General features: G+C 70.2%; 79 protein-coding genes and 1 pseudogene. 37 read left to right on the top strand and 43 right to left on the bottom strand.

Annotated features, from left to right (window positions below; translation table 11 throughout):
* Window position 1 precedes the first annotated feature (1 nt).
* Window positions 2–2,050, top strand: a complete 2,049-nt coding sequence (locus NR810_RS28985) for a DUF4139 domain-containing protein (RefSeq protein ID WP_257457468.1) — start codon at window positions 2–4, stop codon at window positions 2,048–2,050.
* A gap of 94 nt (window positions 2,051–2,144) precedes the next feature.
* Here NR810_RS28985 and NR810_RS28980 read toward each other — a convergent pair whose 3' ends face one another.
* From NR810_RS28980 to NR810_RS28970, 3 genes are all read right to left on the bottom strand, one after another.
* Complete coding sequence (locus tag NR810_RS28980; RefSeq protein WP_257457467.1) at window positions 2,145–3,833, bottom strand: amidohydrolase; 1,689 nt, start codon at window positions 3,831–3,833, stop codon at window positions 2,145–2,147.
* Window positions 3,834–3,917: 84 nt separating this feature from the next.
* Window positions 3,918–5,711: a M56 family metallopeptidase gene (locus NR810_RS28975; RefSeq protein ID WP_257457465.1), complete on the bottom strand. Its 1,794-nt coding sequence runs from the start codon at window positions 5,709–5,711 to the stop codon at window positions 3,918–3,920.
* The gene (locus NR810_RS28970; protein ID WP_257457464.1) at window positions 5,708–6,094 is read right to left on the bottom strand and encodes a BlaI/MecI/CopY family transcriptional regulator; all 387 of its coding nucleotides are present in this window, start codon (window positions 6,092–6,094) and stop codon (window positions 5,708–5,710) included. Before NR810_RS28970 ends, NR810_RS28975 begins: the two co-directional genes overlap by 4 nt.
* Before the next feature lie 203 nt (window positions 6,095–6,297).
* Between NR810_RS28970 and NR810_RS28965 the strand changes: the two genes are divergently transcribed.
* Window positions 6,298–7,869 carry a DUF2079 domain-containing protein gene (locus NR810_RS28965; protein WP_257457462.1) on the top strand — a complete coding sequence of 524 codons (1,572 nt, stop codon included), beginning with the start codon at window positions 6,298–6,300 and terminating at the stop codon, window positions 7,867–7,869.
* Window positions 7,870–7,890: 21 nt separating this feature from the next.
* On the opposite strand, the gene NR810_RS28960 is transcribed toward NR810_RS28965, so the two are convergent.
* The gene (locus NR810_RS28960) at window positions 7,891–9,597 is read right to left on the bottom strand and encodes a hypothetical protein (protein WP_257457461.1); all 1,707 of its coding nucleotides are present in this window, start codon (window positions 9,595–9,597) and stop codon (window positions 7,891–7,893) included.
* Between the two features lie 194 nt (window positions 9,598–9,791).
* The gene (locus tag NR810_RS28955) at window positions 9,792–10,565 is read right to left on the bottom strand and encodes a rhomboid family intramembrane serine protease (protein ID WP_257457459.1); all 774 of its coding nucleotides are present in this window, start codon (window positions 10,563–10,565) and stop codon (window positions 9,792–9,794) included.
* Between the two features lie 136 nt (window positions 10,566–10,701).
* On the opposite strand from NR810_RS28955, the gene NR810_RS28950 reads away from it, so the two are divergent.
* Window positions 10,702–11,646 (top strand): alpha/beta fold hydrolase, encoded by a 945-nt coding sequence (locus NR810_RS28950; RefSeq protein ID WP_257457457.1) that lies wholly within the window; start codon window positions 10,702–10,704, stop codon window positions 11,644–11,646.
* Between the two features lie 423 nt (window positions 11,647–12,069).
* Here NR810_RS28950 and NR810_RS28945 read toward each other — a convergent pair whose 3' ends face one another.
* On the bottom strand, window positions 12,070–12,351 hold the full coding sequence (locus NR810_RS28945; RefSeq protein WP_257457456.1) for a hypothetical protein: 282 nt from the start codon (window positions 12,349–12,351) through the stop codon (window positions 12,070–12,072).
* Here NR810_RS28945 and NR810_RS28940 point away from each other — a divergent pair, their 5' ends adjacent.
* Together NR810_RS28940 and NR810_RS28935 are read left to right on the top strand one after the other, a co-directional pair.
* Entirely contained in the window at window positions 12,352–13,431 is a 1,080-nt protein-coding gene (locus tag NR810_RS28940) for an HNH endonuclease (protein ID WP_257457454.1), read from the top strand.
* Window positions 13,428–13,907 carry an SMI1/KNR4 family protein gene (locus NR810_RS28935; RefSeq protein ID WP_306818593.1) on the top strand — a complete coding sequence of 160 codons (480 nt, stop codon included), beginning with the start codon at window positions 13,428–13,430 and terminating at the stop codon, window positions 13,905–13,907. The genes NR810_RS28940 and NR810_RS28935 overlap by 4 nt, the downstream gene beginning before the upstream one ends.
* Before the next feature lie 9 nt (window positions 13,908–13,916).
* On the opposite strand, the gene NR810_RS28930 is transcribed toward NR810_RS28935, so the two are convergent.
* Genes NR810_RS28930 through NR810_RS28920 form a run of 3 tightly spaced genes read right to left on the bottom strand, consistent with a single transcriptional unit; the run spans window position 13,917 to window position 31,027 of the window.
* A complete protein-coding gene (locus tag NR810_RS28930; RefSeq protein WP_257457452.1) occupies window positions 13,917–14,540 on the bottom strand; it encodes a TFIIB-type zinc ribbon-containing protein in 624 nt (207 codons plus the stop codon).
* A gap of 30 nt (window positions 14,541–14,570) precedes the next feature.
* Window positions 14,571–15,938: an ABC transporter substrate-binding protein gene (locus NR810_RS28925; RefSeq protein WP_257457451.1), complete on the bottom strand. Its 1,368-nt coding sequence runs from the start codon at window positions 15,936–15,938 to the stop codon at window positions 14,571–14,573.
* An 11-nt stretch (window positions 15,939–15,949) separates the two neighbouring features.
* On the bottom strand, window positions 15,950–31,027 hold the full coding sequence (locus NR810_RS28920) for an IPT/TIG domain-containing protein (RefSeq protein ID WP_257457450.1): 15,078 nt from the start codon (window positions 31,025–31,027) through the stop codon (window positions 15,950–15,952).
* A gap of 269 nt (window positions 31,028–31,296) precedes the next feature.
* Between NR810_RS28920 and NR810_RS28915 the strand changes: the two genes are divergently transcribed.
* Window positions 31,297–31,812, top strand: a complete 516-nt coding sequence (locus NR810_RS28915) for a hypothetical protein (RefSeq protein ID WP_257457446.1) — start codon at window positions 31,297–31,299, stop codon at window positions 31,810–31,812.
* A gap of 18 nt (window positions 31,813–31,830) precedes the next feature.
* Here NR810_RS28915 and rnz read toward each other — a convergent pair whose 3' ends face one another.
* Window positions 31,831–32,754, bottom strand: a complete 924-nt coding sequence (gene rnz / locus NR810_RS28910) for a ribonuclease Z (RefSeq protein ID WP_257457445.1) — start codon at window positions 32,752–32,754, stop codon at window positions 31,831–31,833.
* Window positions 32,755–32,846: 92 nt separating this feature from the next.
* Between rnz and NR810_RS28905 the strand changes: the two genes are divergently transcribed.
* The 6 genes from NR810_RS28905 to NR810_RS28880 all read left to right on the top strand — a co-directional run bounded on the left by NR810_RS28905 (window position 32,847) and on the right by NR810_RS28880 (window position 40,670).
* On the top strand, window positions 32,847–33,539 hold the full coding sequence (locus NR810_RS28905; protein WP_257457444.1) for a DUF2293 domain-containing protein: 693 nt from the start codon (window positions 32,847–32,849) through the stop codon (window positions 33,537–33,539).
* 128 nt (window positions 33,540–33,667) lie between these two features.
* Entirely contained in the window at window positions 33,668–34,429 is a 762-nt protein-coding gene (locus NR810_RS28900) for a TetR/AcrR family transcriptional regulator (RefSeq protein ID WP_257457443.1), read from the top strand.
* Window positions 34,426–35,532 carry an efflux RND transporter periplasmic adaptor subunit gene (locus NR810_RS28895; RefSeq protein ID WP_257457442.1) on the top strand — a complete coding sequence of 369 codons (1,107 nt, stop codon included), beginning with the start codon at window positions 34,426–34,428 and terminating at the stop codon, window positions 35,530–35,532. The genes NR810_RS28900 and NR810_RS28895 overlap by 4 nt, the downstream gene beginning before the upstream one ends.
* Before the next feature lie 27 nt (window positions 35,533–35,559).
* Window positions 35,560–38,676 (top strand): efflux RND transporter permease subunit, encoded by a 3,117-nt coding sequence (locus NR810_RS28890; RefSeq protein ID WP_257457440.1) that lies wholly within the window; start codon window positions 35,560–35,562, stop codon window positions 38,674–38,676.
* A 39-nt stretch (window positions 38,677–38,715) separates the two neighbouring features.
* Window positions 38,716–40,185: a TolC family protein gene (locus NR810_RS28885; RefSeq protein WP_257457438.1), complete on the top strand. Its 1,470-nt coding sequence runs from the start codon at window positions 38,716–38,718 to the stop codon at window positions 40,183–40,185.
* Window positions 40,186–40,211: 26 nt separating this feature from the next.
* Entirely contained in the window at window positions 40,212–40,670 is a 459-nt protein-coding gene (locus tag NR810_RS28880) for a hypothetical protein (protein ID WP_257457437.1), read from the top strand.
* A gap of 8 nt (window positions 40,671–40,678) precedes the next feature.
* On the opposite strand, the gene NR810_RS28875 is transcribed toward NR810_RS28880, so the two are convergent.
* The 3 genes from NR810_RS28875 to NR810_RS28865 form a co-directional block, all read right to left on the bottom strand.
* Window positions 40,679–41,245, bottom strand: a complete 567-nt coding sequence (locus tag NR810_RS28875; RefSeq protein ID WP_257457435.1) for an endonuclease dU — start codon at window positions 41,243–41,245, stop codon at window positions 40,679–40,681.
* A gap of 128 nt (window positions 41,246–41,373) precedes the next feature.
* Entirely contained in the window at window positions 41,374–41,580 is a 207-nt protein-coding gene (locus tag NR810_RS28870) for a cold-shock protein (protein ID WP_108072049.1), read from the bottom strand.
* A gap of 119 nt (window positions 41,581–41,699) precedes the next feature.
* The gene (locus NR810_RS28865) at window positions 41,700–42,665 is read right to left on the bottom strand and encodes a fatty acid desaturase (protein WP_257457434.1); all 966 of its coding nucleotides are present in this window, start codon (window positions 42,663–42,665) and stop codon (window positions 41,700–41,702) included.
* 144 nt (window positions 42,666–42,809) lie between these two features.
* Between NR810_RS28865 and NR810_RS28860 the strand changes: the two genes are divergently transcribed.
* Window positions 42,810–43,130 (top strand): transcriptional regulator, encoded by a 321-nt coding sequence (locus tag NR810_RS28860; protein WP_257457433.1) that lies wholly within the window; start codon window positions 42,810–42,812, stop codon window positions 43,128–43,130.
* A 94-nt stretch (window positions 43,131–43,224) separates the two neighbouring features.
* On the opposite strand, the gene NR810_RS28855 is transcribed toward NR810_RS28860, so the two are convergent.
* From NR810_RS28855 to NR810_RS28845, 3 genes are all read right to left on the bottom strand, one after another.
* Window positions 43,225–45,732, bottom strand: coding sequence for a sodium-translocating pyrophosphatase (locus tag NR810_RS28855; RefSeq protein ID WP_257457432.1), 2,508 nt, complete (start codon window positions 45,730–45,732; stop codon window positions 43,225–43,227).
* Between the two features lie 343 nt (window positions 45,733–46,075).
* The gene (locus NR810_RS28850; protein WP_257457431.1) at window positions 46,076–46,585 is read right to left on the bottom strand and encodes an inclusion body family protein; all 510 of its coding nucleotides are present in this window, start codon (window positions 46,583–46,585) and stop codon (window positions 46,076–46,078) included.
* A gap of 99 nt (window positions 46,586–46,684) precedes the next feature.
* Window positions 46,685–48,028, bottom strand: a complete 1,344-nt coding sequence (locus NR810_RS28845) for a short-chain fatty acid transporter (RefSeq protein WP_257457430.1) — start codon at window positions 48,026–48,028, stop codon at window positions 46,685–46,687.
* 297 nt (window positions 48,029–48,325) lie between these two features.
* Here NR810_RS28845 and NR810_RS28840 point away from each other — a divergent pair, with 297 nt between their 5' ends.
* The 3 genes from NR810_RS28840 (at window position 48,326) to NR810_RS28830 (ending at window position 52,257) form a co-directional block, all read left to right on the top strand.
* Entirely contained in the window at window positions 48,326–48,595 is a 270-nt protein-coding gene (locus tag NR810_RS28840) for a type II toxin-antitoxin system RelE family toxin (RefSeq protein ID WP_257457429.1), read from the top strand.
* Between the two features lie 443 nt (window positions 48,596–49,038).
* Window positions 49,039–50,928, top strand: coding sequence for a protein kinase domain-containing protein (locus NR810_RS28835; RefSeq protein ID WP_257457427.1), 1,890 nt, complete (start codon window positions 49,039–49,041; stop codon window positions 50,926–50,928).
* A gap of 18 nt (window positions 50,929–50,946) precedes the next feature.
* A complete protein-coding gene (locus tag NR810_RS28830) occupies window positions 50,947–52,257 on the top strand; it encodes an ABC1 kinase family protein (RefSeq protein WP_257457421.1) in 1,311 nt (436 codons plus the stop codon).
* A gap of 6 nt (window positions 52,258–52,263) precedes the next feature.
* On the opposite strand, the gene NR810_RS28825 is transcribed toward NR810_RS28830, so the two are convergent.
* The 6 genes from NR810_RS28825 to NR810_RS28800 all read right to left on the bottom strand — a co-directional run bounded on the left by NR810_RS28825 (window position 52,264) and on the right by NR810_RS28800 (window position 60,064).
* A complete protein-coding gene (locus NR810_RS28825) occupies window positions 52,264–52,671 on the bottom strand; it encodes a response regulator (protein ID WP_204222410.1) in 408 nt (135 codons plus the stop codon).
* Between the two features lie 270 nt (window positions 52,672–52,941).
* Window positions 52,942–54,903 carry a PAS domain-containing protein gene (locus tag NR810_RS28820; RefSeq protein WP_257457419.1) on the bottom strand — a complete coding sequence of 654 codons (1,962 nt, stop codon included), beginning with the start codon at window positions 54,901–54,903 and terminating at the stop codon, window positions 52,942–52,944.
* Between the two features lie 92 nt (window positions 54,904–54,995).
* On the bottom strand, window positions 54,996–55,724 hold the full coding sequence (locus NR810_RS28815; RefSeq protein ID WP_257457416.1) for an immunity 52 family protein: 729 nt from the start codon (window positions 55,722–55,724) through the stop codon (window positions 54,996–54,998).
* A gap of 15 nt (window positions 55,725–55,739) precedes the next feature.
* Window positions 55,740–57,506 carry a restriction endonuclease fold toxin 5 domain-containing protein gene (locus tag NR810_RS28810; RefSeq protein WP_257457415.1) on the bottom strand — a complete coding sequence of 589 codons (1,767 nt, stop codon included), beginning with the start codon at window positions 57,504–57,506 and terminating at the stop codon, window positions 55,740–55,742.
* A 53-nt stretch (window positions 57,507–57,559) separates the two neighbouring features.
* A complete protein-coding gene (locus NR810_RS28805) occupies window positions 57,560–58,288 on the bottom strand; it encodes an immunity 52 family protein (protein ID WP_257457414.1) in 729 nt (242 codons plus the stop codon).
* A 3-nt stretch (window positions 58,289–58,291) separates the two neighbouring features.
* The gene (locus NR810_RS28800) at window positions 58,292–60,064 is read right to left on the bottom strand and encodes a restriction endonuclease fold toxin 5 domain-containing protein (protein WP_257457413.1); all 1,773 of its coding nucleotides are present in this window, start codon (window positions 60,062–60,064) and stop codon (window positions 58,292–58,294) included.
* Between the two features lie 137 nt (window positions 60,065–60,201).
* On the opposite strand from NR810_RS28800, the gene NR810_RS28795 reads away from it, so the two are divergent.
* The 4 genes from NR810_RS28795 to NR810_RS28780 all read left to right on the top strand — a co-directional run bounded on the left by NR810_RS28795 (window position 60,202) and on the right by NR810_RS28780 (window position 64,745).
* On the top strand, window positions 60,202–60,762 hold the full coding sequence (locus NR810_RS28795) for a sugar O-acetyltransferase (protein ID WP_257457412.1): 561 nt from the start codon (window positions 60,202–60,204) through the stop codon (window positions 60,760–60,762).
* Window positions 60,763–60,771: 9 nt separating this feature from the next.
* A complete protein-coding gene (locus NR810_RS28790; RefSeq protein ID WP_257457411.1) occupies window positions 60,772–61,611 on the top strand; it encodes a nucleotidyltransferase domain-containing protein in 840 nt (279 codons plus the stop codon).
* A 77-nt stretch (window positions 61,612–61,688) separates the two neighbouring features.
* On the top strand, window positions 61,689–63,752 hold the full coding sequence (locus tag NR810_RS28785) for a serine/threonine-protein kinase (protein ID WP_257457410.1): 2,064 nt from the start codon (window positions 61,689–61,691) through the stop codon (window positions 63,750–63,752).
* Window positions 63,753–63,815: 63 nt separating this feature from the next.
* The gene (locus tag NR810_RS28780; RefSeq protein WP_257457406.1) at window positions 63,816–64,745 is read left to right on the top strand and encodes a DUF2381 family protein; all 930 of its coding nucleotides are present in this window, start codon (window positions 63,816–63,818) and stop codon (window positions 64,743–64,745) included.
* Between the two features lie 18 nt (window positions 64,746–64,763).
* Here the strand turns inward: NR810_RS28780 and NR810_RS28775 are convergent, their stop codons facing one another.
* On the bottom strand, window positions 64,764–66,110 hold the full coding sequence (locus NR810_RS28775) for a rhomboid family intramembrane serine protease (RefSeq protein WP_257457405.1): 1,347 nt from the start codon (window positions 66,108–66,110) through the stop codon (window positions 64,764–64,766).
* Between the two features lie 211 nt (window positions 66,111–66,321).
* On the opposite strand from NR810_RS28775, the gene NR810_RS28770 reads away from it, so the two are divergent.
* The gene (locus NR810_RS28770) at window positions 66,322–66,618 is read left to right on the top strand and encodes a hypothetical protein (protein ID WP_257457404.1); all 297 of its coding nucleotides are present in this window, start codon (window positions 66,322–66,324) and stop codon (window positions 66,616–66,618) included.
* 183 nt (window positions 66,619–66,801) lie between these two features.
* Window positions 66,802–67,488: a response regulator transcription factor gene (locus NR810_RS28765; protein WP_257457403.1), complete on the top strand. Its 687-nt coding sequence runs from the start codon at window positions 66,802–66,804 to the stop codon at window positions 67,486–67,488.
* Window positions 67,489–67,706: 218 nt separating this feature from the next.
* On the opposite strand, the gene NR810_RS28760 is transcribed toward NR810_RS28765, so the two are convergent.
* The 5 genes from NR810_RS28760 to NR810_RS28740 all read right to left on the bottom strand — a co-directional run bounded on the left by NR810_RS28760 (window position 67,707) and on the right by NR810_RS28740 (window position 75,330).
* On the bottom strand, window positions 67,707–68,114 hold the full coding sequence (locus NR810_RS28760; RefSeq protein WP_257457402.1) for a response regulator: 408 nt from the start codon (window positions 68,112–68,114) through the stop codon (window positions 67,707–67,709).
* Entirely contained in the window at window positions 68,107–71,040 is a 2,934-nt protein-coding gene (locus NR810_RS28755; protein WP_257457400.1) for a response regulator, read from the bottom strand. The genes NR810_RS28760 and NR810_RS28755 overlap by 8 nt, the downstream gene beginning before the upstream one ends.
* A 3-nt stretch (window positions 71,041–71,043) precedes the next feature.
* A complete protein-coding gene (locus tag NR810_RS28750) occupies window positions 71,044–72,204 on the bottom strand; it encodes an FIST signal transduction protein (protein WP_257457399.1) in 1,161 nt (386 codons plus the stop codon).
* A 30-nt stretch (window positions 72,205–72,234) separates the two neighbouring features.
* Window positions 72,235–74,085: a cytochrome c3 family protein gene (locus tag NR810_RS28745; RefSeq protein ID WP_257457398.1), complete on the bottom strand. Its 1,851-nt coding sequence runs from the start codon at window positions 74,083–74,085 to the stop codon at window positions 72,235–72,237.
* A 345-nt stretch (window positions 74,086–74,430) separates the two neighbouring features.
* Window positions 74,431–75,330 carry a sensor histidine kinase gene (locus tag NR810_RS28740; RefSeq protein WP_257457397.1) on the bottom strand — a complete coding sequence of 300 codons (900 nt, stop codon included), beginning with the start codon at window positions 75,328–75,330 and terminating at the stop codon, window positions 74,431–74,433.
* Between the two features lie 239 nt (window positions 75,331–75,569).
* Here NR810_RS28740 and NR810_RS28735 point away from each other — a divergent pair, with 239 nt between their 5' ends.
* Both NR810_RS28735 and NR810_RS28730 read left to right on the top strand, forming a co-directional pair.
* A complete protein-coding gene (locus NR810_RS28735) occupies window positions 75,570–78,608 on the top strand; it encodes a helicase-related protein (protein ID WP_257457396.1) in 3,039 nt (1,012 codons plus the stop codon).
* 87 nt (window positions 78,609–78,695) lie between these two features.
* The gene (locus NR810_RS28730; RefSeq protein ID WP_257457394.1) at window positions 78,696–79,946 is read left to right on the top strand and encodes an FAD-dependent oxidoreductase; all 1,251 of its coding nucleotides are present in this window, start codon (window positions 78,696–78,698) and stop codon (window positions 79,944–79,946) included.
* A gap of 68 nt (window positions 79,947–80,014) precedes the next feature.
* On the opposite strand, the gene NR810_RS28725 is transcribed toward NR810_RS28730, so the two are convergent.
* The 3 genes from NR810_RS28725 to NR810_RS28715 form a co-directional block, all read right to left on the bottom strand.
* Window positions 80,015–80,587 carry a hypothetical protein gene (locus NR810_RS28725; protein ID WP_204222391.1) on the bottom strand — a complete coding sequence of 191 codons (573 nt, stop codon included), beginning with the start codon at window positions 80,585–80,587 and terminating at the stop codon, window positions 80,015–80,017.
* 3 nt (window positions 80,588–80,590) lie between these two features.
* Window positions 80,591–81,355 carry a hypothetical protein gene (locus tag NR810_RS28720; protein ID WP_257457393.1) on the bottom strand — a complete coding sequence of 255 codons (765 nt, stop codon included), beginning with the start codon at window positions 81,353–81,355 and terminating at the stop codon, window positions 80,591–80,593.
* Between the two features lie 61 nt (window positions 81,356–81,416).
* Window positions 81,417–81,641 (bottom strand): hypothetical protein, encoded by a 225-nt coding sequence (locus tag NR810_RS28715; protein WP_257457392.1) that lies wholly within the window; start codon window positions 81,639–81,641, stop codon window positions 81,417–81,419.
* 137 nt (window positions 81,642–81,778) lie between these two features.
* Between NR810_RS28715 and NR810_RS28710 the strand changes: the two genes are divergently transcribed.
* Window positions 81,779–82,423, top strand: a complete 645-nt coding sequence (locus tag NR810_RS28710; RefSeq protein WP_257457391.1) for a hypothetical protein — start codon at window positions 81,779–81,781, stop codon at window positions 82,421–82,423.
* 30 nt (window positions 82,424–82,453) lie between these two features.
* Here the strand turns inward: NR810_RS28710 and NR810_RS28705 are convergent, their stop codons facing one another.
* Both NR810_RS28705 and NR810_RS28700 read right to left on the bottom strand, forming a co-directional pair.
* A complete protein-coding gene (locus NR810_RS28705) occupies window positions 82,454–83,416 on the bottom strand; it encodes a hypothetical protein (RefSeq protein WP_257457390.1) in 963 nt (320 codons plus the stop codon).
* A 134-nt stretch (window positions 83,417–83,550) separates the two neighbouring features.
* Entirely contained in the window at window positions 83,551–85,314 is a 1,764-nt protein-coding gene (locus tag NR810_RS28700) for an ABC transporter ATP-binding protein (RefSeq protein ID WP_257457389.1), read from the bottom strand.
* Between the two features lie 158 nt (window positions 85,315–85,472).
* On the opposite strand from NR810_RS28700, the gene NR810_RS28695 reads away from it, so the two are divergent.
* The 5 genes from NR810_RS28695 to NR810_RS28675 all read left to right on the top strand — a co-directional run bounded on the left by NR810_RS28695 (window position 85,473) and on the right by NR810_RS28675 (window position 91,370).
* A complete protein-coding gene (locus NR810_RS28695) occupies window positions 85,473–85,916 on the top strand; it encodes a hypothetical protein (RefSeq protein WP_204222386.1) in 444 nt (147 codons plus the stop codon).
* A gap of 141 nt (window positions 85,917–86,057) precedes the next feature.
* Window positions 86,058–87,188, top strand: a complete 1,131-nt coding sequence (dnaJ, locus tag NR810_RS28690) for a molecular chaperone DnaJ (RefSeq protein ID WP_257457388.1) — start codon at window positions 86,058–86,060, stop codon at window positions 87,186–87,188.
* Between the two features lie 72 nt (window positions 87,189–87,260).
* The gene (locus tag NR810_RS28685) at window positions 87,261–88,787 is read left to right on the top strand and encodes a GspE/PulE family protein (RefSeq protein ID WP_257457387.1); all 1,527 of its coding nucleotides are present in this window, start codon (window positions 87,261–87,263) and stop codon (window positions 88,785–88,787) included.
* A gap of 24 nt (window positions 88,788–88,811) precedes the next feature.
* Entirely contained in the window at window positions 88,812–89,438 is a 627-nt protein-coding gene (locus NR810_RS28680) for a PEGA domain-containing protein (protein WP_257457386.1), read from the top strand.
* Window positions 89,439–89,543: 105 nt separating this feature from the next.
* Entirely contained in the window at window positions 89,544–91,370 is a 1,827-nt protein-coding gene (locus tag NR810_RS28675; RefSeq protein ID WP_257457385.1) for a glycoside hydrolase family 3 protein, read from the top strand.
* 101 nt (window positions 91,371–91,471) lie between these two features.
* On the opposite strand, the gene NR810_RS28670 is transcribed toward NR810_RS28675, so the two are convergent.
* The 5 genes from NR810_RS28670 to NR810_RS28650 all read right to left on the bottom strand — a co-directional run bounded on the left by NR810_RS28670 (window position 91,472) and on the right by NR810_RS28650 (window position 98,872).
* Complete coding sequence (locus NR810_RS28670) at window positions 91,472–92,542, bottom strand: ketopantoate reductase family protein (protein ID WP_257457383.1); 1,071 nt, start codon at window positions 92,540–92,542, stop codon at window positions 91,472–91,474.
* Window positions 92,543–92,626: 84 nt separating this feature from the next.
* Window positions 92,627–94,099 (bottom strand): chitinase, encoded by a 1,473-nt coding sequence (locus tag NR810_RS28665; protein ID WP_257457381.1) that lies wholly within the window; start codon window positions 94,097–94,099, stop codon window positions 92,627–92,629.
* A 76-nt stretch (window positions 94,100–94,175) separates the two neighbouring features.
* Window positions 94,176–96,008: a M4 family metallopeptidase gene (locus NR810_RS28660; protein ID WP_257457380.1), complete on the bottom strand. Its 1,833-nt coding sequence runs from the start codon at window positions 96,006–96,008 to the stop codon at window positions 94,176–94,178.
* A gap of 203 nt (window positions 96,009–96,211) precedes the next feature.
* Window positions 96,212–97,393, bottom strand: a complete 1,182-nt coding sequence (locus NR810_RS28655; protein ID WP_257457379.1) for a hypothetical protein — start codon at window positions 97,391–97,393, stop codon at window positions 96,212–96,214.
* An 84-nt stretch (window positions 97,394–97,477) separates the two neighbouring features.
* Window positions 97,478–98,872, bottom strand: coding sequence for a sigma 54-interacting transcriptional regulator (locus NR810_RS28650; protein WP_257457378.1), 1,395 nt, complete (start codon window positions 98,870–98,872; stop codon window positions 97,478–97,480).
* Window positions 98,873–99,153: 281 nt separating this feature from the next.
* On the opposite strand from NR810_RS28650, the gene NR810_RS28645 reads away from it, so the two are divergent.
* From NR810_RS28645 to NR810_RS28630, 4 genes are all read left to right on the top strand, one after another.
* The gene (locus tag NR810_RS28645) at window positions 99,154–102,315 is read left to right on the top strand and encodes a protein kinase domain-containing protein (RefSeq protein ID WP_257457377.1); all 3,162 of its coding nucleotides are present in this window, start codon (window positions 99,154–99,156) and stop codon (window positions 102,313–102,315) included.
* A gap of 350 nt (window positions 102,316–102,665) precedes the next feature.
* Complete coding sequence (locus NR810_RS28640) at window positions 102,666–104,447, top strand: tryptophan dimethylallyltransferase family protein (protein ID WP_257457375.1); 1,782 nt, start codon at window positions 102,666–102,668, stop codon at window positions 104,445–104,447.
* On the top strand, window positions 104,444–105,589 hold the full coding sequence (locus NR810_RS28635; RefSeq protein WP_257457374.1) for an aminotransferase class V-fold PLP-dependent enzyme: 1,146 nt from the start codon (window positions 104,444–104,446) through the stop codon (window positions 105,587–105,589). Before NR810_RS28640 ends, NR810_RS28635 begins: the two co-directional genes overlap by 4 nt.
* On the top strand, window positions 105,586–106,686 hold the full coding sequence (locus NR810_RS28630; protein WP_257457373.1) for an acetylserotonin O-methyltransferase: 1,101 nt from the start codon (window positions 105,586–105,588) through the stop codon (window positions 106,684–106,686). The genes NR810_RS28635 and NR810_RS28630 overlap by 4 nt, the downstream gene beginning before the upstream one ends.
* Window positions 106,687–106,692: 6 nt before the next feature.
* Here NR810_RS28630 and NR810_RS28625 read toward each other — a convergent pair whose 3' ends face one another.
* Both NR810_RS28625 and NR810_RS28620 read right to left on the bottom strand, forming a co-directional pair.
* Window positions 106,693–107,337, bottom strand: coding sequence for a hypothetical protein (locus NR810_RS28625; protein ID WP_257457372.1), 645 nt, complete (start codon window positions 107,335–107,337; stop codon window positions 106,693–106,695).
* Window positions 107,338–107,358: 21 nt separating this feature from the next.
* A complete protein-coding gene (locus tag NR810_RS28620) occupies window positions 107,359–107,568 on the bottom strand; it encodes a hypothetical protein (RefSeq protein WP_257457371.1) in 210 nt (69 codons plus the stop codon).
* Between the two features lie 275 nt (window positions 107,569–107,843).
* On the opposite strand from NR810_RS28620, the gene NR810_RS28615 reads away from it, so the two are divergent.
* Both NR810_RS28615 and NR810_RS28610 read left to right on the top strand, forming a co-directional pair.
* On the top strand, window positions 107,844–110,021 hold the full coding sequence (locus tag NR810_RS28615) for a penicillin-binding protein activator (protein WP_257457369.1): 2,178 nt from the start codon (window positions 107,844–107,846) through the stop codon (window positions 110,019–110,021).
* On the top strand, window positions 110,018–111,619 hold the full coding sequence (locus NR810_RS28610; RefSeq protein WP_257457367.1) for a WD40 repeat domain-containing protein: 1,602 nt from the start codon (window positions 110,018–110,020) through the stop codon (window positions 111,617–111,619). The genes NR810_RS28615 and NR810_RS28610 overlap by 4 nt, the downstream gene beginning before the upstream one ends.
* Here the strand turns inward: NR810_RS28610 and NR810_RS28605 are convergent.
* Window positions 111,616–112,308: a ferredoxin reductase domain-containing protein gene (locus NR810_RS28605; RefSeq protein ID WP_257457366.1), complete on the bottom strand. Its 693-nt coding sequence runs from the start codon at window positions 112,306–112,308 to the stop codon at window positions 111,616–111,618. The genes NR810_RS28610 and NR810_RS28605 overlap by 4 nt on opposite strands.
* 59 nt (window positions 112,309–112,367) lie before the next feature.
* On the opposite strand from NR810_RS28605, the gene NR810_RS28600 reads away from it, so the two are divergent.
* Window positions 112,368–113,135 carry a transglycosylase domain-containing protein gene (locus NR810_RS28600; protein ID WP_257457365.1) on the top strand — a complete coding sequence of 256 codons (768 nt, stop codon included), beginning with the start codon at window positions 112,368–112,370 and terminating at the stop codon, window positions 113,133–113,135.
* A 33-nt stretch (window positions 113,136–113,168) separates the two neighbouring features.
* On the opposite strand, the gene NR810_RS28595 is transcribed toward NR810_RS28600, so the two are convergent.
* A complete protein-coding gene (locus NR810_RS28595) occupies window positions 113,169–114,929 on the bottom strand; it encodes a serine/threonine-protein kinase (protein WP_257457359.1) in 1,761 nt (586 codons plus the stop codon).
* 161 nt (window positions 114,930–115,090) lie between these two features.
* Window positions 115,091–115,343 (bottom strand): annotated as a pseudogene (locus tag NR810_RS28590) (hypothetical protein); the annotation flags it as partial.

The raw sequence follows: 115,343 nt of genomic DNA, 5'->3' as shown, positions 1-115,343 counted from the left end.
CATGCCTCCTTCCCTGTCCATCCGCCGCGTTGTCCTCTACAAGCATGGAGTTGGCTACTTCGAGCGCCGGGGAACGGTGAGCGGTAGCGACACGCTCCACTTCGACTTCAAGGCGCGGGACATGAACGACGTCCTCAAGTCGATGACGGTGTTGGATTTGTCGGGCGGCTCGGTGTCGGCGGTGAGCTACGACTCCACCAAGCCGCTGGAGCAGCTGCTGGAGGAGGCCACCATCCGGATACCGGAGTCGGGCAGCCTCACCGCGCTGCTGGGGCAGATCAAGGGCGCGCGGGTGCGCGTGCGGGTGGGCAAGGAGCAGCTGGTGGAGGGCGTCATCGTGGGGCTCGAGTCCCTGCCGGTGGTCGAGGGCAAGGCGGCGGTGCACCGGCCCTTCCTGTCGCTGCTGGTGGGCGCGTCGCTGCGCAGCTTCGACCTGCTGGACGTGGCGGAGCTGACCTTCCTGGACGACACCGTGCGCAAGGACCTCGAGTTCTACCTGGCCACGGTGCTGTCCTCGTACAAGAAGGACACCAAGCGGCTGTCGGTGCTCACCGCGGGCGAGGGCGAGCGCGAGCTGTTCGTCTCGTACGTGCTGGAAGCGCCGGTGTGGAAGACGAGCTACCGCATCCTGCTGGAGGCCGAGCGCCCGCCGCTGCTGCAGGGCTGGGCGGTGGTGGACAACACAGGGGACGAGGACTGGGTGGACGTGGACCTGGCGCTCATCGCGGGGCTGCCGGTGTCCTTCGTGCACGACCTGTACAACCCGCGCTACATGCGGCGGCCGGTGGTGGAGGTGCGCACCGAGGCGGCCGCGGCACCCGTCATCCCCGAGGAAGGGTACGGAGGGATGGAGGAGGAGGTGTTGGCCGAGGTGTCGGCGGACATGGCGATGGAGCCGCCCATGCCCTCGGCGCCCGCGCCCGCCGCCGCGCCCATGATGAAGACCTTCGGCGCGGTGGGGGGCAGGGGAGGGCCGAGCCGGCGCGAGGCCCTGGAGCGCAGCGCGGCGGTGAAGACGCTGACGAAGGAGGTGGGGGACCTCTTCGAGTACCGGGTGGACCATCCGGTGACGGTGCACCGCAACCAGAGTGCGTTGGTGCCCATCCTGCACCGGCCCTTCGAGGGCCGGCGGGTGCTGCTCTACAACCGCGCCACGCGCGAGAAGAACCCCATGGCGTGCATCGAGCTGAAGAACACCACGGGGCTGACGCTGGAGGGTGGGCCGGTGACGGTGACGGAGGGGGACACCTACGTGGGCGAGGCGATGCTCGACACGATGAAGCCGGACGACAAGCGCTTCGTGCCGTACGCGGTGGAGCTGGGGTGCGTGGTGTCGCAGGAGGACCGGACGGAGGAGGGGCCGGTGTTCCGGGCGGTGGTGAACCGCGGGGTGCTGCTGGTGGAGTTCTACCACCTGCGGAGCACGCTCTACACGGTGCGCAACAAGGCGAAGCGGGCGCAGACGCTATACCTGGAGCACCCGCGCACGGGCTGGGAGCTGAAGGACTCGCCGGAGCCCGCCGAGACGACGGACAACTTCTGGCGCTTCCAGGTGGAGCTGGCCGCGTCGGCCAGCGAGGAGCTCACCATCACCGAGCGCACGACGGGACAGCGCACCTGGTACTTCTCGAACACGGGGCTGGATGAGGTGCGCTTCTTCCTCGAGTCGGGCTACATCGACGAGCGGGTGGCCCAGGGTGTGCGCGAGGTCGTCGCCATCCGCGACCGCATGGCGGCACTGAGCCATCAGGAGCGGAAGTTGAACGACGAGCGGACGAAGCTCTTCAAGGACCAGGAGCGCATCCGGGCGAACATCGACTCGCTGAAGAGCGGGGCCTCGCAGCGCGAGCTCTCCGAGCGCTTCGTGACGAAGCTGAGCGAGCAGGAGGACCGGCTGGAGGCCATTGCCCGCGAGTTGGAGGGTGTGGAGCGCGAGAGGCGCGAGGCGCAGGAGGAGATGGACCGGAAGATCCAGGCGCTGGCCTTCACCGCGGACCTGGGCACGCCCACCACCGAGAAGAAGCCCAGGGGGCGCGGCAAGGACAAGTAGCTCGTCCAGGTCGATGTCTGGCGGCAGCCGGAGCGTGTGGGGAGCCCCGGCGTGAGGCTCCCTCCCACCGGGTCCCCGGCCACCGCCCCGTGAGCTACGGCGCCTTGTGGACCTCGGCGCCCGCAACCACCGTGAGCTTCACCTGCGCCTTCAGCAGCTCCGCCGGGGGCGCGTCCACCGGGTCCACCGAGAACGCCACGAAGTCCGCGTCCTGGCCCGGCTTCAGCCGGCCCCGCTCGTTCTCCGCGAACGCCGCGTACGCCGCTCCCACCGTGAAGCCCTCCAGGGCCTCCTCGCCGCTCAGCCGCTGCGTGGGATACCACCCGTTGGCGGGCTGGCCCTCCGCGTCCTGCCGCGTGCGCGCCGCGTACAGGCCCAGCAGCGGGTCCGGACGCTCCACCGGGAAGTCACTGCCGAACGCCAGCGGCGCCCCCGTCTCCTTCAGCTTCCTCCACGCGTACGCGCCTTTGATGCGCTCGGGCCCCACGCGCGTCTCCGCCCACGGCATGTCGCTCGTCGCGTGCGTGGGCTGCATGCTCGCGATGAAGCCGCTGTGGCCCAGCCGCGAGATATCCTCCAGCCGCAGCACCTGCGCGTGCTCCACCCGGTGGCGCCCTTCCATCGTCCCCGTGGCCTCCGCCGAGCGCAGCAGCGTGTCCAGCACCAGCGTGTTCGCCCTGTCTCCAATCGCGTGCGTGGCCACCTGGAAGCCGCGCGCCATGAAGGCCCGCACCCGTGCCTCGTACTCCTCGGGCGTCAGCAGCAGCAGGCCCCGGTGACTCGGCTCGTCGCTGTACGGCGCGTGCAGCGCCGCGCCCCGGCTCCCCAGCGCTCCGTCCAGGCTCAACTTCACCGCCCGCAGCGTCAGCATCCGGCCCCGGAAGAGGCCCTCGCGCAGGTACGTCTCGCGATCCGACCCCTGGCCGTCCGCCATCACGTAGAGGCGCAGCGGCAGCTTCCCCTCCTTGTCCCAGCGCTGCATCAGCCGGAAGGTGCGCAGGTCCATGCCCGCGTCGTGCACCCCCGTCAGTCCCACCTCCGCGCAGCGCGCGAGCGCCGCGGCCAGCTGCGCCTCCAACTGCTCGTCCGTGGGCGGCGGCAGCACCGCCGCCACCAGGTTCATCGCGTTGTCCACCAGGATGCCCGTGGGCTCACCGTCCGGGCCCCGGAGGATGCGCCCACCCGCCGGGTCCGGCGTGTCCTTGTCTATCTTCGCCCGCCGGAGCGCCTCGCCGTTCACCCACAACGCGTGACCGTCGATGCGCTCCAACGCCACGGGCGTCTTCGGCAGCTTCGCGTCCAGCTCGGCGCGGCCGGGGAAGCTCTTCTCCGGCCAGTCGTTCTGGTCCCACCCGCTGCCGATCAGCCAGTCTCCCTGCCACGCCGTGGCGGGCGCGGCGGCCACGCGCGAGATGATCTCCTCGCGCGAGGCCGTGCCGTCCAGCCGCACCCCGGCCAGGGAGCGGCCGAGGCCCGCCAGGTGCCCGTGCGCGTCGGTGAGGCCGGGCACCACCGTCGCGTCCCCGAGGTCCACCACCCGCGCGTCCCCTCCGGCCGAGGCGAGCACCTCGGCCTTCGTGCCCACGGCGAGCACCATGCCCGCGCGCACGGAGAGCGCTTCGGCGATCGGCCGCTCCGCATCGAGCGTCCGCACACGCCGCGCCACATAGACGGTGGTGGTGGAAGAGGAGGGGGCCTGCTGCATCTCCGGAGCACGCCGGGCACAACCGGCCGCGCACACCAGGAGGAGCATCGAGCCAAGGAGCGACTTCAAGCCGTGCATCGCACACCCTTCGAAGAGCCCCGGGGACGGGGTCGGTGGGCGTTGCACTCTGGCGCACTCGGGCGCGAGTGGGAATGCGTGGGGTCAGCGCTTCACGGGTTCGGCCAACCCCTTTCGCACCGCGTCATCCAGCAGGGCCTGGACCTTCTTGTCCGCCTCCCGGCTGTGCGCCTCCATCTGCCGGCCGAGCTCCTCCATCTGCCGGCCGAGCTCCTCCATCGGCCTGGTGAACTGCTTCATCGGCTCGCTGAGCTTCTCCATCTCATCGCCCAGGGCCTCCATCTGCCGGCTGTACTCCTCCATCTGCCGGTCGAGGGCCTCCTGCTCGCGCTCCAGCTGTTCCTCCTGGCGCTCGTGCTCCGGGGACTCCTTTCCGTCCGTCCGCGCCTGACGGGCCCGAGCCAGGGCGAGCTCGGCAATCTTGAGCCCGATCTCTCCCATCTTGCCGCCAAGCTCGCCCTGCTTCGCGCCGAGCGCGGCCTGCTTCGCGCCGAGCGCGGCTTGCTTCTCGCCGACCTCGGCCTGCTTCTCGCCGAGCGCTTCCATCTGCTCGCCGAGCTTCGCCTGCTTCTCACCGAGTTCCCTCTGGGGCTCGAAGGCGGCCCCGATGGCCGCGAGCGTCTGGGGATCCCGGATGACGTACTCCCGCCCGCCGCGGCGCACGTAGGCGAGGGGCTTTCCGTCGGCGCCCGCCAGGGCCTTCGCGGTCCGCAGGTCCTCCATCGAGCCCGACATCGTCGCCGAGTCGTTGGAGTGCAGGAGGACATAGGTGTCCTTCAGGGTCGTGGACGGCGCCTGGGCCAGCGCGAGCACGGGGGTGGAGGCCTCCGGCTCCCGGGCCACCACCTGGATGGGGACGAGTGCCACCAGCGCGAGCCCTCCCAGGGCCCAGCGGATCCAGCGAGGGCGCTGCATCGAATCGGTCGCGGCGTGTTCAAGCATGGCGATTCTCCGTTTCAGGGCTGCGAGATGGGATGAGGCACCGGGCATCGCCGCGGCAGCCGGAGCGCGGGCGACACCAAAGACGAGCAGGAGCCGCCCGTACTCGTGGGGCTCGGCCCCGGTGGCCTGGAGCGCGGCGGCATCGCAGGCCTCCTCGCGGGCGAGCGCGTACTCGCGGCACGCCCGGCGGACGAGGGGGTGGAAGAAGAACAACGCCTGTGCGAGCGCCGGCACCCAGCCGAGCCACAGGTCCCCGCGCCGCACATGGGCCAGCTCGTGCGCCAGGGCCATGCGCTGCTCCTGGGGCGACAGCTTCTCCAGCGCCGCTCTCGGCAGGATGATCTCGGGGCGCAGCAGGCCGAGCGCCAGGGGACTCGGGGCGTGCTCGGAGACGCGCAGCCGGGGAATGCGCGCGAGGCCCAGCTCCCGCCCGAGCGCCGCCGCGGCCTGATGGAGCGTGGCGTCCTCGAGCGGCCGTGCCTCGCGCCGGATGCGGCGCAGCTGCGCGAGGCTCCGGAGCAGCGCCCAGCCCTGCCAGGCCAGGCCGCCGAGCCACGCGAGCAACACTCCCAGCACCACCCCGTGCGTGCCGGTGCGCTCCGGCGAGGGCTCCACGAGCGGGGCCTCGCCGTCCATCCTCATGGCCTCCAGCGCGGTGTCCGGGTGGGCCGGAGCCGTGTCCACCTTCACCCCGGCCGCCGGGGGCGATTCGGGGGCTGGCAGCAATGGCAGACGCACCAGGCCCGGCGCGCACAGGCCCACCAGGCACTTGAGTCCCACGAGCCACCACAACGCGGCCCGCGCGGACGAGGGCAGCCTCGGCAGCGCCCGCGTGAGCGCCCACACCGTGAGCGCCCACAGCGCTCCCTGCCACGTCACCCGCCACAGCACCGCGAGTCCCTGCTCCGCCACCGCGTGCATGTCCATGGCGCTCATTCCTCCCCCTCCTTCTTGGACTTGAGCCGGGCGACGGCCTCCTCCAGCTGGCGCAGCTCGTCGTCGCTCACCTCTTCGGCCTGGGACAGCCACGTGGCGAAGGGCGACAGCGAGCCCGCCAGCGACTTCTTCACGAAGTCCCCCACCACGCCCCGCAGCAGCTCCGCCAGCGGCACGCTCGAGCTGTACTGGTAGACGCCCTCCACCTTGCGCCGCGTCAGGTGCCCCTTGCTCCTCAGCCGCTCCATCACCGTGAGGATGGTGGAGCGCGCCAGGCCCTGTGGCTCGCCGAACCGCTCCGCCACCTCTCCCACGGTGACGGGGCCGTGCTCCGCCACCCAGCGCAGCACCACCAACTCCTGGTCTCCCACCGGCTTCTTCATTCCGTCCACCCGCGTGACTACAAGTGTCGTCACGAAGCAAGGTAAGCCCTGACTACGGTTGTAGTCAACAGGGGAGGGGAGGAGAGCGGACGTTCGTCTCCCCGCGAGCCATCGGGGTGTGATTTGGATAGAGTCCCGGCCCCGCCGTGTCCTCTCCCTCCTCAGATCCCCTCGTCTCCGCCGCCAGCCCGGGCGAAGTATCCGTGACGTCCGAGGCCGCCGCGCGCGCCAGCCGGATCCTCACCGGCTTCGCCGCCGCGATGTGTGCGGTGTTCCTGGCCTCCGGTCCGCTGTCGACCGTGAATCCCCAGCTGGGCGCCCCGCGCAACTGGCAGTACCTGCTCTACCCGCTGTTCCTGGGGCTGCTCGCCGGCTACAGGGCCCTGGGTGGACTCGCCGAGGCCCGGCTCTCCCGCGCGTGGCGCAACGCCCTGCTCGCGAGCGCCCTCGTGTGGTGCCTCGTCTGCCAGGTGTGGAAGTACCGCTCCTTCGCCATCAACGGCGTGGACTTCAGCATCTTCGATTGGATGCTCTTCAGCACGAACCATGGGCGGTTCATGTACTCGCCCATCTACGATGTGAATCACTTCGGCGTTCACCCCTCGTACGTGCTGCTGCCCTTCGTCCCGCTGCACCGCCTCTGGGAGAGCGCGCTGCTGCTGTGCATCACCACCGCCTTCGTGGTGTGGGCCTCGCTCATCCCCCTGTGGCGGCTCGCGATGCGGCTGGTGGGCAGCGAGGCCATCGCCCTGCTCGCCGGCCTGGCCTTCCTCACCAGCCCGTGGGTGGGCGTGCTGCTCGACGGTGGCTTCCGCCCCGAGGTCTTCTATCCGGTGTTCGGCCTCACCCTGGCGCTGGGCTGGGTGGAGCAGCGGCCCGCGGTATGGATTCCGGCCCTGGTGGGCTTCCTCGGTATCAAGGAGGACGCCTCCTTCCATGCCTCCGCGCTCGCGTTGGGGACGCTGGTGTTCGACCGGAAGCGGTGGCGCCCGGCGCTCGCGGTGCTGGCCGTGAGCGTGGTGCTGTTCATCGTCAACACGCGCATCGTCCAGCCGTGGGCGCTCGGGCAGACGGGCAAGTTGCGGCCGGGCTACCTCGGCTTCTGGGGGCAGTACGGCAACTCGCTGCCGGAGATCGTCCTCAACATGCTCCGCTCGCCGTGGCAGGTGATGCGCGACGTCTTCACCTCCGGCTGGTACCGCATGTTCATCCCGGCGCTGCTGCTGCCGCTGTTCTCGCGCCAGCCGCTGGTGGCGATGCTGCCCACGCTCTTCATCCTGGGGAGCGCGTCGTACCACCAGATGCACGAGTTCCGGACGTACTACCCCGTGACGCTCCTGCCCTTCTTCTTCTGGGGGCTGCTGGAGGCGTACCGCAACCTGGAGCGGTGGCTGCCGGCCCCGCGCAGGCTGGTGCTGTGCGCGGTGGCCCTGCTGTCCTTTCCCTTGTGGGGCGGCGCGTACGTGCGCTTCGGTCCGCCCCGGACACGGGAGCTGAGCGCGCTGGAGAGCGCGGCCGCGAAGCTGGGGGCGGAGGCGCCCGAGGTGTTCTACGCGCAGACCGTGCTCTTTCCGCACCTGCCCTATCGGCTCTACCCGCTGCCGCTCGTCGTGCACGAGAGCTTCACGCGGCCGGGCGCGGTGGTGCTGATCAACCCGGAGCTGGACACCTACCCGTTCCCCCGCGAGGAGATGCGGGAGATGGTGGCGAACGCGGAGCGGCGCGGCGAGGTGGAGCACCTGGACGAGGGCTTCCTCCTGCTGCGCCCGCGGTAGCCCGGGCCCGCGCGAGCACCCTCAGCTGCGATCGTGCTCGCGCGCGCGCTCGAGCACCAGCGGCGTCCAGCTGGCGCCGAGCCGGAGGCGGGGCACGGTGACGCTGCCGTCCGGGCCCGCGGTGACGGTGCCGCTGGCCCCGCCGAAGCTCCAGTGGATGCGCTCGCCCGGCAGGCACCGGAAGCGCTGCGCGCGCCGGGGCGTCACGTCCACCACGGGCTTGTCGGAGACGCCGGGGCCCACCGCCGCGCGCAGCGGCAGCTCGAAGCGCGCGTGCGTGTCCACCAGCCGCTTGCTGTCCCAGCGCAGCGCGCGGTTGAGCATTCCCGCCACGTCTCCATCCCAGCCCGTGTCGCCGGGCACCTTCGGGTCTCCCGCGTAGCCGGAGTCGTTGCGCCAGGGCTGGCTCCAGTTGCCACCGCTGCCCGGGTTCCCGTCCCACGAGGAGTGGCTGAAGGCGGGGAAGGCCAGGTTCCTCCGGAGGAAGGTGTCGGCGTCCGTGAGGGGGCTCCAGCCGTTGTCCCACCAGCGCGGGCCCAGCCACGGATCGGGCTCCACGTGCCCGCCCTCGTCCCAGACGGCGACGTGGCCGACGTGCCGTGCCTGAAGCATCTCGTAGAAGGAGGCGCCCGTGAGCGAGCTGGGCCTCACCACGGAGCCGAAGTGGATGATGGGATCGTCCTTGCCGTGCTGCAGGAGGAGGAACTGCGAGCGCGCCTCGGGCTCGTCGCGCAGGGCGCGCGTCAGGTCCAGGCGGCTCCACACGCCCAGGCCGTCCGCGTCCGGCACCTCCTCCTCGGGCATGCCCCAGAGGGAGGAGAGCTGCGCCAGCCGCCAGGGACGGTGCGCCCGCGCCACGGGCTGTGCGTGCCGGGCACTCACCCCCGCGAAGTGCCGCGCGTTGAGCAGCCCGAGCGCCAGCGCACCCGCTCCGCCCATGGAGTCTCCCTCCAGGAAGACGCGCTCTGCATCCGCTCCGGCGTAGCGGCGCAGCACCCACTCCATCAGCGCCAGCACCCGGCGCGCGGTGTACGGCGGTACGGCTCCCTCCAGGGCGGGTCCCCGGGGCAGGCGCTCGGAGTAGCCCCACCAGTACGTGAGGTCGGGGTCACTCGGCTCGATGATGAAGCGGTTCGGGGAGAGCTGGGGCGAGGGCGGCCAGTTGCCCACGCCGTGCAGGCGCACCGTCACCGGCATGGGGTAGGCGGCCGAGGCGGCGAGCGGCACCGTCACCACCGCGGGGAAGGTGCGCCCCGCGTAGCCAGGGCTGTCCAGCCACGTGTCCGTGGGCTGCTCCAGCGTGAGGCGCAGGACTCCGGCCTGCTCCTCCTGGTGGACGATGCGCGGCTCGGGCGGGCGCACCGTGTCGGTCACCGTGAGCGTCATCTTCGCCTGGGTGGTGCTCCGCCCGTCCGTGGCGGTGAAGGTGACGTCCTGGTGCCAGCCGCCCTGGATGAAGTCCGGCCGGAAGGTGAGCATGCGAGCGGGCTCGTCCCAGTGCGCTCCGGGCGGCAGCCCGTCCACGAAGACGCGCGCCGGCCCCTGTCCACCCTCCACCCGCACGGTGACCCGCAGCTCCTCCTCCTCGTTCACGGACTGGACGGGAGGAACATGCAGCGTGAGGGCCGTGGGGCCGGTGGGCAGCATGGGTTCCACCTCGGATTGCGCCGAGGCGGACCGGGGCGAGCCCCCCAGCAGCAGGGTGAGCAACACCAGGACCATCGCCAAGCGCCGCGGATTGCAAGACCAGACCATCCCCACCCAACGCATCGTGCAACACCCTCTGGGGCGGCTCCCGAGGAGAGCGTGTCTCCCGAGCCGCGTGACGAAGCCCTGCCGTGCCTTTCAGCAAACCGCATGCCTCTGACGTGCTCGCGAACCGACGGGCCGAGGCGGCTGTTCCCGACGGCTCCCTCCGTCCTTCAGGGGTGGTCCGGGTGCAGCCGGTGCCTCCACCCGGTGCGCCGGGAAGTGAGATCCCGGTTCTCGAAGAGCTTCACCAGCACGAGCCCCGCGACGAAGCCTCCCACGTGAGCCCACACCGCCACCCCGCTGCCGCCCGCGGCGTCGATTTGATTGAGCTGGGGCAGGCCGGTGATGACTTGGAGGCCAAACCAGTACAGGAGCACCACCCAGGCGGGCAGGGGGATGATGCGGATGATGATGATGAAGATGAAGAGCATGTTCACCCGCACGCGCGGGTAGAGGATGAGGTAGGCGCCCATCACCCCGGAGATGGCGCCCGAGGCGCCCACCATGGGGACGGGAGAGGCGGGGTCCACCACCACCTGCGCCGCCGCCGCCGCCAGGCCGCACACCACGTAGAAGACGAGGAAGCGCAGCCGGCCCATGCTGTCCTCGACGTTGTTGCCGAACACCCAGAAGAAGAGGCAGTTGCCCAGGATGTGACCCCAGCTCCCGTGGAGGAACATGGAGGTGACGGGAGTGAAGCGGTTGATGGGCTCCTGGTCGATGACACAGGCCAGTCCATCCCCGAGGGGCACGGCGAAGCCCACCCGGGCCAGCCCGGTGAGCTCACCCGGGACGAGCCCGAGGTTGCACACGCTGGAGGCCAGGGCGAGGGCATTCAGCCCGGCGCCCTGCACGAAGACCCAGGTGGCGCCGATGGCACCGAGCAACAGCCAGGTGACGATCGGAGCGCGGAGTGTGGGGTTGTCGTCGCTGATGGGAATCATCGAGGGGCACCATCATGTCCACGATGTCGGGGGGGAGCACGGATTTTGGCGGGCGTGTATGGCGGCCGACGTCCTGTCCCGGGGTCCGCTTCCTCCCAGGGAGGAGCGGACCTAGCTGTTGCGCATGGAATCCATCATGCCCCGCCTCGTTTCGCTGCCCGGCCTGCGTGTGCAGGTCCTGGAAGCCGGTCCCGCCGACGGGCCGCTCGTGCTGCTCCTCCATGGCTTCCCCGAATCGTCGGAGAGCTGGCGCGAGGTGCTCCCCCGGCTGGCCGATGCCGGCTTCCATGCCGTCGCGCCGGACCTGCGCGGCTATGGCGGTACGGACCGGCCCGAGGGGGGTTACGACCTCGACACGTTGGCGAACGATGTCGTGCAGCTGGCACGGCACCTCCAGCCGGGGCGGCCCGTGCACCTGGTGGGGCACGACTGGGGCGGGCTGATCGCCTACCACGTGGCCGCCATGCACCCGGAGGTGGTGGAGCGGCTGGCCGTCATCAACGCTCCGCACCCGAGCAAGATGGCGCGGCACCTGTTGAATCCCGCGCAGCTCGCGCGCTCCTGGTACGTGTTCGCCTTCCAGATTCCCTATCTGCCCGAGCGCCTGCTCTCCGCGCGAGGGGGCGCTCTGGTACCGCGCCTCATCCGCAGGGCGATGGTGGATCCGTCGCGCGTGCCCCTGGGACGGCTGGCGGAGTACGAGGCCAACTTCTCACAGACCGGGGCGGCGCGCGCGGCCATCGCCTACTACCGCGAGCTGTTCCGCCGCAATTTTACCCCGCGAGGCCTGCGCCAGATGAGGAACTACCCGCGCATCCGCGCGCCCTTCCTGCTCATCTGGGGTGACCGGGACGTCGCGTTGAGCAAGGCATTCACAAGGGGGCTGGAGCCGTACTTCGAACAGCCGCCCGCCGTGCAGCACCTGCCCGAGGAGGGACACTTCGTGCCGCTGGAGGCACCGGAGAAGGTGGCGGCGCTCCTCATCGAGCACTTCACCGTGAGCCGTCCCGAGGAGGCCTGGGGCGTGTCCGCCGACTCAGGGGCGGAAGCGTACGAGGAGAGCCCGCCGCCTCCGGCGTGAAGAATCCTGGCTCGAGCGCGCCGGCCTTGCTCGTGAATCGCGGACTCCGCGATGGAGACTCACGGCCTGGTCCGAGCGTCCCCTGCCAGTATGCTTCCATCCGTGAGATCGACCCTTCTCCCTCGAAGGCCCTTCCTGCATGGGGGCGAACATCCATCCGGCCCGGTCCGTCTGCTCCTGGTAGCACTGGTACTGGTGGCCGGGTGTGCCACGGACCATCCGCGTGGGAGTTCGTTGAGTGGCTTTGGTGTGCACTCACTGCCTGCCTCGTTCGGGCCGAACCCATTGGCCCTCTCCTCCACGCGGGGGGAGGTGTCAGGAGGAGCGGGTGGTTTCCCCGGGGAGAAGGCCGAAGCCCTTCAACTCGTGCGGGGTGCGAGTTGCCTGAAGGAGGAGGCGCGGCCCCCAGGCTGGCCTTTGCTGTCATCCGGCCAGGAGGTGCTCGCCCCCTTTCTGGCGTGCACCTCGCCAGCTGAATTCATCGCGTTGCAGCACGGGTTGGATATGGCCCGGGTGGTGGAAGGATTGGATGGCTGGTCCGCCGTCCGGCTCGGCTCCCTGGGTCCTCTGCGCGAGGGCGCCGATGTCCTCAACCGCAAACGCGCCGCATTCCTCGTCACCGCCACCCGGGAGTACGGTGCCGCCAGGGCCGAGTTGTTCGCCCTTTTCATCATCCACTCGGCGTTCACCGATGATTTGCACCATGTGCTCCTCCTGCTCGCCCGCGACAAACACCTCGCTGAAACCCTCGGGCGGATGGCTGCCGTTGACGAGGCGCTGAGGCAGAGGGGCCTGAACCTCGTGGACTACAAGGACCGCCCCGAGAGCCTGGGCGACGTTGCCCGGGGTTTGGCCAGCGCCGCCAACGAGGCCCTTTCCACCAGCGAGCTGCGCCGGGGTGCCCTGGCCATGAAGTACGACACGCAGCGCGGGCAACTGCCCCCGCTCTACCAGCAGGCTCTCGACGAGGTGGAGCGGGCGGAGTTCGCGAGAACCCTCTCACCGGAAAGCGTGGCCCTGGGGAGCCTCGATGCGCTGACCTTTGGTGTACCGGTGGGCTTCTTCAACCTGGTGGCTGGCACGTGTCATGGGGTGTACTCGCTATCCCAGGGCCATTACGAGCAGGCCACTCGCGAGCTGTCGGCCGCGACGGTGCTGGTGGCCTTGTACGCTGGCGGTAGGGGCGTGCGTTATCTCTCCGAGGGCAAGGGGTTCGGATGGGGACGGGTAGGGCAATTCCAGGTGCCGGAACTGGGATTCGAGGGCCTGACCGAGGTAGCGGCGCGACTGTGGATGCGGCTGGGGGGGAACGGCATTCGTCAGTTGGCCAGGTACATCCAGGCCAGCCGGGAGGCGGCCCTGTTGGTTCACGAAGGGGGCGAGGCTGGGGCCGTGGCCCTCTACGAAACTCGGGGCAATGTGTCGAGGGCCCATGTGTGGTTGTCGGAGGCGAAGTCCGAGCGGGCGGGCCACGTTCCGATAACCGAAACTCCCATCCGGAACGCTCATCTGGCGGGAAGGAAGCATCCAGTTACCGACGTTCCGTTCGATGCCGACGGCTATCCCGACTTCAGAGCTGCCGGGGTCGTTGAGGTCGAGGTGAAGATTTCATTCACCGGCTCTCGGGTCAGGGATTTCGCCGCCGCGAACAAGGCCGCGGGGCTCAGGGAAACGCCCAAGGGGATGACCTGGCATCACCACCAGGACGGAACGACTCTGCAACTCGTCCCTACGGGAATCCACGCAAGGACGGGACACACCGGTGGTTTCTCGGGAGGTCAATGATGGGTGCCTTGCCAAGAACACGCGAGGGGGGGCCTCCTCTCGTCGAGGAAGACGTCAGATCCTTCGAGGAGCAGCATGGCCTTGCCCTTCCTGCCTCCTACAGGGAGTTCTTGTTGGCCACCAATGGCGGGCGCCCTGAGCGGGATCTGCTGACGATCAGTGGTTTCGAGGGCGGTTCACGTGGTCGAATCCACGTGTTCTTTGGATTGAATGACCCTGTTGAATCCTGCAATCTGGATTGGAACCTGGATGTCTTCGGGGACCGCATCCCCGCGGGTCTGGTTCCCATTGCAACAACAGAGGGCGTCGACAAGATCTGCTTGTCAGCCGTGGGGGAGCGCGCAGGAGCGATCTTCTACTGGGATGGACATGCTCGTGCAGGTGAGCGCAGCCTCTACTTCCTGGCCGATGACTTTGCCTCGTTCCTGTCATCGCTTGACGCGGATGAGCTTTCGCCACGGATGCCGGAGTCCTGAGCCCACCATTCAGTCGAAATTGAAGTCGGAGCCCGAGTCGGAGTCGGAGCCGAAATCGAAGTCGAAGTAGCCGTCGGAGCCGCCCGCATGACCCGAATCGGAGTCCCGGTTGGCGGAGCGCCTCTCGGCCTCCGTCGTGTGGGGCTTGGGCGTGCAGTCCCGGCAGGCGAGCCCGCCGCGCAGCGCATTGCCTTCGCTGTACGGAAAGCGCAGGCCACACCTCACACACTCGAAGCCTTGCGGCCGTGCCGCGGTGGAGGTCTCCTTCCGCTGCTCGGGCCCCGCTTTCTTCCACGGATGCCCGTCCCGAGGTGTCATCGAGACGTGACCCCTGGCGAACTCCTCGAGCTCCTCCTCGTCGAGGTAGATGCCACGGCACGCGGTGCACACCTCCACGGGAATCGCTCCGGGTAGCAGCGCGGGCTCCATCGAGATGCGGCAGAACGCGCAACGGCGGGAGGTGTGCCCCCCCATCAGCTCCAGCTCCGCCTTGCGTCCCGCCACGCGGGTGAGCTCGCCGAAGTCGAACCACATCCCTCCGCACTTCGGGCAGCAGTCGATCTCCACGCCCTTCGCCAGGAAGGGCTCCATCGCCGTCTCACATCCAGGGCAGAACTTCGATGAGGGCGCCATCGCCCGCCGACGGTAGCACGCGCGAGGGTCTCACTCCTTCAAACCGTCCACGATGTGCCACTCCTCCACGTGCACGTCCTCCTCCCCGGTGAGGGGGTCGAACGCGAGCCCTCCCGAGACGCCCTCCACCTTCACGGACAGGCCTCGCTGGAGGTCGCCTCGCGTGGTGGAGAAATCCAACGGTCCGAGCGTCGCCGGAACCCCGGAGAGTAGCCGGGACATGCCCTGGGCGAGCTGGGGACCCGTGAGGGGCGGCTCTCCCGAGGGGCCCGCACTGGCGACGGCGGCGAGCGCCGTGCAGTAGAGCGCGTCATGGGCTCGCGCGGAGGCCGCCGCCGCGTCCGGCTCCCCCTGGAAGCGCAGCCGGTAGCGCCAGCGGAAGCCCTCGACGGCCTCGGGCGCTGGCGGGCGCACGAAGGCACCGGAGACTCCCTTCAGCCGGGGCTCGCCCCGCACGGCCTCCAGGAGTCGCGCTTCGCGGCCGACTCCCAGGAAGAACAGCCGGGAACGGGCCAACGCCTCGTGTGTACCGAGCGACCGCACCACCTGGACCGCCTCGTCGGCGGAGGCCACCACCACCACCACCGCATCCGGTGCGAAGGCATCGGCCTGGTCCAGCACCTCGTCGAGTCCGGGTCCTCGCGAGAACCCGAACGACTTCAGCTCCCGTCCGGAGGCATTCGCGGTGAAGCCCGCGCGGAACCCCTCCGCCAGCCTCTCCGCTTCGGGACCCCCGGCTCCCAGCAGCGCCACCTTCTGGAGCCCCGCTTCGTCCGCCACGAGGCGGGCGACCCTCTCTCCCACCCGTGCCTCGCTCGGCGCGGTGCTCCACACGAGCCCGCTGTCCGGCAGCGCCGCGACCTCGGACGACGAGGCGTCCAGACCGAACACCATCATGGAGGCGGGAATCGCCTTCTCCGCGACGGCCAGCGTCTCCTCGACGCCCACCGTGAAGAGGGCCACCACGCCACGGGAGGCCAGGTACCCGGCCTCGGCGGCGGCCCGGGCCGCGTCTCCGTGCGTGTCACAGACCCGCAGGTTGAACCCCGCGGGCCCGAGCCCTCCCTGGCCGTTCACCTCCTCGAGCGCGAGCTGCAATGTCTGCCGCAGCGTCTCGCCCGACGCGAGGGGATGGCCCTCCGCGTCGCTCAGGGGCAGCAGTGCTCCCAGGCGCGGGGCGCGCGGATCCTTCGCATCCCCCAGCAGCAGCCGGCAGTCGGGCTGGAAGGGATCCGGATCCGTCACGCAGAACATCTCCGGCTGGAAGCACACCATGTTGTCGCCGAGCGACTTGCAGTCACGGTCCTCCTCGCACTCCTGGAAGCCGCCGGACATGACACTGCATCCGGCCTGCAGGGAGGCGAGGAGGGCGGCGAGCACCCTCCGTCGTTGGAACACGAGCGTCCTCATCAGCGGGTGTACACGTTGCCGGTGAGGGTGCCCGTTCCGCTCTTGTGAGCGAGGTCCAGGTCGATGGCGTTGACCCTCAAGCCGGTGCCATTCACCAGCGTGAAGGTGGTGGTGTCACCGCTCGTCAGGTCGCCCTCGTTGACTACGATGTCGCCCGTGGTGGAGAGCGTGGCCCCACCGCGGATCTCCAGGTTGTCGAAGACGTAGGCGGGCAGGTACGAGCCGTTCTTCACCGCGACGTCGGTGAGCGGACGGCCCGCCAGCTTCGCCACGTCGAGCACGAACTCCGTCTTCGTGTTCGACAGGATGGGCAGCATCACGTCATCGCGCAGGTTGCCGTCCAGCGCATCCGTCGTGTCTGGCTTCAGGAGCAGCCCCACGTAGGCGTCGGGCGTCATGTCCAGCACGAGGTTGATGATGCTGTCGTCCGTCACCGCGTCGATCATCCCCCGGGTGGGGAAGTCCACCATCTCCGTGGTGGCGGTGCGGCCCTGGTTGTCCACGATGAGGTCTCCCTCTCCCTCCGTCTGCGCCGTGGTCTCGAGGTACACCGTGCCGGCTGCGCCGTGCTGCGGCGTGGTACCGCTGCCCGCACCGCCACTGGCGAGGACGTGAGCGAACAGGTTGCTCCCGGCGAAGTGGCTCTCCCGTCCGCTCGGGCCGAGCCCGGTGATGGCGATACGGCCGCCACCGCCACCGCCGCTGTTGGCGTTGCCGCTGTCTCCACCCGTGGCGGAGATGTCACCGACACCCGTCAGCCGCGTCGTCCGGATGGCGATGGCGCCACCGCTGCCGCCGCCATTGGCACCGCTGGCGGCATCCGCGCCATCGGCGAGGAGCTTGCCATCCAGCGTGAGCACGCTGCCAGCGGGCAGGTGGATGCGCACCCGGCCACCACCGCGTGCTCCGCCCGTACCGGCGCCGAAGCCCGGCGAGGTCGGATGGGCGTAGTGGCCGCTCACCCCGTAGGTGCTGCCGCCACCCCGGCCTCCGTACGAGCCGCCCATGGCCGAGGCCTGCGTCCCGGCGGTGGGCGTCTGCCATTCGTAGCCCTGGCCCGACACGTCGATCTTCGCACCCGTGTCCAGGTAGAGCTGCGCCATCCCCTCGAAGCCGAGGCCCTCGGGGTCCCTGTCCGCGAACTGCTTCACCGTCACGCCCTGGCCGATGCGCAGCGTGGTGGGCGCACTGATCTTCCGGGCGCTCACCGTCCCCGTGCCACTCATGGCGATGGTGCCGCCACTGCTGATGATCGGAGCGGACAGCGTGGTGCCCGCCAGCGAGATGAGGTCGGAGGCGGCGAGGCTCGACGCCGACACGTTGCTGTTGGCGATGCGGATTTCCTGGCCCGCCACGTCACCCAGCGCGCCGGTGGCGCCCACCACGTGCAGCATCTGCGGCACCGTCATGTGGCCGCCCGGCTTCACGTTGCCAATGGTGCCCTCGTAGACGACGCGGTCCACGTTGGCCAGCTCCAGGTAGCGCGCGTTGACGGCGCCACCCAGTCGCAGCGTGAGCGAGTCTCCGCTGGCGCGGTCGCCGCCGTGCACGAGGATGTCGCCCGCCGTCTCGAGCTGGGCCCCGCCCCGCACCTCCAGGTTGTCGAACACGAACACCGCCCGGAGGGTACGGCCCGGCGCCGTGAGCGGACGCGGATCGCCGTCCACCAGGAATTGCGTCTCGGAGTTCGTCTTCAGCGGGAGGAACGTGTCGTCCGTGAGGGTCGCCGTGCCGTTCTGCGCGGTGTCGGGGTTCACCAGGTAGCCGGAGTAGAGGCCCGGCACCATCGTGAGCCGCGAGTTCTCCAGCCGGTCGGCGCCCACCACCTCGATGCTCGTCTCCGGCAGCGTGGGCAGCGGCGTGGAGGCGACGGTGCCACGGTTGTTGACGATGAGGTCACCCCAGGTCTGCGTGTTGGACTTGAGGAAGACGGTGCCCGCGCCGCCCGGTTTCGTGGCGTGGGTGCCTCCGTGGGCCGTCACCTTCGAGTAGAGGCCGGTCTCGGCGAAGCTGCCCGTCAGACCGTTGGGCGCGAAGCCCACGAGCGCGATACGGCCGCCACCACCACTGCCGTAGTTGGCGTGGGTCGCCCGGCCACCGTTGGCGGAGATGGTGCCCGTGCCGCCCAGGGCCGCCGTCTCCACGTAGATGCCGCCGCCGGAGCCACCGCCGTACTCGTGGGTGACACCGTCGGACCGCAGCTCGCCATCCAGGGTGACGACGCCACCCATGGCCATGCGGATGCGGACCAGACCGCCGCCGCGCACCTTGGTGGTGGTGGTGAGGTAACCGCCGCTGCCCAGCTCGTTGGGCGTGGCGTAGTGGCCATAGGTGTTGAGCCTGGTCGCATCCGCTCCACCCGCGAGGCCGCCATACGAGCCACCCCCGCCGTTGACCCAGCCGTCCATCAGGCCCGGACGCGTCTGCTCATAGCCCTTGCCGCTCACGTCGATCCTGCTGTTGGCCTGCACGAAGAGCCGGCTGGCACCGTCGATGGAGAGGCCCGCCTCGTCCCCGTCCTTGTGGTTGACGGTCGCGTTGCCCTGGATGGCGATGTCCGCGCTGAAGAGGCGCCGGGCGGTCACGGTGCCACCGTCGATGACGAGGCTGTTACCGCCGCGCGCCGTGTTCACCGTCACCGTGCTGCCCAGCAGCTTGAGCGTCTTGCCCGCGGTGAGGTTCGCGTCCGCGCCGAAGGTCAGGGTGCTGCCCTCGACGTGGACGGACTCGCTGGCGTCGAGCGACTGGGTGAGGGTGCCGGTCGCGCTCATGAAGCGCACGTCGGCCACGCCCTTCACCGCGTTCATCCTGCCGAACCCGTTGCGCACCACCATGCGCTGGACGCCCAGCAGCTCCAGCGTGTGGCCGTTGACCGCGCCCGTGGTGACGTACGTGGAGGTGTCGCCGCTGGAGCGGTCGCCCTCCTTCACCAGGATGTCGCCCGTGGTGTTGAGCTGGGCCCCGCCGCGCACCTCCAGGTTGTCGAACACGTACACCGCGCGCGCCCGGTCTCCCACGTGGGCGACCGATCGCAGATCCCCCTCGACGATGACGTCCGTCGCCGTGTTGGAGGCGATGCGGAAGAAGGTGTCGTCGCTCAGCGTGGGCGTGGCGTTCTGCGCCACGTCCGGGTTCACCAGGTAGCCCTTGTACAGGTCGGTCACCAGGTGCAGCCGCGAGTCGATGAACCGGTCCGCCTGGACGAACTCGACGCTCATGTCCGGCACGCCCGGCAGCGGCGTGGGAGCAACGGTGCCGTTGTTGTCCACGAGGAGGTCACCGTTCGTCTGCGTGCTGGACTTGAGGAAGACGGTGCCCGCGCCGCCCGGCTTCGTGGCGTGCGTGCCACCGTAGGCCAGGACGTTCGCGTACAGGCCCGTCTCGGCGAAGCTGCCCGTGAGGCCGTTGGACGCGAAGCCCACGAGGGCGATGCGGCCACCGCCACCGCTGCCGTAGTTGGCGTGGGTCGCCAGACCTCCTCGGGCGGAGATGGAGCCGGTGCCACCCAGGGTCTCCGTCTCCACGTAGATGCCGCCGCCGGAGCCGCCGCCGTAGTCGTAGGTGGTACCGTCGGACTTGATCGCGCCGTTGAGGGTGATGGCACCGCCGGGGGCCATGCGGATGCGCACCAGACCGCCACCCCGGCTCCGGGTGTTACCGGCCAGGTAGCCGCCGCTGCCCAGCTCGTTGGGCGAGGCATAGTGGCCGTAGGTCGGGTTGGCCGGGGACGTGAAGCCGCCCCCGAGGCCGCCGTACGAGCCGCCCGCGCCGCTGGTCCAGTCGGACTCCAGCGCCGGGAGCGTCTTCGTGTAGCCCTTGCCGCTCACGTCGATGCTGCTCCTCGCGTCGATGGTGAGCGTGCGGGCGCCCTCGATGGAGAGGCCCACCGCGTTCTCCTCCTCGTGCGTGAGGATGCCGCCCCGGAAGGTGCCGTCCGCCAGCTCGATGTGGCGCACGATGATGTCGGGGGCCGACAGCTTCCGGGCGCTGACCGTGCTGCCCTCGATGGTGAGCGGGCCGTTGGTCGCCGCGGAGGTGAGCGTCACCGTGCTGTGGGTGATGCGGATGGACTGGGGCGCGGTGAGCGCGGCCTCCGACGAGCCGTCGGTGCCGAGCTTCAGCGTGCTGCCGGTGATGCGGATGGACTCACGCGCCTTGAGCTGCGCGATGGTGCCGCTGGCGCCCACCAGGTCGAGCACGCCCACCTCGCTGATGGAGCCGAGCGACTCCGCCGACGCGATGCCACCGGCGACGCTCATCCGGTCGACGCCGGCCAGGTCGAGGTAGTGGGCGACCACCTCGCCGCCCATGACGAACGTCGCGGTGTCGTTGCTCGAGCGATCGCCGTTGTAGACGAGCACGTCGCCCTCGGTGGACAGCCGGCCGTTGCCGCGGACCTCCAGGTTGTCGAAGACGAAGACCGCGCGCATGGGAGCGCCGACCTTCGCGTACGGACGCGGATCCTCCGACAGGCTGAGCCGCGTCGCGGTGTTGCCCGTGATGCGGAGGAAGTGGTCGTCCGTCAGCGTCTTCGTGCCGTTCTGCGTGGTGTTCGGGTTGAGGAGGTAGCCCGTGTGGAAGTTGGGGAGCATCGCCAGCTGGGTGTTCTCCAGGCTGTTGGGGCCCATCACCTCCACGTCCGACTCCGTCACCGTCGGCAGCGGCGTGCTGGAGAGCGTCTTCGTGCCGTTGTTGTCGACGACGAGGTCACCCCAGGTCTGCGTGCTGGACTTGAGGAAGAGCGTGCCCGCGCCACCGGACATGTTGCTGGTGGCGCTGCCGTTGGCGCCGCCCCAGGCCGTCACGTTCGCGTAGAGCGGACCCTCGGCGAAGTCGCCCGTCAGTCCGCCCGGCGTGAAGCCCACGAGGGCGATGCGGCCACCGCCACCGCAGCCATACGCGTTGTCGGACCTGCCTCCGTTGGCGGAGATGGCACCGGTGCCGCCCAGGGCCGCCGTCTCCACGTAGATGCCGCCGCCGGAGCCGGAGCCGTAGTCGTAGCTGGTTCCGTTGGACTTGATGGTGCCGTCCAGGGTGATGGTGCCGCCCTGGGCCATGCGGATACGCACCAGGCCGCCACCGGGCGACCGGTTGTTGCCGGCCAGGTAGCCGCCGCTGCCCAGCTCGTTGGGCGAGGCGTAGTGGCCATAGGTGGGGTTCGGCTTCGCGGGCGTGCTCGCGTCGAGGTTGCCGCCCAGGCCGCCATACGAGCCACCCTGGAAGTTGCTCCACTGCGACTCCAGCGCCGGGAGCGTCTTGTCGTAGCCCTTGCCGCTCACGTCGATGCCGCTGCCCGCCTCGATGGTCAGCCTGCTCGCGCCGTCGAGGGTGAGACCCGCCGCGTCGCCTCGCGTGTGCGTCACGACGGCATTCGACGTCAGGGAGAGCTCGCTGGCCGCCAGCTTGCGGGCCGTCACGGTGCCACCCTCGAAGAACATCTTTCCGGGAGTGGTGGCCGTGCCCACGGTGACGGTGCTCTTCACGGTGCGCAGGGTGTTGCCCACGCGCAGCGCGTCGGCCGTGTTGCCGAAGGTGACGTCACTGTTGACGATGACCAGCGAGTCGCCGACGTCCAGGGTCTCCAGGTAGCCCTTGGCGCCAAGGATGTGGACGTTGGCCACGGGGCTCATCGCCTTGGGGCTGCCTACCTTGCCGAAGTGGCCCTTCACGTACATGAGGTTGACACCCTGGAGCTCCAGGTAGTGGGCGTCCACCGAACCGCTCGTGTCGTAGGTGGTGTCGTCGCCCGTGGCGCGGTCACCCTTCTTCACGAGGATGTCGCCCGGGGTGGTGATTCGAGCGCCACCGCGCACCTCCAGGTTGTCGAACACGTACACCGAGCGCATCGTGTCCCCCACCTTCGCCAGGGTGCGCGGATCCCCATTGAGGACGAGCTCCGTGCCGGTGTTGGCGGTGATGCGGAAGAAGGTGTCGTCGCTCAGCGTGGCCGTGGCGTTCTGCGTGGTGCTCGGGCTGAGCAGGTAGCCCACGTACAGATTGGGGACGAGCGTCAGGCGTGTGTCCACCACCCGGTCGCTCCGGACCACCTCGTTCTGGGCCTGGATGCCCGGCAGGTGGGTGGCGGGCACGGGCTTTCCAGCGGCGAGCGTGGCCAGGTTGTTGTTGTTGTCGACGATGAGGTCGCCGTGCTGCTGCGCGGTGGACTTGAGGAAGACCGTTCCCGCGCCGCCCGGCTGGCCCTTGCCGCCGCCATGGGCCGTCACCTTCGTGTAGAGGGGGCCCTCGGCGAAGCTGCCCGTCAGCTTGCCCTCGTCGAAGCCCACGATGGCGATACGGCCACCACCGCCGCTGCCGTAGTCGTTGTCGTTGGAGGTACCGCCGTTGGCGGAGATGGAGCCCGTACCACCGAGGGCCGCCGTCTCCACGTAGACGCCGCCGCCGGAGCCGGAGCCGTAATCGTAGCTGGCGCCGTTGGACTTGAGGTCGCCGTCCAGGGTGATGGTGCCGCCCTGGGCCATGCGGATGCGCACCAGGCCACCACCGCGGGACATGACGCTGCTCCCGTTGGTGTAGCCGCCGCTGCCCAGCTCGTTGGGCGAGCCGTAGTAGCCGTAGGTGGGCGTCGGCTCATAGAGGGCGTTGGAGTTGTCTCCACCCATGCCGCCGTACGAGCCGCCCGCGTAGTTGGTCCAGATGCTGGCGAAGGCCGGGATGGACTTCTCGTGGCCCTTGCCGCTCACGTCGATGCTGCTGCCCGATTCGATGAGCAGCGTGCGGGCGCTCTCGATGGCCAGACCCGGCATCTTGCCCGGCTCGTGAGTCAGCTTCGTGTTGCGCGTGAGGGACACGTCATTGGCCGTCAGCCTGCGCGCCGACACCGTGCTGTTCTCGAGCGAGAGCCGGTCCGTCGCCACGTCCTGCAGCGTCACGGTGCTGTTGGCGATCTGGATGAGCTTGGAGGCCTGCAGCGAGGTGGCCGGGCCGGAGAAGGTGAGCTCGCTGCCGGAGATGCGGATGACGTCGCGCGCCTTCAGGGTGTCCAGGTTGCCCCTGGCGTCGATGAGGTCGAGCGTGCCCACGTTGCTGACGGACGCCAGCGCGTTCACCGAGCCGAGGCTGCCGGACACGCTGACGTGGTCCACGTTGAGCAGCTCCAGGGTGTGCGCCACGACCTCGCCGGAGGTGACGTAGCTGGTGGCGTCACCGCTGGAGCGGTCGCCCTCGTACACGAGGATGTCGCCCTCGGGGGTGAGCAGCCGGCCGCCGTCGCGCACCTCCAGGTTGTCGAACACGAACACCGCCCGCATGGTGTTGCCCGTGGCCGCGAGCGTCTGCGGATCCGAGGCCACGAAGAGCTGCGTCGCGGTGTTGCGCGTGACGGGGAGGAACGTGTCGTCGCTCAGCGTGGGCGTGGTGTTCTGCTCCACGTTGGGGTTGAGCAGGTAGCCCACGTAGAGGTCGCTCACCATGTTCTGCCGCGAGTTCTCCAGGCGGTTGGAGGTGAGGACCTCGATGGTGCCCGTGGGGATGGTGGGCAGCGGGGTGGTGGCCCCGGTGACGCCGCCGTTGTTGACGATGAGGTCACCATGCGCCTGGGCCGCCGACTTGAGGAAGACGGTGCCCGCGCCGCCGTTGCCGGCGCTCCCGGCCCTGCTCCGGCCGCCGAAGGCGGTGACCTTCGTGTAGAGGTTGGCGTCCGAGAAGCTACCGGCCGCCTGGGCCGCATCGTAGCCCACGAGGGCGATGCGGCCACCGCCACCCGAGCTGTAGTCGAGGTCGAGCGCGTTGCCGCCGTTGGCGGTGATGGAGCCGGTGCCCTTCAGCACCCTGGCCTCCACGTAGATACCGCCGCCCGAGCCCGCGCCGTAGTTGTGGTTCTCACCGTTGGCCCGGATGGCGCCGTCGAGGCTGAGCACGCCCGTGGCGCCCATGCGGAGGCGGACCAGACCGCCGCCCCGCGAGTTGCCCGACTGGCCACCGCTGCCGAGCTCGTTGGGCGAGGCATGGTTGCCATAGGTGTCATTGGGCGTGGCGTTCGCGGTCGTGGCCGTGTTCACGTCTCCGCCCAGGCCGCCGTACGAGCCGCCCACGGAGTTGCCGGACGCGGTGAGGCCCGTGCGCGTGCCGGAGTAGCCCTTCCTCGACACGTCGATGGCGCTGCCCGACTCGATGGAGACCAGGTCGCGCACCTCCAGGGCGAGCTGGGGCAGGGGCCGGGCCGGCTCCATCGCCGGGTGGGTGAGGGTGGCGTTGCGCGTGAGGGACACCTGCCGGGCCACCACGTGCTGCGAGGACACCACGCTGCCCTCCACGGACAGCGTGCCCTCGGTCTTCAGCCCATTGACGGTGACGGTGCTCCCGTCCGCGACGCGGAGGATGTCGTTGGCCGACAGCGTGTCCCCGGTGCCCGTGAGGGTGAGGGTGCTGTTGACGATCTGGACCTTGCTGGCCGCGCGCAGCTCGGGCATCGCGCCGTTGGCGCCCGCCACCTCCACCACGACGGGCTGGCTCATGGCGCTGCCGGGCTGCACGGTTCCGAAGGTGCCCGTCACCACCATCTTCTGCAGGCCCACGAGCTCCAGGTAGTGCGCGTTCACCGCGCCGCTGGTGAGCCACGTCGTCGTGTCGCCGCTGGAGCGGTCACCCTCCTTCACGAGGATGTCGCCCGTGGTGGCGAGCTGGGCGCCACCGCGCACCTCGAGGTTGTCGAAGACGTAGGCGGCGCGCATCTTGTTGCCGGCGCGCGCCACGGTGCGGGGGTCCGGCGTGACGAAGAGCTGCGTCGCCGTGTTGCCGGTGATGCGCAGGAACGTGTCGTCCGTGAGCGTCTGGGTGGCGTTCTGCGCCACGTTGGGGTTGAGCAGGTAGCCCACGTAGAAGTCCTGCGGCAGCCGGAGGCTGGCGTCCTCGAGGCGATCCGCCCGGACGATCTCCGCGGTGCTGTCCGGGATGCCCGGCAGGGTGGTGGTGGCCACCACGCCGCGGTTGTCCACCACGAGGTCACCCCACGTCTGCGTGGCCGACTTGAGGAAGACGGTACCGGCGCTGCCGTTGAGGTTGGCCGTGCTGCTGATACCGCCCGAGGCGGTCACCTTCGTATAGAGCGCCGGGTCGGCGAAGCTGCCGGACACCCGGGAGGCGTCGAAGCCCACCAGGGCGATGCGGCCACCGCCGCCACCCGCGCACGCGTCACCCGCGCCACCGTTGGCGGAGATGGAGCCCGTACCGGAGAGCGAGCCAGCCTCGACGTACACCGCGCCACCCGAGCCGCCGCCGCTGCATCCACCCTGGCCGTTGGCGATGAGGGCGCCGTCGAGCACCACCGCGCCAGCCGAGCCGGAGAGGATGCGCACGAGGCCGCCACCGCGTCTGGCGCCGGAGCCACCGCCGCTGCCCGGCTCCTTCGGGTCGCCGTAGTAGCCGTACACGTCGTTGGTGGTGCCGGTGCCACTCTTCGCGCCCGTGCCACCATAGGAGGCGGCGTGCGTGGCGCGGCCCGTGGTCGAGGAGCCGCGGAAGCCGTCATGGCCCTTGCCCGACACGTCCACCTTGCTGGTGGCGTCGATGGTGAGCTTCGCGCGCGCCTGGAAGGTGAGGCCCGCCGCGCTGCCCGTCCGGTGCGTCACGGAGCTGTTGTCCGTGAGAGACACCTCCTGGCCCGCCAGCGACTGCACCTGGTCGAGCGTGGAGTGGGTGATGACCAGGTTGCCGCCCGCGCTCAGCCTGCTCGTGGTGAGCGTGCTGTTGATGACGGAGAGCGTCTCGGTGGCGCGCAGCGACTCGAAGCGGCCGGTGGCGTTGGCGATGTTGACGTTGCGCACCGGCGCGAAGGTGGTGCCCACGTCCACCACGCCGAAATTATCCTTCACGATGAGCCGGTCGAGCCCCTCGAGCTCCACGTAGGTGGCGTTCAGCGAGCCGTGGAGCACGAAGGTGGTGTCATCCCCGCTGGCGCGGTCGCCGGAGAGCACGAGGACGTCACCGCTGGTGGACACCTGCGCGCCACCGCGAACGTCCAGGTTGTCGAAGACGAAGATGCCCCGGTACGGGTCGCCGTTGGACGCCACGTTCCTCGGGTCGCCCGAGAGCGTGAACGTCATGCCGTCGTTGCCCTTCACCTCGAAGTAGACGTCGTCCGCGAGCGTCTCGGTGAGGTTGGCGTTGACGTTGGGCCGCAGGAAGGTGCCCACGTAGCGGTCCGTGGGCATCACCAGGCTGAAGTTCTGAAGGCCGGTGGCGCTCACCGCGCCCACCAGGCCCTTGGGCGCCGTGAGCAGCGGGGTGCGCGCCACGGTGCCGCCGTTGTCGATGACGAGGTCACCGTGCTGCTGCGAGCGGGTGCGCAGGAACACCGTACCGGCGCCGCCGGGGAAGGTGCCCGTGCCGCCGCGCGTGGTGACGGTGTCGTACAGGCCGCTGTCGGCGAAGCCGCCGCGCAGGCCGTCGTCGTCCAGGCCCACGAGGGCGATACGGCCGCCGGAGCCACCACCCGTGCCCGTGCCCGTGGCCCCACCACCGTGGGCGCGGATGTGGCCCGTGCCCTCCAGCCGGCGGGTGATGAGGTAGAGGGAGCCACCCGCGCCAGCGCCGCCACTGCCCGTGCCGGGGCCATTCGAGCCGTCCGCCACGATGGCTCCGTTCACCACCATCTGACCGGTGGTGCCCAGGTCGAGCGTCACCGAGCCACCGCCACGCACCACGCTGGTTCCCGAGCCGAAGTCGGTGGGCCTCGCGTACTGGCCATGCACGTCATTGGCCGTGCTGGCCGGCTCGTCCTGGACCACGCCGTTCGGGTTGTCACCGCCCGCGCCGCCGTGGCTCGCGCCCGCGCCACCCACCTGCGGGCCGCTGCCCGCGATGGGACCCAGCGCGCCCCTGCCCGTCACGTCGATGCGGCTGTCCGCGTCGATGTCCACGATGGAGGTGACCTTCAGGTCCATCCGCGTCGCGGCGTCATGGGTCACCACGGCGCCACGCTTCAGGATGAGGCACTGGAACTCGTGGCGGCCGTTGATGGTGACCGTCACCGGGCCATCCACCGTGAGGCAGGCCTTCTCGTAGTCGGTGTTGGTCGCGCCGATGGTCCGCGACTCGCGAATCTCCGAATAGAGCGTGTAGGTGAAGGCGTCCGTGGCGGTCGCCGTCCCGCTCTCGTTGTCGATGATCGTCACGTCCACCGCGCCCACGGCCGTGGACGACGGCGTGCGGGCGGTGAGCTTCTTGTTGGAGATGACGGAGATGGCCGAGGCGGCATTGCCCCCGAACTTCACCGCCATGCCGGTGGTGAAGCCGGTGCCGGTGAGCTCCACCAGCGTGCCGCCCGACTGCGTGCCGAAGCTGGGGAAGACGCCCGTCAGCGTGAGCGTGCGCACCAGCGGGTCCGTCCCGTTCTTCTGCTCGGTGCCGTCGTCGATGCCGTCGTTGTCGCTGTCGGCGTTGGTCGGGTTGGTCTCGCCCGCGTCGACGATGCCGTTGCCGTTCTTGTCCTCCTCGCCGTCCGTCAGCCCGTCGTTGTCCGCATCCGCCTCCAGCGGCTGCAGGTCCGTGCGGTCGCCGATGCCGTCACCGTCCGTGTCCCACTTGCGCGGGTCGGTGACGAAGCCGTCGGTGCCGGGCTCCAGCTCCTCGGTGTCGCTCAGGCCGTCGTTGTCGTCGTCGGTGTCGAGGTCGTCGGTGACGCCATCGTCGTCCGTGTCCGCCGAGGCGGTCGGGTCCAGCGGTGCCGCGTCCTCTCCGTCGCTGATGCCGTCGCCGTCCGTGTCCCAGACGCGCGGGTTCGTCTCGTCCGGATCCACGACGCCGTTGAAGTTCTTGTCCTCGCGGCCATCGAGCAGCCCGTCATCGTCGGTGTCCGGGTCGCTCGGGTCGGTCTCGCCCGTGTCGAGCACGCCGTTCTTGTTGCGGTCCTCCAGGCCGTCGAGCAGGCCGTCGGTGTCCGTGTCCGGCTTCACCGGGTTGGGGTCGACCGCGTTGGGCAGGCCGTCGCCGTCGCTGTCGCCCGGCGGGGGAGGGTTCTGCTCCAGCGGGAAGGGGTCCACGCCGTCGAGCAGGCCATCGCCGTCCGTGTCGGCCACGAGCGGGTTGGTCTCGTTGGCGTCCACCACGCCGTCGCGGTCGAAGTCCTCGTATCCGTCCACCAGGCCGTCGTTGTCGGTGTCGGGGTCCCGCGGGTCGGTCTCTCCCGGGTCCACCGTGCCGTTCTTGTTGCGGTCCTCCTGGCCATCCAGCAGGCCGTCGCTGTCGGTGTCCGCCTTGGTGGGGTTCGGGTCCTTGGCGTCGGGCAGGCCGTCATGGTCGGTGTCCGGCGCGGAGCCCACGTCCGGCCGCGTCGGGTCGAGCGGGTAGGGGTCCACGCCGTCGAGCAGCTTGTCGCCGTCGGTGTCCGCCTTCAGCGGATCCGTCTCGATGGGGTCCACCACGCCGTTGGCGTTGGCGTCCTCCAGGCCGTCGAAGAGGCCGTCATGATCGGTGTCGGCCACGGCGGGATCGGTCTCGCCGGGGTCCACCTGGCCGTTCTTGTTGCGGTCCTCCAGGCCGTCCATGAGGCCGTCGCGGTCGAAGTCCGCGACGGTGGGGTGCGCGTCCACGTCGTCGGGCAGGCCGTCCGAGTCCTGGTCGGGCGGCACGTACGGTGGCACGGTCGGGTCGAGCGGCGCCGGGTCCAGTCCGTCCCGCACGTTGTCCCCATCCGTGTCCGGGTTGCGCGGGTCGGTCTCGGTCGCGTCCACCTGGCCGTTGCGATTCTTGTCCTCCTGGCCGTCGCTCAGGCCGTCGCCATCGGTGTCACGCAGACGCGGGCTCGTCTCGCCCGGGTCGAGCAGGCCGTTCTTGTTGCGATCCTCCTGGCCATCCAGCAGGCCGTCACCGTCCGTATCCGGCAGGCGCGGGTCGGGGTCCTTGTCATCGGGCAGGCCATCGCCGTCCGTGTCACCCGTGGAGGGGCCCGGGCGGAACTTGTCGAGCGGGAAGGGGTCCACGCCGTCGAGCAGGCCATCACCGTCCGTGTCCGGCATGTCGGCGCGCGTGCCGATCTCCGCCTCCTGCTTGTTGGTGAGGCCGTCGTGGTCCGGGTCCGCGTCCGCGTCGTTCACCTTCGGATCCGTCCCGCTGCCCACCTCCACGCCGTCGGGGATGCCGTCACCGTCGGTGTCCGGGTTCTTCGGGTCGGTGCCGAGCTCCACCTCGCGGCCGTCCTCCAGGCCGTCGCCGTCCGTGTCCTTCTTCAGCGGGTCCGTGCCACGGGCGATCTCATCACCGTCCTTCAGGCCATCGCCGTCCGTGTCCGCCTTCTTCGGGTCGGTCTCGCCCGGGTCCACGCGGCCGTTCTTGTTCTTGTCCTCCTGTCCGTCGGAGAGGAGGTCGCCGTCCGTGTCGGCGTTGACGGGGTGGGTGCCCGCGACGAGCACCTCGAGGCCATCGTTCAGGCCGTCGCCGTCCGTGTCCGCCTTCTTCGGGTCGGTCTCGCCCGCGTCGACGCGGCCGTTCTTGTTGGTGTCCTCCTGACCATCCAGCAGGCCGTCACCGTCCATGTCCGGGTTGTCGGGCGAGGGGTCCTCCGTGTTGGGGATGCCGTCGCCGTCCCGGTCTCCGGGCGTGCCGCCGGTCGCGGGGACGAGCGGGTTCGGGTCCACGCTGTCGAGCAGGCCGTCGCCGTCCGTGTCCTTCTTGCGCGGGTCGGTGACGAAGCCGTCGCGGCCGGGGATGCGCTCCTCGAAGTCGGAGAGGCCGTCGCCGTCGGTGTCCGGCTTCCTCGGGTCCGTCTCGCCCGCGTCGAGCACGCCATCACGGTCCGTGTCCTCCTGGCCATCCAGCAGGCCGTCGCCGTCGGTGTCCGGGTTGGCCGGATCCGGATCCTTCGTATCGGGCAGGCCGTCGCCGTCGCCGTCACCCGTGTTGCCGCCCGGGGGAATGGTGCGGTCCACGGGGTTCGGGTCCACGCCGTCGAGCAGGCCGTCGCCGTCCGTGTCCCGGCTGAGCGGGTCGGTGATGAAGCCATCGCGGCCCGTCGCCACCTCCTCGCCGTCGGAGAGGCCATCGTTGTCGAAGTCCGGGTCGCGCGGGTCTGTCTCGCCGCGGTCGACGATGCCGTTCTTGTTCTTGTCCTCCTGGCCATCCAGCAGCCCGTCCCCATCGGTGTCGGCGCGCTTGGGGTTCGGGTCGATGACGTCGGGCAGGCCGTCGCCGTCCTGGTCCGTGTCCGTGCGGTCGCTCACGAGCGGGTGCGGGTCCACGCCGTCCAGCAGCCCGTCACCGTCCGTGTCCGGGTTGCGCACGAGCGTGCCCGCGGCCAGCTCGCCCGCGTTCGTCAGGCCATCGTTGTCCGGGTCCTCGTCCGCGTCCGCCCGCTTCGGGTCCGTGCCGATGCGCTTCTCGTCCGGGTCGGACATGCCGTCACCGTCGGTGTCGGCGCGCAGCGGGTCGGTGCCGTCGCGCACCTCGTCCGCGTCCGCGAGCGTGTCGCCGTCGGTGTCCTTCTCCTTCGGGTTGGTGCCCAGCCGGCGCTCGGTGCCGTCATCCAGGCCGTCACCGTCCGTGTCCTTCTTCAGCGGATCCGTCCCCGCGGCGCGCTCCTCGCCATCGCTCACCCCGTCGTCGTCCGTGTCGGGGCGCAGCGGATCCGTCCCCAGCGTCTTCTCCTGGTTGTCCGGCAGGCCATCGCCGTCCGTGTCCGCCTTCGCGGGGTGGGTGCCCGCGGCCAGCTCGGCACCGTCCACGAGCGTGTCCCCGTCCGAGTCGGCCGCCAGCGGGTTCGTCCCCAGCTCCAGCTCGCGCCCGTCCGGCAGTCCGTCCGAGTCCGTGTCCGGGCTCTTCGGGTTGAGGCCGGCGTGCAGCTCGTCGCCGTCCTTCACGCCGTCATGGTCGGTGTCGGGGGACAGCGGGTCCAGGCCGCGCTCCACCTCGGCGCCGTCGGTGACGCCGTCCTCGTCCGTGTCCGCCTTGCGCGGGTCGGTGCCGTAGCGCGCCTCGAGCTTCGTCGACAAGCCATCGGCGTCCGTGTCGCCGTTGACCGGGAGCTCCGGGTCTCCGCAACCGAACGCGAGCCCCACGGTGCACAGCAGGGCCACCCAGAGGCGGGAGGGGACCAGGAAACGGCTTTCGCTGGATTCAGGGCGCATAAAAGACAAAAGGAGCCCCTTCCCGCGGATGCGCGTGGTGAGGGCCCCTGTGTTCAAGTTTTGAGATTCTGAGAGCGCGGCAAACTACCAGCGTCTTTGTATGTTTCAAGTTGGTTGATGGTTTTTGCTGTCATTGCGTGCGCGTTGACTCGGCGTCGGAGCGCCGGTGGCGCGGGCACGACGCGGCGCGTCCTCGCGGTGGCTTGGCGCGAGTGGAGGCCCGTGCTTCAAATCCCTGGCCCACCCTCCGTCTCAGGAGAGATCCGCACATGTCGCTCTCGAAGCGCTCGCCATGGAGCCTGTCGCTGCTGCTGCTCGCCGTCACCTCACTCGCCGCCGGGTGCGCGTCCACGCGCCGCGAGGCCTACCTCCAGGAGAAGGCCTCGCAGCACGTGTACCGCCAGCCCATCGCCGAGGTATGGCCGCAGGTCCGCTCCTTCTTGAAGGAGAAGGACCTGCCCCTGCGCGAGGCCCCGGGCTCCTATGAGATCAGCACCGACTGGCACATGGTGGGCGCGCCCTCGTCGCTGGGCACCAACTACGTGCGCTACCTGGTGCGCGGCAAGCAGCCCACCCCGGCCATGTCCTCGGTGGAGATCTTCAAGCAGAACCGCACCGAGGCCGGCCAGGGCCCGGTGGACCCGAACACCGGCGAGCGCCGGCAGCTGGGCACCGACAGCACCAACCTGGTGCGCGACATGGAGATGGAGTGGGAGCTGCTTCAGCGCCTGGCGCCCGAGGATGCCAAGGCGCTGCGCGAGGACGCCGAGAAGTCCATCAAGTAGCCCGGCCGCCCCGCGCGCTCAGTCGCGCAGGGGCAGCTCCACGGTGAGCCCGTCGAAGGCCACCTCGACGGGTCCCTTGAACTCCTCGCGCGCCTGGGCGAGCAGCCGCGCGGGGTCCGTGTCGTGACGGCTGGAGAGGTGCGTGAGGATGAGGCGCCGGGCCCCGGCCTCTCGCGCCACCTGCGCCGCCTCGCGCGCCGTGGAGTGCCGCGTCTCGTGCGCGCGCTCCTGCTCGTCGTCGGAGAAGGTGGACTCGTGGATGAGCAGATCCGCGTCCTTCGCCGCGCGCACCATGGACTGGCAGGGGCGGGTGTCGCCGGAGATGACCAGCCGCCGCCCGGGTCTCGGGTCTCCCACCACCTCGGCGGGACCGATGGTCCGGCCATCCGGCAGCGTCACCGTCTCACCGCGCTGGAGCTGGCCGTAGACGGGCCCCGAGGGAATCCCCATGGCCTTCGCCTTCTCCAGGTTGAACTTGCCCGGGCGCTCGTCCTCCTGCAGCACGTAGCCCAGCGCGTTGATGCGGTGGTCCACCCCCACCGCGTGCACCGTGTAGCCGCGCCGCTCCACCTTGTCCCCGTCGCGCAGCTCGTGCACCTCCACCGGGAAGGACAGCGACTCCACGCCCAGGTGCACCGCCTGGTTCAGCAGCCGCCGCGCCGGCGGAGGCCCGTAGAGCTGCACGGGCGAGTCCCGCCCCATCATCCCCAGCGTGCGCAAGAACCCGATGATTCCCAGGTAGTGGTCCGCGTGGAAGTGGGTGAAGAAGACGGCATCCACGGTGAAGCCGGTGCCGTAGCGCACCATCTGCCGCTGGCTGCCCTCGCCGCAGTCGAAGAGGAGCAGGTCCGCGTCCGCCTTCACCGCGAGCCCCGAGAGGTTGCGGTGCAGCGTCGGCTGTGCGGCCGAGGTGCCGAGGAAGGTGAGCCTGAGAATGGACATGCCGGCGCTGCCCACGATTGAAGACCCTCCCGCGCAGCGCCCCAGCGCTGGCGACATGCCCCTTTAGCACGATATAGGCGCCACCCCCCGTCATGAGCGACTCCCTCACCGTGTCCCCCACGAGCGACCCGCGCCGCGTGCGCGCGGCCGATGGTTCCATCCTCTCCGTGCCCGCCGGCTGGGCCCTGTTGCCTCCGGGTGACGCGGGCCTCACGCGCCGGGTGAAGGCCGCCGGCCCCAGCTGGACGGTGGTGGAGAAGAAGGGCCGCAAAATCTTCTCGCAGGGGGTCTGGGCGCCCGAGGCCCACATCACCGCCGCCCAGGCCGCCCTGGAGGCCGAGCGTGCCACCCCCGCCTACGCCCGCAAGCGCGAGGCGGACGTCCGCCGCCGCGAGCGCGAGCAGGCCGAGTACGAGGTGGACTTCGCCAACGCGGTGCTGCGCTTCCTCGCCTTCGCGCCCACCTTCACCCCCCAGGCGAAGCGGCTGGCCGTGGCGGTGTCGGCCCATGCCACCCCCGTGGGCAGTGGCACCGTGGCCCGCACCGAGCGCATCCCCCTCGAGCGCCGCGCCGAGGCCGCCGTCATCGCCTGGATGCGACACCAGACGACGGCCTACGACAACCTCTCCATCGCCCGGGTGAAGGGCGCCCGCCGCGAGGTGCGCCGCGAGCTGGCCGAGGTGTCCCGCGCGGTGTTGGACCTGCACCGCCGCGACGTGCCCCATGCACCTCCCGCGTGCCCCCTGTGCACCGCCCTGGCGCGGCTCGGCGCTCCCTCTCCGTAGTCAGTAGCCCGGCTTTCATTCAGGTAGTTGAACTGATGGGTTCGGTAAGCAACACTCGGGCGGTTACTGACCCGTGATTCAGAAACCCCCTGGCGGTTTCTGACCAGCGGGTTAGTAATGCGCCCGTCATGGCTCGTCCCGCGGACCCACATGCCCGTGCGGCACTCATCGCCGCCGCGCGAACCGAATTCGTGAAGAAGGGCATCCGAGGCGCCCGCATCGAGGACATCACCGCCGCGTGCGGCCTCTCCAAGGGCGCGTTCTACCTGCACTACTCCTCCAAGGAGGCGCTCTTCGGCGAGGTGGTGGGCGAGTTCACGGAGGCGATGAACCGGCTCATCACCCAGCGCAAGGCGGACGGGGAGCGCTTCTTCGCCGAGCACGGCCCGCTGGAACCGGGTGACGTGGCCGAGCGCTCCGAGCGTTACGAGGGCCTGGTGCGCATGAGCACCGAGGCGGACCTGCGGACGCTGGAGCTGATGTGGTCCTACCGTGACGTGGTGCACGTGCTCATGCGCGGCAGCCAGGGCACCGAGTTCGAGACGGTGCTGTGGCGGGTGGTGGAGCATGAGGTGGCGCGGGTGGCGCAGGACTTCCAACGGCTGCAGCGCAACCGCGCCTTCCGCTCGGACGTGCCTCCCGAGGTCACCGGCTCTCTGCTCGTCGGCACCTACGTGTTGCTGGCCCAGCGGATGAGCCAGATGGAGCACAAGCCGGACCTGGCCGCCTGGGCCAACTCGCTCCACCTCCTCATCCTCGAGGGCAGCCTGGCCCCGGGCATCACCGCCCCGCGCCTCTCCTCTTCGAGGACTCCGAAGACTTCCCCGCGCCGGTCCCCCCGGGCCCGCGCGCTCTCTCGCACTCGCAGCACCCCGAGGTCAGGATCGTGAAACTCTCCAGGACGCCTCTCGTCGCCGGGCTCGCCGCCGTGGGCATGGCCGCCACCGCGCTGTCCCTCTCCGGCTGCAAGGCGGACGCCGCTCCGCCCTCCACCGCCACCAAGGCCGCCACCGCGGAGCAGCTCCCCGCGGTGACGCTCGCCGCGACCCGCTCGGAGCAGGCCGCGCTGCGCGAGGAGGTGACGGGCACGCTCTTCCCCGCCCAGGCCCTGCAGGTGGGCTTCGAGGTGGGTGGCCGCCTGGAGAAGGTGCGCGTGAAGAAGGGCCAGACGGTGCAGGAGGGCCAGGTGCTCGCGCAGCTCAACGTGGAGATCGCCGACGCGCAGCTCGCGCAGGCGCAGGCCGCCGTGGCCGCCGCCGAGGTGAGCGCCGCCATGGCCGCCGACGTGGCCGGACGCAACGCGAAGCTGCAGGAGCAGGGCAACGTGAGCGACCTGCAGAACCTCACCTCCACCACCCAGGCCCGGCAGGCCGAGGCGCAGCTGCTCGCCGCGAAGGCGCAGCGCGCGCAGGCGCAGGCCGGCCGCCGCAAGCACGACCTGAGGGCGCCCTTCGCCGGCACCATCACCGACGCGCCCGAGCAGGTGGGTGCCATCGTGGGCCCGGGCGCTCCCCAGTTCGGCCTGGAGAACCTGGACACCCTGCTGCTGAAGACGACGGTGGCCGAGTCCACGCGCGCCCACCTCAAGCCGGGCACCAAGGTGCGCGTCGAGGTCGTCGGCGGTGGCGCCTCCACGGACGAGGCCGTCATCCGCACCATCATCCGCTCCGCGGACCCGGCCACCCGCCGCATCCCGGTGGACATCGTGGTGCCCAACAAGGACGGGCGCTTCGTGGCCAACACCCTGGCGCGCGTCATCCTCCCGCTGGGCGAGGCGCAGGAGGCCCAGGTGATTCCCGTCTCCGCGCTGTCCTCCTCGGGCGGGGACCACGTCTACGTGGTGGCCTCCAATGGCGAGGTGCGCCGCGTGGACGTGCAGGTGCTCGAGCGCCGCGTGCGTGAGGTGGTCGTGAAGGCCGCCTCCCCGCTGGACAAGGTCGTCGAATACCCCACGCCGTCCCTCGCCGAGGGTACGCGCGTCTCCGTGAAGTAGGCCTCGAAGGATACCAGGGCGTTTCCCATGCTCCTCAGCGACGTCTCCATCCGCCGGCCCGTCTTCACGGCCATGCTGTCCCTCTGCCTCATCGTCCTCGGAGTGATGGGGTACACCCGGCTCGGTACCGACCTCTACCCGGACGTGTCCATCCCCGTGGTGGTGGTCAACACCATCTACAAGGGCGCGGGCCCGGGTGAGATCGAGACCCAGGTCATCAAGCCCATCGAGGATGCCGTCGCCGGCATCAGCGGTGTGGACAAGATCCACTCCTTCAGCCGCGAGAACGTCGGCACGGTGATCGTGCAGTTCAAGCTGTCGGCCGACCTGGACCGGTCGGTGCAGGAGGTGCGCGACAAGGTGTCGGGCGTGGCCAACCGGCTGCCGCAGGACGCGGACACGCCGGTGGTGGGCCGCGTGGACATCTCCGCGGTGGCCGTCCTCACCTACGCGGCGAGCGCGCAGGCGGACTCGCGCACGGTGCGCAAGCTCATCGAGGACAAGCTCAAGCCGGCCCTGGCGCAGCTCGAGGGCGTGGCCGACGTGCGCATCAACGGCGGTGACGTGCGGGAGATCCAGGTGGACATCGACCTGGACAAGGCGCGCGCGGTGGGCGTGTCCCCGATGGACATCTCCCAGCGCATCGGCATGGAGAACCTGGACCTGCCCGCGGGCCGCCTGCAGCTGGGGCCCAACGAGCTGACGGTGCGCTCGCTGGGTCAGTTCCGCGACGTGGACGAGCTGCGGCAGCTCCCGGTGGCCCAGAGCCGCACGGGCGCCCAGGTGCGGCTGGAGGAGATCGCCACCATCACCGACGGCGTGGCCGAGCGGCGCACCACCGCCCGCCTCAATGGCAAGGACGCGGTCATCTTCGAGATCGTCAAGCAGCCCGGCTCCAACACCGTGGCCGTGAGCGACGCGGTGAAGAATGCGCTGGACACCGTGGTGCCCTCCCTGGGGCATGACTTCAAGACCACGCTGCTCATCGACCAGTCGATTCCCATCCGCGAGAACGCCCACGAGGTGTGGGTCGCCCTCATCTTCGGCGGCGCGATGGCGGTGCTCATCATCTTGATGTTCCTGTTGGACCCGCGCGGCACCTTCATCTCCTCGCTGGCGCTGCCCACCTCGGTCGTCGGCACGTTCTTCGTGATGTACCTGCTGGAGTACTCGCTCAACCAGATGACGCTGCTGGCGCTGTCGCTGGCCATCGGTCTGCTCATCGACGACGCGGTGGTGGTGCGCGAGGCCATCACCCACCGTCTGGAGCAGGGTGAGGACCCCGTGTCCGCGGCCTCCAAGGGCACCTCGGACGTGGGCCTGGCGGTGCTCGCCACCACGCTCGCCCTGGTGGCGGTGTTCGTCCCGGTGGCCTTCATGCCCGGCATGGTGGGCCAGTTCCTCCAGCAGTTCGGCCTCACCATCTCGGTGGCGGTGCTCATCTCGCTCTTCATCTCCTTCACGTTGGATCCCATGCTGTCCGCGCGTCTGGCCAAGCAGCGCAAACCCGGCGAGCACCACCAGGAGAACGCGCTGGCCCGGTCCATCCGCCGCTTCCTGGACGGGAGCGAGCGCTTCTACTCGCGCATCCTGCGCTGGGTGCTGGACCACAAGTGGACGACCGCGGGCATCACCGTGCTGGTGATGGGGCTGTCCTTCGGCGCCGCCAGCCGCCTGGGCGTGGAGTTCCTCTCCCCCGAGGACCGCTCGCAGTTCCTCGTGCAGCTCATCCTGCCGGATGCCTCGAACCTGGAGCAGACGGGGGCTCGCGTGGCGGAGGCCGAGCGGCTCCTCAAGCAGATTCCCGAGGTGACGGACGTCTACTCCATCGTCGGTGACAACGGCGATGTGAACAAGGCGCGCATCCGGGTGCTCACGGTGGAGAAGCACCAGCGCACCCGGGGCATCGATCCCATCAAGGAGCAGGCGCGCGAGATTCTCACGCCCGCGCTGGTCTCCACCCGCGTCATCATGCAGGACCCGCCCATCATCGACGGCCTGGGTGGTGACTTCTATCCCATCATCGTGCGCGTCACCGGTCCGGACCTGGAGAAGATCCGCGAGGAGTCCGAGCGCGTCGCCCAGATTCTGCGCGACATCCCCGGCACCGCGGACGTGCGCGTGGACTTCAACCCGCCCAAGCCGGAGCTGGCCATCGAGATCGACCGGGCCCGCGCCAAGGACCTGGGCGTGAGCGCCGCGGCCCTGGCCATGCAGATGCGTCTGGCCATCGGCGGTGACGTGGCCGCCAAGCTGCGCGAGGGTGTCGACGAGACGGACATCCGCGTCCGTCTCTCCGAGCGCGACCGTGGCACCCCCGAGCGCGTGCGGCAGATCCTCCTGGCCACGCCCAAGGGGCTCGTCCCCGTGTCGGACCTGGCCAAGGTGGAGCTGCGCGATGGCCCCAGCGTCATCGAGCACGAGAACCGCCAGCGGCAGCTCGCCGTCTACGCCCAGCTCCAGGGCGCTCCCCTGGGCGACGTGGCGAACAAGCTCCGCGAGAAGGTGGCCGAGAAGCCGCTCGCCCCGGGCTACTCGCTCGTCTACGACGGTCAGATGAAGATGATGGCCGAGCAGAACGACGCCTTCGGCACCGCCTTCCTGCTGGCCTTCGTCTTCATCTACATGGTGCTCGCCAGCCAGTTCGAGTCCCTCAAGCACCCCTTCACCATCATGGTCTCGCTGCCGCTCGCCCTCGTGGGCGCGCTGCTGGGTCTGTTCTTCGGCGGCTTCCACGTCTCCATGGGCGCGATGATCGGCATCATCCTGCTGATGGGCCTGGTGACGAAGAACGCCATCCTCCTGGTGGACGGCGCGCTTCAGTACCTGCGCGAGGGTGACTCGGTCGACGAGGCGCTGATGAAGGCCGGCCCCCGCCGCCTGCGCCCCATCCTCATGACGAGCGCCGCCATGGCCATCGGCATGGTGCCCACCGCCATCGGCAAGGGCGTGGGCTCCGAGTTCCGCGCCCCCATGGCCATCGCCGTCATCGGCGGTGTCATCACCTCCACCTTCCTCACCCTGCTGGTGGTGCCCGTGGTCTTCGCCGCCATGGAGCGTCTGGGCTTCTCCAAGACCGTCCAGAAGAAGGACGAGGCCTCCCCCGTTCCCGTCTCCGAGCAGCAGCCCGGCCGCGCCGCCTGAGCGGTCCCCCGGGCTCACCCCCTCCGTCCCTTCATCCTTATGTCCATCCGAATCGCTGCTGGTTCCGTCCGGCGTCCCCTCTCCCTCGTCCTGCTCGCCGCGCTCTCGCCGCTCGGCGCGCTCGCCCAGGCGCCCTCGGCCCCCGCGCAGTCCGCTCCGCAGGCTCCCACCGCCCAGCCCTCCGCGGTGGCCTCTCCCGCACCCGGCACGCTCCGCACCGTGACGCTGCAGGAGGCGCTCTCCCTCGCCGCGAAGCAGGGCCCGGACGTGGCCGCCGCTCGCGCCCAGTCCGCCGTCGCCGCCGCTGGCGTCCGCCGCGCCTGGACCGCCTGGCAGCCCGAGCTGACGCTCAGCGGCCAGTTCGTCCACTCCAGCGCCGCGGCCGAGCTGGACCTCGGCAGCTTCGTCCAGCTGGTGGGCGGCGTGTTCGCCCTCCAGCCCGTCAACCCGGGCATCATCCCTCCCCCCGTCGTCATCTCCGCGGAGAACTCGCGCTACGCGACGGCGCAGATCTCCCAGCCCCTCTTCACCCCCGCCGGTGTCTTCCTCATCGGCCCCGCCAAGGCGGGCGCCGAGGCCGCCGAGCTGGGGGCCCTCGAGGCCCGCGAGCAGGTGCTGCTGGCCGTGGCGCGCACCTACCTGGGTCTGCAGGGCATCATGCAGATGATGGACGCCGCCCGTGAGGCCGAGCAGGTGGCCCTCCAGCGCGAGGCGGATGCCCGCGCCCAGCTCGGCGTGGGCATGACCGTCGAGGCCTCGCTGCTGCGCGCCCAGGCGGAGACCGCCCAGGCCCGTGTTCAGCTGGCTCAGCTCTCCGGACAGTACGCCCAGCTGCTGGCCATGTTGGGGGCGCTCGTGGGCGAGCCCGTGCAGCCCGCACCGCTGGAGACCCCTGGCCCTCAGTGGGTGATTCCCTCCGACGACCAGAGCCCCTGGGAGGACACCTTCGCCGTGCGCTCGGCTTCCAAGGCCGTTCAGGCCAACGAGGGCAAGGTGACCTACGACCGTTTCTCCTGGCTGCCCAGCCTCGCCGCCATCGCCCGCGGCAACTACAACTCCAACGCCGGCTTCACCGGCAAGAACACCACCTACGAGCTCGTCGTCGCCGCCTCGGTGCCGCTGTACGACCGCGGCCAGCGCTACGCCAACCTGCACGAGGACGAGGCCCGCCTGGCTCAGGCCAGGGCGCAGTATGAGTCGGCTCGCGCCAGGGGCCGCGCCAACTGGGTCGCCGCCAAGGCCAACCTGGAGGCCGCACAGGCCGCGCTCGCCCAGGCCGAGGCCCAGTCGCAGCTCGCCGCTCGCGTGCAGCAGCAGATCGCCGCCGCCTTCAAGGCCGGTGTCGCCACCAGCCTGGAGATGTCCGACGCCGACACGCGCCGCTTCCTCGCCGCCAGCGCCGCCGCCCAGGCCCGCGCCACCCTGGAAATCCGCCGCGTCGAGCTCGTCGCCGCCGCCGGCCGCATCGCCTCCTCCCTCGAGCAGGCCGAGCAGTCGCAGCCGCGGTGAGCCCGGATTCGCCCACGGAGCCGGGCTTGCTCGCGGTCGATCTCGGGCTCCGCTCGGGCCTGGCTCTGTTCGGCTCCGATGGGCGGTTGCGTTGGTACCGCTCGCAGAACTTCGGCTCCCAGTCGCGGCTCAAGCGGGCGGTGCCCGCCGTGCTGCACTCCGCCGCTCCTCTCGCGTGGTTGGTCTTGGAGGGCGGCGGGCCCATCGCCGAGGTCTGGGAGCGTGAGGCCGCTCGGCGCGCGCTCCCCGTGCTCCGTGTGTCCGCCCAGGACTGGCGCGCCCGCCTGTTGTACGCCCGTGAGCAGCGCAGTGGTGGGTTGGCCAAGGACGCGGCCGATGTGCTCGCTCGCCGCGTCATCGAATGGTCCGGTGCCCCTCGGCCTACCTCGCTCCGGCATGATGCCGCCGAGGCCGTGTTGCTCGGCCTGTGGGCCTCGCTCGAGGTGGGGTGGTTGGAACAGGTGCCGCCCGAGGTCCGCAGGTAGGGGCACCGTCAGGCCCTCTTGGAGCTTTCTCCCGTCACCACCGCCGAGCCGATCAGGTGCGCCAGTCGCAAGGCCTCTGGTACGTGCCCCCGGTCCGTCAGGCGCTTCAGGGCTTCCGCCACCCACTCCGGCTCCGCTCCCTGCACCTGGAACGTGAAGCCTCCCAGTTGGTGGATGGGGCCTGCCTTCCTCAGCAACTCCAGCCGCCGCTCCGCTCGGGGCAGGTGCCGCAAGGCTCCCTCCACCGCCTCCAGGTCCGGCATCCTCCTCATGACCGCCACGCATGGCTTCTTCAGCTCGTTCGCCAGCCTCGGCAGGTCCACCACGTTGAACCCCCCGAACGCGATTCCATCCAGCAACACCAGGTGGAGTTGCGGCAGGAACTTGCCCCCTACCAGCAGCCGGCTCACCTCGCTCGTCGCCGTCCACCCGTCCTTGCGCACCTGGCCCCAGACCAGCCCCTCGAACCTCGTGCCCCCGCACACCACTCCCACCAGCGGCACCTTCGCGCCCGGGCGCTTCGTGAACGGGGCGTCATCGAAACCTATGACTCGGGGCAGGGGCGGTAGACGCATCGGCGAAGACCCTCACCCTGACCCTCTCCCAGGGGGAGAGGGGATTGGCACGGGCAACGGCACCACCAAAAGCAAGAGCCCGACCCTCTCGCAGAGGATCGGGCTCCAGGAATCATCCGGGGTACGGACTACCCGGCGGCGCGCACGTTCTGCGCCTGCAGGCCCTTGGGGCCCTTGGTGACCTCAAACTCCACGCGCTGGCCCTCGGCCAGGGTGCGGAAGCCATCCATGTTGATGGCCGTGTGGTGGCAGAACACGTCCTCACCACCGCCGTCCTGCGTGATGAACCCGAAGCCCTTCGCGTCGTTGAACCACTTGACAGTACCAGTTGCCATGAATCGTTCTTCTTTCGTTACCAGGCGGCAGCTACCGCCTTCTCGGCCCGGACTTGAGCCGGAAGGCAAGGCGTAGTCCGTCCCATCCAAAATGTCGAGAGGGCGCCCGCCTCGAGTGTTCAGGTTCGTGCAGCGTTGATTCCCGACTCCAGCGCGTCCACATCCGCCGACGCCAGCTCCAGCGACTCTCCCGTCGGCACATCGTACGGCGCGCGACCCACCTGCTTCGTTCCGAGCTTCGGGAAGAAGGGCGCCAGCACGTAGTTGCTGAAGCAGAACCAGAAGAAGCTGCGGTGGATGAGCTGCGGGTTGATCTGCGGGGCGATCTTCTCGTGCGCCTCGCGCAGCATGCTCCAGTGCGCGCCCGGCATCTCGTGGTGCGCCGCGTGCAACCCGTTGTTGAAGAGCAAGAAGTTGATGAGCTTCCCGTCGAAGTTGCGCGAGTGGTCGTGCTCGCTCCACGGATCCGCGTGCACGTGCTGGATGTAGTTGAAGAACATGATCGTCCACAGCGCGAAGAGCGCCGGGATGAGGAACGCGAAGCTCCACACCTTCAAGCCCTGCAGCGGCCCGTGCCACGCGATCGCCAGCCCCAGCAGCGCCAGGTGCAGGCCCGCCCACGTCATGTACTGGGTGACGATCTGCCGGAAGAGCGTGGGGTTCGACTGACGCGCCTTGCGGATGTACTGCTTGATGGGATCGCTCTGCCAGTAGGACGAGACGAAGAAGTACGTGAAGGCCATCAACCAGTTGTGCTTCGTCGTGTAGCGCCAGGTGATGGTCGCGTCACCCGCCTTGTTCACGTACTTGTGATGGTTGAGGTTGTGCGTCGGCACCCAGGCGAACGTCGGGTAGCCGTAGAAGTGCGCCAGCCACAGGCTCATCAAGAAGTTGAGCCGCCGGTTCTTGAACGTGGGGCAGTGGTTGTGGTTGTGCGCGATGACGCCAGCGCTCAGCGCCAGGTAGCAGCCGAGCGGGCTGAGGTAGGGGATGAGCGTGGGATTGACGTACTGCGCCATGGCCACGATGGGCATGACGATGCACCACAGGAGCGTTCTGTAATCAGCGGTGTAGCGGAGGCTCATGGCCGGGGAGGCTACTCGGACCCCCCTTGATGCATCCAGGACTCTTTCCGGCACGGGAATGGCTCTTGCCCTCCGAGCGGGCATGTGCTCCTGGACGCCAGAGCAGGTGGGCGTGACTACCCTCCACCTGGGAGGTCGTGGTCCATGAGCCCCAGCCCCGTTCCCCAACCCCGAGGCGCCACCGTGCGCGGCGCGCTGGAGGCCGAGCTGTCCTCCGCCCCGGAGACGGGCCTCACCGCCAAGGAGCTCTCCGGCCTGGTGGGTATCTCCGAGAAGGACGTAGCCGGCCACCTGGAGCACCTGGAGAAGTCCCTGCGCGCCGGCGGCGCCGCGCTGGAGGTCATCCCCGCCGAGTGTCTGGCCTGCGGTTTCGTCTTCCGCGACCGCAAGCGCCTCACCCGGCCCGGCTCCTGCCCCGAGTGCCGCTCCACCCGCATCGACCCTCCCGCGTTCCGCATCCGCTGAGGCCTCCGGAGCAAGCCCCCCAAAAGCGAAGCGGCGGGAAGCCCGGAGGCTCCCCGCCGCTCGCGTGTCTCAGGGGCCTCGAGGCCCGTGGGGACTAGGCCGGCTTCATGCCCGGCTTGCCCTCACCGGCGATGGCGGCCATCGGGGTCTCGATGCGCATGCCGTAGAAGGAGCGGTACACGAACACCATCGAGGCGATGAAGAAGATGCCCGCGAACACCCGGGTGATGGTGCCCTGGCCGGCCGCGCTCAGCTCCACCGACAGCTCCACCGCCAGCAGGCCGAAGAGCGTGGTGAACTTGATGACCGGGTTGAGCGCCACCGACGAGGTGTCCTTGAACGGGTCGCCCACCGTGTCGCCCACGACCGTGGCGGCGTGCAGGTCCGTGCCCTTGGCCTTCAGCTCCGTCTCCACCAGCTTCTTCGCGTTGTCCCACGCGCCACCGGCGTTCGCCATGAAGACGGCCTGGTACAGACCGAAGATGGCGATGGAGATGAGGTAACCCACGAAGAAGTACGGCTCGAGGAACGCGAAGGCCAGGGTGCTGAAGAACACACCCAGGAAGATGTTGAGCATGCCTTTCTGCGCGTACTGGGTGCAGATCTCCACCACGCGCTTGGAGTCGCTCACGCTCGCCTTCTCCACGCCCTCCAGCTTGATGTTGGCCTTGATGAACTCCACCGCGCGGTAGGCGCCCGTGGACACCGCCTGCATCGAGGCGCCGGAGAACCAGTAGATGATGGCGCCGCCCGTCACCAGGCCCAGCAGGAACGGGGCGTGCAGCAGCGACAGGTTGGCCGCGTTGGCCGCGTTCAGCGTGCGGAAGCCGTCCGGGCCCACGGTGATGCCCACCAGGATGACGATGATGGAGAAGATCATCGTCGTGGCGCCCACCACCGCGGTGCCGATGAGCACCGGCTTGGCCGTGGCCTTGAAGGTGTTGCCCGCGCCGTCGTTCTCCTCCAGGTACTCCTTGCCCTTCTCGAAGTCCGGGGAGAAGCCGAAGTCCTTCTGGACCTCCGCCTTGATGTTGGGGACGTTCTCGATGAGCGACAGCTCGTACACGCTCTGCGCGTTGTCCGTCACCGGGCCGTACGAGTCCACCGCGATGGTGACCGGGCCCATGCCCAGGAAGCCGAAGGCCACCAGACCGAAGGCGAACACCGCCGGGGCGATCATCAGCGTGTTGGGGATGTCGAGGCTGAAGAAGTAGGCCCCACCCATCAGCGCCGCGATGATGATGCCCATCCAGTAGGCGGAGAAGTTACCGGCGACCAGACCGGAGATGACGTTGAGCGACGCACCACCCTCGCGGGAGGCCGTGACGACCTCGCGCACGTGGCGGCTCTCGGTGGAGGTGAAGACCTTGATGGCCTCGGGGATGATGGCGCCCGCCAGCGTGCCGCAGGTGATGATGGCCGACATCTTCCACCACAGCGTGGGATCTCCCGCCAGGTTGGGGATGAGCAGGTAGGACACCAGGAACGTCAGCGCCACGGACACGATGGACGTCAGCCACACCAGGAACGTGAGCGGGTGCTCGAAGTTCATGTGGTCCACGTTCTTGTACTTGCCGCCCTGGATGATGCCGTTGAGGCCGTAGGAGCCCAGGCTCGCCAGCACCATCACGATGCGCATCATGAAAATCCAGACGAGCAGCTGGACCTGGTACTCCGCGCCCGGCACCGCCAGGAGGATGAAGGTGATGAGCGCCACGCCCGTCACGCCGTAGGTCTCGAAGCCGTCGGCCGAGGGGCCCACCGAGTCACCCGCGTTGTCACCCGTGCAGTCGGCGATGACGCCCGGGTTGCGCGCGTCGTCTTCCTTGATCTTGAAGACGATCTTCATCAGGTCGGAGCCGATGTCGGCGATCTTCGTGAAGATACCGCCCGCGATGCGCAGCACCGAGGCGCCCAGCGACTCACCGATGGCGAAGCCGATGAAGCACGGACCCGCGAAGTCGGCCGGCACGAACAGGAGGATGATGAGCATCAGCAGGAGCTCGGTGGAGATGAGCACCATGCCGATGGACATACCGGCCTGCAGCGGGATGGCATACGTGGGGTAGGGCTTGCCACGCAGCGACGCGAACGCCGTACGGCTGTTGGCGAAGGTGTTCACCCGGATGCCGAACCAGGCCACGCCGTAGCTGCCGGCGATGCCGACGAGGCTGAACACCAGGATGGTGGCGACCTTGATGAACTCCATGTGCCGCAGGAAGCCGAAGTACACCACCATCACGGCGCCGATGAGCACCTCGAGGATGAGGATGAACTTGCCCTGGGTGATGAGATACGTCTTGCAGGTCTCGTAGATGAGCTCGGAGATCTCGAGCATCGACTTGTGCACGGGCAGCTTGCGCAGCGCCGTGTACTGCATGAAGCCGAAGACCAGGCCGAAGATGGCCACCGCGATGCCCGCCATCAGCAGCGAGTAGCCGTTGAGGCCACCCACGAAGGTGACCTGGCGGAAGTCGGGGAGGACGAGATCCGCCTCGCTCGCGCGGGCGGTGCTGCCGGCCAGCATCGTCAGGAGTCCCAGGACTCCCGCCAGCTTGCCGGTGACGCTCGAGAGAGCGCCGTACCGTGAAATGGATTTCATGGGGTGCAACTCCTCAGAAGCTCATCGTCTGTGGCGCACGGCGCTCTGCCTCCGCGTGCCGGGGAGAAGAGGGTGAGAGTGTCGAGGGGTTGGCCGCCTGCGGGCGGGGGTCCGCACGCCGACGCTTCAGCACAGCCTCGCCCTTCAAGGCCGGAGAGCACGCCTGAAGGCGGCCCGCGTGTACCACGGGCACGGTGGAGAAGTCGAATTCCCGGAAGAGCGAGTGTTGGACAATCCCTCTCTTCCAGGATGCGGGACGGGGTGGGGGATGACCCAAGGATGGGTCTCCGGGGCACGGATACCCTCACCCCAAACCCTCTCCCGGAGGGAGAGGGAGGTGCTGCTACAGCACCTTCACGTTGAACGTCTTCAGGACCTGCTCGCCGCGCATGATGACCACGCTCCAGTCACCCGGCTTGCTCAGGCGCACCCCCGTCCACTGCCGCGCCCGCCAGCCGTCTCCCTTCACCTTCACGTCCTTCGTCTCGCGCACCACGTTGCCCTGCTTCACCTGCACCATCAGGTCCTCGATGCTGTCCCCCTGCGGCACCAGGTATGACTGCCACACCATCACGCTCGTGTTGGCCTTCACTCCCTCCGGCGCCACCTCGGTGATGCACTCGAACTTGTTGGGGCCGTCCTTGGCCACCTCGGTGCACAGCTTCGCTTCCACCAGCACCGGACCCTGGCCCTGGCCCTTGTAGAAGTAGTCCCACGTGGTCTTCACCGCGTCGCCCGACGGCGCCTTCACCGGCTCGCGCGCCGGAGCCTCCGCCGCCTGGTCCTGCGCCATCGCCACGCCGCCAAACGCCACCACAGCGCACACCGCCAGCTTCTTCAGATTTCCAGTCATGGGTGCTTCCCCCTCGGATTGGGCCATCCAGGGCCGTGAAGTCGGTCCGGGCCCGCGCGGCAATGTCTACCACAGGACACCCCGGGCCTGGCCATACCCTCAACCCCAGAGCAGGAAGGCCAGTGTCACCAGCGGCAGGTAGACGAAGAAGGCCACCAGCAGGAACCCGAGGATGTCCTTGAAGTCCAACCGCGCCACCGCCAGCAACGGCAGCGCCCAGAAGGGCTGGATGAGGTCCGTGGCCATGTCCCCCCAGGCGTATGCCATCACCACCTTCTCCGGCCCCACCCCCAGCGTCTTCGCCGCCTCCAGCAGGTAGGGCGCTTCGATGGCCCACTTGGAGCCCCCCGAGGGCACGAAGTAATTCACGACTCCGCTGTAGAGATAAATGATGGCTGGAAATGTCGTGGGCGTGGACACGGACACGAAGAGCTGTCCGATGCGCTCGGTCAGCCCCGTGGCCTTGAAGATGCCGTAGATGCCCGCGTACAGCGGGAACTGCAGCACGATGCCGTGCAGCACGCTCGCCGCCTCCTCGCTCGCCTTGAGCAGCCGCGCGGGCGTTCCATGCAGCAGCACCGCCAGCATCAGGAAGAGGAAGTTCACCACGTTCAGGTTGATGGCCTTCCAGCCCCCGTTGAGCCACAGGTGCCGTCCGAACCACAGCACCCCCAGCACGCCGAAGAGCACGTTGAGCAGCGGCGAGAAGTCCATCCACGCCGCGGGGCTCCTGTCCGCCGGGCGCGCGGGCGGCTCGAAGTCCTTCAGTTGTTCCAGGATGGCCGGGTCCACCCGCACCGCGCGCTCGGGCCGTGGATGCAGCGCCCACGCCAGCAGCGTCAGCATGGCCACCACGCCCACCGTCAGCCCGAGGTTGAACGGCGAGAAGAGCGTCCGGTCGATGGGGATGAGGCCGAGCTGCTTCTCCAGGAAGTGGCCGGGCGTCGCCACCAGCAACGGCGCGGACGCCGACAGCCCCGCATGCCACGTGGCCCCCAGCCCGAAGTAGGCGCACGCCACCAGCAGCCGGTAGTCCACGTCCGGTTGCCGCCTCACCACGAAGCGCACCAGCATGGCGCTCGCCACCAGCGACAGGCCCCAGTTGATGTAGGCCAGCCCCATCGACACCGCCGCCATCAGCACCACCGCGCTGCGCGGGCCTGTCGCCAGCCTCGCCAGGTGCTCCAGCAGCGCCCGCACCGGGCCCGTGAGCGCCAGCAGGTACCCGGTGAACATCACCAGCGCCATCTGCATCGAGAAGGTCAGCAGCTCCCAGAAGCCTCCTCCCCAGGCGTCCAGCACCCGCGGCGCCGGTGCGTCCGTCCATCCCAGCGCCAGGGCCAGCGTGAGCAGCGACAGCAGCACGGCGATCGCGAACGAGCTGGGCACGAAGCGCGCGGAGAAGCGGCCCAGCGCCTCCGCGATTCGAACGAGTGTCTCCACGTGGCGTCTGGCTCCGATGAGCGGGCAAGGGCGCGTACGGCCCCTGTCACATCTGAACACGGCTCAGCCCGCCTTCCGAGAAATCCGGCACCGCCCCTCCCGCCTCCCGCGCCGCTCTCCTGATGGATGGTCCACACTCCAAACCCCGTGGACCCCCTCCTTTCGTCGACGCGTGAACCGTGCCGGGCACTCCCTGTCCGGCAATGCGCAACCCCCCACTTGTCGGGCCAGAGGACAATGGCCACCTCGCCCCCAATGGCCTACCGAGTCCATATCCCAGTGGAGCTGTGGAGTACCTTGAAGTCACTTCCGCCCGCGCTCGTCGAGCGATTGCACCGCCGCATCGACGACATCTCGCGCCTGGCGGAGATGGCTCCTCCCCTCAACCCCCTCTGGTTGAAGCTCGGCGCCACCGACCTGCCCCTGCTGCGCTGCGTCGTCGATGGGTACGTCGTCCTCTATGAGGTCGATACCTCCTGCCGCACCATCTCCGTCCTCGACATCGAGGAGGAGGACGCCGCTCCCACCCTGGCCTCGGAGCTGCTGGCCGCCAACGGCCGTCACTGAATGACGGGGGCGACGTGGGGTTGAACCCACGGCGCGCGATGACCCTCACCCCGTCCCTCTCCCGGAGGGAGAGGGGAGATTGTTTCACCCGGTGCGCTGGATGCCTTTCGCCGTCATCAGCCTCCTTCCGGCGATGATGATGCCCCGCACCTCCTCTGGCTTCAGCTCGTGTGTCAGCTTCTCGTACCCGCCTCCGCACTCCCGTCTCCCTCGGTGTGCGTGATGGCTCGGGTGCGGCGGAATCGAGGCAGGAATCGGTAGGATTTTCAGCCCGCCTTCGGCACCTTTTACAGTCCCGACGCGCCGCCCTGTATCAGCGGATGAGAGGATTTCCGCCGAGAGGGGCCTGCGGGCTTGCTACTTCAGCCACTTCGCGAGGGTCCCAGGTCCATCCCTTGCTCTCCGGCTTGTCGGCACGAAGATGGCATGGATTCAAAAGTGCCGTGGAACCCGACACCCGCTCGCGCTGCTCCTGCCAGAACCCGCATCCGGAACTGGCGGAGTGCCCCACCGTTCTGCGGGCCCCTCAAGCGGGCCCGCTCAACTCCGTCACCCTGCCGCCCTCGGGCGAGCGGGGTGAGCGGCTCGTGGGACAGCGCTTCGGCAGCTTCATCGCACTGCGCGAGCTGGGCCGCGGCGGCATGGGCACGGTGCTGCTGGCCGAGCATGTCCTCATCCCCAAGCGCGTCGCGGTGAAGGTGCTCCACCGCCACCTCGCCGAGGAGCCGGAGCTCGTCAGCCGCTTCCTCGCCGAGGCGCGCGCCATGAGCCTCGTGCAGCACGAGAACGTCGTCACCGTCTACGACCTCGACACCCGCGACGGCCGCCCCTACTTCGTCATGGAGCACCTGGAGGGGCAGAGCCTCGCCGACTTCGCGCGCGGGCCCCTCGAGCCCCGGGTGGCGGTGGAGCTGCTCGTCCAGGTGTGCGATGCGCTCGGTGCCGCCCACGCGCACGGCATCATCCACCGCGACCTCAAGCCCGCCAATGTCTTCCTCGTGCCCGGGCCCCACGGGAGCCACCGGGTGAAGCTGCTCGACTTCGGCATCGCCAAGCGGCTCGTCCGGCTCGAGGGGGAGACGCCCACGCGCACCGGCGTGCTCATGGGCACCCCCGAGTTCATGGCCCCCGAGCAGTGTGGTGGCAATGACGTGGACGCGCGCACCGACCTGTACGCGGTGGGGGTGCTCGGCTACCTGTTGCTCACCGGCAGCACGCCCTTCTCCGGGCGCAACGCCGCGGAAGTCCTCGTGGCCCACCTCCAGCAGGCCCCGCGCCCGCCCCACGAGGTGCGCCCGGGGCTTCCGCCCGCGCTCTCCGCGGTGCTGCTGCGCGTGCTCGCCAAGCGTCCCGAGGCGCGCTTCTCCACCGCCGCCGAGCTGCGCGCCGCGCTGGAGGCCTCCCTCTCCATCTCCCCGGCGCGCGCGCCCGCGCCCGCGCCCGTCTCCGGCTTCACCGCGCGCGTGCCGGTGCATGGCTCGCTGGGCGTGCGCGAGTACCCGTGTGAGCGCGTGGGCCGCACCGGTCTCTTCGTCCGCACCAACGAGGAGCCACCGGCGCTGCTCTCCGACGTGTCCCTGCTGCTGCGGCTGCCCGGCGGCGAGCTGCCCTGCACCGGCCAGGTGGTGCGTCACGTGTCGGCCGAGCAGGCCCGCGCGTGGAACATGGCCCCGGGCTTCGGCGTGGAGCTGCGTGACACGTCCTCCACCTTCCAGCAGCGCTTCGCCCGGCTGCTCGCGGGCGAGAATCCCGAGGCTCCCACGCCTCCCGCCGCGCCCCAGGACGACGCCCGCGCCGAGCCCGTGCTGCGCGAGTTCCGCCGGCGTCTCGGAGGGGACCACTACACGGTGCTCGGTGTCCCCAGGGACGCCGACGCCGACATGGTGCGCGCGCAGACCCGCGAGGCCCGCAACCGGCTCGAGCAGCTGCTCGCGCTGCCCCTGTCCCCCGGCCAGCGCGCCCTCGTGCAGCGCGCCCTCTCCAAGGTGGCCGAGGCGCTCCTCGTGCTCGGCCACCCCGAGCGGCGCGTGGAGTACGACGCGGAGCTGCGCAACCTGGACGGCGTGCTCCGCTGTCTCGCCGCCGGCCTCACCGTCACCGCCCTGGAGGAGTGCCGCCGGCGCTACCTCGCCCGCCATCCGGCCACCGAGGGCCACTCGGTCCTCCACCTGGCTTCCGGCGACGCCTTCCGGGCCGCGGGCCGCTTCCCCGAGGCCCTCGCCTCCTACGAGGCCGCCCTCAAGGTGGATCCGCTCCACCTGGAAGCCCTCAAGCGCTGGCATGCCCTCCGGGTGAGGTTGCGTGCTGGTGCGAACCCCGCCGCGGCTCGTTAGTAGTATCGGCCCGCGCGCATGCCCTCCGATCCTTCCGACCTCGACGACAAGCTCCCCACGCAGGGGCGCTTCACCCGCTTCCGCAAACTCGCCGGCCTCTCCGCCCAGCTCGGCGCGGACGTCCTCAAGAGCGGCGCCAGACGGCTCGTCGGCCAGGAGCCGGAGCTGCTCAGCAGGGCCGCCGCCGAGAAGCTCGTCACCACCCTGGGTGAGCTCAAGGGCGCGGCCATGAAGCTCGGCCAGGCCGTGTCCATGGACACGGAGTTCCTTTCCCCCGAGGTGCGCCAGGTCATCGCCCGGCTGCAGAACGAGGCCCCGCCCATGCCGTACGAGGTGGTGGCGCGCGTGCTGCGCGAGGAGCTGGGCGACTCCCCCGAGGCCCTCTTCCGCGACTTCGACAAGACGCCGCTCGCCGCCGCCTCGCTGGGCCAGGTGCACCGCGCCGTGCTGCATGACGGCCGCCCGGTGGCGGTGAAGATCCAATACCCCGGCATCGCCGCGACGCTGAGCGGGGACATGGACAACCTGGGCCTGGTGGTGAACACCCTCTCCAAGGCCTCGCGCCTCGCGGACGGCACCGCCTACTTCCAGGAGCTGCGCGAGGAGATGCTCCTGGAAACGGACTATCTGCGCGAGGCCGGGCTGTGCACCGCCTTCGGCCGCGGCGTGGCGCGCCTGCCGGAGCTCAAGGTGCCCGCCGTCATCTCCGAGCGCACCTCCCGGCGCGTGCTCACCCTGGAGCTGCTCCAGGGCCGTACCCTCAAGGACTGGGTCGTCTCCGAGCCCTCCGCCGAGGAGCGCTTCCGCGTGGCGCGCCAGCTCATCCTCGCCATCTACGGGCCCTTCTTCACCGTGGGGGAGATGCACGCCGACCCGCACCCGGGCAACTTCATGGTGCTGGAGGACGGGCGGCTGGGGCTGCTCGACTTCGGCTCCATCAAGCGCTTCAGCCCCCACTTCGTGGACGCCAACCGGCGCATGTTCCTCCACGCCGTGCGGCTGGAGTCCATGGACGTGATGGGCCTGAGCCGCGAGGTGGGCTTCACCTCGGAGCTGCCGGACGCGGAGGCCAGCGAGCTCATCCAGGAGGTGCTGCACATCGCCGGGCGGCCCATGCGCTCCACCTCGTACGACTACGCCACGTGCTCCATCACGCGCGACATGAAGCTGCACTTCGCGCGCAATGCCTCTCGTTTTCTCAAAATCCGTCCACCCGCCGAGGCAGTGATGTTCTTCCGCTCCACCGGCGGGCTGGCGCAGAACCTGCGGCTCATCGGGGCGCGGGGCGACTTCCGGGCCGTCTTCCAGGAGGTCGCCGCCCTGCTGTGAGCGCCGCTAGCGGGCGCTCGCCGCCGGCAGCCGGCTCTTCTTGTAGATGCTGATGAGCTTGCGGGCCAGCGCCTCGCCCTGGACGCTCTTGGAGATGTAGCCGTCCGCTCCCGAGGCCAGCGCCAGCGCGCGCAGCTTGGACTCGTCCGAGGCCGAGTAGAGGATGAAGCGCGTGGTGGCCGGCGCCTGGTTGCGCGCCAGCGCCAGCACCTTGTCCCCGCTGAGCGCCGGGATGTTCACGTCCAACAGGACGAGGTCCGGCAGTGCGTTGCGGACCAGATTGGATACGCCCAGCGACGAACGGTGGGTACGGACCTCGAAGCCGTACGCGTTGAGGGTCCGTTCCAACAGCATGAGCTGATCCACATCGTCGTCCACCACGAGGACACGAATCTTGTTCTCGCTCTCGGACATGGGGGCTCCTCTTGGAGGATGGGCAGAGATGGTTTTCGACAGAGGCAGCCAATGGCTGCGGGCCTCAAGAATACCGTCTCGGCCCCACAGTGGGAGTCCCTCCCCCACCAGAACCGTATCCGGAGGCCACAAATCCGACGTCCGCAGCCCGGGGTTCTGTGCAAAGCGAGGAAGAGCCTGCGGGCATGAGTCCGGCGAGCCGGGCAAAGCCAGGAAGCCAACAAGGCGGGCGAGCGAGCAGGGGCTCCCGTGGGGAGTCCGCCCGGACGCTCACTCGCGTTGGGGCACGAGCCGGGGCAGTCGTACGGTGAACACCGTGCCCTCCTCGCGCGTCGAGCGCGCCTCGATGGTGCCTGCGTGCGCCAGGGCGATCTGCTGGACGATGTAGAGCCCCAACCCCAGCCCGGAGGAGCGCCTGTGACCGCGCAGCTCCCCCCGGCGGAAGGGCTCGAAGAGGGCGGGCAGCAGCTCGACGGGGATGGGCTCGCCCCGGTTGCCCACCTCGATGCGGATGCTCGGGCCCTCGTCCTGGAGGGTCAGCGTGACGGGCGTGTCCTCGGGGCTGTAGTCCAGGGCGTTGCGCAGCAGGTTGCCGAGCAGCTGGGCCAGCCGGTCCTGGTCCCACTCGCCCTGGAGGTCGCCCCGCGCCTCCAGCCGCAGCTCGCGCGCCGGGTGCGTCACCTCCAGCTCGCCCAGGACGCGCCGGCCCAGCAGGCCCAGGTCCACGGGGGCGGGGGCGATGGGGATGCCGCCCCCCAGCCGCCCGCGCGTGAGATCCAACAGGTCGCCGATCATCCGCCCCATCAGCTCGGCGTTGAGGGTGATGCGCTGGGAGAGCCGCAGGGCGCGCTCGGGCAGCGTCTCCTGGCGCAGCAGCATGTTGGCCGACAGGGTGATGACGCCCAGGGGGTTGCGCAGGTCGTGGCTGACGATGCCGAGGAAGCGCTCGCGGAACTCCGCCGTCTGGCGCAACCGCTCCTCGAAGCGCTTGCGCTCGGTGATGTCCACCACCACCGTGCCCACCATGGAGACGCGGCCCTCGCGGTCCTTCACCGGGTAGTAGCTCACCAGGTAGTGGCCGGGCTGGCCTCCCCGGCCCGCCGTGGAGCCGGAGATCTCCACGTTGAGCACCGGCTCGCCGGTCGCCAGGACATGCCGGTAGTGGGGCTCGTTGAGGCGGGCGAGCTCCGGGATGATCTCCCACGGAGTGCGTCCGAGCGACTGCTCGGCGGGCACGCCGTTGATGGTGGCGAGCGCGTGGTTGATGCGCACGTAGCGCAGGTCCCTGTCGAGGAAGGACAGGCCCACCGGCGCGGTGGCCAGGAGGATGTCGAGCAGCGCCAGCGCCTCCTCGCGCTCCTGGGCCAGGGCGCGCCGCATCGCCACGTCGCGGGTGGAGGCCACCGCGCCACCCGGGGAGCCGTCGGGCCGCCGCAGGGGCCGGGCCGTGATGGTGATGGGCAGCCGCGTGCCATCCGGCCGGCGGATCCAGGTGGACTCGTCCCGGACGTATTCGCCCTGAAGCGCTCGGTAGAGGGGGATCCGCTCCAGGGGAAGGGGACGGCCCTCCTCGTCGATCAACCCGTACTGCTGCCACTGCGAGACGGGCAGCGGGTGGAGGGGCATGCCGTGTTGCCGCTCGGCCTCCGGGTTGAAGAGGCGCAGCACGCCCTGGGCGTCCGCCACCATGATGCCGTCACCGCTCTGCGCGATGATGCCCTCCAGCAGGGTCCGTTGCTCCTCGGACTCGGCCCGGGCGGCGCGCTCGCGGTTCAGCAGTGCCGACCGCTCCTCCTCCGCCGCGCGGCGCTCCTCGTCGCGCCTGCGGCTGGCCTCGGTGACGGTCTCGGTCATCGCGGAGTCCAGGCAGCGGTGGAAGGCCCGCTGCTCCGCCATGCCGGGCGCGCCGCCGGTCTCCTCCACCAGCTCGAGGATGCAGTCGCGCAGCAGGCCGTACTCGTGGACGATCTGCGTGACGCTGTAGCCGAGATCGTGCCGCTGGGCCCGGTGCTCCTCCGCCCTCTGGCTCACGTGGAGGCGGTCCGTGGGAGAGGCCTCTCCCCTGTCGAGGCCCCGGAGGAGCACGTGCATCTCCTCGAGCAGCGCTGGAATCGTGTCGATGATGGCGGAGCGCGTCAGCCCCTCGGTCGGGAGATGGGTCCGGACCGTGCGCTCGAACCGCTGCAGGATGTCCTCCCGCCGCGTGGTGAGGAGGTCGGCCAGTGCGCCCATGGAGTGGTGATAGGCACGATGACGGCCTCCTGGCCAGCACGGGATGAGCGCTCCGGAAGATTGGAGTGCCACGCGCCGTCCGGGAACGTGGATTACGACGGGACGGAGGTATGAGCGCTGGACTCCTTCAACAGGCCGGCCCGGTCGAGCAGTGCGCGCACTTCATCGGCCAGGGCGACATGGGCCGGGTCGTCCACGGTGAAGCGCTCGGGGGTGAGAATGACGAGCGAGCCCTTGTCCTCCACGGGCTCGACGCGCACAGGGGCGGGCAGGGGAGGCACCTGTCCCCGGCGGCGCGAGAGGTACATCAGCCAGCCCGTGCGCGGGGGCCCCACGGGTTCTTTTCGCAGCCTCTGGTAGGCATCCGAGAAGACCCCACCATCGTCTGGTTCCCAGGCCAGAATCAGGGCCCGCATCATCTGGGTTAGAACGGGCGCGGTGAGGATGCGTTGCTCCTCCGGGCCGGCATGGGGAGGATGGAGAAGGCACCTGTTTGGGGGTGAGTCGTAGATGGAGCCACAGCTCAAGCTGATCACGCCACCTTGTCCATCCTCAACGTGTCCCGTCCACGCGCTGAAGGAGAAGCCAGCCGGACCCTCCTGATACTTCTTGCTTTTGAAAAAGCGCAGGAACGTTTCGTAGGTGGGCTCGAACTGGAGCTGGAGCGCCTTCTTGAGGGAGTTCGCCTGTTCGAACCAGCGGATGTAGATGGGGTCGCACTGCGCGAGCAGACGGAAGAATCTCTCCGCACGCCGGGCACACTCCTCGGCTGACTCCTTGCGGCCCGGCCAATAAACACCCGCGTAGAAGGTCTCTTTCATGAGTGTGACCCATGGCTACGGTGGTGTGTAGACGACGTCAATGCCTTTGATTCTTTCAGCCTCGAAGATCGTCTTGAGGATATCGACCATTCTGGGCTCGGCCACATGCCATCGGATGGGGGTGCCGTTGGCTACCCGGCTCTGTCGTGCGGCCTGTCTGACAAGTCTCGCAGCGCCCTCGAAATACTGCTTGGCTTTGAGGTTCGAGTCGAAGTGTTTGTCGTAGCCCAGGCCCTTGGTCTCCAGCAGGACACCTTCCGCGAAGCCGTCGAAGTCCGCCTTCTCGCCACCGAAGAGGACGCGGTACACCCAGCCGGCGGGGGCCTTCGTCACCTTGTTCTGGAACTTGCGTGAGCGGGCCGACATGTGCTCGTTCTTGGGAACCCACTGGCCCGGACCACCCACGGGGGGCGTCCAGGAGCCAGTGCCCGCCGCGGCCACGCCCGTGCTGGCCATGTGCAGCACGTACGTGGCGCTGAGCGCCTGGCCCGCCACGGCGATGGCACGGCCGGGAACCGCCACCAGCCGCAGCGCCAGCACGCCCTCGCCCGTCAGCGAGAAGACGGGCAGGGTGAGCCGTCCCATCCGGCTTCCCCACGTGGCGGCCTGCACCGCGCCCTCCCCGGCGGTGCCCACCATCAGCACTACTCCGGTGAGTACGCGCGACACGCCGCGCACCTGCTCGCCGGAGGGCTTGTGCCGGAAGGACTCCCAATATTCGGGGGCATTGCGCACCAGCTCGCGCACCGCGCCCGGCAACCGGGCGAGGCCCTCCACGGTTTCGATGGGGTGGAAGATGACGCGGTAGAGCCCCTCCACCGTGTCCGCCAGTGCCAGGGCGGCTCCCTCCAACGCGGGCAGCAGCACGCCGTCATCCGGCTCATAGGCACCGAGCGGTAGCGCTCCGCGTGGCACCGCCAGCGCGGCATCCACCAGCCACAGACGGTTGCCGTCGATGGCGTAGAAAGGGCCCACCTCGTAGCGGCCGGCGCGCAGCGTGCCGTCCTGGGCCACCTTCACCTCGCCCACCTTCTGTCTGGCCTCGCCCGTGACGGCCAGCACCAGGTAGCCGTCGGGCCGCAGCACCAGCAGGCGGTGGAAGCGGTCCATGCGCGCGTGCAACTCCTGGCGCGACACGGGCCGCTCGCTCGTGGCCACCTCCAGCAGCAGCCAGGCCGCCATGCGACGCTGGGCGAAGTTGCCCAATGTCACCGGTGTGGAGAGCAGGTGCGGAAGCAGTCGCAGGGCCTGCTCGGGCCAGAGGGTGCGCCCGTCCTCGGGCAGAGCGTCGGCGGGCACCCCCACGTGGGCGAGGAAGCCCTGGAAGTAGTCCACGCTCATGGGCACGGTGTGGGGGCGGCCATCGCCCACGCCGTCGGGCCAGCCCGTCCAGCCCTCTCCCCAGTCGTCCACCGGCTCATCCCCACCAGCAGCCGGGCGGACTGCCCGCCCGGGTGTGCCCGCTACGTCTCCCGGTGCGGGCTCCTCCTCTTCAACGTCCTCCTCCTCGTCCTCGTCCGTGGTGCTCGCGACGCCCGGCACGAAGGAGGAGGAATGAGGTGTACCCGCCACAGCGTGTCGGGCGCTCGTATTGGGGAAGGGCGTAGGTGCCAGGGAGCGGTGACTCAGGCCGGGCAGCGGCCCACCCCGAAGCAGGCGAGGCGTGACGGAGGTGCACCCGGCCAGCAGCAGCAGGGCCACCAGGTGCAGCAGAGCCGGAGGAAGCCACCACCCGTGTTGGCGGAGGCAATGGGGCTGCAATGGCGACCTCCTGGTCAGCATGGGATGCGTGCTCCGTGAGGAATGGAGTGCCCCGCACCGTCCGGGAACGTGGATTACGAAGGGATGGAGGAGTAGGCGCCGGGCTCCTTCAACAGACCGGCCCGGTCGAGCAGTGCGCGCACTTCATCGGCCAGGGCGACATGGGCCGGGTCGTCCACGGTGAAGCGCTCGGGGGTGAGAATGACGAGCGAGCCCTTGTCCTCCACGGGCTCGACGCGCACGGGCGCGGGCAGGGGGGGCACCTCTCCCCGGCGGCGCGAGAGGTACATCAGCCAGCCCGTGCGCGGGATCCCCACGGGGTCGTTCCTGGATTCCTGGTAGGCGTCCGAGAAGACACCGCCATCGTCTGGCTCCCAGGCCAACACCATGGCGCGTACCACCTCTGTCATCACGGGCGCGGAAAGTATCCGCCCCGCCTCAGTATCCGTCGAGGGCAGATGGAGAAGGCATATGTTGGGGAAATATCGGGAGCTGGTGCCGCAGGTGAGCATGATGTTGCTGCCTTCCTCATCCCCATTCCAGGCTCCAAAGCTGAATCCACCCTTGTCTGTCTTTCCCCGCCGATACTTCTTCTCCCCGAAGAAGCGCAGGAAGGTTTCGTAGGTGGGCTCGAACTGGAGCTGGAGCGCTTTCTCGAGCGAGTAATCCTTCTCGAACCAGCGCGTATAGCTGGCGTCACAACGCGAGAGCAGACGGAAGAAGGTCTCCGCGCGCCGGGCACACTGCTCGGCGGTTTCCGCGCGAGCTGGCCAGTAGGCTCCAGCAACGTAGGTTTCCCTCATGAATCACATGCCTCGAGGCAATGGTGCCGTGTAGACCACTTCAATACCGTTGATTCTCGCATTCGCGAAGAGCTTCTTGATGATGTCCACCATTCTGGGTTCTGCTACGTGCCATCGAATAGGCACTCCCCGCGCGAACTCGAGCTGTTTCTGGGCCCGCTCCACGAGATCATCGGCACCCCGGTAGTACTGTTTGTGTTTGAAGTCCTTGTCGAACCACTTGTCGTACCCGGTGCCCTTGGCATCCAACAGAACACCGGTCTTGAGGTCGTACCCGTCGAAGTCAGCTTTCTCGCCATCGAGGAAGATTCGGTACACCCAGCCGGATGGTGCTCCCGTCACCTGTGATTGGTACTTGCGCGCGTCCTCTGACATGCCCTCTTTCTTGGGAACCCACTGGCCCGGACCACCCACGGGGGGCGTCCAGGAGCCAGTGCCCGCCGCGGCCACGCCCGTGCTGGCCATGTGCAGCACGTACGTGGCGCTGAGCGCCTGGCCCGCCACGGCGATGGCACGGCCGGGAACCGCCACCAGCCGCAGCGCCAGCACGCCCTCGCCCGTCAGCGAGAAGACGGGCAGGGTGAGCCGTCCCATCCGGCTTCCCCACGTGGCGGCCTGCACCGCGCCCTCCCCGGCGGTGCCCACCATCAGCACTACTCCGGTGAGTACGCGCGACACGCCGCGCACCTGCTCGCCGGAGGGCTTGTGCCGGAAGGACTCCCAATATTCGGGGGCATTGCGCACCAGCTCGCGCACCGCGCCCGGCAACCGGGCGAGGCCCTCCACGGTTTCGATGGGGTGGAAGATGACGCGGTAGAGCCCCTCCACCGTGTCCGCCAGTGCCAGGGCGGCTCCCTCCAACGCGGGCAGCAGCACGCCGTCATCCGGCTCATAGGCACCGAGCGGTAGCGCTCCGCGTGGCACCGCCAGCGCGGCATCCACCAGCCACAGACGGTTGCCGTCGATGGCGTAGAAAGGGCCCACCTCGTAGCGGCCGGCGCGCAGCGTGCCGTCCTGGGCCACCTTCACCTCGCCCACCTTCTGTCTGGCCTCGCCCGTGACGGCCAGCACCAGGTAGCCGTCGGGCCGCAGCACCAGCAGGCGGTGGAAGCGGTCCATGCGCGCGTGCAACTCCTGGCGCGACACGGGCCGCTCGCTCGTGGCCACCTCCAGCAGCAGCCAGGCCGCCATGCGACGCTGGGCGAAGTTGCCCAATGTCACCGGTGTGGAGAGCAGGTGCGGAAGCAGTCGCAGGGCCTGCTCGGGCCAGAGGGTGCGCCCGTCCTCGGGCAGAGCGTCGGCGGGCACCCCCACGTGGGCGAGGAAGCCCTGGAAGTAGTCCACGCTCATGGGCACGGTGTGGGGGCGGCCATCGCCCACGCCGTCGGGCCAGCCCGTCCAGCCCTCTCCCCAGTCGTCCACCGGCTCATCCCCACCAGCAGCCGGGCGGACTGCCCGCCCGGGTGTGCCCGCTACGTCTCCCGGTGCGGGCTCCTCCTCTTCAACGTCCTCCTCCTCGTCCTCGTCCGTGGTGCTCGCGACGCCCGGCACGAAGGAGGAGGAATGAGGTGTACCCGCCACAGCGTGTCGGGCGCTCGTATTGGGGAAGGGCGTAGGTGCCAGGGAGCGGTGACTCAGGCCGGGCAGCGGCCCACCCCGAAGCAGGCGAGGCGTGACGGAGGTGCACCCGGCCAGCAGCAGCAGGGCCACCAGGTGCAGCAGAGCCGGAGGAAGCCACCACCCGTGTTGGCGGAGGCAATGGGGCTGCACGTGCATGGCGAGCCTCCCTGGAGAGCCGTGTCCTCCACCTTACTGGCGCCTCTGACAGCCTCACGGTGTCTGTCCGTTCGCCAGTGGGTAATTGCCCAAAACGCCGTGCCTGTGCGCCGCTGCGCCATGTCACCTTGCCGGGCATGGCACGGACCGAGAAAGAGAAGATGCTCGCGGGCGAGCTGTACCTCGCCACGGACCCGCAGCTGACGGCCGAGCGCGCCCGCGCGCGCAAGCTCCTGCACGCCTACAACCAGTCCACCCAGGACGAGCCGACCCTGCGCGAGAACCTGCTCTCTCAACTCCTGGGCGCGGTGGGCGCGGGGACGTGGATCGAACCGCCGTTCTTCTGTGATTACGGCGAGCACATCCGCATGGGCGCTCGCGTGTTCATGAACTTCCAATGCGTCATCCTCGACTGCAATCCGGTGACGATCGGCGATGACGTGTCCGTGGGGCCCAACGTGCAGATCTACGCCGCCACCCACCCCCTCGACCCCGACGAACGCATCAAGGGCCCCGAGCTGGGCCGCCCCGTCACCATCGGCTCCAAGGTGTGGATCGGCGGCGGCTCCATCATCTGCCCCGGTGTCACCATCGGCGAGGGCTCCACCATCGGTGCTGGCAGCGTGGTGGTGCGCGACATCCCTCCCTATTCCTTCGCCGCCGGCAACCCCTGTCGCGTCATCCGCAACCTGCGCTGAGCCTCTCGTATGGTTGAACCCGATTCCACTGTTCCTCCCCTCGCGCGTGAGTGGGCCGCGCGCTTCTCCTCCTTCGAGCAGGTTCGCGCCGTGGCGCTCGGTGGTTCCTCCGTGACGGGAGCCGCCGATCCGCTCTCGGACCTGGACCTCATCGTCTATGCCAGCCCGCCTCCTCCCGCCGAGGCGCGGCGCGCCCTCATCCTCCCCACCGCCCGCAGGGCCGAGATCGACAACACCTTCTTCGGCACCGGCGACGAGTGGATCGATTCGAGCGGCCAGGGCGTGGACACCGCCTGGTGGAGCCCGGAGTGGATGGAGGACCAGCTGGAGCGCGTCCTCGTGCGCTTCGAGGCGTCGCTCGGCTACACCACCTGCTTCTGGCACACGCTGCGCAACTCCCGCGTGCTCTTCGACCGCACGGGGTGGCTCGCGCGGCTCCAGGACCGGGCCCGCGGGCCCTACCCGGAACCCCTGCGCCGCGCCATCGTGGCGAAGAACCACCCGGTGCTGCGCAGCAAGCTGTCCTCGTACCTCGAGCAGATCGAGCTCGCGCTGCGCCGGGCGGATCCGGTGAGCGTGCAACACCGGGTGACCGCCTTGCTGGCGAGCTACTTCGACATCCTGTTCGCGGTGAACCGCGTCCCCCACCCGGGCGAGAAGCGGCTGCTGGCCCACATCGGGCGGCTGTGCCCGAAGCGCCCCCCAGCGCTGGAGCCCCAGGTGAAGGCGGTGATTCGCGCGGTGGGTCAGCCCGAACAGGACCTGCTGCCCAACCTCCATGCGCTGCTGGATGGACTCGACGCCCTGCTGGTGTCCGAGGGCCTGCCGACGGACTGGAACGTGTCCTGAGCCCGGGCCCCGGGACTCGGGGCCCTCTCCCGTGTCATCAGGTCATGTTACGCTGCCTCACCCATGAGGTTCAGCGCATGAACGGGACCGAATCCGGACGAGCCGATGACAGGTGGCTGAGAGCGCGGCGGCACAGGCTGTGGCGCCAGGCGGCCAACGAGCCCGTGGAGCCGCAGTTGCCCCTGCCCGGCACCGAGGTGGGCGGACTGCTCCTCGAGGCGAGGCTGGGCACCGGCAGCCAGGGCGCCGTGTTCCGGGCCCGCGGCGCGAGCGGCAGGCCGTACGCGGTGAAGTTCATCTACCTGCCCCACTCGGCGGCGTGGGCCTGGCGCGAGCTGGAGGTGCTGCTGCGCCTGCGGCGCCTGGGCTGGGTGGCGGTGCGCGGGCACGGCGAGTGGCCGGACAGGGCGCCGCGCTTCGTCTACCTCGTCATGGAGTACGTGGAGGGACGGGCGCTGCACGAGTGGGCCCGGCAGTGCAATCCCTCGGCGCGGCAGGTGGCGCGAGTGGTGCGGGCCCTGGCGCGGCAACTGGCGGCGGTGCACCGGGCGCAGGTGGTGCACCGGGACGTCAAGTGCGCCAACGTGGTGGTGCGGGAGACGGACGGGTTGCCGGTGCTGGTGGACTTCGGCGTGGGCACCTTCCCCGGGGCGCACCACGTGACGGGGCCGCTGCTGGTGGGCACCGCGCTCTACCGGAGTCCGGAGGCCGAGGCGCACCAGCGGCACCGTCCGAGCCAGCGCTACGAGGCGAGCGCCCGGGACGACACGTGGGCGCTGGGCGTGCTGCTCTACTGGCTGCTCACGGGCTCCTACCCCTTCGATGTGGAGGAGACGGGGGACTCGCTGGAGGACGCGCGGTCCCTGGGCGAGGCCATCCTGCACCACCGTCCCGAGCCGCCCCATGCGCGCAACGTGCGCGTGCCCCGGGCGCTGGGCGAGGTGTGCCAGCGCATGCTGGAGAAGCAACCCGAGGCGCGCTACCCGGACGCCCTGGCGGTGGAGGCCGCGCTGGAGGCGGCGCTGGCGGGCGCGGACGCCGCGTGGGACGAGCCGCTGTGCGAGGCGTGGGGCCCGGACAGCGCCACCACTGTCGCGGAGGTGGAGCTGGAGGACGAAGAAGCGGAGGCACTGTCGCCGCGGCTGACGGAGCGCGAGCGGCACCACCCCGGGCCCGGCGAGCCACCCATGCAGCAGGAGCCGCCCACGCCGGTTCCGCCCACCGTTGCCGCGCTCCCCTCGGAGCTGCCCCCTCCCAAGGAGGAAGCTCCGCCCGTTCACGAAGCGCCGCGAGCCCTGCCCTGGCGTGTGGTGCTGGCTGGCGCGGCCCTCGTGCTGGTGCTGGGCGGAGTGGCCCTCTTCCTGGCGCGGCGCTCGCATCCTCCAGCGGCTCCGGAGGTGCCACGGGTGACGCCTCCGGTGACCTCGCTGCTTCCCATGCCGGAGGTCTGGTTCCGCCTGGGTCAGGAAGTGGCGCCCCCGTGGAAGCCACCCGAAGGTGACGGCGGCGCGGAGCCCTCCGAGGCCGCAACCCCCGCGCCCGTCGCACGTGCGACGCTTCATGAGGAAGACAGGCGCGTGAAGACTCCACCCCGCGAGGCTCCCACTCCCCAGAGCGACACTCCGCAGCCGAAGAGCTCGGGCTCCACCGCCGCCAGGGCGGGCTCGGCCCTGCTCATCTGCTCTCTCGCCTCGGGTTGCCCCGGCCCCACCACCTCCTCCTCGGTGCGCCCCGCGCCCCCACCCGCCGAGTGCCCACCCGGCTCCGTGCAGACCATGAAGGAGTTGGGTCTGCGCTTCGGCCGCCGACAGGACGTGGACCTTCCCGGGCTCAAGACCACGGACGACGAGTTCACCGTGCGCTCGGGCCCGGGCACCACGCTGAGCCTGAGCGGAGAGGATTGGGGAAAGCTGCCCGACGGCACCGTGTTCTCCGGGGTGCTCTTCGTCGGGGAGACGCGCGTGTACGGCCGCTTCACGGAAGCCCATACGCCGGATGGGCACACCTGGCCCGTGTGCCTGGAGTTCTACGACGTGCAGACGGACGACAAGCGAGGTGTGTTCAGGGAGCCCGGCGGTGATGCGGATACGGCTCGTATCCGGGGAATCGTGGGCCTCGTTCCGGTGGAGCGCTTCGAATAGGCCGGCAGGAGCCAACGTCAGGGGTGAGTGATATTCTGCATCACTCCGAAGGTTCTCCCGCGCATGTCCACTCCTCTCTCCCCCATCTCCCTGCTGCTCGCGGTCCTCGCCGGTATGTCCGCCATGGCGCTGCCCGTACCAGGGGACTCGGGCGCGAGGGGCACGCGTCACCTCGAGCTGACGGCGGACAACGCCGGGCAGGTGCACGAGGTGGGCATCAGTCTCCATCACTCCACTTCGCTGGTGTTCGACGCACCTCTACTGCGAGGTGGGGTGGCGGTGGAGGACGAGCGGTTGGTGGCGGTGGCGGTGAACGAGGCGCGCGGAATGGTCATGCTCCTGCCCTCGGGTGTGCCGCTGGACAGGCCGTTGTGGCTGACGGTGCGCTTCGCGGACGAGCATGTGCCAGAGAGCGTCACCTTCCGGCTGGTGGCGCGTCTCTCCCGGGCCGAGCAGGAGGTGCGGGTGGCCCGCCGGCCCCGTTCCGCCGGGTCCTTTCAGCAAGAGGCCCGGCAGGAACGTGAGCGAGCCGAGCGGTGTGAGGCCCACCTGGCTCGTACCCAGGTGGAGTCCCGGCGCCGCGAGAGCCTCACGGACCTGTTCGACGCCGGGCTGGTCGTGGAAGGCAAGACCCTCTTGGTGAGGAACCTCAAAAAGGACATCACCCAGCGCTCGGGTGATGCCCTCCTGGTACGAACCGCATACAGCTACCGCTCCGAGACGATGGCTCGGGTCGCGGTGGAATTGAAGATGAAGAACGATGGCACCCAGCCCTGGACGGTGGGCGAGGTGGCGGAGCTGGTGAGCAAGGAGGGCGCGCGGCTGCCCGTGCTGGGCGTCTGGCCGCGCGAGCCCCTTGCTCCGGGAAAGTCGAGCCGTGTCGTGGTGGAGGCGGAGGCCACGCGGGCTCAGTCCCAGGGAACCTTCCTCCTCGTGCTGACGGAGGCGGACGGGCCGCGCACCGTCACCGTGCACGGCGTGGTGTTCCCGTAGGCGTGACTTCCGCCGTCATCACGGCCCGCGAGGGCACACTCCGCCTCCGAGCGTGTTCCACGCCCCGCACGTGTCCCAGCGCGGCGCGCCCGGCTCCTGCACCACCAGGCTCAGGGCCACGTCGTTCTCCACCTCCTCCCAGTTCTCGGGCATCCCGGGCGCCCGCACCGTCACCAACTCGATGCGCCACTCTCCCCGCAGCATCACCCACCGCTGTATCCAGTACAGCTCCTTCCAGTAGCTCGCCGAGTACACCACGGGCCTCGTGTACAGCCTGCTCGTCATCGGCCGCACCCACAGCCTCTCGAACTCCCCCCGTGTCTCGTCCGCTTCCTTGTAGAGCTCCTTGCGCAGCTGCCGTGTCACTTCCCCCACATCCTCCTCGAGCACCTCCTCTTCCAGCCGCTCGACGGTCACCTCCACCACCACCAGGTCCGTCAGCGTCTCGCCGATCGTGAGCCTCACCCAGGAGTCGTCCTCCTCGGGGCGCTCGGTGGAGATATGGGCCGTGGCCCCGGAGGGCACGGCGAGGGAGACGGGCGTTCCAGGCACCTGCAGGCGCACCAGCGGCTGCCTCTTCCACAGCTCCCAGGGGCGTCCCGTCATGATGCCCAGCGCGAGGCAGGCCACGGTCAGCCACACCGCGATGAGTGCGCCCTCATACACGCGCCTCGGTTCATCGAAGGACGGCGACATCAGCTCCCACGTCAACACGCCCGAGACCGCGAGCACCGCCCCCACGGCGCCTCCCACCAGATGCGCGAAGTTGCTGCCCGGCTGTCCGCACTCGCAGGCGCCGTAGATGGTGGAGACCACGAGGCCCATGCAGCTCGCGGCCGGCGCGAGCCGGTAGCGCCAGTGCCACCACCACACCTGCCGGCCCGGGCGGAAGCAGAGGACCAGCAGCGCTCCCAACAGTCCGCAGATGCCGCCGGAGGCGCCCATCGCCAGCACCTCCGGGTAGAAGCCCATCATCAGGGCGTTGGAGACCAGGATGGACAGCGTGTACAGCAACAGCAGGCGCCAGGGGCCGAGCAGCCCCTCCAGGTACATGCCGCACAGCAGCAGCGAGGTGAGGTTGACCAGCAGGTGCCGCCACCCCAGGTGCAGGTAGCCCGCGCTCAGCAGGCGCCAGGGCTCGGGGCCGAGCGCGGCCGGGCTGAGCCCCGCCCCCATCCGCTTCAGCGTGACGTAGGACTCCACGTCACCGCACATCCGCGCGATGGAGAAGACGAGGAGGTTGACGGCGATCAGCGTCAGGCAGGCGAAGGGAAACCGCCGGGGCGTGAGCGCGTCGAGCAGCAGCCGCACGTACCGCGGCGGCGCGGAGGCGTGTCGGTCAAAGGAAGGCGTCGGAGGAAACATGGGATGGAGCTCGCGGGAGGTCGTGTCCCGGTGGACTCTACCTCTGCGGACACCTTCGCGATACTACTCACGCGGTCAACCTCACGGGTTCCCACGCGCGCGGCGGATGGCCGTAGCCCAGCCAGTCGGATGCGATGGGGCTGACGGGGCCGGGGGCGCTGTCCACGGGTACAATTCCCTTCCAGGGTTCTGCTGCCGACAGTGAAGGCAAATGCCTTTCACCATCCGAATCGACAAGCCACTGACCCCGCTGCTGGAAGAGCTTCCTTCTCCCGTGCGCGTCTCCCTCCAGGCCCACCTCCAACGCATCGCCGAGGTGGCCGAGTACCTGCCCCCCATGGATCCACGTTGGACGGAGCTCGCCCAACGTGATGGGGATGGTCTGCGGACCTATGTCGCGGGTTGTTGTGTCCGTCTCCACCTGCTGCCCGACAGGCGCCAGGTGCGGGTGGAGCAGATCGGCCGTGTGCGGGTGTCCCTCTGCCTGCCCACCGCGCTCCCGGTATGAGCCTGCTCGCTCTCCTTGTGGACTCCACCCGCTTCCCTGCCTGGAGTGTTGCTCGGAGGCGGTTGCACTGCCGCCTGGCGGACACTACCGGCTCACGGAAACGCTCTCTTCCCATTGCACGCCTAGACTCCGCTGGTCATGCATGAGCGTGCGGGTGGGATGTCCGTGGAAAGGGAGATCCTCGTGCCAGAAGAACGCATTCGAGTGGGAATCCTGGAGGATCAGCGTGTCTTCCGGGAGAGCTTGATCGCTCTCTTCGAGAGCTCCGGGATGGAAGTGGTCGCGCAGGGCGCGGACGCGGAAGGCTTCCTGGCGCAGCTACAGCAGCGGGCGCCGGACGTGGCGGTCGTGGATCTCCGGCTCGAGCGCTCGGACACCGAGGTGGTAGGCAACGGCCTGGAGGTGCTCGAGAAGCTACGTGAGCTGTACCCGAACATGCGCTCGCTCGTTCTCTCGGGCTTCCGGGACATGCCGCTGGTGGAGCGCTGCTTCCAGGTGGGAGCGGCTGGCTACCTGAGCAAGCTCAACGTGAGCTGCGAGGAAGTGGTCGCCGCCGTCGAGCAGGTGGCGCGTGGAGAGTGGCTCGTGCCGCCGGAGTTCATGGTTCCAGCGGCGGCCCCGTCTCCCGCGCGGGACGAGCGTGCGTCGCTGCTCGGGCGCATCACCGAGCGCGAGCGCGAGGTGCTCACGCTGGTGGCGGCCGGCACGGACAACCTGCAGATCTCCGCCCGGCTGGGCATCACCGAGCGCACGGTGAAGGCGCACGTCTCCAACCTCTACCGCAAGCTGGGGGTGCAGAGCCGCGTGGAGATGGCGATGCTTGCCTGCCAGTTGGGGCTCGCCCGCCCCGCGGACGCGCAGCACGCGTAGCCTGGGTGGACACCCTGTACGGGAGGATGTGTACCGCGGTGCGATTTCGCGGGGGCGTGTCCGGTCCCATCATTAGAACCGGGCACGTCGACTCCCTCTGAAAAGTGCCCGGGCCGCGGAGGTGGTTGCCTTTCCCTCCGGCATCCGCTCCACGGCTCGTTGTCCCAATGTCCCCCCGGGCCGGGGCAGGGTCGTCCCACTCTGCCCCGGTCCCAGTTTCAGACGAGCAGCGTGCCGCCCTGCTTCTTGCGGAAGGCGGTGAGCTTCTGGATGAGCTCGGCACCCTGGACACTCTTGGAGAGGTAGCCGTCCGCGCCCGAGGCCAGGGCCAGGGCGCGCAGCCGGGACTCGTCCGAGGCCGAGTAGAGGATGAACTTCGTGCTCTGCGGCGCATAGCGGCGGGCCAGGCTGACGACCTGGTCGCCCTTGAGGGCGGGGAAGTTCACGTCCAGCAGCACGAGATCCGGCTCTCCGTTGCGCACCAGGTTGGACACGCCCAGGGCGGAGTTGTGCGTCTGGACCTCGAAGCCGCCGTGCGAGCTCAAGGTGCGGCGGACGAGATCCAGCTGATCCGGATCATCGTCCACCACGAGGATGCGGACCTTGGGGGCCGCGACGTCAGGCATGGTTTCTCCCGAGATACTTGCGGATGGTATCGAGCAGTTGGTCGCGGTCCAGGGGTTTGGTGAGGTAGGCGTTGCAGCCGGCGGCCGTGGCCTTCTCCTGGTACTCGCGCCCGGCGTGGGCGGTGACGGCGATGACGGGGATGGAGGCCGCGGCGGGCAGCTGGCGCAGGCGGCGGGTGGCCTCCCAGCCGTCCACGCGCGGCAGGGACAGGTCCATCAGGATGAGGTCCGGCGCGTCACGGGTGGCGCGCTCCACGCCCAGCTCCCCGTCCTCGGCCTCCAGCACCTCGTACTGACCGCCGAGGTAGCGCCGGACGATGTCGCGGTTCTGCGGGTTGTCCTCGACGTAGAGGATGCGCGGCAGCCGGCCGGCGCGCTGGGCGCTCTGCTTGAGGAGCAGGCCCTTGGCCTGGCCGATGACGTCCTCGAGCGCGTGGCCGCCCTTCTGGACGAAGCCGGCGAAGCCGTCGCGTAGGACGGATTGCTCCTCGCCCGAGAGCGTCTTGCCGGTGAGGACGACGACCGGGACGTTGAGCTTCTCGGCGCGCAGGCGGCGCAGCACCTCGAAGCCGTCCAGGTTGGGCATCATCAAGTCGAGCACCACGAGGGTGGGCGGGGAGACGCGCGCCTTGAGGAGGGCGTCCTCGCCGCTGTGGGCCTCGGTGGTGGAGAAGCCGGCGCGGCGCAGGGAGCGGCTGACGAGCTCGCGGGTGGAGGCGTCGTCGTCCACCACCAGCACCTCGCCCACGCCGGTGGTGGTGCCGATGCTGCGGCGCACCACGTCCACCAGGTGCTCGGGCTCGATGGGCTTGACGAGGTACTCGCAGGCGCCCAGGGAGAAGCCGCGCGCGCGCTGCTCCTCCACGGAGATGATGATGACGGGGATGCGGGCCAGGTCCGGCTCGCTCTTGAGGGTGGACAGCACGCTCCAGCCGTCCAGGCGGGGCAGGTAGATGTCCAGGACGATGGCCTGGGGGCGCAGCTCGCGGGCCTTCTTGAGCGCGTCCAGGCCATCGGAGGCCGTCACCACCTCGAAGCCGGCGGGGGTGAGCTGCCCGGCGATGAGCTGCTGCACGAGCACGTCGTCATCCACCACGAGCACGGTGCCGCCCTGGGCCACGGCCACGAGCGAGGCGGCCACGTCCTGCACGGCCACGGGCCTGTCCAGCTCGCGCGAGCCACCCAGGGACTCGCCCTCGAGGATGCCGGCCAGCCGCACGGTGAAGGTGGTGCCGCGGCCCAGGGTGCTCTGCACGGACACGTTGCCGCCCAGCAGCTTGCTCAGCTCCCGGACGATGGCCAGCCCCAGCCCGGTGCCGCCCACCTTGCGCGTGGTGGAGCCGTCCACCTGGCGGAACTTCTCGAAGATGAAGGGCAGCTGGTCCGGCGGAATGCCGATGCCCGTGTCCTCCACGGTGAAGACGGCCTCGTTGCCCTCCGCGCGCACGCTGAGCGACACCTCGCCGGACTCGGTGAACTTGGCCGCGTTGGACAGCAGGTTGAGCAGGATTTGCCGCAGCTTCAGCGCGTCCGTGCGCACGTACTGCACCCGCTCGTCGATGTGCAGGGTGAGCTCGACGTCCTTGCCCTTGAGGTACTCCTTCACGGTGGAGGTGCAGTCCTCGCCCAGCTCCTGCATGTCCACGCGCTCGACGACGATCTCCGCGCGGCCCGCTTCGATCTTCGACAGGTCGAGGATGTCGTTGATGAGGGCCAGCAGCGTCTGCGCGTTCTTCTTCACCACGTTGAGGTCGCGCCGGCCGTGGGCCGTCAGGCGGCTGCCCTCCTCGCGCGCCAGCAGGTCGCAGTAGCCGATGATGCCGTTGAGCGGCGTGCGGATTTCATGGCTGAAGTTGGCGAGGAACTCGCTCTTGAGGCGGGCGGAGGACTCGGCCTCGCGCGCGCGCTCCTCCTCGTTGCGCTTGGCGATGGCCAGCTCCGTGGCCAGCCGGTCCAGGTCCTCGTTCTGCTGACGGATGATCTCCATCTGCAGGGCGCGCTGCTGGTAGCTGGCCAGGGTGCGCGCGGACACGGCGCGGCTGCGCTTGAGCTCCTCCAGGTTCTCCGCCAGGCGCTTGTTGGCCTCCTGCAGCTCGGCCTGGGACTTGCGCAGGTTCTCCTCGGCCACCTTGCGCTCGGTGACGTCGTCGGTGATGCCCAGCACGTAGAGGGCCTCTCCGTTGTCATCCAGCAGCGGCAGCTTGCGGGTGGCGAAGATGCGGTCCTCGGTGCCCACCCGGGCCACCTCCTCGAAGACCTTCATCTTCTTGGTGGTGATGATCTCCGTGTCGATGGCGATGAAGGACTCGGCGATCTCCGGGGGCATGTAGTCCCGGTCCGTCTTGCCGATCAGCCACTCCTTGGACATCTGGAACATGTCCGCCAGCGTCTTGTTGACGACCCGGAGCTTGCGCTCCCCGGCGTCCTTGGCGAAGAGGACGAAGGGGAGGTTGTCGACGATCTTCTCCAGCAGCCAGCGCGAGTGCTGCTGCTCCTCCTCGGCCTGCTGGTGCTGGCGGCGCTCGATGATGCGCTCGAGCTCGCGGCGCACCACCGGCACCAGCATGGGCAGCCGATCCATCTGGAGGTAGCTGCTGGCACCGGCCTCCTCCATGGCTGCGCGCATCTCCTCCTCGTCGAAGCGGGAGGAGAGGACGATGAAGGGGCGCCCGGGGGCCTTCTCGCGCAGCAGCGGCGCCACCTCGCGCAAGCCGAGCCCCGGCGCCTCCGCGGCGCAGAGGATGACGTCCCACGGTTTCTCGAGCGACGCCTTCAGCTGCTCAGCGGAGGACACGCGCTCGGAGGAGACCTCCACGTTCGCGCGCCGCAGCACCTCCAGCACCTGGGTGGCCTCGCCCTCGCCCAGCGCGAGGAGCAGCCGGGGCGTGTCCTGGCCCGACACAGCGGGAGCCGGTGTGGTGGTCATCGGTCAGTTACCCCCGAACGCGAGAACCGTCAGCGTCGTGTTGATGTGGAACCCCGAGTAGATTTCGAAGTTCACGTTCATTCCAGCCGCCGGGGGTGCGTGGCGCAAGGTGTCGGCCAGTTGGGCCGTGGTTCCAACCACGTGGGAATAGTACATGCGGCCGCCGCAGTGGAAGAGGAGGGCGGCCTGGGGATTCTGGACGCGGCGGGGCAGCTCGTCCTGGAAGAAGGAGCGGGTGAGGCCGGCCATGTCGCCCAGCTTCATGAGCTCCAGCTCGGTGCCCTCCTCCAGGAGGTTGGCGAAGAGGATGGAGTGGTCGGGCAGGGCCTTCCAGGGGGAGCGGATGAAGTACTCGCGGCCCACCTTGAGGGCGGTGGGCTGGGCGGCGAAGCCGCGGGGCTTGCCGTACTCCAGCTCCTCCACGGGGATGCCGAGCAGCTCCGAGTAGCGCAGGGCGGCGGGCTTGCCGTCGATCTCCAGGGCGCGCTGGGCGCTCTCGTCCACCTTGGTGATGACGAGCCGCTCGCCGGTGGGCACGTACCAGTGCGAGCGCAGGGCGGCCCAGGGGGCGTTCGTCTTGAAGAGGGCCACCAGCACGCAGTCGGTGGCCACCTCGCCGTCCACGTGGAGCAGGGCGGACTGCTTGGCGGGGTCCAACTCGTGGTCGGAAGCGCCGCCGCCCACGAGGATGAGGGCGGGGTTCTTCTCGAGGATGCCCAGCAGCAGCTCCTCCTTCTTGTAACGGAAGCCATCGTCGATGACGAGGCCGACGAACTTGCGCGAGTCGATGTCCTGCTGGCGCACGCCCAGGTCCTGCGCGGCGCGCTTCATGGCCATGGCGCCCGCGCCCACCGCGTCCAGGGTGAGGCCGGTGCCCAGGCCCAGGCCCACCTCGAAGTCGCCGTACAGCGCGCCCAGCACGACGTTGCCGCGGTAGATGCCCTGGTTGTCCAGCTCGCCGTTGGTGGTGGCGCCCACCAGGCGGGTGCCCGCGGGCAGCCGCTCACGCACCGCGCGGTTGAGCGCCTGTTGGTCCCTGTCCCGCGAGGCGAAGAGGGTGACGAGCTTCGGTGTCACGCCTTCCAGTTGTTTGAGGAGGTCCTCGGCGGCCGCGATCGGGTCGGACAGAGTGGTGCGGGCCGTCTGCATCTTCACGATTGCCAAGGAGGACCTCCGGGGGGATGGGCGGCGGCGCTAGAAGCCGCTGCCCGGGTGTGTTTTGTGGCAGGCGCCGGTGCACTGCTGGAAGGACTCTTTCCCGCCGCCCACGTACATGTGCTGGATGGGCCCGAACTTCTCCACGTGCGACTGGGGGTAGCTGGTGTGGCACGAGAGGCAGGCGGACTTGCTGGTGCGCTGGGTGCTCTCCTGCGACACGTGGCAGGAGGAGCACTGCTGCAGGGGGGCGTCGAAGCGGCCGCGCGAGTGGACGAAGTGGGTGCGCACGGCGATGGGCCCCTCCAGCTCGAAGGCGAGCGGGGCGTGGCAGGTGGCGCACGTGGCGCGGTTGTCCAGGGCATGCAGCACCTTGCCCAGCTCGCCGCCCTCGGTGTGGCAGGTGGCGCACTTGCCCGTGGTGAGCTCTGGCTCGGTGTGCTCGCGCGTGCCCACCTGGATTTCGATGGTGCGGCTGGCGGCGATGTCCTCGCCCAGGTAGATGCGGCGGGCCTTCACCGTCACCAGGTAGGTGCCGGGCTCGGCGTTGAGCGGCAGCTTGTTGGTGAAGGTGTCCCGCACCGGCGCGTCCCAGCCCGCGTGCGTGGGATCGTACGCGCCACCGAAGAGCTTGTTGGCCGGAGGCACCGTCATGGCCTGCGCGTACACCCCATCCCGCTCGGGCGTACCGATGGAGATGGACTCCTCGGGGCCGAGGAAGTCCTCCATGGGGATGATGTTGCGCAGGGGCTGGATGCTCTGGGCAGGCCCGATGATGGACGCCGACAAATTGCACTCGCGGTGCTTGCGACGATAGTACGTCGCGGAGGCGTCCGAGAAGCCCCGGTAGTACTGGAGGCCGGACTCGACCTGTCCGGCGAGGAATTCGTTGTAGGTCGGCAGGCTGCCCTCCGGGTGCAGGCGCTTGCCCGCTCCGTCCCTGAAGGTCATCCGGAACGTCACCTCGGAGCCGGGGGCGTAGGTGCCATCCGCGCGCGGCGGGGTGACGGGCGTGATGTCGATGTTGAAGCCGTAGGACCAGGTGGAGTGGCGCACCTGCTCCACGGGGATGCGGTACGGGGCGCCCGCGCGCGCCGACCAGTCCACCAGCAGGGCGCGGGTGTCCGGGGAGAAGCTGAAGGTCGTGGCCCCGGTGCGAGCGTTGCGCACCTCGACGAGCGCCTCCTCCTCGAAGGCGTGCGCGCCCGCGCAGGAGGTGGCCGAGCCGCAGTCGCGGGTCCACTGGATGGCGCGCATGCGGCGGATGAAGAAGTCGTCGCTGGACTTGCGCCTGCTCTCGCTGCCCAGGTTCAGGGGGATGACGCGGCCGGTGGGGCGGCCCCAGGCGTCCACGGGCATCACGGTGATGACGCTGGGCTTCTCCATCCAGTGGGAGGAGCGGTAGAAGCGGCGGCGGGTGAAGGTGCCGTCCCCGTTGGCCGAGAAGGTGGGGTCCGCGTCCGCCAGCACCGTGCCCTGCCAGGCCAGCGACGCGAAGTCACCGGAGCGGCGCAGGCTCCCCACGCCCCGGTCCTCCGTGGCCGTTATCGCGGCACGCAGGTCGATCTGGTTGATGAAGAAGGTCTGCCCGGCCCGCACCCGCAGCGGGGTGCCCACGCCGTTGTTCACCTCGAGCGCCAGGGCCACCGGCTTCGTCACCGGCCGGGGCCACTTGAGCTCCTCGGCGTCCGCCTCGGTCTGCGCCTGCGCCTCGGTCTGCGCCTGCGCCTGGAGCGCGAAGCCGGAGGTCTGCTCGAGCGCCTCGCGCTCACCACAGCCCGTCCCGAGCAGGGCCAGGGCCGCGAGCCACACGCCGCGCCGGATCCCCTTCATCCCCGGGGTACGGACAGACGAGTGCGACTGCACACAAAGCGCTCCAGTTCCGCTCATGGCGGCCCTCCATTGCTGTCGTGGTGGCGGGCGTGCCGCGCCCGACCGCGTGTCGTGCTTCCAACTCCGCTTTCCTACCCGCCAGGTGGGGAGCGGAAGCGCTTGAATCATCCCCTGTTTTCCGGGGAACGGCTTTATTCAAGCAACGACAGAATAGAAGGTTCGTGCCTGGAATTTCAACGTCCAGAGTAATTATTTACCGTCGGGAACAGGCCTGACTGTGCGCTTCTGACAGGATGCAGCGCGTCAGGTGTGTGCCCGCGGTGGACGGACGTGGGAGGACTCACCACGTCACGTGTGTGCGGAGGGGTTCGGGCGTGGGAGGGCACACCACGTCAGGCCACGTCAGGCGAGGGCCTGGGGCAACTCGACGGTGAAGGTGGAGCCCTGGCCGGGACGGCTGGAGACGTGGATGGTGCCGCCGTGGGCCTCGACGAGCTGGCGGACGATGTAGAGGCCGAGCCCGGCGCCGGGTTGCCCGGTATCGCCCAGGCGCTCGAAGCGGCCGAAGAGGCGCTCCTGGGCCTCGTGGGGAATGCCCACGCCGTGGTCGCGCACGGCGAGGCGGGCGTGGGGGCCGTCGGCGAGCACCTCCACCTCGATGGGGTGTCCCTGGCCGAACTTGAGGGCGTTGCTCAGCAGGTTGGTGGCCACCCGGTCCAGGCGCTCGCGGTCCCACTGGCCGCGCACGGGGCCCTGGGCGTGGAGCCGCACGAGGCTGCCGGCGGCGGCGGCCTGATCGGCGAAGCGCTCGGCCACCTCCCGGGCGAGCGCGGTCAGGTCCAGCTCCTCGCGCTCCAGGGCGAGCGGGCCAACCGACAGCCGGGAGAGGTCCAACAGGTCATGCACCAGCAGGCCCATGCGGCGTGTCTCGCGCTCGGCGATGGCCAGGCCCTCCTGGGCCCGGGAGTCCGCCGGGAGGTGGCCGCGCAGCCGGTACAGGCGGAGCTGGAGCGCCAGCAGGGGGTTGCCCAGGTCGTGCGCGGCCACGCCCACCATCTCGAAGGCGCCCTGCACCTGGGCGCGCAGCCGCGCGTTCTCCCGCTTCAGGCGCAGCGTCCAGCGCAGCGCGCACCCCAGGGCCGTCCCCCCCAGGCCCGTGAGCAGCAGCAGGCCGCGTGCTTCCCCGCCGGGGAGGGGGCCGGGTGCCAGCAGAGGGATCGCCAGCAGGGTGACCATGAACAGGGTGGACGCGAGCAGGCCCACGCGCGCGCGAGGCGCGATGAGATGGAGATGCAGCGGCATGTGGCTTCCCCCCGAGTGACCCCCTTCGTGCAGGGTCGCAGTCAGGTTCCACCTTGCCTGTAGAGGGTCTGTGGAGGAATCGCCCTCGCGGGCAGGGGGGAGTCCATTTGATGACAGCGGCATCACCCCGGAGTACGAGGCCGGACCGAAATCCAAGGGGTTCGCGGGATGGCCGAGGGCGGCTCGGGGCGTTATGAGCGAACCCCCTTCTTTCATTCCGTGAGGGTCCGTTTCCGACCATGTCGTTCGTTCCAGGCAACAAGGTCCGCTACCTCCCCCAGCCCGAGTGGGGCGTGGGACATCTGCTGTCGATGCAGGACGAGGGCGCCAAGGCGCTCGTCCTCTTCCCCGCCCGGGAGGGAGAGCCGGTGCTGGTGTCCACCAAGGGCGGCGCCCTGGTGCACTACGTCCTGACGAAGGGCGAGCCGGTGCAGACGGCCAAGGCCCGGCGCGCCACCGTGGTGGGCGAGGAGGAGGGCGGACGGGGCCTGCGCCGCTACGTCATCCGCTATGCGGACACGGGCGAGGAGGACGAGCTGCCCGAGTCCGAGGTGCATGCGCTCGCGCCGCGCTCGGATCTGCTCAGCACGTTGCGCGAGGGCCGGGTGGGGGACGCGCGTGCCTTCACCCTGCGCAAGCAGGCGCTGGTGCTGGACGACGAGCGGCGGTGTGACGCGCTGGGCGCGCTGCTGGCCAGCCGGGTGATGGTGAAGCCGCACCAGGTGGGCGTGGTGCAGCGCGTGCTGAGCGCGCGCCGGCCGCGCTTCGTGCTCGCCGACGAGGTGGGCCTGGGGAAGACCATCGAGGCGGGCATGGTGTTCAGCGCCCTGCGCCTGTCGGGCCTGGCCCGGCGCGTGCTGGTGGTGGCCCCCAGCCACCTCACCGTGCAGTGGCTGGTGGAGCTGTTCCACAAGTTCAACCAGCTCTTCACGTTGATGGACTCGGAGCGGTACGCGCAGTCGCTCAAGGAGATGCCGGGCGTGTCCCCCTGGGCGCGCTTCCCGCTGGTGGTGACGAGCCTGGAGATGCTGGCGCGCGGCGAGGAGCACCGCGAGTCGGTGGCCGACGAGGACGCCTTCTGGGACCTGGTCATCATCGACGAGGCGCACCACCTCAAGGGCGAGAAGGCCTTCGAGGCCGCCCAGGGCCTGGCGGCCAACAGCTGGGGTCTGCTGCTGCTCACGGCGACGCCCATGCAGTTGGACCCGGCCGAGTACCACGGGCTGCTCACGCTCATCGACGCGTCCACGGCGCCCACGGTGAAGGGCTTCGAGCAGCGGCTGGCGCGCCAGGAGGAGCTGAGCGCGGCGGTGCGCGGGCTGCTGGAGGGCAAGGACGCGGCGGGCGCGGTGAAGGCGCTGGCCTCGCGCTTCCCGGACGACCCCAAGCTGAAGACGGAGAAGGACCGGGACGCGCTGCTGCAGCACCTGGCGGAGACGTACAGCCTGTCGGACCGGCTGGTGCGCAACCGGCGCGCGGTGGTGGGTGGCTTCTCCACGCGCCGCCTGCACCGCCACCCGGTGAAGCTGTCCGCGGACGAGCTGAAGACGCGCGACGCCGCCCTGGCCGCGCTCGCGTCCTCCAACCTGCGCGGCGCGCCGCTGGGCAACCTGCTGCGCCGCCTGGAGTCGAGCCCCGCCGCCTTCGGCGAGGCCCTGCGCACCAACAAGGCCCTGGCGGGCGTGGCCGGCAGCCTCAAGCTGCCCTCGCGCGACGCGAAGTTCGGCGCCTTCCTGGACGTGCTGCGCGGCCGCATCTGGGGCTCGGAGCCCAACGCCAAGGTGCTCGTCTTCACCGAGAGCCGCGACACCCTGGAGGCCCTGCGCTCGGAGCTGGGCCGCGAGGGCATCGAGGCGCTCGCGTACCATGGCGACCTGCCCATGGTGGAGCGGGACCGGCAGGTGGCGCGCTTCCGCGACCCCGAGGGCCCCAAGGTGCTGCTGTGCACCGAGGTGGGCGGCGAGGGCCGCAACTTCCAGTTCGCGCACCACCTGGTGCACTACGACCTGCCGTGGAGCCCGTCCACGGTGGAGCAGCGCATCGGCCGTCTGGACCGCATCGGGCAGAACCACCCCGTCGAGATTCATGTCTTCGATCCCGTGGGCACGCTGGCGGCGGACGTGCTGATGCTGCTCGCGGACGCGGTGGGCGTGTTCGGCGAGACGGTGGGCGGTCTGGACGCGGTGCTGGAGGAGGTGGAGGACCGGCTCACGGAGCTGGCGCTGCTGCCCCGTGAGTCGCGCGTGGCGTACGCCGCCGAGCTGAAGCAGAAGGTGGAGGCGGCGCGTGCACAGGTGAAGCGCGCGTATGATCCGCTGCTGGACATCCGCTCGTTCGACCGCGAGGCCGTGGCGCGGCTGGTGACGCGCGCGCAGGAGCGCATGGGCGTGGAGCCCGACGAGGAGGAGGAGCAGAGCCTCGACGAGGGCCTGTGGAGCGTGGCGCGCGACCTGGACGAGAAGCTCGAGGAGACGGTGACGGAGCTGGCGCGCCGGGTGGGCATCGGCGTGGACACCGACGAGCAGGTGGATGCCTTCCAGTGCGCCTTGCAGTTCGGCCACGCGCTGAAGGTGGAGGGTCTGCCGGGCATCGACATCACCGAGGACCGGACGGTGCTGGGCTCCTTCTGGCGCGACACGGCCGTGGAGGCCGAGGAGCTGGAGTACTTCGCCACGGGCCACCCCATCGTGGAGGCGCTGTTCGGCTTCCTGCGGGACGGGCCCTACGGGCGCAGTGGGGCGCGCTTCATCGAGAAGCGGGGGCCGATGAAGGCCCGGGGCGTGGAGCTGCTCTACCACGTGCAGATGCCGGAGCCCGAGGACACCTCGCCGGGCGCCCGGGTGCCGAGCCGGCAGATCGCCCGCTTCCTGGAGCGCACGCTGGTGCACGTGGCGGTGGTGGAGGGCCCCACGGGTCCCAAGGCCGACGCGGCGGTGCTGCCCGCCCTGGAGGCCGACGGCAAGTCGCTCAAGGGCGACGAGTGGCTGCGCCTCTTCCCGGGCTTCGGCGCCTTCGTGGAGAAGGGCGTGCCGGTGGCGCAGAAGGCCGCCGAGGCCGACCTGGCGAAGTTGCAGGCGCGGGCCCGCAAGGCCATCGAGTCCGAGCGTGACGCGGCGCTGGAGCGGATGCGGCTGTCGCTGACCCACCAGGGGCTGGAGGAGAAGGCCGTGGAGGCGCAGCTCTCCGCCGAGCGCATGCACTACGAGCGGTTGTTGATGGCCCTGGCTGGCGCGAAGGTGGTGCTCGACTCCGCCTGCGGCTTCGTCATCAACCGCTGAGCCTCCCCGCGCTCCCACTTGGATCAGGTATCGTCTGGCCCCGAGACGATGTCTGCCTGAGTGGGAGCACCCAGGGGGGCCCTGTACATGTCGAAAGCAGTGGTGATTGGCGGTGGGATCGCGGGTCTGTCGGCGGCGACCGTGCTGTCCCGGCACTTCGCCCGCGTCCTGCTGGTGGATCGGGATGGGCAGGGCGTACAGCACGAGCGCCGCGGCGTTCCCCAGGTGGACCACGTCCACGTGCTGCTGCGGCGCGGCTGGTTGGCCCTCGGCGAGCTCTTCCCGGGCATCGACGACGACCTGACCCGCGCCGGCGCCGCGTGGCTGGATTGGGGCCCCGGTTGTCATTGGGTCGGACGCTTCGGCGCCTTCCCCCGTCCCCCCTCGGACATCACCTCGCGCTCGTGCAGCCGCGGCCTCCTCGAGAAGACGATCCGCGCCCGCGTCGCCAGCAACCCGCGCATCGAGCTCGTCGAGCGCTTCGAGGCCGGCACCTTCCGCTGGGACTCCTCTCGCCGGCGCATCCTCGCCGTGAAGGCCGGCGATGGTCGCGAGCTGGAGGCCTCGCTCTTCGTCGATGCCTCGGGTCGCAATGGCCCCTTCCGCTCCCAGGCCGTGCTCGAGAAGGTGGATGCCCGGGCCAGCTACTCCACCTGCGTCGTTCGCATCCCCCACGCGGAACGGCTTCCGTTCCGGCAGATCTACGTCCAGGTGTGTCCCCCTCAGTTCCTGCGCGGCGGCGGGCTCGTTCCCATCGAGAACGGGTTGTACCTGGCCCTGCTGGTCGGCTCCGGCAATGAGCTTCCTCCCGGCGACCGCGAGGGGTTCCTGGACTACGCCCGCTCCCTGCGCGACCCCGCCCTCGCCCAGGTGCTCCCCGAGGCCGAGTTCCTGGGCCCCATCCACTGCTTCCGCAGGATGGCCGGCACTCGCGTGCTGAGCACGTCCCTCCAGTCCGACAACCTCGTCATGCTCGGCGACGCGCTGTGCTCCTTCAATCCTGTCTATGGCCAGGGCATGACCGTCGGCATGCTGTCCGCCCTCGAGCTCGGCCGCCAACTGGCTCGCGACGGGCGCACCTCACAGAAGGCTTTTCATGAGCTGGTGGATGGTCCCTGGCTCTCGGCCGCCAGTGAGGATCTGCGCGTCCCCGGGTGCTCCCTGGAGAATGTGAGCGCCACCCGGCGTCTCGCCATGTCTCTCAGCAGTGCCCTGGTGGACCGGGTCACGCTTCGGGCTACCTATGACCCGGATGCCCATCAGCGCATGATGCGCGTGCTCCACATGGTCGATCCGCCCTCGGCCCTCATGCCGCTCGCGTTGCCCAGAGTCGGGTAGCGCACGGGGGCGTATACCCTCACCCCGACCCTCTCCCAGAGGGAGAGGGAGGAGATGGGCAGGCGGAATCAGACTCGCAGCTTTTCTCTCAGGGTCTTCGCCCTCCCCTGCATGTCCGGGTCCAGGCTCGTCAGCTCGATTCCCTTGAGCCGCTGATCCAGGCTCTTGGGCACCTTCGTCTTCACCAGCTTGCCCTCCGCCTCCAATCCCTCCAGCCTCGCCAGCGCCTTGTCCACGATGCGCTCCCGTGGATGCCCCAACAGGCTGTCGAGGAAGTAGGGGTCCTCCGGCAGCTCGGGGTACTTCTCCAGGTAGTCCAGCACGCCCTGCGCCCAGGCCCGCGGATCCTCCGCGGACTCCATCAGCTTCTGCATGGCCTGCTTCTGCGCCTTGCGCTTGCCCTCCGGGTCGAACGTCTTCGCCAGACCCTCCGGCAGCTCTCCCCCCGTGAAGAGCGCGTCCGCCGCCGCCTTGTACTTCTGGTAGGACGCGCTGCGCTCGATTCGCTGCTGCGCCGGATCGTCCTGCCGGGACGTGTGACCGCGGCCCTTGCCTCGCGACGCGTCGATCTCCCGCCACGACTTCGTCCGCTTGCCGGAGAAGCCCCCGCCGCCTCGATCGTCGTCTTTGTCACGTGCCATTCTTCACTTTCCCTTCCGAGCACTCCACAGCGCCACCGTGCCGCGCTTCACCAGGGTGCGGACCTTCGTCAGCTCCTCGGGTGTCAGGGGATGCTCCTCGTCCTGCTCCGCCTCGAACAGCGCCTCGTCCGCGTACGCGGTGAGGGCCGCGGGCACTGGCGGAGTCTCCGTGCCCGGCTCTTCCATCGCCCTGGCGGCCACGCTCGCCAACCCCTGCGGCCAACCGAGCTCCAGCATGGCATGCAGCTCGAAAAGCAGGTGGCGGGCAACGGCATATCCTTCGTCCGTGAGCCCCGCCCCGTCAAGGGCACCCAGCAGCGCGTCCTGCTTGTTTTCGAACGCATCGTGCAGCCGCGTCCGCCCCCGCTCGTCGTCCTCCAGATAACGCCAGGCCGCCTCCACGAATGCCGTGTCCGGCTCCCCCGGGGCGAACGGCCTGGGCGCCTCCGTCTTCTGCTTCTTCGGCCTCGGCGCCCGAGGCTCCTCCTCCAGCCGCACCGGCTTGCCTTCCTCCACCAGGTCCCACAGGCCCAGCAGGTTCTGGAAGAGCCGGCGCGCCAGCTCCGGGGACTCGAAGCGCGGCTCGCGCTCGAAGAGGCCGGAGATGGCGTCCCCCGAGGGGCGCCCCTCCGTGTGGGCCTGCCGCATGTGCGCCAACACCGTGAGGCTGTCGTGCGGCGTGCCCGCGAGCTCCAGCAGCCCGTCGAGCACCTGCGCGCCCTCGAAGTGGTGGACGAAATCCATTCGCTTGGAACGGGAGCGACTCATGAGGTGCACACCGTAGCGCCCGGACGGCGGGGAGGCACGTGACTCCGTACGGCCTCTTCCACTACTCGCCCATCAGATCGTCCTGGTGCTGCTTGGGGTTGCTGGGCCATTCGTAGTCCTCCGGGACGTGGCCGCCACCGTGCTGGGCCGTGCCGTCCCAGCTCACGTCCGGGTAGCGCGGGTCGTAACCCGACCCCTGGCGCTCCGGCTCGCCCGTCACCTCCGTGCGGTTGGCGGGCGCCACGAAGGGCGTCTGGATGGGTTCGTCGGGCAGGTTGATTGCCATGTGTGGGTTCCTCCAGGGCAACCATAGGAATGCTCCCCGGCCATGGCCCGGGCCGCCCCGGGAAGACCAGGCAGGGAGTCAGAGGCATGCATGGCCTTCCGTTTCCGTCCATCCCACCCTAGGCTGCCGCCCCGTCCATGAGCGAATCGTCCTCGGAGAGATTGAAGGCCGCCGTCCTGGCGCTGTACCAGGCGCGCCCGGTGGAGGGACCTCCTGGAGACGGCGGACAGCGCTCCGTGTGGCACCTGTCGCCCCAGGGCGCGGAGCTGCTCTCCTTCGTGGACAGCGAGGGGAAGGTGCAGCGCCAGGAGTTGACGCTGCTGGGTGAGCACTGCGTGTGGATGAGCGGTGTGGGCCTGCGCACCGGACGGGTGGAGCAGGATGGGGCCGCGCGCGCCGCGGCCAGTGTCGTCCACCCGGATGCCGAGCCCGTCCCCGCCCGGTTGCTCCGCGCCGCCCTCGCCCTCGAGGGCTACCAGGGTGAGGATCGCTACATCCAACACATCCAGCGGGTGCTCGCGCTCGCGCGCCAGGGACTCGTGCTCGCCGGGGGCGCCAGTGCCGCCGCGCCCGCGCCCGCCGCGCCCTCCGTGTCTGCAACCCAGGCTCACGCTCCGGCTCCTTCCGCCGTGCCGTCCCCCCCCACCCCCATCCGGCTCCCGGAGATTCCGCTCGTCGACCCCGTCATGCTGCGCAGGCAGAAGACGGAGGGCCTGACGATGCTCATCGTCCTCGGGCTGGGGCTCGTGCTGGGCGTGGCGCTGCTCCTCTGGCTCATCTGAGCACCACGGCGGCCCGGGTGGGCCGCGAGCTCACCGCGCGGACCGGATGCCCCCGAGCGACGACAGGTTGCTGGCGGGCAGGGTGCCGAGCGCGTTCGACGCGCCGCTGCTCACCAGCAAGGGAAGAAGGGTGCGCGACAGACCGGCGTCCCGGGCGCCCTGGGCGGCCAGCTCCAGCGGGCGCGCGTCCAGCAGCAGCACGGCGGCCGAGAGCCCCGCGAGCACGAGGCTGCCCGCCCACTGGGAGACGGCCTGGGGGCGCAGGTAGAACTGCCAGGACACGAGCGAGAGCGCCAGGACGGCCAGGAGCCCCAGCGCGGCCCAGCGCAGCTGGTGCAGGTCCGCGAGCCGCTCGGTGCCCGAGGTGATGAACCCGGCGCGGGCCTCCGCGGACTGCGTGGCGAGCGTCGTGAGCATCTGGAAGAGCTGGTGCGCCTCGAGCGCCACCAGCAGCGCGATGCTCCCCAGTACCAGGCTCAGCGCGGCGCCCAGCAGCTGTCCGGTGCCCTCGCCCACCAGCGTCGCCCGCCCGCGCAGCAGCACCAGCCCCACCGCCACCCCCACCAGCAGCGCCGCGCTCGCCCACGCGCCCATCAGCCGCGTCACCATGGCCTCGCCGGTGCCCGCCACCAGCACGCCCAGCGCGTCTCCGCTGCCCACGTCCGGCAGCGCCGCCAGCACCCGCTCCATCGCCTCGTCCGTGCCGGCGATGCCCAGGAACCACGGCAGCATGGCGATGCCCACCAGCACCACCAGCGGCGCGTGCCGCCCCGTCAGGCCCATGCTCAGCAGCATCGAGAGCACGACCATCACTCCCAGCACCGCCGCCGCCATCAACAAGCTGTAGGGCCCCGCTGTGTCCGCCATGCGCCACACCTCGGTGCGGCCACCGACGAACGACACGAGGGCGGAACCGAAGCCCACCACCGCCACCGCCGGAAGCGCGGCGACGAGCAGGCCAGACACGGTGTTCAGCTTTGCGGGGACCAACATACTTCAAGATTATACAGCACCCGCTCGGAATTCCAGAATTGGGGCAAGAATCCGTTTTTCCTGCCTGGCCGTGAACGAATCCACGGAGCGTTGGGTTGAAGCGCTGACAGGAGGGCGGACGGCCATGTCCGCTATCAGGCGGCGACAGCGCCTTCACCCAGGAGGCGGGTGTAGCGCCCACCTTTGGCGACAAGCTCGTCGTGGGTGCCGGCCTCCACCACCTGGCCGGCGTCCAGGACGACGATGAGGTCGGCGTCCCGCACGGTGGACAGGCGGTGGGCGATGACGAGCACCGTGCGGCCCTTCATCAGCGCCGCCAGCCCCGCGCCCACTGCGGCCTCGCTCTGGGCATCCAGGGCGCTGGTGGGCTCGTCCAGCAGCAGCACCGAGGGCTGGCGCAGGAAGGCCCGCGCCAGGACGAGCCGCTGCCGTTGTCCGCCGGACAGGCGCGCACCGCGCTCGCCCACCGGCTCGTCCATGCCGCCGGGCAGGGCCCGAACGAAGTCCTCCGCGTGGGCCAGCCGCAGCGCCTCCCACAGCTCGGCGTCGGTGGCCTCGGGCCGGCCCAGCAGCAGGTTGTGCCGCACGCTGCCGGAGAAGAGCACCGGCTCCTGGGGCACCCACGCCATCTGGGCGCGCACGCTGGAGGGCTTGAGCTGGGACAGGGGCGTACCGTCCCAGCGCACCGTGCCGCCGCTCGGAGCCAGGAAGCCCAGCAGGACGGAGAAGAGCGTCGTCTTGCCCGCGCCCGAGGCTCCCACCAGCGCCACCCGGGTGCCCGCTGGCACGGTGAGGTCCACCCCGCGCAGCGCCTCGCGGCCGTCCGTGTAGGTGGCGCGCACCCCCTCCAACGTCAGCGCGCGGCCCAGGGGCGCGGCCTGCGCGCCTTCGTCCGGCGGCACCGGCGAGTCCGCCAGGGTGAAGAGCCGCTCGGCGGCCACCAGGCCCGTGAGCACCTGGGAGAGCGTGCCGCTGAGCGACTTCACCGGCTGATAGAGGAGGAGCACGGAGGCGATGAAGGAGAGCAGCCGGCCGGAGAGCGCCGGGTCCGCCGCCACCGCGCGCGCCCCCCAGGCCACCGCCAGCGCCACGCCGAGAATCCCCATCACCTCCACCGTGGGGCTGTAGGCGCCGCGCAGGAAGAGCGAGCGGCGCATCTCCCCGAGGTAGCGCTCCGACTCGGCCTCGAAGTCCTTCAGGGCCCGGGGCGCGCCGTCATGGGCCTGCACCACGGGCAGGGCCTGCAGCTGCTCCGCGGTGAGGGCGGTGAGCGCGCCGAGGCTGTTCTGCGAGCGGTTGGCCACCTTCTTGAGCGAGCGCGCGAAGCTGCGCACGGGCAGCACCGTGAGGGGCATCACCACGAAGGTGAGGAGGAAGAGCTTCGCGTCGATGAGGAAGCAGGCGGTGAGCAGCGCCAGGATTTGAAGCCCGTCCTTCAGATAGGAGGAGAGCGCCTGGGTGACGGAGAACTCCACCAGCGGCACGTCCGCGGTGAAGCGGGTGAGGAGCTCGCCCGAGTGCCGCTGCTCGAAGAAGGCCGGGGGCTGGGCGAGCAGCCGCGAGTAGAGGAAGCCGCGCAGGTCCGCCATCACCCGCTGGCCCAGCCGCTGCATCCACCCGCCCTGGAGGAAGCTGGCCGACGCCTTCACCACCGCCACGCCCACCACCATCAGGGGGAGCACGCGCAGCATGCGCTCTCCGGGCAGGGTCATCCCCGCGAGCTCCACGGGGGCGCCGGTGAGGACGGCGCGCAGCAGCGGCCCCACGAGCCAGGCGTAGGCGGAGGTGGCGGCGGCGGCGACGAGCGAGGCGCCCAGGCCCGCGAGCAGCAGGCCCCGGTAGGGCCGGAGGTAGCTCAGCAGGCGGCGGTAGACGTGTGGAGAAGGACGGGGGGCCACGGAAGAGCGCGCACTCTCGCATCCTGTCCGCTGGTGGGCAAAGCCCGCTGTTCGACAGTGCCAGGGGTGCCTCCCCGCCCGCCCTGCGGCCCGGCACTCAATCCGGGTTGGCCCTTTCATTGCTCCGCCGGGAAGGGGCGGACAGCTTTTCGCTAGCCATGGACACCAACAACACTGGGAAAGAGACGCTGTTCAGTCCGGGCTGTGAGCCCGTGGTCGATAACGAAGAGCGTCGTCGGCTCCTGTGGCTGATGGCGGAGTACTTTCGCACCATCGGCTGCACGGACATCAAGGCCCGGTTGCCCGGCTTCATGCCACCGCCCATCCTCTCGGGCACCATCGAGGATCATCGGCCGGACTTCACCTGCCGACAGTCCGACTCGGCGCGCACCCCCATCATCCTGGAGATCGTCACACCGGGCATGGTGGAGGACCCCACAACGGAGAACCGCTGGAGCCTGCTGTCCAGCGCGGCGAAGCTCTACAACGCGGAGCTTCACTTCGTGGTCCCCAAGTGGGCCCCTCGGGGGGCGGTGGATCCGGTGCTCAAGCGGCGGCTCGCTCGCATGGAGCTGACGGCCAACCGGGTCTGGACTGTCTGAGCCGGACGTTTCGCGCGTGAACCCGAGGGTCCGCCCCATCGGTCGGGGCGGGCCCGGATTGCCGGACCTCTCGCCTGCGTTATAGTGACTTCGAAGACTACGCGCGCGTAGAAAGTCCAATAATTCCAGGGGTTTGACGCAATGCCAGCGGCGGCGGGCCAGAAACGCGATTACTACGAGGTACTGGGCGTCCAGAAGAACGTCTCGGCGCAGGAGTTGAAAAGCGCCTTTCGCAAGGTGGCCCTGCAGTTCCACCCGGACCGGAACCCCGGAAACAAGGAGGCCGAGGAGAAGTTCAAGGAGGCCTCGGAAGCCTACGAGGTGCTGAGCGACCCGGATCGCCGGGCCCGGTATGACCGGTTCGGTCATGCGGGCGTGGGCGGAGCGGCCGGGGGAGGAGATCCGTTCGGCGGGTTCCAGGGTGTCAACATCAACGACATCTTCGGGGAGATTTTCGGGGACATCTTCGGTGGGAGGGGTGGACGCGGCCGGGCGAGCAACCGGGGCGCGGACCTGCGCTTCAACCTGGAGATTTCCTTCGAGGAGGCGGCGTTCGGCTGCCGTCCGAAGGTGCCGATTCCGAGGCCGAAGAAGTGCGAGACGTGCAGCGGCTCGGGGAGCAAGAGCGGCGCGGGGCCGAAGGCGTGCGGGACGTGCGGAGGCTCGGGCGAGCTGCGCTTCACGCAGGGCTTCTTCGCGGTGTCCCGGCCGTGCAGCGACTGCGGCGGCACGGGCGCGGTGGTGCCGGACCCGTGCGCCAAGTGCCGGGGCTCGGGCAAGGTGCCCTCCGAGGAGGTCATCGAGGTCAACATCCCCGCGGGCGTGGACAACGGCACGCGGGTGAGGTTGGGCGGCCTGGGTGAGCCGGGAGACCGGGGCGGGCCTCCGGGCGACCTGTACGTGACGGTCATCGTGCGCGAGCACCCGCTCTTCCAGCGCGAGGACTACGACGTGTTCTGCGAGGTGCCCATCTCGTTCACGCAGGCGGCGCTGGGCGCGAAGATCGACGTGCCCACGCTGGACGGGAAGGTGAAGATGACGGTGCCCGAGGGCACGCAGTCGGGGAAGGTGTTCCGGCTGAAGGGCAAGGGGATTCCGCACCTGCACAGCGGGCAGCGCGGGGACCAGCACGTGCGCGTCATCGTGGAGACGCCGACGGGGCTGTCGGGCAAGCAGCGCGAGCTGCTCGAGAAGTTCGCCGAGCTGAGTGGAGAGGATGCGCATCCGCAGTCGAAGAACTTCTTCGACAAGGTGCGCGAGCTCTTCGGCTGACCCGCTCCCCCCGGGCGGGGGACGGGGTGAGGATGTGACGGGCCACGGGGTTCTGTTAGCCTCGTGGCCCGAATGCTCCAGCCGTTGCGCACAGCCGCTCGAGCGGCGTGGGTCCTGGCCCTGCTGTTGCTCCTGGGCAGCGTGGGCCTGTGGTTGTTCCAGAATCCCCTCGAGGACGCGGAGGCCGCGCGCCGGGTGGGGCTCTACTTCCTCGGGCTCACGCTCACCCCGGCCTTCCTGGGCAGCGTGGGTCTGGCGCTCGCGCTGGGCACGGCGGGGGCGTTCGTCGAGTCCCAGGCCCGCCGCTCCGCGCGTCCGCCGCCACAACGGCAGTCCCTGTCACCGCTGGCGGTGGTGGACGCGGACGTGGCGTCCGCGGTGCGCGAGATGCTGGAGGAGGTGCGGCAGTCGCTGCGCGGCTACATCTTCCGCTCCGAGCCGGACATGATCGCCTTCGTGGACGTGCTGATGGATGGAGCCATCAACATCGGCGCGAGCGACGTGCACGTGCACCCGCTGGAGACGGGCACGCGCATCGCGTACCGCATCCACGGCGTGCTCGAGGAGGTGATGATGACTCCGCGCGAGCACCACCCGCGCCTCATCAACCGCTTCAAGGTGCTGGCCAAGGTGGTCCTCTTCCGGAGCGATCGGCCACAGGACGGGCACTTCGCCTTCGGCACGCCGGAGGGGCCCGCGGACATCCGCGTGTCGCTGCTGCCCACCAACCACGGTGAGTCCGTGGCGTTGCGCATCGCGCGCAGCAGCGTGCGGCTGCCGGAGCTGTCCAACCTGGGCTTCCCGCCGGCCATCCTCGGGCCCTACCAGCGGGTGCTGGACCGGCCGCAGGGCGTCATCTTCGTGGCGGGTGCCACGGGCAGCGGCAAGACGACGACGCTGTACGCCTCGCTGGGCTACATCAAGCGGACGCGCGGCGACATGACGCGCATCGCCACCATCGAGGATCCGGTGGAGTTCGATGTGCCGCTCTTCTCCCAGACGCAGGTGAACACCGAGCAGGGCTTCACCTTCGCCCAGGGCCTGCGGTCCGTGCTCCGGCAGGACCCCAACGTCATCATGGTGGGAGAGATTCGCGACGCGGAGACGGCGCGCACGGCCATCCAGGCGGGACTGAGCGGACACCTGCTGCTGACGACGGTGCATGCGAACTCGGCGGCGGGCGTCTTCAACCGGCTCATCGAGATGGGCGTGGAGCCCTTCCTGCTCGCGTCGGCGTCGGTGGCCAGCATCTCGCAGCGCCTGGTGCGCACGCTGTGCCCGCATTGCCGGGTGCCCTTCCAGCCCGAGCACGAGGAGATCCTCCGGCTCAACGCGGCGGGGCTGCCCAGCTCGGGCCCGTTCTACGGGGCGGCGGGGTGCGCGAAGTGTGGCGGCTCGGGCTTCCTGGGACGCACCGCCCTCTACGAGGTGCTGACCGTCACCCCGGCCATCCGCGAGTGCATCAATAGCAAGGTGCCCACGTCCCAGACGCACGATGCCGCCGTGAAGGAGGGCATGGTGCCGCTGCTCGCGGCGGGCCTGGAGCGGGCGCGGGCCGGGGCCACGACCCTGCGCGAGGTGTTCCGTGTGGTCGGCTGACATCCGGGCGTCGGAGGTGGACACGTGAGCGGTGCGATGCAGCCGGGCTCTCGGCCCGGGGAGACGGGCGCGGCCCAGGCGGGCTCGCCCGGCTCTTTCGTCCGTCCGGTGGGCAGGCCCCCCAGGCCGGTGGCCTCCGCGGGTGAGCTGGTGGCCGCGGTGCTGAAGCTGGCCTCCGCGCTCTGCGGGCTGGCCGCGGCCGGGTTGTTCGTCCTTCCGCTGCTGCGCGGTGAGGTGTCCTCCTCGCCTCGCCTCATCACCCTCTCGCCCACCTCCGCCGCTTCGGCCCCCCAGCCCACCTCCAAGGCCATCGCCGCCCCGAAGCCGCGCGTGGACGAGCCCGCCGCCGAGGAGCCGCCCCCGGAGACGGAGAAGCAGACCCAGGAGGCGCGCACCCCCTTCCAGGGGGCCCTCCTGTCGCTCGAGTCGCATCCCTCCGGCGCCAACGTCCGCGTGAACGGCGTGGACCAGGGGGACACCCCCGTGACGGTGGGGCTGGACTGCGTCCCGGGCAGGACGCTCGTGGTCGAGTTCACCCTGAAGGGCTTCCAGAAGGCGACGCACCGCGCCAAATGCCCTCGGAATGCGCTGGTCACGGTCACGGCGCGGCTGCGCAAGGGCTCCGACAAGTCCTCCACTGGTAAGAAGTGAGCCGGACTCCTCGTCCCTCCTTCATGCTTGTCAGTGTGGCGAGGCATCCTCCCGGCCCCCCCCGGCCGTGGACGGTCAGCGGCCCCGCGAGAAGAGGAACGAGGAATGGTGGAGCATCAGCGGAAGCACGTGCTGCTGACAGCGGCACTGGTCTGTCTGTCATTGGGTAGTACGGGTTGTGGCAGGGAAGAGGTCACCCCTCCGCCCACGCCCTGCGAGCGGAAGGATGACATCCACGCGGCGGACTGGGTCCCCTGCCGGCTGAAGGACATGACCCTGGAGGAGAAGGTGGGTCAGCTCTTCATGACGTATGCCTATGGAGAGCAGGCCACGGATCCGAGCGCGAGCATGATCGCGTCCAACCAGAAGGACCACGGGGTGGACACCGCCGAGCAGCTCATCTCGCGCTACCACCTGGGTGGCATCATCTACTTCACCTGGTCCAACAACCTGAACAACCCCCGGCAGATCGCCGCGCTCTCCAATGGTCTCCAGGAGGTGGCGATGCGCCAGGCGCCGGGCATTCCGCTGCTCATCGCCACGGACCAGGAGCACGGCGTGGTGTCGCGCGTGGGCGAGCCGGTCACCCAGTTCCCGGGCAGCATGGCGCTCGGGGCGGCCGGCCGCCTCCAGGACACCCACGAGGCCGCGCGCATCACCGGGCGCGAGCTGCGCGCCCTGGGCATCAACCAGAACTTCGGAACGGTCGCGGACGTCAACAGCAACCCGCTCAACCCCGTCATCGGCGTGCGCTCCTTCGGGGTGGACCCCGCGCGGGTGTCCGGCTTCGTCCAGTCCCAGGTCCAGGGCATGCAGACCGGTGGCGTCGCCGCCTCCGCCAAGCACTTCCCCGGGCATGGCGACACCGACGTCGACAGCCATTACGGGCTGCCCATCATCTCCCGCAGCACGCAGCAGCTCGACGCGGTGGACCTGCCGCCGTTCGTGGCCGCCATCGACGCGGGCGTGGATGCCATCATGAGCGCCCACATCGTGGTGCCCTCGCTGGACGCCTCGGGGCTGCCCGCGACGCTGAGCCGGCCCATCCTGACGGACCTGCTGCGCGGCCAGCTGGGTTACAAGGGCGTGGTGGTCAGCGATTCGCTCGCCATGGCGGGTGCGCGGCCCTTCGGTGACGAGAGCGATGCACGCGTTCCGGTGGAGGCCCTCAAGGCCGGCGTGGACATGCTCCTCATGCCGCCGAAGATCGACGTGGCCTACAACGCCGTGCTGGCGGCGGTGCGCGGTGGAGAGATCAGCCAGGAGCGGCTGGACGAGGCCGTGGGCCGCATCCTCACCCTCAAGCAGAAGCGCGGCGTGTTGGCCGAGCCCCTGGTCGACGAGCTGGCCACGGCGGGGGTGGTGGGGACCGCGCGCCATCTGGACGCGGCCGAGTCCATCACGGCCCGCTCCATCACCCTCTTGCGCAACGACGCGGGGGTGCTGCCGCTGAAGGCGCCGGTGAGCAAGGTGCTGGTGACCGGCTGGGGCGTGGCGACCACCGCGTCGCTGGGGGCGGAGTTGTCGAAGCGGTGGGTCTCCGCGCAGGTGCTGCAGACGGGCATCGCCCCGGCGCAGCCGGCCATCGACGAGGCGGTGGCGGCGGCCGGGCAGGTGGACGCCGTCGTGGTGCTGACCTCGCGGGCCTGGGAGAACCCGTCCCAGCTGCAGCTGGTCGGTGCGCTGCGCTCCACCCAGAAGCCGGTGGTGGTCGTCTCGGTGCGCGAGCCCTACGACGTGGGCCACCTGGGAGATGCGCCCACCGTCGTGGCCACCTATGGCTACCGCCCCGTCTCCATGCGGGCGCTCGCCAAGGTGCTGCTGGGGGTGATCAACCCCATGGGCCAGCTGCCCGTGAACATCCCCGAGGCGGGCAATCCCTCCTCGAGCCTGTATCCCGTCGGATACGGGTTGAGCTACCCCGTCCGCTGACGGCTTCGCTCCCGGAAGTTGCCGTGCCCGGAGAGCCTCCCGGGCGCGGTTTTCACCAACTGGTCCGACCATCGGACCAGTTCGCGCGGTTCGCGCCCGGGTCAGTGGCCCCGCGGCCGGGTCTGCTCGTGAATGCGGCGGAGCGTCTCCACGCCAGGTGCCAGCTCGCGCCGGGCCATGGCGTGGACCGCTTCCAGCAGCCGCTCGTTCACCGGCACCGGGATGCCATGCGCCTTCCCGCGCCGGACCACCTCGCCGTTGAGGAAGTCCACCGGCGGCTCGCGCCCCCGCTCGATGGCCGCCAGCATGGACGAGCGGAGCCGGCGGTACCGCGCGCCGATGGCCAGCAGCATCGTGTGCTTGAGGAGCAGGGAAGGGGAGCCCGGCGAGTGCCGCTCCGACTCACCCAGCGTGAGCCACTCGAGGTCCACCGTGGAGGCCACCTTCTCCACCTTCACACCTTCCGCACGGGCCACCTGGAACACCTCGGTGAAGACCTCCATCGCGAGCCTTCGGACGAAGCGGTGCCGCAGCAGCGGCCCCACGCGGCTGCCCCCCACCGTGCCCAGCGTGGAGATGGCGCAGTTGATGGCCAGCTTGCTCCAGCGCGCGCCGCGCAGGTTGTCCGTGAAGGCCACCTGGCTCACCGCGCCCAGCACCCCGGCCAGCCGCGGCAGCCTCGGATCCTGCTCGCCGGAGAGCGCGCCGAGCATGAAGCCTCCCGAGGAGGTCCGCTCGTAGACGCCCGTCTCCGGTGACGACGCGCCCCACGCCACGATGGCGCCGAGCACCCGCGGCTCACCCACGACCTGGGCCACCAGCTCCTCGCACAGCCCGTTCTGGAGCACCACCATGGCTCCGTCCGGCGCGAGCAGGTGCGCCGTGTCCCGGGCCGCCGCCTCCACCCCGTTCGGCGGCGTGGCGAGCAGGATGAAGTCGTAGGCGCCCTCCCGAGGGGGCTGGACGAAGACCTCCAGCTCGCCACGGATGGTGCGCTCGCCCTTCTCGTCGCGCAGCACCGGGCCGCGCGTCCGCAGCACGCTGGCGATCTCCTCGCGGCGCGCCACGGCGGAGACCCGCTGGCCCGCCTCCACCATGCGCGAGAGGAGCACGCCGCCGATTCCACCACAGCCCACGACGAGGACCCGGGGCGCTGTCTGTGCAGGGTTCATGGCCTCCCCTGCCTACCACGAGCCGCGCCGCCGGGGGGTGAAGACAGGCCCGGGGGTGTTGCCACCGGGCCCTCGTGCCGCCGCTCAGGGCAGCGAGTTCAGGTGCGGCTCGACGGCGTTGGAGAAGGCCCAGCCGCTGGTGCCGTCCCAGCTGATGGACCAGTCCATCACGCCGCGGAAGGACTCGTACTTCGCCACCGGCTTGTAGCTGCCGCAGTTGGTGCCCAGCACCAGGCAGCTCAGGGCCGCGTTGACCACCGAGGGGCTCACGTAGCCGCTGCCAGCGCCCTGCGGGGAGGCCGGCACGCCGATGGCGACCTGGTCCGCGCGCAGCGTGGCCAGCAGCAGGTCCGCCTGCGCGGTGATGAAGTCCACCGTGCCCTGGCTGTACACCTTGCCATCCCGGCCTAGCATGGAGCCCGAGTTGTAGTACTGCGTGTGGACGACGGTGATGAGGTCCTTGGTGTTGTTGATGAGCGGCATGTAGCGGCCACCCGTCTGCACATCCAGCGTCTGGGGCGCCATGGTCAGCACGAAGCGCGAGCCGACCTTGTTGGCGAGCTGCCGGGTGGCGTTGCTCAGGTTGGTGGCGTCGATGCCGTGCTCCAGGTCGATGTCGAGCCCGTCGAAGCCGTACTCGTTCATCAGCGCGTAGAAGCTGTCGACGAAGGCGGTGGCGGTCGCCGAGCTGTTGATGGTGACGTTGCCGCGCTCGCCGCCGATGGAGAGGACGACCTTCTTGCCCGCGGCCTGCTTGGCGCGGACGTCACTGATGAAGTCCGCCTTGGAGTAGCCGCCCAGGGCGCTGGAGAGGCCCGGATCCACGGCGAAGGTGACCTGGCCAGGGATGGCCGTCTGCTCGGCGAAGGCCACGATGATGACGTCGTAGGCGGCCGGCACGTCGCGGATGCGCAGCGTCTTGGCGCCGTTGTTGAAGTTCTGCCAGTAGCCGATGAGCGCGTGCTTCGGAATGCTGCTGGGCGGCGGCTGCCCGCCGATGTTGACCGTCACGCTCACGGCCGAGCTGGTCGCGTTGGCGGTGGAGGTGTACGCCTTCGCCGTGTAGCTGTAGGTGCCGTTCTGCGTCGAGGAGCTGAACGCGTCGGAGGCCTTCCAGCCATCCGCGCCGTTGGTGTCCGTGCCCAGCAGCGTGGAGCCCCGGTAGAACTCCACCTTCGTGCCCGTGCCGCCGCTCAGCTGCGCCGTCAGGCCGATGCTGCCCGCCGAGGTGAGGGTGGTGGGGCTGGCCGACAGGTTCACCGTGAATGCGGGCGTGCCGCAGTTGCCTCCGGGAGACCACAGGGTCGGCGTGTCCCGGGGGTTCCAGTTGGTGCCGACATAGGCGGTGTGGGTGACCAGCGCCGTGTACGCCGCGCCCTGGTAGGTGACGGCCTGCCCGGCCGTGTAGCTGTTGCCCTCCGCCCACTCGGAGCAGGCGGCGGCCGTCAGCGTCCCTTCCTCCATGTCCACCAGGGGAATCGTGTCCTGCCCACCGCAAGCAGTGCCAAACAGCTGGATGGCCGCGAGGAAGGCGGCGGAGCGAATCGAGCGTTTCATGGGCTCTCCTGTGTAGGGGACCGTTGCCACCCACCCAGGAGAGCGGTGCCCGATTTTTCGGGTCATCGGGACCCGTTCAGCTCACGCCCACCGCGCTCCAACTGTCCTTCACCTTCCGCAGCTCCGCGGAGTTGGCGCCGAAGAGATCCGTCGCGGCCTGCACGGTGGCCTGACGCGCCTGGGCGAAGGTCGTCCTGGGCGTCATGTAGTGCTCCAGGGCGCGGTAGTAGACCTGGAGGCCCTTCTCCATCCCGATGCCGTCCTCCACCTTCTTGCCCGAGGTGCGGTTGGTGCCGCCGTTGACCAGCAGATAGAAGGCGTTGTTGGCGATGCCGCTCGAGCCGTGCACCTCCGTCTGCTTCGGGAAGTTCTTGTAGTTGTCGATGGAGTAGCCGTCCTTCGTCGGGTCATCCATGTAGCGCAGCGCGTCCCCGTCGCCGTTGGCCGGCGTCCACGCGTCCTCGCCCATCTTCCAGTCGAACTCCACCGCCTGGTTCTTCTGGCTGGCGTACCACTCCACGCCCGTGCCGATGATGTCGCTCATCGCCTCGTTGAGGCCCCCGGACTCGCCGCTGTAGATGAGGCCGGCGGTGCGCTCGGTCAGGCCGTGGGCGATTTCGTGGCCGGCGATGTCCAGCGTGGTGAGCGGGCCCGCGTCCTTCCCGTCTCCATCGCCGTAGTTCATCTGCTGGCCGTCCCAGTACGCGTTCACGAAGTCGGTGCCGATGTGCACGTTGGACACGAGCTTCTCGCCCTTGCCGTCCAGCGAGTCGCGGCCCAGCACGTTCTTGAGGAAGTCGTACGTCATCTCCGCGCCGTAGTGCGCGTCCACCGCGGAGCGGTTGCGCGTGGGATCCGTCGACTCGCCCCACACGTCGTTCTTGTCGGAGATCTTCACCGGGTTGCTGGCTTCCTCCTTGTTCTGCGCGTCGTACGTCACCACGCCCTTGCCGCGCGTGCTGTCCTCCAGGCTGTAGGTGCCGTCCTTGTTCTTCGTGGTGGAGAGCTCCACCTTCCCGCTGTAGAGCGTGGTGTCATCCGCCTTGCCCGAGGCCTGGGTGTCCGGCGTGGACACCTTGCCCGGCGTCGGGGCCGGGGCCGGCGAGGCGCCCTTCGCGGACGCGGCCCGGGCGCCATCCTTGTGGGGCAGCTCGATGCCGCCGATCTGGTTGAACTTCTCGAGCAGCTCGCCCGAGTTGGCGTCGACCAGGTAGTTCATCCGCCGCGGGCGCTCGTCCCCCTTGAGCTTGGAGGTGTTGGAGAGCTCCACGTGGTAGGCCGAGTGGTAGCTGCCATCCTTCGCCTGGTAGAGGGCGCGCTGCACGGAGGGCTCGCGGTCCGTCCGGCCCGCGAAGTCCTTCCGGGCCACCGCCAGGGCCTCCTGGGCGGACAGCTTCGGCTCGCTCCTGCCCAGCCCGGCGGGGATGGAGGAGACGTTGCCGGTGAGGCCCGCCACCTTGCCCTCGCGGTCGAGGTGGCCGATGACCTGCTCACCGAAGACCTTCACGCCCTCGTGCACGCGATCCATCCGCACGTGCGTCATACCCAGGGAGTCACGCTCGACCGAGCGGGGCGAGAGGCTCTTGGAGACATCCGCGGTGGGCACCAGGCCACGGCTCGCCGCACCCGGCTGCCCCCGCTGGACGAAGTCGAGCGTCTTCTGGATGGCGGCCTGGGCCAGCGGGCTGCTCAGGGGCAGGGCGCCCTTGCTCGCGCTCGCGGGGGTCGCGGTGTCCGTGAGCGCCACCGGGGACTTGCTGGCCGGAGCGAAGCTCGAGCGCGCCTCGAAGCCGGAGGTGGCTCGGTCCGCGGCCTTCGCCGTGGGCGTCTGGAGCTTCGCCTCGGGAGCGCGGGAGAGGGATGGCGTGGTGGGGAGGGTGGGCTTCTCGAAGCGGGCGGGGATCTGCATGGTGTGCTCTCTGTGGTTGAGTGGGTGTCTTTCGCCCACCTGGTGGTTGTTGCGCACAGGACAGAGCAGGATGTGTGCCACGCACTGCGTCATCGAGAAGTGTCCGAAGGGACAGGGGACCTGGTGTCGGCGGTCACCATCGGAGCCGGGGGAATCCGGGTGACGGCTGTCATCACCTGGTGACGGCTGTCACCACCCGGGAGTCAGGGCAGGAGGTACTCGGTGGACTGGAACCGGAGGATGTGGCGCGCCAGGTCCTGGACGTGGTTCACCTCGGCCTGCCCCAGGCGCTTGCGGCACGCGTTCTCCCGGTCGTGCGAGACGCGGAAGAGGAGGTGGCGCACCTGGCGGTTGCCGAGCAGGGGATTGAGGCGGCGCACGTGGATGACGAGCGCGCCGAGCTGCTGCGCCGTCAGGCCGACGACCACGACCTGGGTCGCGGTGCCCTCCTCGGGGAGGAGCCCCACCGAGAGGGCGCGCGGATCCATCAGCAGCGACCGGGTGAAGTCCCGCTCGAACCGCACGCCCAGCCGGGAGAGCTCGGCCGCCATCGGCCCGGTGTCATGGCCGGCCACCACGGGCAGCACGTCCAGCGCCTCGCACCGCTGCATCAGCTCCTCGTAGTCCTGCCGGCACTTGCGGCCCGGGGCACTGGCCTGGAACTCCTTGAAGGCCTGACGCACCTCGTCCACCAGCACCCGCGCCACCGTGGCGTCGTCCGCCTCCTGGGGCAGGCCCAGCATCTGGAGCAGCAGCATCCGGCTCTGGGGCACGGACATCGGCTCCTTCCACAGCTCGTGGGTGACGGAGCTCTCGCTCAGCACCAGCGACACGCTGATGGCACCCTGCCGGCGGGCGGGGCTCTTCAGGAACTCGCTCAGCCGGCCCTGGATGTCCGTCATGCCCCGGAGGAGGCGATCCACCACCGCGGCGCGCAGCTGTCCGCGGCTCGCGAGGGCCTTGCGCTCGGCGTCGGGGCCGTTTTTGTCGACAGCGGCCCGCTCCCGGGAGAGCTCGGGGGCCGCCGGGGCTGGCGTCTCGCGCGCGAGGGGCACCGGGCCCTGGGGCGTGTGGGGCGTGGAACGGGCCGCGCCGGCCGGGGGTGTGGCCCAGGGGACCTTGGGCTTCTCCGCGACGCCGTCGAAACCTCCCTGGGACGCTCCGGCGGCATCGCCGCGGACCTCCATCCCCTCCTGGCGCCGTGCCCCCTGGGCGGACCCGGCGTTGCTCCCGGGAGCGGACTTGCTGGCGGGCGCGCCGCCCGGCGAGGACTTCCGGGCCTGCTCGGGCTTCGTCGCCTCACGCCGGGGCCCCTGCTGCTCGAGCCGCTGGCCCTGCGTTCCCGCCCGAGCAACCACTGCCTGCGCCAGCCTTGCGACGTTCATGGGGACCCTTCCCGCGATGGAGACGTTCCCAACCTGGTGCAAGAGGCGATCCAGGTGCCGGGCGCCTCTTTCCGGTGACTCCCGTCACCCCTCCCGGGCGCCGCTCCGGTCCTCCAGCCCGTGCTTCTTCAGCAGCTTGCGGAGGTACACCCGGTCGATGCCGGCCTCCCGCGAGGCGCGGGAGATGTTGCCCTCGCAGCGCTCGATGAGACCCTTGAGGTAGTCGCGCTCGAAGCCCTCGATGAGCCGCTCCTTGGCCTCCTTGAAGGGGAGCTCCAACTCGGCCGTCCCGGTGCCGGAGGGCGAGTCGCCGGGGACGGGTGCGCCGGGGAGCGGCTCCAGCTCCGGCAGCGCCTCCTCGCCCAGGTTCACCACCTGCTCCACCACGTTGCGCAGCTCGCGCACGTTGCCCGGCCACGGGTACTGGGTGAGCAGCGCCCGCGTCTGGTCCGAGAGCGCACTGGGCGGCCGGCCCATCCGCTTGAGCACCGTGTCGATGAGCAGGGCGATGTCGTCGGGCCGCTCGCGCAGGGGCGGCAGCGTGACGCGCAGCACCGCGAGCCGGTGGAACAAGTCCCTGCGGAACTTCCCGGCCTTCACCGCGCCCTCCAGGTCCACGTGCGTGGCCGCCACCACCCGCATGTCCACGGTGCGGTAGTCGTTGGCGCCTACCCGCTTCACCTGTCGCCGCTCCAGCACGCGCAGCAGCCGGGGTTGCAGCTCCAGCGGCAGCTCGCCCACCTCGTCGAGGAAGACGGTGCCTCCGCTCGCCCGCTCGAAGGCGCCCGCGCGGTCGCTCTGGGCCCCGGTGAAGGCTCCCTTCACGTGGCCAAACAGCTCCGACTCGATGAGCGAGGGGGCGATGCCCGCCAGGTCCACGATGACGAAGGGCCCCTTGGCACGCGGGCTCTCCTGGTGGAGGGCCTCGGCGCACAGCTCCTTGCCCGTGCCCGTCTCTCCCTGGATGAGCACGTCCGAGCCGCCGGGCGCCATGCGCTCCAGCAGGGTGAACACCTCGCGCATCTTGCGGCTGTTGCCCACCAGGGCGCCGAACTGGGTGCGCGAGGAGAGCGTCACCGAGCGCTCCCGGGTGTCCTCCGGGACGAACTTGAGCTCCGTGGTGCCCAGGGTGATGACGGTCCCGGGGCGCAGCTCCAGCTCGGAGAAGCGCAGGCCCTCGCAGAAGGAGCCGTTGTGCGACTCCATGTCGACGGCCTGCACGCCGTCCTGCCGCACCACCAGCTTCAGGTGCTGGCGCGAGATGGTCTTGTCATTCAGGATGATGTCGCACGTGGGGGCCTTGCCCACCAGGTACTCCCCGGGCTCGAGCACCTGAGTGCGTCCGGCACCGGGCCCCGACAGCACCACCAGCTTCAGCCGCACCCGGCCGGACTCGGCCCTGTGCAGGGTTGCTGTCTGCTCATCCAGGCTCTCTTCGTCGTCGTCGTACGGCTCCGCCACGGCGGCGGACGCTACCACGCCCTACCCGCCGCGTCCCTCGCACTTCACTCTCGGCCCTCTTCCCATCTTCCAATGAGGTGAAGGGGCATGTGCCGCCAGCTCCTCCCGTGCCGCAGAAGTGCCCACCCTCCCTGGAGACGGAGACGGTTGACCACCGGTGAACGGGCCAGGGGCGCGATGCGTCATGGGAGTGCCCGCGGGTGGACGTTCAGGGCGTCCCGGGGCGAAGAGGACTCACCAAGCAGCCCCCCCGTGCGCATACCGAGCACGCAACCTAGGGAGATGGGGGAGGTGCCGGCATGGCCACATACCGACTCATCCGCAAGCTCGCAGCCGGCGGGATGGCGGAGGTGTTCCTGGCCAAGGTGGTCGGAGCCGAGGGCTTCGAGAAGCCGGTGGCCGTCAAGCGCATCCTCCCCTCGCTCGCGCAGGACCGGGAGTTCGTGGAGCTGTTCCTGCGCGAGGCGAAGCTGACGGTGTGCCTGCAGCACGCCAACGTGGTGCAGGTGTTCGACCTGGGGGCCATCAGCGGGCAGTACTACATGGTGATGGAGTTCGTGGACGGGGAGAACCTGCGGGCGGTGCAGCGGGGCTCGGCGTCCCACCATGTGCCGCTGGGGCTGCGCGAGGTGTGTTTCATCGTCCAGCAGGTGACGGAGGGACTGGCGTACGCGCACGGGCGCTCGGACGCGGCGGGCCGGCCGCTCAACATCATCCACCGGGACGTGAACCCGTCCAACGTGATGGTGGCCAGCAGCGGCGAGGTGAAGCTGGCGGACTTCGGCATCGCCAAGGCGGCCAACGCGCAGAACGGCACGCAGGTGGGGGTGGTGAAGGGCAAGGCGGGCTACCTGGCGCCGGAGCAGGTGAAGGGCGCCGAGGTGGACCAGCGCGCGGACCTCTTCCTCATCGGGCTGATGCTGTACGAGCTGCTCGCCGGCAGGCAGCTCTTCGGTGGGACGGACTACTTCCAGACGCTGCGCAACATCGCCCAGTTCGACGTGAAGGCACTGTCGCCGCTGCCGGGCGTGCCGCAGGCGCTGTGGAGCATCGTCACGCGGGCGCTGGCGGAGAACCCCACGGCGCGCTTCCAGCGGGCGCGTGACATCTCGGACGCGCTGCAGAACTTCCTCTTCGACCACCGGCTGCGCGTGGGCCCGCAGGACGTGGCGGCGCTCTTCTCGCGTTGCTTCCCCGAGCGCCGCTCGCCGCTGGAGGGCACGGGCGAGGTGCGGGGCGAGGAGATCCGCCTCGGCTCGGACGCGGGGATGCAACGGCCGCCGACGCTCACCTCGGTGCGCTCGCGCCCACCGTTCCCCGGAGGCCCGCGCCCGGGCACGCCCTCGATTCCCTCCATGCGCAGCGTGGCGGACATGGGCCGGACGCAGCCTCCACCCCCGCCGCCCGAGGCGCGCGCGGGCACCTCCGTCACCATGCAGGTGCCTCCGCCGCCCGGCGCCCGCGCGATGACGCTGAGCGGGGTGGGCCCCTCGTCCATTCCGCAGGTGCCGCTGGCCGGGAGTCCCCGCTCGATGACGATGAGCGCGGTGGGCTCCTCGGTCGCCATGCAGGTGCCCACGCGCGTGATGCGCACGGGGCGCCGCAAGCTGGGGGAGATGCTGGTGGCGGCCGGCAAGCTGTCGGAGTCGCAGCTCAAGGGCGCGCTGGAGCGGCAGAAGCGCACCGGCGGGCGCATCGGCGAGCTGCTCGTGGCCGAGGGCCTCCTCACCGACGAGGACGTGGTCCGCGCCCTCAGCGAGCAGGGGGGCATCGCCTTCGTCTCGGACAAGGTGCTGCGCACCATGCCGGTGCCCAAGGGGCTGCTGCCGCTGCTGCCGCTGGAGAAGGCCGAGCGGCTCGAGGCGGTGCCGGTGGCCCAGCAGTCCAAGGAGCTGGTGTGCGCCATGCGCGAGCCGCGCGATCTGGCGCGCCTGGACGAGCTCAAGTTCATCACCGGCTGCCCCGTGCGCGGCATCTACGCCACCGAGGGCGCCATCCGCCGCGCCATCGGCCGCTTCTACCGGGGAGACGATCCGGACCAGATGGATGACTGGTCCAACATGATGCCGCTGGTGGGCTCGGAGACGCAGGTGGGAGTCACCCCCTACGCCGACAAGCACACCCGCACGCGCGAGCGTCTGCTGGACGAGTCCGCCTTCGAGGAGGTCTCCGCCGTCCCCGCGCCGCCGCCGCTGCCGCCACCGCCCGTGCCCGAGCCGGTGGCCGCGCCGAGGCCTCCGCCGACGCTCGCGCCGGCCTCGCTGGCGCGCACCATGTTGGTGGTGTCGGACGACGAGGAGTTGCGCGAGGCGGCGGTGCGGCTGCTCACGCGCCAGGGCGTGGCGGCCTCCGGCAGCGGCGCCGCGGACGTGGAGAAGGCGGTGGCCCTCGGGGGGACCGAGGTGGCACTGGTGGCCGCGGACACGGTGCCGGACGCGCCGTCGTTGGTGGCGAGGCTGATGACGGTGGCGCCCTCGATGGAGGTGCGCGTGTTGCCCTCGCTGGCCGAGGCGCTTGGAGGCGAGGCCGGTCCGCTCGGCCGCGCGGCGCGGTTGCACGCGCGCGTGGTGGACGCGGCGCTGGCGGAGCTCGGTGGGGTGGGGGTGCAGGGGGCGGCGCTCGCCAAGCTGGCGCGGCGGGTGGCCCGGCGGCTGGGGGCGGGGCGCGCGGAGGCCGAGCGGGCCTCGGCGGTGGCCTATGCCCTGGCGCTCGCGGCCTACCAGGAGTCGGAGGAGCGCTTCACCCGGCCCTCGTGCGAGTCGGTGCGCGCCATCCTCGGCCGTGACGCGGGCGAGCTGGCGGGGCTCATCGGCGCGTGCACCCGGAATGCTCCGCCGCTGGCCGACAACGCCCACCGGGCCACGCTGGCCCTGGCCGCGGCGGTGTCGCTGCTGGAGGTGGCGGGCACGGCCACGCCGGTGGCCTCGGCCGCGTCGCAGTCGCTCGTCAAGCTGCGCACCGAGAACCGGTTGCCCGCGGTGGCCCTGGAGGCCCTCTCCGCGGAGGTGATGGAGCTGGTGCTGGGCGAGAGCGCCGCGCACACGGTGGTGCTCGCCGAGCCCAACACGGCGCGGGCCTCGGCCCTCCAGGCGCGCTTCCTGGCGGACGGGGTGCGGGTGGTGCTCGCCGACTCCGCGGCGCGGGCCCGCACGTTGCTGGCGGAAGGCAGTCAGGCATTGGTGGTGGCCTCCCAACTGCCGGATGGGGACGGCGCCGCGCTCACGCGCTCGCTGCGCTCCTCGGTGGACACGGCCTCGCTGCCCATCTTCGTGCTGGCCCCTCCGGAGGACCCCGGCCTGGTGGAGGCCGGGCTGGATGCTGGCGCGGATGATGTCCTCATGTACCCGGTCAATCCGGACGTGCTGGTGGCGAAGCTGCGGCGCGCGCTTCAGCCTCGCCGTGCGGCCGTGGTGACCGCTCCGGTGGTGTTGGCTTCCGCCACCGCCTCCGCGAGCGCCTGAGCCTTCCGGGCTCGCTTCGCGCCAACTGGTCCGACCATCGGACCCGTTCGTGGAGACCGCGCCCGGCGGGTCCCTTCTCACCCCATCGCGTGGGGTGTCTGTCTTGACCTCCGGGCGGGAGGATTCCGCTGCGTGTGTGTGGTGAGCCACGCGCGACGTTGGTTGCTTTCGTGCATCCCCTTGTCACGCTCTCACGGTGCGTGTGAGCGATTGCGGTGGTGCGACCCCCGCTCATAGACAGCCACACGAGCCAACGTTTACTTTTCGAGAAATCGAGTCACCTGAGGGGGGAGGGACGACGTTCCGCTGGGAACGCGACGCCCTCCCTCACTCTTTTGAGGAGGAGTCACATGCGGGAGCAGGGTCTTCTCGCTGGAACGCTCATCGCCTCGGGGAGTGAACGGCTGACGGCGCTCGCGAGGGCGATGGGCTTCGACGAGCCCTCCACCCAGGCGATGCGGTCGCTCTTCCTGACGCTGGCCTCGAGCTGGGGCGAGCTGCCCGTGGGACGTGCTCCGCCCTGGCCCTCGGACGTGTGTGACGACCACTCGCCCTTCGAGCTGTCGGTGGCCATCGACGCCGAGGGGCCGCAGCTGCGCGTGCTGGTGGAGCCCATGGACGCGCCGTTCTCGCTGAGCGCCAACCGCGCCGCGAGCCTGCGTCTGCACGAGGAGCTCGCGCGCACCCACGGCCTGCACCTGGAGCGGCTGCGCGCGCTGGAAGGGCTGTTGATGCCCGAGGACGCGCGGGGCCGGTTCGTCGCCTGGCACTCGGCCGCGTTCAGCCCGGGGCACCCGGTGGACTTCAAGGTGTACTTCAACCTCCTGGCCCATGGCCCGGGACACGCGGCCCGGCTCACGGAGGAGGCCCTGCACCGCATTGGCTTTCACCAGGCCTGGTCCTCGGTGGCCGAGGTGATGGGGCGCCGCGAGGCGGGGGCGGACGAGCCCGTCTACTTCGCGCTCGACCTGTCCCCGCGTGCCGACGCCCGGGCGAAGCTCTACTTCCGCCACCACCGCGCGACCGCGGCGTTCCTCGAGGAGGTGTGCGCACTGGGGCGCCACCACCAGCCGGGAGTCGTCACCGAGTTCTGCCGGCGGATGGCCGGTGGCGGCGAGGGTCCCTATGGCGGCAAGGGTCCGGTGACCTGCTTGAGCTTCTCGGACCCGTCCGATGCGCGGCCCCAGGCCGTGACGGTGTACTTCCCCGTGTCGCACCACGCGCGTGACGACCGGGAGATCCGCCAGCGCATCACCGGCTACCTCCAGAGCCAGGAGCTGGCCACCGGGCCGTACCTGGCGGCGCTGGAGTCCTCGGCCCGCCGTCCGTTGGAGGCGGGGACGGGCATCCACACGTATGCCGCGGTGCGGTGGCAGGGGAAGCCCCGGGTGACGGTCTACTTCTCACCGGAGACCTACGGGATGATGCGGCAGCCGTCGCGCGAGGCGCCCGCGGTGGAGGTGGCACGGCCGGCGACGGAGATCGTCGACCACTTCGAGGCGCACTCGGTGGCGGACCACCCGTTCTTCGCGCGGATGCACCGCGAGCCGGTGCGCCTGGAGGTGCTGGCGCGCCTGCTGGCCAACTTCCGCGTGGGCATCACCCGGGAGTTCCCGCGCCGGCTGGCGTGGCTCACCGCCCGGGCGCCGGACGAGCGCATCCGCAGCGTGCTGGCGAAGCAGCTCAACGACGAGCTGGGCAATGGCGACTTCACGCGTGCCCACCGGGGGCTGTTCGAGCGGATGTTCGAGGTGCTCGCGCCCTGGGCGCCGCCGGAGACGGAGGAGGTGCTCGCGCCGGGCCACGCGCTCGGCGCGGAGCTGGAGCGCTGCTACGTGAGCGCCGAGCCCTACGAGGGGGTGGGCGCGAGCCTGGTGGTCGAGGTGTACGGCAAGCAGGTGGACACGTTCGTCGCGGACCAGTTCCGCCGGCAGAAGGAGATTCCTCCCTCGGCGCTGGAGTGGCTGCACCTGCACGAGACCCTGGAGGTGGAGCACGCCAGCGAGTCCATGGACATCGCGCGGCTCATTCCCACGGGTCCGGCGAGCGAGGCCGCCTGGCGTGGCGCGAGGGCGGTGGCCACCGCGTCGCGTGCCTTCTTCGACGCGCTGTACCGTGCGTGCTACCCATGAGCGCTCCGGACTTCGCCGCGCTGCGCGCCCGCTTTCCGTTGTTCGCCGAGCGCACGTACTTCGCCACGCAGTGCCTCGGCCCCACGCCCTCCGAGATGTACGTGGACCTGCTCGAGTACGCCCGGACGTTGGGGTTGCGCAACCGCTCCCTCCCGGTGTGGATCGAACGCATGGGCGAGTTCTCCCGGCTGCTCGAACGGTTGCTCGCGGCCGAGCCGGGCTCGGTGGCACTCCGGGACAGTGTCACGGCGGCACAGGCGGCCATCGCCTCGGCGGTGACGCCGCGTCCGGAGCGGGACCGCATCCTTTATAGCGCCATCGACTTCCACTCCTCGCGCTACCTGTGGTCCGCGCAGACGCGCCGGGGCTTCTCCGTCGAGGAGCTGCGGCCGGAGGATGGGGTGTTGCTGCGGCCGGAGGAGGTGCTGCGGCACCTGGACGAGCGGGTGGCCATCGTGGCGCTGTCGCTGGTATCGCCGCGTACCGGGGCGCTCCTGGACATCGAGCCGGTGGTGAAGGCGGCGCACGACGCGGGGGCCCTCGTGGTGCTGGACGCGTACCAGGCGGTGGGCGTGGTGCCGGTGGACGTGCGGCGGCTCGGCGCGGACGTCGTGGTGGGGGGCACGCACAAGTGGCTGGGAGGTGGCGGTCTGGGGCTGGCCTTCCTGTACGTGCGGCCCGCGCTGGCCGAGCGGCTCGAGCCGGCCTTCCCGGGGTGGATCGGCCACCGGGAGATGGTGGGGTTCGCGGAGACGTACGAGCCCGCGCCGGGGAGCGCGCGCTTCCAGCAGGGGACGCCCGCCATCGAGCCCATCTACACCGGGCGCGCGGGCCTGCGCTTCGTGCTGGAGACGGGCGTGGAGCGGCTGAGGGAGCGCAGCGTCGTGCTCACCACGCGGATGATGGACCGGGCGCACGACGCGGGGCTCCCGGTGAAGACGCCGCGCGAGCCCGAGCGGCGCGGCGGGATGCTCTGTTTCGACATGGAGGACGGGGCGGCGATCGTCGAGTGGATGGCGGCGCTCGGCATCGACATCGACACCCGGCCGGGGGCGGGAGTCCGTGTCTCGCCCCACCCGTGCAACACGGAGGAGGAGTGCGATCGCGTCATCGACGAGCTCGCACGACTGTCCCGGCGATGAGTGGAGACGCGACGCTCGGCTTTCGAGGCGAGCCGGTGCCGTGCACGCCGGCCACCCTTCAGCTCCTCTCCTGCGCTCCGATATTGGGCTCGGTGCTCGGCGCGGCGCTGGACCTGCGGCTCTTCGACCACCTGGCCGCGGGTCCTCTCGACGCCGAGGCGCTGGCGGCCCGGGCGGGTGTCTCCGGGGTGGGGGCGAGGCGGCTCCTCACGGCGCTCGTGGCGCTCGGGCTCGTCGAGCAGGAGGCGGGCCCGCGCTTCCGCAATGGGCCCCTGGCTGCGGCGGTGCTCACCACGGAGGGGGAGGACTCGCTCGTGCCGTTCCTCCAGCACCAGCGCCGTCACGTGGACTCGCTCTTCGCGCACCTGGGCGAGGCGGTGGCCAGTGGCCGGCCCCAGTTCGAGCGCTGGCCGTTCGTCGACCCCTCACGCCGGGCGGAGGAGGCGTACACGGAGCTGTCCCGGCACCCGGACGAGTACGCGCTCCTCATGAGGGCCATGGACATCGCGAGCCGTGGCGTCGGCCGGCTCATCGCCGAGCAGGTGGACTTCACCGGGATTCACCGGCTGGTGGACCTGGGGGGAGGGGGAGGGCAGGTGGCCCTCGAGCTGGCCCAGGCGGTGCCGCACCTGTCCCTCGAGCTCGTCGACACGCCGCCCGCGCGGGCCTACGCCTCCGAGCGCATCGCGCGCGCCGGGCTCACCGGCCGCATCCGCTGCACGGTGGCGGACCTGCGCGAGGACCTGGCGAGCATCCTGGAGCCGGCCGATGCCCTGCTGCTGTCGGGAGTGATTGGCGACTTCGTGGCGGAGGAGCGCGCGCGCATCCTCTCCCGGGCGGTGTCGCTGCTGCGTCCGGGCGGGCTGCTGCTCGTCAGCGAGACGCTCTTCCATCCCGAGCGGAGGGGGCCGCTGCTGCCCGCGCTCCTGTCGCTGTTCATGCTGCTCAGCACGGGCGGCGACAACTTCACGCCGGAGGAGATGGAGGGAATGCTCCGTGCGGCGGGCCTGTCGGACATCCGCCTCTTCTTCAACGGCGCGCGCGGGCTGAGGGACCTGGCGGTGGGACGCCGTCCGATCCCCGCCTCCGAGGGCTGATGGCGCTCAGTGCTCCGCGAAGGTCCACGCGCCGCGCAGCCTCTCGAGCAGCGAGGTGGCGGCGATGAACGGCCGGGCGGCGTAGCGCGCCACGATTCCCTCGGCCAGCCGCAGCACCCCGCGATTCCAGGGCAGGCGTGACGAGGGTCTCGGTGGAGGGGCACCCTGCGTCGCACCCTTGCTCCGCGGGGGGCGTGGCTCCTCCTCGTCTGGCCCTGAAGCGGTGGACAGGGGCAGCTGCTCCTCGGACATCGGCACATAGCGGGGATTGCTGACGGTGCCCCGCTCCACCTGGACGGGGTAGGCCTCGGCGTGCTCGGTCACCGCGACGATGCGCTGTGACACTCCGCTCCACCGGGTCTCCCGTTCGTCCAGGGGCTTCTGCTCGTCGCGTGCGCGCCGGGCGGACCAGAAGACCTCGGTGAGGTCCTTCGCCTCCGCGTGGAGCGGGGGCGTCCGGGCATGGTGGATGACCACGCCGTCGGCCTCCAACTCGTGGACCTCGTCGAGCCTCACCCGGTGCTCGCGGGTGATGACCACCCGGCGCTCCAGGACGAAACCCTCGTCATCCACGCTGAGCACCCTTCCGAGGGGCTCCCCAGCGCGGCTCTTCACCACCATTCCTGCACGAATCCGTTTGGGCTGGGTCATGGCTGGCTCCGGATGTGGCCTTCACTCCTCGGGGGGGTCGTCCAGGTCGAGCCGCTCCGGCAGGGCATCCACGTGCACCACGTACCCTCCCTTGTCCGGCGAGCCCCGGGCCGCCTCGCTCTCCTCCGGAGTGTGGGGCGCACGCTCCTCGAAGGCATCGCCTTCCAGGTTGCGCTGCCGCTGCTCGCTCGTGCTCCCGTAGCCCTCCCGCAGCTTCCTCGTGCCCGCCATCGCCAGCTCCTCGGTGAAGGTCCAAGCCTCAACGCTTGGGACGGGGGGCCAGGGCCGCAATCCGGGGCCCCTCCCTGGGAGCGCCTCCCTCGCCGTCCCCCGGGCGAGCGGGCGAGTACCCAGGCCCACACGGCCCGTGGTTCAGGGCCCGCGGCCCGAGCGCTCCAGAGGGGTCCGCCGGGGCCCGAGGGCGGCACGTCTGGTGCAGGACCCATCGGGCGCCGGGGGGAGACCCACCCCGCGCTCGACTGTCGACGGAGGCGCGCCCCACTGCTATGCACACCCACACCATGGACGTCCGCCCTTCTCCGCGCCGCGCGCTGCTGATCGCGCTGACGCTGCTGATGACCGCGTGCAAGACGCCCACCGCCACGCGCGGTGGTCCTTCCCACGGCTCTTCCTCCGGCTCCAACCAGGGCCAGAACGACGTTCCCCAGGGGGACCCGTTCCCGACGAAGCCCTCCATCGAGGCGCGCAAGGACGCGCGCGCGGACCAGGCGCTCGCCCAGGCCATCCAGCAGGCGGAGACGGCGCCGCGCAAGCAGGCCGCCGAGTCCTTCCTCGCGGTGCGCAAGGCGTACCCGGAGACGACGGCGGGCCAGGAGGCCCTCTACCGGGCGGGCGTGCTCTTCTACGACTCGCAGGACTACGTCAACGCGCGCAAGAGCTTCAACGAGCTGCTCTTCGAGAACCCGCTCCACCCGCAGGCGCAGGACGCCAAGCGCCGCCTGGGCCGGGCCGCGTTGGAGGTGGGGGCCTACCGCGACGCGTACCAGACGCTCTACAGCCTCGCCGAGCGCGCCGAGGGCGCCGAGCGGACGCAGTTGCTCGAGGACTCGGTGAAGGCCGCCGAGAAGGCGGGCCTGTTCGGGCAGGCGCTGCAGATCGCCGTGGACCTGGCCGGTGACGCGCGGACGCCCGAGGCGCAGCAGGCCGCGGTGGCCCGGGTGCAGCAGCTGGTGGAGGGCCGCGCGGGCTTCATGGACATCGCCCGGGTGATGGAGGGGCTGTCCTCGTCCAACCCCGCCTGGCCGGTGCTGACGTTCAAGCTGGCGCGCGTCTACTACCACCTGCGGGACTGGACGCGCATGGAGGAGACGCTCAACCGCTTCCTGGCGGAGGCGCCCAACCACCCGTTCGCCGGACAGGCCCGCGAGCTGCTCGCGCGCGCCACCCGCCGCGTCGAGGTGCAGCCGAAGACGGTGGGCCTGGTGCTGCCCATGTCCGGCAAGTACAAGGCCGTGGGCGAGGCGGTGCTGCGCGGCGTGAAGCTGGGGCTGGCCGGCAGCGACATCGAGCTGGTCGTCAAGGACACGCAGGGCGACGTGAACACCACCGGCCAGGTGATGGAGCAGCTGGCCTTCGACGAGGGGGCCATCGCCGTGCTGGGCCCCATCACCTCGGATGAGTCCCGCCGCGCCGCGCTGGTGTCCGAGGAGCTGCAGGTGCCGCTCCTCACGCTCACGCGCCAGGAGGACATCACCGACATCGGCGCCTACGTCTTCCGCAACATGCTGACGAACTCGGCGCAGGCGCAGGCCATCGCCGACTTCGCGATGAAGCAGAAGGGCTTCAAGAGCTTCGCGGTGCTCTACCCGAACCTCCCCTACGGCGTGGAGCTGGCCAACGACTTCTGGGACCACGTGGTGGAGAACGGCGGGCAGGTGCGTGGCGCCGAGTCGTACGACCACGACCAGACCACGTTCACCAACGAGGCCAAGAAGCTGGTGGGCCGCTACTACCTGGAGGACCGGCTCGACTACATCGAGGGCGTGCGCGAGGTGCAGCAGCAGACCACCGGCCAGGACGCGTTCCGCAGGCGCAAGGCGATGGAGAAGATGAAGGGCGGCGTGGAGCCCATCATCGACTTCGAGGCCATCTTCATCCCCGACGAGTGGAGGCGGGTGAGCCTGGTGGCCCCCGCGTTGGCGGTGGAGGACATCGTCACCAACGCGTGCGACGCGCGCGACCTGGAGCGCATCCGCAAGACGACGGGCAAGAAGGACCTCAAGACGGTGATGCTGCTGGGCACCAACGCGTGGAGCAGCACCAAGGGCGCCAGCGGCCTGCCCGAGCTCGTCGAGCGCGGCGGCAAGTTCGTCACCTGCTCGGTGTACGTGGATGGCTTCTTCGTGGACTCGCAGCGGCCGGCCACGCAGCGCTTCGTGAAGGCCTACCGCCAGGCCAACGGCAATCAGGACCCGAGCTTGTTCGAGGCCTATGGCTACGACTCGGCGCGCATGGTGAGGCAGATCATCGAGAAGCAGGCGCCCAAGAGCCGCGGTGAGTTCCGCGAGGCGCTGGCCAGCCTGAAGGACTTCGATGGCGCCACGGGCAAGACGGCCTTCGACGAGAAGCGGGAGGCGCGCAAGCCGCTGTTCTTCCTCGCGGTGGACAACAAGGGCGTCACCGAGGTGCCGCCGGAGAAGACGGCCGCGCTGGGGGGCTCGTGAGGACTGTCGTGCCGCGCGCGCTGGCCGTGGTGGGATTGCTGGCGCTGGCGGGCTGTGAGCACGTCGCGCCGGCCCTGGCGCCGGAGCTTGCCTCCCAGCTGGAGTCCAGGGCTGGGGCGTACCTGGCGGGCGAGGTGGTGGGCCTTGAGGACTCCACCGTGCTGGACCGGAAGGACTTCGTCTGGACGCTGGCCTTCTCGCCGGAGTCCTCGCGGGTGGCGTACTCGCACCTGGGTGCTCGCGAGTACCAGCTCGCGCTGTGGACGTTGAAGCCGGTGCTGGCGCCCGTGGTGAACGCGGGCATCAACCCCGCCGAGTTCGACCTGGAGGCGCTGGCCTTCTCTTCGGACGGCACGCTGCTGGCGAGCGCGGGCTGGGACGGCATGGTGCGCCTGTATGACGCGGTCACGGGCGCGCAGAAGGCGAGCCTGCGGACGGAGGAGCCCCTCACCACGGTGGCCTTCCACCCGGCGGGGAGGTACCTCGTGGTGGGCAGTGCCCAGGGGCTCGTCACCGTGCTGCGCGTGGCGGACCTGGGGTTCTCCTCCGAGGCACGGCCCCACCAGGACCGGGTGAGCGCGCTCGCCTTCGCGGCGGACGGGACGCTGTACTCGGGCGGCTGGGACAAGCACATCCGGGTGTTCGACACCCGCGAGGAGTCGCTGCGGAGGGACCAGACGCGGCTGCGCTTCGAGCGGCGTGGAGGCCATTCCGTGGTGGGTGGCACCGTCAACGGGAAGTCCCCGGTGGCCTTCGCGCTGGATGCGCGCACTCCGGCGATCGTCCTGAGCACGCAGGCGGCGGCGGCGGCGGGCATCGACACGGCCTTCCTGCAGGACTCGGTGACGCTGCCCTCGGCGCTCGGCTCGAACCTGGCGCGCGTGGCCCGGGGCCAGCACCTGCGCCTCAAGGGCCTGGAGCTACAGGTGGACGTGGCGGTGTGTGACGCATGCCTGCCGCAGAACGTGGCGGGCGTGCTGGGCGCGCCCTTCTCCGAGCGCGTCGACGTGGCCTTCGACGAGTCCACGGGCGAGGTCGTCCTCACCTTGAAGGCCCCGGCGCAGGGGACGCAGGAGGCGGAGCGGGGGCTGGTGCTCGCGCCGCGGGCCACCTTCACCTACGAGGCACACGTCAACGACGTCACCGTGGACGCGGCGGGCAGGCGTCTGGGCGTGGCCCTCTCGGAGGGCAAGGCCGAGCGCACCCGCACCATCTACGAGCGCGAGAAGAAGGGTGTCGTCGAGCCGTTCTCCGAGCGGAACGCGGCGGCGCTGGTGGACGCGGCCAACGGGCAGGTGCTCCGCAAGTGGACGCGGCACCGGGGCGTGGTGGCCACGGCTGGCATTTCGCCAGATGGGCGCGCGTTGGCGAGCGGCGGCTGGGACAAGCAGCTCTACCTGTGGCGCGAGGGTGCGGAAAACCCGGTGGCGGAGCGGACGTTCGGCTGGTCCGTGCGTCGGGTGCGCTTCAGCCCGGATGGGCAGTGGGTGGGCGTGGCCGCGTGGACGCCGCAGAAGGCCACGGGGAACCAGGAGAGCGAGCCGGCCGCGGCCCTCTTCTCCGTGCGCTACGCCGCTCCCACCGTGGAGTGGCGCTAGTAGTTGAGGTGGATGGCCTCTCGGGGCAGCCCGAGGGTGCGCAGCGCTTCGATGACCTCCTGCACCATGCCGGACTGGCCGCACAGGAAGACCTGGGTGTCCGCCGCCGGCTGCTCGCCCAGGTGGGTCTGCACGTAGCCGGTGAGGCCCTGCCAGCCGCTCGCGCCCGGCTGGCTCACCGTGCGCACCACGCGGATGCCCGCCGCCTCCCAGTGGTGCAGCTCCTTCTCGTAGGCGAAGGCCAGCGGGGTGCGCGCCCCGAAGTAGAGCGTCACCTGCCCGTAGGCGCTCCGCTCCTGGCGGATGCTCTCGATGACGGAGCGGATGGGGGAGATGCCCGAGCCGGTGGCGAAGAGGAGCAGATCCCTCCCGCGCGCCAGGGGGAGGGGAAAGCCACGGCCCTCGGGACGCTTGCTGTTCACCTTCGCCCCGGGCGCCAGCTGGATGAGGGCGTTCGGCAGCGGGCTGCCTCCCTTGAGGAGGAACTCCCAGCGGGTGCTGAAGGGCTCGGGGGGCGAGGCGATGGCGAACATGCTCTCACCCACCTCGGGAAGGGCCAGGCGCACGTACTGCCCCGGGGTGCGGTGGGTACCCACCAGCGGGGTACCTCCGATGTCCAGGACGAGCTCGGTGAGGCCCTCCGCGGCGGGGAGCACGGCCGCCACGGTGGTGGGGTGCCAGTCGTTCATGTCAGGGGGAGATTTAACCCGGACCCGGTCCGGCGTCGCCCTTTGATAACCTGGGGGGCGTGAAGACCCTGCTCTGGTTGGTGCTGTTCCTCATCGGGCTTGCGGGCGTGGCACTGCCGGCCGTGTACCTCCACGCCGCCAGCCAGCTGCCTCAGCTGGAGACGGAGTTCGACCTGGAGAAGCAGCTGCGCAACTCCATCGAGGGCGAGCGCATGAGCCTGCGCGCGGGCACGTTCGACCGCTCGCGCTCCATCGAGTACAAGCGGCCGGACTTCGCGCGCCTGCCCAAGGACCTGGTGGCCCTCTACATCGCGCAGCTCGGGTGCCCCACCTTCTTCCAGACGCCGCGCGAGGACGGCCCGGCCTGGGCCTGGCGTCTCTTCTCCCTGGTCACCTTCGGCTCCGAGCCGCCGGGGGACGGCGCCTGCGAGCGGCTCATCGCCACGCGGCTGGCCATGGCGCTCGGCATCCAGGGCAACCTGGAGCTGATGGTGGCCACCCACCGCCTGCATTCCTTCCTGCAGAAGGATCAGCTCATCGCCTATGACCTGTCCGCCCTCTACTTCGACCGGGGAATCGTCGGGGTGGAGGACGCGGCGTTCAAGGTGTTCGGGCGCGAGCTGGACACGCTCCAGCTGCCGGAGCTGGCCGAGCTGGCGCTCACCCTGCCGCCGCACTCCTTCTACCAGGACGCCGTCTTCTGCCGGAACGCGAGCCTCATCCGGCAGAACCGGGACGTGCTGCTGGACGACCTGGCCGCCTACAAGCTCGTCACGGAGGAGCGGGCGTACAACGCCAGGTCCCAGCCGGTGTTCTGCCAGCGCTGAGGCGGAGGGGCCTGGCGGGGAGCCGGGCCCGCTTCACTTCCGGCGCAGGAACAGCTTCTCCCAGCTGTCCAGCTGTGAGGCCATCTCGCGGCGCTGTTCCGGAGTCCCGGCCACCTCGGCTTTCCTGCGGAGCTTCTCGAGGGTGGTGTGCGCGGCCGGGCTCAGCTTCTGACCATTCCGGGAGACGCCCGTGTCCACCTGACGCTCGAACTGCTCGATGCGGCGGAGGAGCGCGGCCTGGGTGGGGGCGGTGCGGACCTTCGGCGCCTGCGTCTGCGAGTCCGAGGGTTCGTGATGGGCCACGGGCTGCACGGCGTCGTTGGCGGGCTTCTCCGGCTGCGCCACGGCCGTGCCGGTGCCCGCGTCGGGCGCCGTGGCCGGAGTGCCCTGTGGGGCCTGGGCCGTCTCCGAGGGAGGCTTGACCTCCGGTGGAGGCTGGGGCTTCGGGGGAGTGACGGTGACCTGGGGCGGAGGGGTGGGCGCCGGCTCGCGCAGGGCGAACACGATGCCACCGACGGCCGCCAGCGCGAGGGCTCCCAGGCCCACGGGCAGCAAGCGCTTGAACGGGGAGGGGGCCACCGGGGCGCGCACGTCCTCGGCAGGGGGCTCGGGCCGCACCGCCTCGGGAGCCGGGGGCGGGGTGGAGTCCTTCGGGAGCGCGGCTGGCTCCGGGTTCTCCGGGTGCTCCTTGACGGGGTGCTCCGGGACGGTGGGCTTCGCCTGCGGGGCCGGGGCCGGGGCCGGGGGATGCGCCGGGGTGTGGAGGGCCTCGCGCAGCCGCAGGAGCTGGCGGCGCAGCTGCTCGGCGGACCCGGGGCGCGCCTCCGGATCCTTGGTGAGCATCTGGAGGATGAAGGCGTCGAGCGCGGCGGGCAGCTCGGAGACGAACTCCGAGGGCCTCGGGGGCCGCGCGTCCACGTGCTTCATCAGCAGGTCCACCGGGGAGGAGCCGGTGAAGGGCAGCCGGCCGGTGACCATTTCGAAGGCCACCACGCCCAGGGCGTAGAGGTCCGTCATGGGGCCGACGGGCTGGCCACGGGCCTGCTCGGGCGCCATGTACTCCGGGGTGCCCACCACCATGTCCGTGCGCGTCTGCGCGGTGCGGCCGGCGGGCAGGCCCATCTTGGCCAGACCGAAGTCCAGCAGCTTCACGTAGCGCGAGCCGTCCGGCTGCTGCACGAGGAAGATGTTGCTCGGCTTGAGGTCGCGGTGGACGACGCCGGCCCCGTGCGCGGCGCCCAGCGCGCTGAGCACCTCGTCGAGGATGTCGAGCACCTCGGACACGGACAGCCGGCCCTTCTCGGCCAGGTACGCGTCGAGGGCGACGCCCTCGAGGTACTCCATGATGATGTACTGGCGGCCGTCGGGGACCTGGCCGAAGCCGAAGATGTCGACGATGCCGCGGTGACGGATGGCGTTGACGGCGCGGGCCTCGGCGAGCAGACGGGCCACCTGCTCCTCGGCGGCGGCCAGCTCCGGGCGCAGCACCTTGACGGCCACGCGCTTGCCGATGAGGGGCTGGATGCCGTCGTACACCAGGCCCATGCCACCCACGCCGATGCGCTGGCGCAGCTCGTACTCACCCAGCTTCAGTCCGACGAGTGGATCCTGCGCGGAGGGGTCTTCCATGACGTGCACGGTCCTTCCGGGCGAGGTGCGCCGGGAGCTCGCCTGATCGTCGGGGAAGAGCGACGACGTGGAGGGGCCCAGCAGCACGGTTCCGTCGCGTGGGCACACGTCCGTGTCCGCCGGGACGGCGAGACCGCAAGTTTCGCAGGTACGAGGATCAGCCATCGGGGAAGGAGCCCCAGGCTAGCAGACCGGGGGCGGATTCCCACAAGCGAGCGAGCAGGCGGGGTGGATCAGTATGGGCTCATACTCTCAAGTAACAGGCGGCTCTGGACCGTGTCCCGCGGGGTGAAGGTCGAGGTGGCATCACACCAGACACCCACTCCCTACTGGCACTGGTACTGCTCTTCCATGATGCCCGGCGTGCCCGTGGGAGCGGGGCCGTTGCCGGGCATGCCACCGTCGCCGAGGACGAAGACCGTGCGCTCCTGGGTGAAGGACGAGCCGGAGCCGCACCAGATACCCACGGAGGGGCCACCGCCCCCGTTGCCGCCGTGACCGCCGCGGCCTCCCACGCCACCGTTGCCGCCGTTGCCGCCTCTACCTCCGATAGCCTCCGCGTAGGCCGGCGCACCGCTG

Source organism: Archangium lipolyticum (assembly GCF_024623785.1).
Lineage (GTDB): Bacteria > Myxococcota > Myxococcia > Myxococcales > Myxococcaceae > Archangium > Archangium lipolyticum.
Note: the sequence above shows the minus strand (reverse complement) of the source record. Positions and strands in the feature narration are given on the sequence as shown.

Coding starts and splice junctions, on each gene's coding strand:
- NR810_RS28655 (WP_257457379.1), bottom strand. CDS start 97,393: ATGAACGTCGCAAGGCTGGCGCAGGCAGTGGTTGCTCGGGCGGGAACG.
- rnz (WP_257457445.1), bottom strand. CDS start 32,754: ATGTCCATTCTCAGGCTCACCTTCCTCGGCACCTCGGCCGCACAGCCG.
- NR810_RS28905 (WP_257457444.1), top strand. CDS start 32,847: ATGAGCGACTCCCTCACCGTGTCCCCCACGAGCGACCCGCGCCGCGTG.
- NR810_RS28710 (WP_257457391.1), top strand. CDS start 81,779: ATGAGCGAATCGTCCTCGGAGAGATTGAAGGCCGCCGTCCTGGCGCTG.
- NR810_RS28815 (WP_257457416.1), bottom strand. CDS start 55,724: ATGAAAGAGACCTTCTACGCGGGTGTTTATTGGCCGGGCCGCAAGGAG.
- NR810_RS28790 (WP_257457411.1), top strand. CDS start 60,772: ATGGTTGAACCCGATTCCACTGTTCCTCCCCTCGCGCGTGAGTGGGCC.
- NR810_RS28625 (WP_257457372.1), bottom strand. CDS start 107,337: ATGACCCAGCCCAAACGGATTCGTGCAGGAATGGTGGTGAAGAGCCGC.
- NR810_RS28970 (WP_257457464.1), bottom strand. CDS start 6,094: ATGAAGAAGCCGGTGGGAGACCAGGAGTTGGTGGTGCTGCGCTGGGTG.
- NR810_RS28695 (WP_204222386.1), top strand. CDS start 85,473: ATGGACACCAACAACACTGGGAAAGAGACGCTGTTCAGTCCGGGCTGT.
- NR810_RS28800 (WP_257457413.1), bottom strand. CDS start 60,064: ATGCACGTGCAGCCCCATTGCCTCCGCCAACACGGGTGGTGGCTTCCT.
- NR810_RS28825 (WP_204222410.1), bottom strand. CDS start 52,671: ATGTCCGAGAGCGAGAACAAGATTCGTGTCCTCGTGGTGGACGACGAT.
- NR810_RS28735 (WP_257457396.1), top strand. CDS start 75,570: ATGTCGTTCGTTCCAGGCAACAAGGTCCGCTACCTCCCCCAGCCCGAG.
- NR810_RS28855 (WP_257457432.1), bottom strand. CDS start 45,732: ATGAAATCCATTTCACGGTACGGCGCTCTCTCGAGCGTCACCGGCAAG.
- NR810_RS28705 (WP_257457390.1), bottom strand. CDS start 83,416: ATGTTGGTCCCCGCAAAGCTGAACACCGTGTCTGGCCTGCTCGTCGCC.
- NR810_RS28605 (WP_257457366.1), bottom strand. CDS start 112,308: ATGAACGACTGGCACCCCACCACCGTGGCGGCCGTGCTCCCCGCCGCG.
- NR810_RS28670 (WP_257457383.1), bottom strand. CDS start 92,542: ATGAACCCTGCACAGACAGCGCCCCGGGTCCTCGTCGTGGGCTGTGGT.
- NR810_RS28675 (WP_257457385.1), top strand. CDS start 89,544: ATGGTGGAGCATCAGCGGAAGCACGTGCTGCTGACAGCGGCACTGGTC.
- dnaJ (WP_257457388.1), top strand. CDS start 86,058: ATGCCAGCGGCGGCGGGCCAGAAACGCGATTACTACGAGGTACTGGGC.
- NR810_RS28720 (WP_257457393.1), bottom strand. CDS start 81,355: ATGAGTCGCTCCCGTTCCAAGCGAATGGATTTCGTCCACCACTTCGAG.
- NR810_RS28885 (WP_257457438.1), top strand. CDS start 38,716: ATGTCCATCCGAATCGCTGCTGGTTCCGTCCGGCGTCCCCTCTCCCTC.
- NR810_RS28870 (WP_108072049.1), bottom strand. CDS start 41,580: ATGGCAACTGGTACTGTCAAGTGGTTCAACGACGCGAAGGGCTTCGGG.
- NR810_RS28820 (WP_257457419.1), bottom strand. CDS start 54,903: ATGGGCGCACTGGCCGACCTCCTCACCACGCGGCGGGAGGACATCCTG.
- NR810_RS28935 (WP_306818593.1), top strand. CDS start 13,428: ATGATGGGTGCCTTGCCAAGAACACGCGAGGGGGGGCCTCCTCTCGTC.
- NR810_RS28775 (WP_257457405.1), bottom strand. CDS start 66,110: ATGTTTCCTCCGACGCCTTCCTTTGACCGACACGCCTCCGCGCCGCCG.
- NR810_RS28810 (WP_257457415.1), bottom strand. CDS start 57,506: ATGCTGACCAGGAGGTCGCCATTGCAGCCCCATTGCCTCCGCCAACAC.
- NR810_RS28715 (WP_257457392.1), bottom strand. CDS start 81,641: ATGGCAATCAACCTGCCCGACGAACCCATCCAGACGCCCTTCGTGGCG.
- NR810_RS28770 (WP_257457404.1), top strand. CDS start 66,322: ATGCCTTTCACCATCCGAATCGACAAGCCACTGACCCCGCTGCTGGAA.
- NR810_RS28955 (WP_257457459.1), bottom strand. CDS start 10,565: ATGATTCCCATCAGCGACGACAACCCCACACTCCGCGCTCCGATCGTC.
- NR810_RS28785 (WP_257457410.1), top strand. CDS start 61,689: ATGAACGGGACCGAATCCGGACGAGCCGATGACAGGTGGCTGAGAGCG.
- NR810_RS28950 (WP_257457457.1), top strand. CDS start 10,702: ATGCCCCGCCTCGTTTCGCTGCCCGGCCTGCGTGTGCAGGTCCTGGAA.
- NR810_RS28865 (WP_257457434.1), bottom strand. CDS start 42,665: ATGAGCCTCCGCTACACCGCTGATTACAGAACGCTCCTGTGGTGCATC.
- NR810_RS28595 (WP_257457359.1), bottom strand. CDS start 114,929: ATGGCTGATCCTCGTACCTGCGAAACTTGCGGTCTCGCCGTCCCGGCG.
- NR810_RS28665 (WP_257457381.1), bottom strand. CDS start 94,099: ATGAAACGCTCGATTCGCTCCGCCGCCTTCCTCGCGGCCATCCAGCTG.
- NR810_RS28830 (WP_257457421.1), top strand. CDS start 50,947: ATGCCCTCCGATCCTTCCGACCTCGACGACAAGCTCCCCACGCAGGGG.
- NR810_RS28755 (WP_257457400.1), bottom strand. CDS start 71,040: ATGACCACCACACCGGCTCCCGCTGTGTCGGGCCAGGACACGCCCCGG.
- NR810_RS28685 (WP_257457387.1), top strand. CDS start 87,261: ATGCTCCAGCCGTTGCGCACAGCCGCTCGAGCGGCGTGGGTCCTGGCC.
- NR810_RS28795 (WP_257457412.1), top strand. CDS start 60,202: ATGGCACGGACCGAGAAAGAGAAGATGCTCGCGGGCGAGCTGTACCTC.
- NR810_RS28640 (WP_257457375.1), top strand. CDS start 102,666: ATGCGGGAGCAGGGTCTTCTCGCTGGAACGCTCATCGCCTCGGGGAGT.
- NR810_RS28930 (WP_257457452.1), bottom strand. CDS start 14,540: ATGGCGCCCTCATCGAAGTTCTGCCCTGGATGTGAGACGGCGATGGAG.
- NR810_RS28760 (WP_257457402.1), bottom strand. CDS start 68,114: ATGCCTGACGTCGCGGCCCCCAAGGTCCGCATCCTCGTGGTGGACGAT.
- NR810_RS28805 (WP_257457414.1), bottom strand. CDS start 58,288: ATGAGGGAAACCTACGTTGCTGGAGCCTACTGGCCAGCTCGCGCGGAA.
- NR810_RS28900 (WP_257457443.1), top strand. CDS start 33,668: ATGGCTCGTCCCGCGGACCCACATGCCCGTGCGGCACTCATCGCCGCC.
- NR810_RS28875 (WP_257457435.1), bottom strand. CDS start 41,245: ATGCGTCTACCGCCCCTGCCCCGAGTCATAGGTTTCGATGACGCCCCG.
- NR810_RS28780 (WP_257457406.1), top strand. CDS start 63,816: ATGTCCACTCCTCTCTCCCCCATCTCCCTGCTGCTCGCGGTCCTCGCC.
- NR810_RS28915 (WP_257457446.1), top strand. CDS start 31,297: ATGTCGCTCTCGAAGCGCTCGCCATGGAGCCTGTCGCTGCTGCTGCTC.
- NR810_RS28920 (WP_257457450.1), bottom strand. CDS start 31,027: ATGCGCCCTGAATCCAGCGAAAGCCGTTTCCTGGTCCCCTCCCGCCTC.
- NR810_RS28850 (WP_257457431.1), bottom strand. CDS start 46,585: ATGACTGGAAATCTGAAGAAGCTGGCGGTGTGCGCTGTGGTGGCGTTT.
- NR810_RS28740 (WP_257457397.1), bottom strand. CDS start 75,330: ATGCCGCTGCATCTCCATCTCATCGCGCCTCGCGCGCGCGTGGGCCTG.
- NR810_RS28615 (WP_257457369.1), top strand. CDS start 107,844: ATGCACACCCACACCATGGACGTCCGCCCTTCTCCGCGCCGCGCGCTG.
- NR810_RS28660 (WP_257457380.1), bottom strand. CDS start 96,008: ATGCAGATCCCCGCCCGCTTCGAGAAGCCCACCCTCCCCACCACGCCA.
- NR810_RS28945 (WP_257457456.1), bottom strand. CDS start 12,351: ATGGTGCAAATCATCGGTGAACGCCGAGTGGATGATGAAAAGGGCGAA.
- NR810_RS28725 (WP_204222391.1), bottom strand. CDS start 80,587: ATGGCACGTGACAAAGACGACGATCGAGGCGGCGGGGGCTTCTCCGGC.
- NR810_RS28620 (WP_257457371.1), bottom strand. CDS start 107,568: ATGGCGGGCACGAGGAAGCTGCGGGAGGGCTACGGGAGCACGAGCGAG.
- NR810_RS28730 (WP_257457394.1), top strand. CDS start 78,696: ATGTCGAAAGCAGTGGTGATTGGCGGTGGGATCGCGGGTCTGTCGGCG.
- NR810_RS28985 (WP_257457468.1), top strand. CDS start 2: ATGCCTCCTTCCCTGTCCATCCGCCGCGTTGTCCTCTACAAGCATGGA.
- NR810_RS28645 (WP_257457377.1), top strand. CDS start 99,154: ATGGCCACATACCGACTCATCCGCAAGCTCGCAGCCGGCGGGATGGCG.
- NR810_RS28630 (WP_257457373.1), top strand. CDS start 105,586: ATGAGTGGAGACGCGACGCTCGGCTTTCGAGGCGAGCCGGTGCCGTGC.
- NR810_RS28975 (WP_257457465.1), bottom strand. CDS start 5,711: ATGAGCGCCATGGACATGCACGCGGTGGCGGAGCAGGGACTCGCGGTG.
- NR810_RS28980 (WP_257457467.1), bottom strand. CDS start 3,833: ATGCACGGCTTGAAGTCGCTCCTTGGCTCGATGCTCCTCCTGGTGTGC.
- NR810_RS28635 (WP_257457374.1), top strand. CDS start 104,444: ATGAGCGCTCCGGACTTCGCCGCGCTGCGCGCCCGCTTTCCGTTGTTC.
- NR810_RS28745 (WP_257457398.1), bottom strand. CDS start 74,085: ATGAGCGGAACTGGAGCGCTTTGTGTGCAGTCGCACTCGTCTGTCCGT.
- NR810_RS28890 (WP_257457440.1), top strand. CDS start 35,560: ATGCTCCTCAGCGACGTCTCCATCCGCCGGCCCGTCTTCACGGCCATG.
- NR810_RS28860 (WP_257457433.1), top strand. CDS start 42,810: ATGAGCCCCAGCCCCGTTCCCCAACCCCGAGGCGCCACCGTGCGCGGC.